At 63.8% G+C, this 107,997-nt stretch carries 103 protein-coding genes and 1 pseudogene; 47 read left to right on the top strand and 57 right to left on the bottom strand.

Annotation, left to right across the window (positions count from 1 at the left end; translation table 11 throughout):
* Nucleotides 1–419: 419 nt before the first annotated feature.
* Entirely contained in the window at nucleotides 420–1,274 is an 855-nt protein-coding gene (locus CKW40_RS31490; protein WP_095203641.1) for a DUF1194 domain-containing protein, read from the bottom strand.
* A gap of 175 nt (nucleotides 1,275–1,449) precedes the next feature.
* Between CKW40_RS31490 and CKW40_RS31485 the strand changes: the two genes are divergently transcribed.
* Complete coding sequence (locus CKW40_RS31485; protein WP_179298186.1) at nucleotides 1,450–6,261, top strand: nSTAND1 domain-containing NTPase; 4,812 nt, start codon at nucleotides 1,450–1,452, stop codon at nucleotides 6,259–6,261.
* Nucleotides 6,262–6,360: 99 nt separating this feature from the next.
* Nucleotides 6,361–6,457 (top strand): annotated as a pseudogene (locus CKW40_RS45635) (ubiquitin family protein); the annotation flags it as partial.
* A 221-nt stretch (nucleotides 6,458–6,678) separates the two neighbouring features.
* Here CKW40_RS45635 and CKW40_RS31475 read toward each other — a convergent pair.
* The 8 genes from CKW40_RS31475 to CKW40_RS31430 all read right to left on the bottom strand — a co-directional run bounded on the left by CKW40_RS31475 (nucleotide 6,679) and on the right by CKW40_RS31430 (nucleotide 16,276).
* Complete coding sequence (locus CKW40_RS31475) at nucleotides 6,679–7,659, bottom strand: ABC transporter permease (RefSeq protein ID WP_095203639.1); 981 nt, start codon at nucleotides 7,657–7,659, stop codon at nucleotides 6,679–6,681.
* Between the two features lie 256 nt (nucleotides 7,660–7,915).
* The gene (locus tag CKW40_RS31465; protein WP_095203638.1) at nucleotides 7,916–8,887 is read right to left on the bottom strand and encodes an ABC transporter permease; all 972 of its coding nucleotides are present in this window, start codon (nucleotides 8,885–8,887) and stop codon (nucleotides 7,916–7,918) included.
* Complete coding sequence (locus tag CKW40_RS31460) at nucleotides 8,884–10,443, bottom strand: sugar ABC transporter ATP-binding protein (RefSeq protein WP_095203637.1); 1,560 nt, start codon at nucleotides 10,441–10,443, stop codon at nucleotides 8,884–8,886. Before CKW40_RS31460 ends, CKW40_RS31465 begins: the two co-directional genes overlap by 4 nt.
* 273 nt (nucleotides 10,444–10,716) lie before the next feature.
* Nucleotides 10,717–11,751 (bottom strand): ABC transporter substrate-binding protein, encoded by a 1,035-nt coding sequence (locus tag CKW40_RS31450; protein WP_095203636.1) that lies wholly within the window; start codon nucleotides 11,749–11,751, stop codon nucleotides 10,717–10,719.
* A gap of 181 nt (nucleotides 11,752–11,932) precedes the next feature.
* Entirely contained in the window at nucleotides 11,933–12,847 is a 915-nt protein-coding gene (locus CKW40_RS31445) for a sugar phosphate isomerase/epimerase family protein (protein WP_095203635.1), read from the bottom strand.
* A 133-nt stretch (nucleotides 12,848–12,980) separates the two neighbouring features.
* A complete protein-coding gene (locus CKW40_RS31440) occupies nucleotides 12,981–14,525 on the bottom strand; it encodes a mannitol dehydrogenase family protein (protein WP_095203634.1) in 1,545 nt (514 codons plus the stop codon).
* Nucleotides 14,522–15,304: an SDR family oxidoreductase gene (locus CKW40_RS31435; protein WP_095203633.1), complete on the bottom strand. Its 783-nt coding sequence runs from the start codon at nucleotides 15,302–15,304 to the stop codon at nucleotides 14,522–14,524. Before CKW40_RS31435 ends, CKW40_RS31440 begins: the two co-directional genes overlap by 4 nt.
* Before the next feature lie 78 nt (nucleotides 15,305–15,382).
* Complete coding sequence (locus CKW40_RS31430) at nucleotides 15,383–16,276, bottom strand: MurR/RpiR family transcriptional regulator (protein ID WP_095203632.1); 894 nt, start codon at nucleotides 16,274–16,276, stop codon at nucleotides 15,383–15,385.
* Between the two features lie 118 nt (nucleotides 16,277–16,394).
* On the opposite strand from CKW40_RS31430, the gene CKW40_RS31425 reads away from it, so the two are divergent.
* Nucleotides 16,395–17,579, top strand: a complete 1,185-nt coding sequence (locus CKW40_RS31425) for a Gfo/Idh/MocA family protein (RefSeq protein ID WP_095203631.1) — start codon at nucleotides 16,395–16,397, stop codon at nucleotides 17,577–17,579.
* Nucleotides 17,580–17,760: 181 nt separating this feature from the next.
* Here the strand turns inward: CKW40_RS31425 and CKW40_RS31420 are convergent, their stop codons facing one another.
* A complete protein-coding gene (locus CKW40_RS31420; protein WP_244571363.1) occupies nucleotides 17,761–19,194 on the bottom strand; it encodes an amidase in 1,434 nt (477 codons plus the stop codon).
* A 140-nt stretch (nucleotides 19,195–19,334) separates the two neighbouring features.
* Here CKW40_RS31420 and CKW40_RS31415 point away from each other — a divergent pair, with 140 nt between their 5' ends.
* Both CKW40_RS31415 and CKW40_RS31410 read left to right on the top strand, forming a co-directional pair.
* Nucleotides 19,335–20,111, top strand: coding sequence for a helix-turn-helix transcriptional regulator (locus tag CKW40_RS31415; RefSeq protein ID WP_244571362.1), 777 nt, complete (start codon nucleotides 19,335–19,337; stop codon nucleotides 20,109–20,111).
* Between the two features lie 107 nt (nucleotides 20,112–20,218).
* Nucleotides 20,219–20,464 carry a hypothetical protein gene (locus tag CKW40_RS31410; protein WP_095203628.1) on the top strand — a complete coding sequence of 82 codons (246 nt, stop codon included), beginning with the start codon at nucleotides 20,219–20,221 and terminating at the stop codon, nucleotides 20,462–20,464.
* A gap of 54 nt (nucleotides 20,465–20,518) precedes the next feature.
* Here CKW40_RS31410 and CKW40_RS31405 read toward each other — a convergent pair whose 3' ends face one another.
* The 5 genes from CKW40_RS31405 to CKW40_RS31385 all read right to left on the bottom strand — a co-directional run bounded on the left by CKW40_RS31405 (nucleotide 20,519) and on the right by CKW40_RS31385 (nucleotide 25,777).
* Complete coding sequence (locus CKW40_RS31405) at nucleotides 20,519–21,850, bottom strand: APC family permease (protein WP_095203660.1); 1,332 nt, start codon at nucleotides 21,848–21,850, stop codon at nucleotides 20,519–20,521.
* Nucleotides 21,851–22,048: 198 nt separating this feature from the next.
* Nucleotides 22,049–22,963 (bottom strand): nucleoside hydrolase, encoded by a 915-nt coding sequence (locus tag CKW40_RS31400; protein WP_095203627.1) that lies wholly within the window; start codon nucleotides 22,961–22,963, stop codon nucleotides 22,049–22,051.
* A gap of 81 nt (nucleotides 22,964–23,044) precedes the next feature.
* Complete coding sequence (locus tag CKW40_RS31395) at nucleotides 23,045–24,034, bottom strand: ABC transporter substrate-binding protein (RefSeq protein ID WP_095203626.1); 990 nt, start codon at nucleotides 24,032–24,034, stop codon at nucleotides 23,045–23,047.
* Nucleotides 24,035–24,083: 49 nt separating this feature from the next.
* Nucleotides 24,084–24,905 (bottom strand): ABC transporter permease, encoded by an 822-nt coding sequence (locus tag CKW40_RS31390; protein ID WP_095203625.1) that lies wholly within the window; start codon nucleotides 24,903–24,905, stop codon nucleotides 24,084–24,086.
* A 68-nt stretch (nucleotides 24,906–24,973) separates the two neighbouring features.
* Complete coding sequence (locus CKW40_RS31385; protein ID WP_095203659.1) at nucleotides 24,974–25,777, bottom strand: ABC transporter ATP-binding protein; 804 nt, start codon at nucleotides 25,775–25,777, stop codon at nucleotides 24,974–24,976.
* Nucleotides 25,778–25,909: 132 nt separating this feature from the next.
* Here CKW40_RS31385 and CKW40_RS44350 point away from each other — a divergent pair, with 132 nt between their 5' ends.
* The 4 genes from CKW40_RS44350 (at nucleotide 25,910) to CKW40_RS31370 (ending at nucleotide 29,514) form a co-directional block, all read left to right on the top strand.
* A complete protein-coding gene (locus CKW40_RS44350; protein WP_198421174.1) occupies nucleotides 25,910–26,206 on the top strand; it encodes a LysR family transcriptional regulator in 297 nt (98 codons plus the stop codon).
* 40 nt (nucleotides 26,207–26,246) lie between these two features.
* The gene (locus tag CKW40_RS31380; RefSeq protein ID WP_244571361.1) at nucleotides 26,247–26,837 is read left to right on the top strand and encodes a LysR substrate-binding domain-containing protein; all 591 of its coding nucleotides are present in this window, start codon (nucleotides 26,247–26,249) and stop codon (nucleotides 26,835–26,837) included.
* A gap of 362 nt (nucleotides 26,838–27,199) precedes the next feature.
* Nucleotides 27,200–28,792 (top strand): tyrosinase family protein, encoded by a 1,593-nt coding sequence (locus tag CKW40_RS31375; RefSeq protein WP_095203624.1) that lies wholly within the window; start codon nucleotides 27,200–27,202, stop codon nucleotides 28,790–28,792.
* Nucleotides 28,792–29,514, top strand: a complete 723-nt coding sequence (locus CKW40_RS31370; RefSeq protein WP_095203623.1) for a copper chaperone — start codon at nucleotides 28,792–28,794, stop codon at nucleotides 29,512–29,514. The genes CKW40_RS31375 and CKW40_RS31370 overlap by 1 nt, the downstream gene beginning before the upstream one ends.
* A 42-nt stretch (nucleotides 29,515–29,556) precedes the next feature.
* Here CKW40_RS31370 and CKW40_RS31365 read toward each other — a convergent pair whose 3' ends face one another.
* Nucleotides 29,557–30,027: an NUDIX hydrolase gene (locus tag CKW40_RS31365; RefSeq protein WP_095203622.1), complete on the bottom strand. Its 471-nt coding sequence runs from the start codon at nucleotides 30,025–30,027 to the stop codon at nucleotides 29,557–29,559.
* Nucleotides 30,028–30,213: 186 nt separating this feature from the next.
* Here CKW40_RS31365 and CKW40_RS31360 point away from each other — a divergent pair, with 186 nt between their 5' ends.
* Nucleotides 30,214–30,744 (top strand): sterol desaturase family protein, encoded by a 531-nt coding sequence (locus tag CKW40_RS31360; protein ID WP_095203658.1) that lies wholly within the window; start codon nucleotides 30,214–30,216, stop codon nucleotides 30,742–30,744.
* A gap of 67 nt (nucleotides 30,745–30,811) precedes the next feature.
* On the opposite strand, the gene CKW40_RS31355 is transcribed toward CKW40_RS31360, so the two are convergent.
* Nucleotides 30,812–31,840, bottom strand: coding sequence for a hypothetical protein (locus CKW40_RS31355; protein WP_095203621.1), 1,029 nt, complete (start codon nucleotides 31,838–31,840; stop codon nucleotides 30,812–30,814).
* A gap of 15 nt (nucleotides 31,841–31,855) precedes the next feature.
* Here CKW40_RS31355 and CKW40_RS31350 point away from each other — a divergent pair, with 15 nt between their 5' ends.
* The gene (locus CKW40_RS31350; protein ID WP_143748399.1) at nucleotides 31,856–32,686 is read left to right on the top strand and encodes a hypothetical protein; all 831 of its coding nucleotides are present in this window, start codon (nucleotides 31,856–31,858) and stop codon (nucleotides 32,684–32,686) included.
* Here the strand turns inward: CKW40_RS31350 and CKW40_RS44785 are convergent.
* The 3 genes from CKW40_RS44785 to dinB all read right to left on the bottom strand — a co-directional run bounded on the left by CKW40_RS44785 (nucleotide 32,675) and on the right by dinB (nucleotide 35,679).
* Nucleotides 32,675–32,791 carry a DUF6471 domain-containing protein gene (locus CKW40_RS44785; protein WP_244571360.1) on the bottom strand — a complete coding sequence of 39 codons (117 nt, stop codon included), beginning with the start codon at nucleotides 32,789–32,791 and terminating at the stop codon, nucleotides 32,675–32,677. The two genes, CKW40_RS31350 and CKW40_RS44785, sit on opposite strands and share 12 nt — an antisense overlap.
* A 179-nt stretch (nucleotides 32,792–32,970) precedes the next feature.
* Nucleotides 32,971–34,017, bottom strand: coding sequence for a ribosome small subunit-dependent GTPase A (gene rsgA / locus CKW40_RS31345; RefSeq protein ID WP_095203619.1), 1,047 nt, complete (start codon nucleotides 34,015–34,017; stop codon nucleotides 32,971–32,973).
* 414 nt (nucleotides 34,018–34,431) lie between these two features.
* The gene (gene dinB / locus CKW40_RS31340) at nucleotides 34,432–35,679 is read right to left on the bottom strand and encodes a DNA polymerase IV (protein ID WP_095203618.1); all 1,248 of its coding nucleotides are present in this window, start codon (nucleotides 35,677–35,679) and stop codon (nucleotides 34,432–34,434) included.
* A 209-nt stretch (nucleotides 35,680–35,888) separates the two neighbouring features.
* Here dinB and CKW40_RS31335 point away from each other — a divergent pair, with 209 nt between their 5' ends.
* Entirely contained in the window at nucleotides 35,889–36,602 is a 714-nt protein-coding gene (locus CKW40_RS31335; protein ID WP_095203617.1) for a DUF899 domain-containing protein, read from the top strand.
* Nucleotides 36,603–36,669: 67 nt separating this feature from the next.
* On the opposite strand, the gene CKW40_RS31330 is transcribed toward CKW40_RS31335, so the two are convergent.
* Complete coding sequence (locus tag CKW40_RS31330; protein ID WP_095203616.1) at nucleotides 36,670–37,086, bottom strand: winged helix-turn-helix transcriptional regulator; 417 nt, start codon at nucleotides 37,084–37,086, stop codon at nucleotides 36,670–36,672.
* A 110-nt stretch (nucleotides 37,087–37,196) separates the two neighbouring features.
* Here CKW40_RS31330 and CKW40_RS31325 point away from each other — a divergent pair, with 110 nt between their 5' ends.
* From CKW40_RS31325 to CKW40_RS31315, 3 genes are all read left to right on the top strand, one after another.
* The gene (locus tag CKW40_RS31325; protein WP_095203657.1) at nucleotides 37,197–37,784 is read left to right on the top strand and encodes a dihydrofolate reductase family protein; all 588 of its coding nucleotides are present in this window, start codon (nucleotides 37,197–37,199) and stop codon (nucleotides 37,782–37,784) included.
* 99 nt (nucleotides 37,785–37,883) lie between these two features.
* Nucleotides 37,884–38,822 carry an alpha/beta hydrolase gene (locus CKW40_RS31320; protein WP_095203615.1) on the top strand — a complete coding sequence of 313 codons (939 nt, stop codon included), beginning with the start codon at nucleotides 37,884–37,886 and terminating at the stop codon, nucleotides 38,820–38,822.
* A 67-nt stretch (nucleotides 38,823–38,889) separates the two neighbouring features.
* Nucleotides 38,890–39,819, top strand: a complete 930-nt coding sequence (locus tag CKW40_RS31315) for a sigma-70 family RNA polymerase sigma factor (RefSeq protein WP_095203614.1) — start codon at nucleotides 38,890–38,892, stop codon at nucleotides 39,817–39,819.
* A gap of 63 nt (nucleotides 39,820–39,882) precedes the next feature.
* On the opposite strand, the gene CKW40_RS31310 is transcribed toward CKW40_RS31315, so the two are convergent.
* Nucleotides 39,883–40,797 carry an alpha/beta fold hydrolase gene (locus tag CKW40_RS31310; RefSeq protein ID WP_095203613.1) on the bottom strand — a complete coding sequence of 305 codons (915 nt, stop codon included), beginning with the start codon at nucleotides 40,795–40,797 and terminating at the stop codon, nucleotides 39,883–39,885.
* 121 nt (nucleotides 40,798–40,918) lie between these two features.
* On the opposite strand from CKW40_RS31310, the gene CKW40_RS31305 reads away from it, so the two are divergent.
* Nucleotides 40,919–41,821, top strand: coding sequence for a LysR family transcriptional regulator (locus tag CKW40_RS31305; protein WP_095203612.1), 903 nt, complete (start codon nucleotides 40,919–40,921; stop codon nucleotides 41,819–41,821).
* Between the two features lie 8 nt (nucleotides 41,822–41,829).
* On the opposite strand, the gene CKW40_RS31300 is transcribed toward CKW40_RS31305, so the two are convergent.
* The 4 genes from CKW40_RS31300 to ada all read right to left on the bottom strand — a co-directional run bounded on the left by CKW40_RS31300 (nucleotide 41,830) and on the right by ada (nucleotide 44,608).
* Nucleotides 41,830–42,573, bottom strand: a complete 744-nt coding sequence (locus tag CKW40_RS31300) for a 2OG-Fe(II) oxygenase (protein WP_095203611.1) — start codon at nucleotides 42,571–42,573, stop codon at nucleotides 41,830–41,832.
* A complete protein-coding gene (locus tag CKW40_RS31295) occupies nucleotides 42,570–43,115 on the bottom strand; it encodes a methylated-DNA--[protein]-cysteine S-methyltransferase (RefSeq protein ID WP_095203610.1) in 546 nt (181 codons plus the stop codon). Before CKW40_RS31295 ends, CKW40_RS31300 begins: the two co-directional genes overlap by 4 nt.
* Before the next feature lie 134 nt (nucleotides 43,116–43,249).
* Entirely contained in the window at nucleotides 43,250–43,459 is a 210-nt protein-coding gene (locus CKW40_RS31290; protein ID WP_244571359.1) for a hypothetical protein, read from the bottom strand.
* A 21-nt stretch (nucleotides 43,460–43,480) separates the two neighbouring features.
* The gene (gene ada / locus CKW40_RS31285; RefSeq protein WP_095203608.1) at nucleotides 43,481–44,608 is read right to left on the bottom strand and encodes a bifunctional DNA-binding transcriptional regulator/O6-methylguanine-DNA methyltransferase Ada; all 1,128 of its coding nucleotides are present in this window, start codon (nucleotides 44,606–44,608) and stop codon (nucleotides 43,481–43,483) included.
* Nucleotides 44,609–44,693: 85 nt separating this feature from the next.
* Here ada and CKW40_RS31280 point away from each other — a divergent pair, with 85 nt between their 5' ends.
* Complete coding sequence (locus tag CKW40_RS31280; RefSeq protein ID WP_095203607.1) at nucleotides 44,694–44,915, top strand: helix-turn-helix domain-containing protein; 222 nt, start codon at nucleotides 44,694–44,696, stop codon at nucleotides 44,913–44,915.
* 53 nt (nucleotides 44,916–44,968) lie between these two features.
* Here CKW40_RS31280 and CKW40_RS31275 read toward each other — a convergent pair whose 3' ends face one another.
* Entirely contained in the window at nucleotides 44,969–45,661 is a 693-nt protein-coding gene (locus CKW40_RS31275; protein WP_095203606.1) for a winged helix-turn-helix transcriptional regulator, read from the bottom strand.
* A gap of 177 nt (nucleotides 45,662–45,838) precedes the next feature.
* Between CKW40_RS31275 and CKW40_RS31270 the strand changes: the two genes are divergently transcribed.
* Both CKW40_RS31270 and CKW40_RS31265 read left to right on the top strand, forming a co-directional pair.
* Nucleotides 45,839–46,165, top strand: a complete 327-nt coding sequence (locus CKW40_RS31270) for a DUF1330 domain-containing protein (RefSeq protein WP_095203656.1) — start codon at nucleotides 45,839–45,841, stop codon at nucleotides 46,163–46,165.
* A 121-nt stretch (nucleotides 46,166–46,286) separates the two neighbouring features.
* The gene (locus CKW40_RS31265) at nucleotides 46,287–46,823 is read left to right on the top strand and encodes a hypothetical protein (RefSeq protein ID WP_179298185.1); all 537 of its coding nucleotides are present in this window, start codon (nucleotides 46,287–46,289) and stop codon (nucleotides 46,821–46,823) included.
* Nucleotides 46,824–46,910: 87 nt separating this feature from the next.
* Here the strand turns inward: CKW40_RS31265 and CKW40_RS31260 are convergent, their stop codons facing one another.
* Together CKW40_RS31260 and CKW40_RS31250 are read right to left on the bottom strand one after the other, a co-directional pair.
* The gene (locus tag CKW40_RS31260; protein ID WP_095203605.1) at nucleotides 46,911–47,981 is read right to left on the bottom strand and encodes a phosphatase PAP2 family protein; all 1,071 of its coding nucleotides are present in this window, start codon (nucleotides 47,979–47,981) and stop codon (nucleotides 46,911–46,913) included.
* A gap of 273 nt (nucleotides 47,982–48,254) precedes the next feature.
* Nucleotides 48,255–48,704 carry an ester cyclase gene (locus CKW40_RS31250; protein ID WP_095203654.1) on the bottom strand — a complete coding sequence of 150 codons (450 nt, stop codon included), beginning with the start codon at nucleotides 48,702–48,704 and terminating at the stop codon, nucleotides 48,255–48,257.
* Between the two features lie 234 nt (nucleotides 48,705–48,938).
* On the opposite strand from CKW40_RS31250, the gene CKW40_RS31245 reads away from it, so the two are divergent.
* The 4 genes from CKW40_RS31245 (at nucleotide 48,939) to CKW40_RS31230 (ending at nucleotide 51,070) form a co-directional block, all read left to right on the top strand.
* Entirely contained in the window at nucleotides 48,939–49,547 is a 609-nt protein-coding gene (locus CKW40_RS31245) for a TetR/AcrR family transcriptional regulator (RefSeq protein ID WP_179298184.1), read from the top strand.
* A 229-nt stretch (nucleotides 49,548–49,776) separates the two neighbouring features.
* Nucleotides 49,777–50,127 carry a hypothetical protein gene (locus tag CKW40_RS31240; RefSeq protein ID WP_095203603.1) on the top strand — a complete coding sequence of 117 codons (351 nt, stop codon included), beginning with the start codon at nucleotides 49,777–49,779 and terminating at the stop codon, nucleotides 50,125–50,127.
* Between the two features lie 2 nt (nucleotides 50,128–50,129).
* Nucleotides 50,130–50,789, top strand: a complete 660-nt coding sequence (locus tag CKW40_RS31235; RefSeq protein ID WP_095203602.1) for a DUF3313 domain-containing protein — start codon at nucleotides 50,130–50,132, stop codon at nucleotides 50,787–50,789.
* Nucleotides 50,790–50,860: 71 nt separating this feature from the next.
* The gene (locus CKW40_RS31230) at nucleotides 50,861–51,070 is read left to right on the top strand and encodes a hypothetical protein (RefSeq protein ID WP_095203601.1); all 210 of its coding nucleotides are present in this window, start codon (nucleotides 50,861–50,863) and stop codon (nucleotides 51,068–51,070) included.
* A 268-nt stretch (nucleotides 51,071–51,338) separates the two neighbouring features.
* On the opposite strand, the gene CKW40_RS31225 is transcribed toward CKW40_RS31230, so the two are convergent.
* Together CKW40_RS31225 and CKW40_RS31220 are read right to left on the bottom strand one after the other, a co-directional pair.
* Nucleotides 51,339–51,530: a hypothetical protein gene (locus CKW40_RS31225; RefSeq protein WP_095203600.1), complete on the bottom strand. Its 192-nt coding sequence runs from the start codon at nucleotides 51,528–51,530 to the stop codon at nucleotides 51,339–51,341.
* Between the two features lie 48 nt (nucleotides 51,531–51,578).
* Nucleotides 51,579–52,445, bottom strand: a complete 867-nt coding sequence (locus CKW40_RS31220; RefSeq protein ID WP_095203599.1) for a hypothetical protein — start codon at nucleotides 52,443–52,445, stop codon at nucleotides 51,579–51,581.
* A 654-nt stretch (nucleotides 52,446–53,099) separates the two neighbouring features.
* Here CKW40_RS31220 and CKW40_RS31215 point away from each other — a divergent pair.
* Nucleotides 53,100–55,199 (top strand): EAL domain-containing protein, encoded by a 2,100-nt coding sequence (locus tag CKW40_RS31215; protein WP_095203598.1) that lies wholly within the window; start codon nucleotides 53,100–53,102, stop codon nucleotides 55,197–55,199.
* Here CKW40_RS31215 and CKW40_RS31210 read toward each other — a convergent pair whose 3' ends face one another.
* Entirely contained in the window at nucleotides 55,200–55,394 is a 195-nt protein-coding gene (locus CKW40_RS31210; RefSeq protein ID WP_179298183.1) for a hypothetical protein, read from the bottom strand. It abuts the gene before it with no gap.
* A gap of 320 nt (nucleotides 55,395–55,714) precedes the next feature.
* Here CKW40_RS31210 and CKW40_RS31205 point away from each other — a divergent pair, with 320 nt between their 5' ends.
* The 3 genes from CKW40_RS31205 to CKW40_RS31195 all read left to right on the top strand — a co-directional run bounded on the left by CKW40_RS31205 (nucleotide 55,715) and on the right by CKW40_RS31195 (nucleotide 59,068).
* Nucleotides 55,715–56,500: a uracil-DNA glycosylase family protein gene (locus tag CKW40_RS31205; RefSeq protein WP_095203596.1), complete on the top strand. Its 786-nt coding sequence runs from the start codon at nucleotides 55,715–55,717 to the stop codon at nucleotides 56,498–56,500.
* A 148-nt stretch (nucleotides 56,501–56,648) separates the two neighbouring features.
* Complete coding sequence (locus CKW40_RS31200; RefSeq protein WP_095203595.1) at nucleotides 56,649–58,262, top strand: amidohydrolase family protein; 1,614 nt, start codon at nucleotides 56,649–56,651, stop codon at nucleotides 58,260–58,262.
* Between the two features lie 80 nt (nucleotides 58,263–58,342).
* A complete protein-coding gene (locus CKW40_RS31195) occupies nucleotides 58,343–59,068 on the top strand; it encodes a 3-keto-5-aminohexanoate cleavage protein (protein WP_095203594.1) in 726 nt (241 codons plus the stop codon).
* Between the two features lie 5 nt (nucleotides 59,069–59,073).
* Here the strand turns inward: CKW40_RS31195 and CKW40_RS31190 are convergent, their stop codons facing one another.
* Nucleotides 59,074–60,594: an AMP-binding protein gene (locus tag CKW40_RS31190; protein ID WP_095203593.1), complete on the bottom strand. Its 1,521-nt coding sequence runs from the start codon at nucleotides 60,592–60,594 to the stop codon at nucleotides 59,074–59,076.
* A gap of 32 nt (nucleotides 60,595–60,626) precedes the next feature.
* A complete protein-coding gene (locus tag CKW40_RS31185; RefSeq protein ID WP_095203592.1) occupies nucleotides 60,627–61,442 on the bottom strand; it encodes a p-hydroxycinnamoyl CoA hydratase/lyase in 816 nt (271 codons plus the stop codon).
* A gap of 117 nt (nucleotides 61,443–61,559) precedes the next feature.
* Here CKW40_RS31185 and CKW40_RS31180 point away from each other — a divergent pair, with 117 nt between their 5' ends.
* Complete coding sequence (locus CKW40_RS31180) at nucleotides 61,560–62,024, top strand: MarR family winged helix-turn-helix transcriptional regulator (RefSeq protein ID WP_095203652.1); 465 nt, start codon at nucleotides 61,560–61,562, stop codon at nucleotides 62,022–62,024.
* A 130-nt stretch (nucleotides 62,025–62,154) separates the two neighbouring features.
* Here CKW40_RS31180 and CKW40_RS31175 read toward each other — a convergent pair whose 3' ends face one another.
* From CKW40_RS31175 to CKW40_RS31165, 3 genes are all read right to left on the bottom strand, one after another.
* A complete protein-coding gene (locus CKW40_RS31175; RefSeq protein ID WP_095203591.1) occupies nucleotides 62,155–62,838 on the bottom strand; it encodes a YoaK family protein in 684 nt (227 codons plus the stop codon).
* Nucleotides 62,835–63,968, bottom strand: a complete 1,134-nt coding sequence (locus CKW40_RS31170; RefSeq protein WP_095203590.1) for an NAD(P)/FAD-dependent oxidoreductase — start codon at nucleotides 63,966–63,968, stop codon at nucleotides 62,835–62,837. The genes CKW40_RS31175 and CKW40_RS31170 overlap by 4 nt, the downstream gene beginning before the upstream one ends.
* A gap of 147 nt (nucleotides 63,969–64,115) precedes the next feature.
* Nucleotides 64,116–65,111 carry an ornithine cyclodeaminase family protein gene (locus tag CKW40_RS31165; protein WP_095203651.1) on the bottom strand — a complete coding sequence of 332 codons (996 nt, stop codon included), beginning with the start codon at nucleotides 65,109–65,111 and terminating at the stop codon, nucleotides 64,116–64,118.
* Nucleotides 65,112–65,240: 129 nt separating this feature from the next.
* Between CKW40_RS31165 and CKW40_RS31160 the strand changes: the two genes are divergently transcribed.
* Nucleotides 65,241–65,702, top strand: a complete 462-nt coding sequence (locus CKW40_RS31160) for an Lrp/AsnC ligand binding domain-containing protein (protein ID WP_032933557.1) — start codon at nucleotides 65,241–65,243, stop codon at nucleotides 65,700–65,702.
* On the opposite strand, the gene gcvA is transcribed toward CKW40_RS31160, so the two are convergent.
* The gene (gcvA, locus tag CKW40_RS31155; RefSeq protein WP_095203589.1) at nucleotides 65,699–66,598 is read right to left on the bottom strand and encodes a transcriptional regulator GcvA; all 900 of its coding nucleotides are present in this window, start codon (nucleotides 66,596–66,598) and stop codon (nucleotides 65,699–65,701) included. The genes CKW40_RS31160 and gcvA overlap by 4 nt on opposite strands.
* 127 nt (nucleotides 66,599–66,725) lie before the next feature.
* Here gcvA and CKW40_RS31150 point away from each other — a divergent pair, with 127 nt between their 5' ends.
* The 3 genes from CKW40_RS31150 (at nucleotide 66,726) to add (ending at nucleotide 69,001) form a co-directional block, all read left to right on the top strand.
* Nucleotides 66,726–67,430, top strand: a complete 705-nt coding sequence (locus tag CKW40_RS31150) for an SDR family oxidoreductase (RefSeq protein WP_095203650.1) — start codon at nucleotides 66,726–66,728, stop codon at nucleotides 67,428–67,430.
* A 23-nt stretch (nucleotides 67,431–67,453) separates the two neighbouring features.
* On the top strand, nucleotides 67,454–67,903 hold the full coding sequence (locus CKW40_RS31145; protein WP_095203588.1) for a hypothetical protein: 450 nt from the start codon (nucleotides 67,454–67,456) through the stop codon (nucleotides 67,901–67,903).
* A gap of 105 nt (nucleotides 67,904–68,008) precedes the next feature.
* Complete coding sequence (add, locus tag CKW40_RS31140; RefSeq protein ID WP_095203587.1) at nucleotides 68,009–69,001, top strand: adenosine deaminase; 993 nt, start codon at nucleotides 68,009–68,011, stop codon at nucleotides 68,999–69,001.
* 4 nt (nucleotides 69,002–69,005) lie between these two features.
* Here the strand turns inward: add and CKW40_RS31135 are convergent, their stop codons facing one another.
* Nucleotides 69,006–71,441, bottom strand: a complete 2,436-nt coding sequence (locus tag CKW40_RS31135) for a putative bifunctional diguanylate cyclase/phosphodiesterase (RefSeq protein WP_244571358.1) — start codon at nucleotides 71,439–71,441, stop codon at nucleotides 69,006–69,008.
* A 169-nt stretch (nucleotides 71,442–71,610) separates the two neighbouring features.
* Nucleotides 71,611–72,882 (bottom strand): cytochrome-c peroxidase, encoded by a 1,272-nt coding sequence (locus tag CKW40_RS31130; RefSeq protein ID WP_095203586.1) that lies wholly within the window; start codon nucleotides 72,880–72,882, stop codon nucleotides 71,611–71,613.
* A 370-nt stretch (nucleotides 72,883–73,252) separates the two neighbouring features.
* On the opposite strand from CKW40_RS31130, the gene CKW40_RS31125 reads away from it, so the two are divergent.
* Nucleotides 73,253–74,785, top strand: a complete 1,533-nt coding sequence (locus CKW40_RS31125) for an acid phosphatase (RefSeq protein WP_095203585.1) — start codon at nucleotides 73,253–73,255, stop codon at nucleotides 74,783–74,785.
* 10 nt (nucleotides 74,786–74,795) lie between these two features.
* On the opposite strand, the gene CKW40_RS31120 is transcribed toward CKW40_RS31125, so the two are convergent.
* Nucleotides 74,796–75,275, bottom strand: coding sequence for an Lrp/AsnC family transcriptional regulator (locus CKW40_RS31120; protein WP_095203648.1), 480 nt, complete (start codon nucleotides 75,273–75,275; stop codon nucleotides 74,796–74,798).
* Nucleotides 75,276–75,383: 108 nt separating this feature from the next.
* On the opposite strand from CKW40_RS31120, the gene CKW40_RS31115 reads away from it, so the two are divergent.
* Nucleotides 75,384–75,917, top strand: coding sequence for an RBBP9/YdeN family alpha/beta hydrolase (locus CKW40_RS31115; RefSeq protein ID WP_095203584.1), 534 nt, complete (start codon nucleotides 75,384–75,386; stop codon nucleotides 75,915–75,917).
* Between the two features lie 6 nt (nucleotides 75,918–75,923).
* On the opposite strand, the gene CKW40_RS31110 is transcribed toward CKW40_RS31115, so the two are convergent.
* Nucleotides 75,924–76,523, bottom strand: a complete 600-nt coding sequence (locus CKW40_RS31110) for a DUF922 domain-containing Zn-dependent protease (RefSeq protein ID WP_095203647.1) — start codon at nucleotides 76,521–76,523, stop codon at nucleotides 75,924–75,926.
* Between the two features lie 110 nt (nucleotides 76,524–76,633).
* Here CKW40_RS31110 and CKW40_RS31105 point away from each other — a divergent pair, with 110 nt between their 5' ends.
* The gene (locus CKW40_RS31105) at nucleotides 76,634–77,131 is read left to right on the top strand and encodes a hypothetical protein (RefSeq protein WP_244571357.1); all 498 of its coding nucleotides are present in this window, start codon (nucleotides 76,634–76,636) and stop codon (nucleotides 77,129–77,131) included.
* Between the two features lie 268 nt (nucleotides 77,132–77,399).
* Here CKW40_RS31105 and pdxR read toward each other — a convergent pair whose 3' ends face one another.
* Complete coding sequence (gene pdxR / locus CKW40_RS31095) at nucleotides 77,400–78,815, bottom strand: MocR-like pyridoxine biosynthesis transcription factor PdxR (RefSeq protein ID WP_095203583.1); 1,416 nt, start codon at nucleotides 78,813–78,815, stop codon at nucleotides 77,400–77,402.
* A 35-nt stretch (nucleotides 78,816–78,850) separates the two neighbouring features.
* Between pdxR and CKW40_RS31090 the strand changes: the two genes are divergently transcribed.
* Nucleotides 78,851–79,603, top strand: a complete 753-nt coding sequence (locus CKW40_RS31090) for a pyridoxamine 5'-phosphate oxidase family protein (protein WP_179298181.1) — start codon at nucleotides 78,851–78,853, stop codon at nucleotides 79,601–79,603.
* Between the two features lie 3 nt (nucleotides 79,604–79,606).
* Here CKW40_RS31090 and CKW40_RS44030 read toward each other — a convergent pair whose 3' ends face one another.
* Nucleotides 79,607–80,200, bottom strand: a complete 594-nt coding sequence (locus CKW40_RS44030) for a hypothetical protein (protein WP_179298179.1) — start codon at nucleotides 80,198–80,200, stop codon at nucleotides 79,607–79,609.
* On the opposite strand from CKW40_RS44030, the gene ybiA reads away from it, so the two are divergent.
* The 3 genes from ybiA (at nucleotide 80,123) to CKW40_RS31065 (ending at nucleotide 82,822) form a co-directional block, all read left to right on the top strand.
* On the top strand, nucleotides 80,123–80,668 hold the full coding sequence (ybiA, locus tag CKW40_RS31080; protein ID WP_095203581.1) for a riboflavin biosynthesis intermediates N-glycosidase: 546 nt from the start codon (nucleotides 80,123–80,125) through the stop codon (nucleotides 80,666–80,668). The two genes, CKW40_RS44030 and ybiA, sit on opposite strands and share 78 nt — an antisense overlap.
* Nucleotides 80,669–81,036: 368 nt before the next feature.
* Nucleotides 81,037–81,489, top strand: a complete 453-nt coding sequence (locus CKW40_RS31070; RefSeq protein ID WP_095203580.1) for a GNAT family N-acetyltransferase — start codon at nucleotides 81,037–81,039, stop codon at nucleotides 81,487–81,489.
* A gap of 133 nt (nucleotides 81,490–81,622) precedes the next feature.
* A complete protein-coding gene (locus CKW40_RS31065) occupies nucleotides 81,623–82,822 on the top strand; it encodes an aminotransferase-like domain-containing protein (protein WP_179298188.1) in 1,200 nt (399 codons plus the stop codon).
* A 20-nt stretch (nucleotides 82,823–82,842) separates the two neighbouring features.
* On the opposite strand, the gene CKW40_RS31060 is transcribed toward CKW40_RS31065, so the two are convergent.
* Nucleotides 82,843–83,097, bottom strand: a complete 255-nt coding sequence (locus CKW40_RS31060; protein ID WP_244571356.1) for a hypothetical protein — start codon at nucleotides 83,095–83,097, stop codon at nucleotides 82,843–82,845.
* Nucleotides 83,098–83,535: 438 nt separating this feature from the next.
* Here CKW40_RS31060 and CKW40_RS31055 point away from each other — a divergent pair, with 438 nt between their 5' ends.
* From CKW40_RS31055 to CKW40_RS31045, 3 genes are all read left to right on the top strand, one after another.
* Nucleotides 83,536–84,051: a hypothetical protein gene (locus CKW40_RS31055; RefSeq protein ID WP_095203577.1), complete on the top strand. Its 516-nt coding sequence runs from the start codon at nucleotides 83,536–83,538 to the stop codon at nucleotides 84,049–84,051.
* Nucleotides 84,052–84,136: 85 nt separating this feature from the next.
* Complete coding sequence (locus tag CKW40_RS31050; RefSeq protein WP_095203576.1) at nucleotides 84,137–84,754, top strand: C39 family peptidase; 618 nt, start codon at nucleotides 84,137–84,139, stop codon at nucleotides 84,752–84,754.
* Nucleotides 84,755–84,789: 35 nt separating this feature from the next.
* Nucleotides 84,790–85,869, top strand: a complete 1,080-nt coding sequence (locus CKW40_RS31045) for a D-alanine--D-alanine ligase family protein (RefSeq protein ID WP_095203575.1) — start codon at nucleotides 84,790–84,792, stop codon at nucleotides 85,867–85,869.
* A gap of 199 nt (nucleotides 85,870–86,068) precedes the next feature.
* Here CKW40_RS31045 and CKW40_RS31040 read toward each other — a convergent pair whose 3' ends face one another.
* The 3 genes from CKW40_RS31040 to CKW40_RS31030 form a co-directional block, all read right to left on the bottom strand.
* On the bottom strand, nucleotides 86,069–87,016 hold the full coding sequence (locus CKW40_RS31040) for an oxidoreductase (RefSeq protein WP_095203574.1): 948 nt from the start codon (nucleotides 87,014–87,016) through the stop codon (nucleotides 86,069–86,071).
* The gene (locus tag CKW40_RS31035) at nucleotides 87,013–87,882 is read right to left on the bottom strand and encodes an oxidoreductase (protein WP_095203573.1); all 870 of its coding nucleotides are present in this window, start codon (nucleotides 87,880–87,882) and stop codon (nucleotides 87,013–87,015) included. The genes CKW40_RS31040 and CKW40_RS31035 overlap by 4 nt, the downstream gene beginning before the upstream one ends.
* Nucleotides 87,883–88,002: 120 nt before the next feature.
* On the bottom strand, nucleotides 88,003–88,572 hold the full coding sequence (locus tag CKW40_RS31030; protein WP_095203572.1) for a TetR/AcrR family transcriptional regulator: 570 nt from the start codon (nucleotides 88,570–88,572) through the stop codon (nucleotides 88,003–88,005).
* A gap of 175 nt (nucleotides 88,573–88,747) precedes the next feature.
* Here CKW40_RS31030 and CKW40_RS31025 point away from each other — a divergent pair, with 175 nt between their 5' ends.
* Both CKW40_RS31025 and CKW40_RS31020 read left to right on the top strand, forming a co-directional pair.
* Nucleotides 88,748–90,733 (top strand): AI-2E family transporter, encoded by a 1,986-nt coding sequence (locus CKW40_RS31025; RefSeq protein ID WP_095203571.1) that lies wholly within the window; start codon nucleotides 88,748–88,750, stop codon nucleotides 90,731–90,733.
* Nucleotides 90,734–90,890: 157 nt separating this feature from the next.
* A complete protein-coding gene (locus CKW40_RS31020) occupies nucleotides 90,891–91,787 on the top strand; it encodes an aminoglycoside phosphotransferase family protein (RefSeq protein ID WP_179298180.1) in 897 nt (298 codons plus the stop codon).
* A gap of 49 nt (nucleotides 91,788–91,836) precedes the next feature.
* Here the strand turns inward: CKW40_RS31020 and CKW40_RS31015 are convergent, their stop codons facing one another.
* The 7 genes from CKW40_RS31015 to dgoD form a co-directional block, all read right to left on the bottom strand.
* On the bottom strand, nucleotides 91,837–92,712 hold the full coding sequence (locus tag CKW40_RS31015; protein ID WP_244571355.1) for an aldose 1-epimerase: 876 nt from the start codon (nucleotides 92,710–92,712) through the stop codon (nucleotides 91,837–91,839).
* A gap of 5 nt (nucleotides 92,713–92,717) precedes the next feature.
* A complete protein-coding gene (locus CKW40_RS31010; protein ID WP_244571354.1) occupies nucleotides 92,718–93,518 on the bottom strand; it encodes a FadR/GntR family transcriptional regulator in 801 nt (266 codons plus the stop codon).
* A gap of 2 nt (nucleotides 93,519–93,520) precedes the next feature.
* Nucleotides 93,521–94,522, bottom strand: a complete 1,002-nt coding sequence (locus tag CKW40_RS31005; RefSeq protein ID WP_095203569.1) for an ABC transporter permease — start codon at nucleotides 94,520–94,522, stop codon at nucleotides 93,521–93,523.
* Nucleotides 94,519–96,042, bottom strand: coding sequence for a sugar ABC transporter ATP-binding protein (locus tag CKW40_RS31000; protein ID WP_095203568.1), 1,524 nt, complete (start codon nucleotides 96,040–96,042; stop codon nucleotides 94,519–94,521). The genes CKW40_RS31005 and CKW40_RS31000 overlap by 4 nt, the downstream gene beginning before the upstream one ends.
* Nucleotides 96,043–96,146: 104 nt before the next feature.
* Entirely contained in the window at nucleotides 96,147–97,130 is a 984-nt protein-coding gene (locus CKW40_RS30995; protein WP_095203567.1) for a substrate-binding domain-containing protein, read from the bottom strand.
* 22 nt (nucleotides 97,131–97,152) lie between these two features.
* Nucleotides 97,153–97,929 carry an SDR family oxidoreductase gene (locus tag CKW40_RS30990; protein WP_095203566.1) on the bottom strand — a complete coding sequence of 259 codons (777 nt, stop codon included), beginning with the start codon at nucleotides 97,927–97,929 and terminating at the stop codon, nucleotides 97,153–97,155.
* Between the two features lie 5 nt (nucleotides 97,930–97,934).
* Nucleotides 97,935–99,107, bottom strand: coding sequence for a galactonate dehydratase (dgoD, locus tag CKW40_RS30985; protein ID WP_095203565.1), 1,173 nt, complete (start codon nucleotides 99,105–99,107; stop codon nucleotides 97,935–97,937).
* 276 nt (nucleotides 99,108–99,383) lie between these two features.
* Here dgoD and CKW40_RS30980 point away from each other — a divergent pair, with 276 nt between their 5' ends.
* Both CKW40_RS30980 and CKW40_RS30975 read left to right on the top strand, forming a co-directional pair.
* Nucleotides 99,384–101,561 (top strand): tetratricopeptide repeat protein, encoded by a 2,178-nt coding sequence (locus tag CKW40_RS30980; RefSeq protein WP_095203564.1) that lies wholly within the window; start codon nucleotides 99,384–99,386, stop codon nucleotides 101,559–101,561.
* 271 nt (nucleotides 101,562–101,832) lie between these two features.
* Nucleotides 101,833–104,019, top strand: a complete 2,187-nt coding sequence (locus CKW40_RS30975) for an adenylate/guanylate cyclase domain-containing protein (RefSeq protein ID WP_095203563.1) — start codon at nucleotides 101,833–101,835, stop codon at nucleotides 104,017–104,019.
* Between the two features lie 12 nt (nucleotides 104,020–104,031).
* Here the strand turns inward: CKW40_RS30975 and CKW40_RS30970 are convergent, their stop codons facing one another.
* A complete protein-coding gene (locus CKW40_RS30970; RefSeq protein WP_439331015.1) occupies nucleotides 104,032–104,532 on the bottom strand; it encodes a YHS domain-containing (seleno)protein in 501 nt (166 codons plus the stop codon).
* 12 nt (nucleotides 104,533–104,544) lie between these two features.
* Nucleotides 104,545–105,135, bottom strand: coding sequence for an ankyrin repeat domain-containing protein (locus CKW40_RS30965; protein WP_095203642.1), 591 nt, complete (start codon nucleotides 105,133–105,135; stop codon nucleotides 104,545–104,547).
* 430 nt (nucleotides 105,136–105,565) lie between these two features.
* On the opposite strand from CKW40_RS30965, the gene CKW40_RS30955 reads away from it, so the two are divergent.
* Nucleotides 105,566–107,770 carry a CHASE2 domain-containing protein gene (locus tag CKW40_RS30955; protein ID WP_095203561.1) on the top strand — a complete coding sequence of 735 codons (2,205 nt, stop codon included), beginning with the start codon at nucleotides 105,566–105,568 and terminating at the stop codon, nucleotides 107,768–107,770.
* Nucleotides 107,771–107,997 lie beyond the last annotated feature (227 nt).

The raw sequence follows: 107,997 nt of genomic DNA, 5'->3' as shown, positions 1-107,997 counted from the left end.
GTGTTGCTGGAGGGGATTGGGAGGATGGTGCGGGGCAAGGCAGGGCATCAACCGACGCTTGCTTAACAGCGGGAGACAGGCTGCTGGGCTCGGGCTCGGATCAGTCAGTTGCGGACCAACACGTTGCGCTCACGCTAATTCAACGTCAGCTTTGCACCTCATACCGGCCATTGAGGTGACTTGTTGCCACTGCCTGAAAGCAGACATTGTTGGCGACCATTCTGGAGGTCGCGGTTGCGCCGTCTCCGGACTTAAGGATCGCCATTGGGACTATAGCGCATCGACCATTCGACGACGTTCACCGCTGCTGGTGGCAAAGGCTGCCCAGGGGTCGCATGCAAACTCAATTTGACTGTTGGCAGCGGTGCGCGAAAGGCATTCCGTTGCTGCCCACCCTCTACATCGCGGACACCCCATCGTCACCGGCCCGGCAACTGAGCGATCATGTTGCAATCGACGGTGCGGTCTGAAGGCGCGGTGTAGGCGGCGTAGATCACCTGACCCATGTTCATGGAGATTTCACGCACCAGCTTTCTACGGACTGCGGTGGCGAACATGGCGGGCTCGTTGACGCCGATTGCAAATGCGTCTGGTCCGCCAATGACGCAGCGCTCGAAATAGGATTGCAGGTTGGAATAGATCGCAAAATTGTCGGCCCCGCCAATGCGGGGCAGTTCGATAGGCAGCCCGTTGATCGTCACGCCTTGCGCGAGAAGAACCTGCCGGATGGGGTCAAGGAGCGCTCCGGTATTGTTGGGTCCGTCGCCGGATACGTCAATAACCCTGCGCGGGCTGCGCAAGCCACTCTTCGCGAACAGATCATTCGCGGCCGACAATGCGCCGGAAATCGACGTTCCGCGGCCTTCGGTCAACGGCAGCGCCGCGAGCCTGTCTGCCAAAGTCAGAGCGTCGTCGAGGCTTTCGACAATTGTCCACGGGACAATGACTGTCTGCTGACGTGGCCCTGCCCACTCCAGATAGAGCACTGCGATTCTGCCCCGCTCTCCCGACTTGATTGCCCTCGCAATGTCCGCATGGCGGAAGGCATCGACGTAGCCGTCGCGTTGCACTCCTTGCTCAACTTTGCTCATCGAGGGCGAGACGTCCACGGCAAGGATCAATTGCAGATCGACTTCGGCCAGGTCGTCCGCCGGACGGTCGGTCGAGTGGGCCTGTGGCGCCATCGCGAAGAACAGAGTGAGCAGGCAGACGCCCGTGAGCCGTAGCACCGGTCTTGCGCCCGCACATCGAGCAATCTGCACCAAGTAGTCCATGGCGAACCTCTCGCTGACAATGCAATTGTCGGTCCGAGGCGTCTCCCGGGTCACGAACGGCTTCCGATCATTCGCCGAAATCTGTGCTCCCCGCCGGTCCGGATGGTGATGACTCTTCGCCGTGCGAAACCGTGCTAAGATCGCAGACTGCGGCTTCGTGCCTGAGGGAACCGGCTTGAATAGCTCGCCGCCCACGACGTTCGTACTCAACGGCGTTACCGCCGATCTGAGCAGCGAGACCTTGCGCGACAAGTCCAACAGGACAATCGCACTTCGCCACCAGACCTTCGCGGTGCTTCGTCACCTTCTGGAGAACGCTGATCGCGTCATCACAAAGGACGACCTGATGAAGGCGGTCTGGAATGGGATAGCCGTGACCGATGACAGCCTGGTGCAATGCATTCACGAGATCCGTGCGGCGCTCAACGACAATCTGCAGGCCGTCGTGCAGACAGTGCCGAGGCGCGGTTACAGGCTTGTCCTTCCCTCAAATGCCGGACCGAGAATGGCCACCATCCTGGTCGCCGAAGTGGCCGCTGAGGGCCGGCCGACAGGCAAGGATGAGCGGATCCCTGCTGCAACTTTCCGAGCGTACAGGCAGATCATCGATCGGCTGCTGGTTCAACATGCAGATCGCGTGTTCTGGAGCGGCGAAGGGAGCGTGGTCGCCGAGTTCACCGGCCCTGTCGAGGCGATGCGGTGTGCGAGCGAGATCCAGCATGACGTCGATAGGCGGAACTGCGAAGTTCCCGCGACGAAGCGCCTGCGCTTCCGCATCGGCGTTCACCTGGGTTATGTCGTCGCCGAGGGCGACCACCTCGCGGGCGAGGCCGTCGAGGTCGCCGCTCATCTGCAAAAATTGTCACGACCGGGCGGGATTTGCGTCACGGAGGCGGTCCACGCCCAGGCTCAAGACCGACTCTCGCTGGAATTCGTCGATCTCGGCGAGCACAAGCTGAAGAACGTCGCACGCGCCTTGCGCATCTACCGCGTACCCCTTGCTTCGGAGGAACCGGTCAGGTCGCCATTTCGCGGTCTCGATGCATTCGAATTCGAAGATGCCGACCTCTTCTTCGGCCGAGCGCGGGCGATTGCTGCCTGCACTGCAAGACTTGAGCAGCAGGCAGCCAGCGGTACGGCATTCCTGCTCATCTACGGAATGAGCGGTTGCGGCAAGTCTTCCCTCCTGCGCGCTGGCCTGCTGCCGTCGTTAACCCGGCCTGGAGCCGTGGCAGGCATATCCTTGTGGCGCCGCTGCCTGATCCGCCTCTCCGAAGGACCCGATGCATTCGCTGTGCTGGCCGCGGCACTGCTTCGCGAAGCTGCCGTGCCGGAGCTGGCCTGCGAAGTCACAGCCGCGGAGTTTGCTCGGCTTTGCAGGAGCACGCCGGATCGGGCACTGGCGATGGTCCGACAGGCTCTTGGCAAGGCCGCCGGGCCGGCCCGTCCGCAGATCAGATTGCTTGTCGCCATCGATCAGCTGGAGGAGCTGTTTACGACGGAGAGGGAGCTGGCGACGCGCGAGGCCCTTGTGCGGCTCATGGCGGCGCTAGCCGCGAGCGGACTGGTCTGGGTGATAGCGGCGATCCGTTCGGACTTCTTTCACCGCTGCGGTGAGGTCCCGGGGTTCTCGGCGCTCAAGGACGGCCTCGCCAGTTACGAACTCCTGCCGCCGACTGGCCCTGAGATCGCGCAGATCATCCGCGAACCGGCGGGCGTTGCCGGACTCCGCTTCGAGGAGAGTGCCGAGTTGGGGCGGCTCGATGATGTGCTGCAGAAGGCAGCAGCTGCCGATCCCGGATCTTTGCCGCTTCTCGAGTTTGTGCTCGACGCGTTGTACGAGGCCGGCCGCGAGCGCCGGGTTCTCACCTTTGCGCATTATCGTGCGCTCGGCGGGCTCGAAGGCGCAATCGCGCGCCGCGCCGATGAAGTCGTAGACTTGCTCGCGCCCGAGATCCAGGAGGCCTTACCCGCGGTGCTGCGCGCCCTCACCACGGCAAATCCGAGCGATGAAACGGTGACGGCACGTCCGGCCCTGCTCACCGAAGTTGCAGGCACTCCCGCGCGATCGGCCCTCGTCAGGGCCCTTATCGACGCACGGCTCCTCGTCAGCGATGAGGACGGCGGGGGGCATGTCTTCGTCCGCGTTGCCCATGAAGCATTGTTGAGCCGTTGGCCGCGCGCCGGTGACATTGTGAATGCAAACCGGAACTTCCTCGCGACGCGCGACCGCCTCAGGGCCGACGCCCACCGTTGGCACCTGGAGAGCAGGAATCGAGAGCTCCTCCTTCCGTCCGGCAAACGTCTCGCGGAGGGCGAAGAGCTGCTGCTGTCAAGACGCGAGGAGGTCGACGATGACGTCGTTGAATACATCGAAGCGTCTTTGCGCGCCCATCAGCAGAGAGAGGAGAAGGACCGGCAGGCAGAGCTGGCACTGATCGAGGCCGCCGAAGAGGCAAAACGCGAGCGCCTGGAACGCGAGGCCGAGCGCCGGAGCCTCGCGGCTGCCGCGGCAAACCGGCTTGCCCGACGTACGCGCAATGCCGCGATTGTGGCGATAATGCTCGCTCTCCTGGCGGGCGTAGGCGCACTGGTCGCCTTCAAGGCGCAGGGGGAAGCAAGGTGGCAACGCGACCAGGCGCTGCGTAACCAGTCTCTTTCGCTTTCGTTTCTGTCGCAGCAGTCCACGGCGACGGGCAACACCGAGGCTGCGATCCTCTTGGCGCTCGAAGCACTGTCCTCGAAAGACCAGTCCGAGCGGCCATATCTCTTTGAAGCGGAGGCAGCCCTCTACAAGGCCCTGCTGGCGCACCACCAGATCAAAATCTTCCGGCATGGCGCCGGCGTTACGGATGCGGCGTTCAATCCGACCGGCGATCACATCGTCACTGCATCCTATGATAAAACTGCAGGCGTCTGGGACATCTCCAGCGGTGCCGAAACTGCAGTTCTAAGAGGTCATGAAGGGGCCGTGGAGAGGGCTGAATTCAGCCCGGACGGCAGCCGAATCGTGACGGCCGCGAGGGACGGCACTGCGCGCCTCTGGAACGCCATCTCGGGAGAACAGCTCTCCATCCTGCAGCCGGTCGGTAATTATCCAACGGCAATCTTCAGCCCGAATGGCAACCAGGTGCTGACGGCGGGGGAAAACAGCGATGCTGTGCTCTGGGACGCCCGGACGGGGAAGAAAGTCCTGAGTGTGGGCAGCGACGGATATGCACGGGCTGACTTCAGTCCGGACGGTCGCAGCTTCGCGACGGCACGTAAGAACGTTGTTTCGATCTGGAACACCGCAGATGGCGCACTGACTCGGTCCATCCGAATGAACTTCCTGCCCTACGGCCTGGCATTCAGCCCGGACGGAAGCCGGCTGCTGGCTGGCCCGTGGTCACCGCTTTCATTCGGCGGTACTTCCTGCCTTTACGATGTGTCGAAAGGGACGGAGATCGCAAAGTTGGCCGGCCACAAGAGCGACACGCAATTGAACGGAGTGATTTTCAGTCACGGGGGTCAGCGAATCGCCACGGTATCACTCGATGGCGCGGCCCGGATTTGGGATGGAGCGTCAGGAACGTTGCATGGCCTGCTCGGCCAGGAGGTTTCGGGTTTGAAGCTGGCCGATATCGCTGCGGATGAACGCGATGGGGAGATGAACGGTGCGTTCAGCCCGGGCGACCGCTTCCTGGCGACCGCTTCGGTCAATGGGCCGATCCGCATCTGGGACGTTGAACGAGCCTCGTTGGTCACGACGATCGCCGGTCATGAATCTTTGGTAGAGCATCTGGAATTCAGCCCGGTTGACAGCAACATTCTTCTCACGGCTTCACACGATGGCACCGCTCGGCTGTGGGATGTCGACGGCGCACTGACGACGACGCTCTCTCATGAATATCGGCCGACCTTCGCGGTCTTCAGTCCCGACAATGTCCACCTGCTGACCGGTGGCGGCGACAGCGTGGCGCATCTGTGGGATGTTGTGAGCGGGCGCGAGATAATCCGGCTCGATACCCATGAGATCGTTCAAAGCGCGACGTTCAGTCCCGATGGTAGACGCGTCGCGACGGCATCTCTTGAGGGCCAGGTCCGAATTTGGGAGGTGGCCAGTGGATTCGAGACCGCCCGGTTCCGATCACATGGCGGCCTGATCCAGATCCAGTTTGGTCGCGATGGCAAATCGCTTGTTTCCGCATCGATCGATGGTACCGCCCAGCTGTGGGACGCGGCGACCGGCACCGAGTTGGCCGTCATCAATACAAGCAGCAAGCTGCCGCAGCCCATTCTTAGCCCTGACGGACGTCTGATCTTCGCGGCCACGGAAGACAATGCGGGCCACCTTCTGAAGGCGGGCGGGGCTGAGCTCAAGCCTCTTGTGGGGCATCGGGATCGCATCACGGCAGCGGCCTTCAACCCCAACGGTCAACTGGTCGCCACGGGCTCACGCGACCACACGGCCCGAATTTGGTCGACCACGGACGGAGCAAACGTCGCAACGCTACAGGGACATACCGACGAGGTGACGGTGGTCGCCTTCAGCCCGGACGGTCAGTCGCTGCTGACTGCCTCACGCGACGGAGCCGTCCGGATCTGGAGCGTCCCTGGCGGACTGGAAAGGGCCGTTCTCAGGGGCCACAGCGGCGCGGTGGACAGTGCCCAGTTCAGTGCCAGTGGTTTGTATGTCGTGACCGCGTCGTCCGAAGATCGCACGGTCAGGCTATGGGCGACGCAATCGGGGCGCCAGATTGCCGTCCTTGCCAGCCAGGACGAAGCGACCGTTCGACCGAGCCTTACACGCGCAGCTTTCAGTACCGACGGCACGCGGGTCGCAATAGTTTCCGGCGAAGAAGGGGTCCGTATCGTTCGCGTCTTCCAGACGCCCAACGACCTCATTGACTTCGCCCGGCGCATGGTGCCTCGCGAACTCACCCCTTGCGAGCGGCGAAGCTTCTTCCTTCCTGAAGACCCTGCAACTGGTGCTTGTCCGGGCTGATGTCGGCAACGGGGTCAGATCTTGCCGCCTGAGCCGGCCGCCGGAAAGGGTAACCCAGCGCCATGAGCGACCCTACCGTCAGAATACGAACTTGTCTTCGCCGTCGCCATCGACGGCGTGATCTATCGCGACACGTTGGCCGAAGGAATTGGCAGAAGGCGCGGAGATTTTCCTGCTGCCGCGTCTTGCGGGCGGATATTGGACAAGCGTCTCGCTGCCATCGACGACAAAGGCTGGCCGGTTACTTGGACTCGAGAAACGGCTCGACTATCATGACAACTATTGCCCGTTCCGCCGGTGAGTTAGGCGGCTTCGATGTCTGCTTTTGGGTCGTCAGCGGAATGGCAGTTTTCTGCTAGTTCGTTGCAGAACCGGAACGCCTGCTTCCGGCTCCACTGCGGCCAGTCAGCTCACCGCCTACCTTTCCTCCACAATCCTTAAATAAGCCGCCGTCACAAACAGCACGATCAGCCCGAACAAAATCCGCCGCGCCCCCTCCGGCATCTGCAGGATGGTCAAGAGCGTCGTCAGCACGGTCAGGATCAGCGCGCCGATGATGGTGCCGGTGTAGCCGCCGCGGCCGCCGAAGATGGAGGTGCCGCCGATGACGGCGGCGGCGACCGAGGGCAAGACCAGCGGTTCGGCGAGCGACAGCGATGGCGCCTTGATCAGGCCGATATAGAGCAGGCCGGTGATGCCGGCGAGCAGGCTTGAGGTGACGTAAAGCGCCGTGATGACCTGCCAGTATTGCACGCCGGACAGGCGCGTCGCGCGTTCATTGTCGCCGACGGCGTAGAGCAGGCGGCCGAAGCCGGTGCGGGCCAGCGTAAAGACGATCAGCGCCGCCAGCGGTACGAACAGCAGCAGCGCGTTGGGGAAGCCTGAGGTGACGCCGGTGCCGAGCCAGGCGAGGAAGCCGGGGATTTTCGCGCCGGACGCAATCACGGTGCGCTGGTAGACCTGCAGGCAGCCGGTGCCGATCAGGCTTGTGCCCAGCGTCATGATCAGCGGGTGGACGCGGAAGACGCCGACGCCGATGCCGTTGACGAGGCCGATCAGCACCGCCGGCATCATCGCCAGCAGGAAGGCGATAGCCGGGTCCTGGCTGACGATCTGCGTCGCCATGATGAAGGCGCTCATCGTCGCCACCGTGCCGACCGAGAGGTCGATGCCGCCGGTCAGCATGGTCATGGTCTGGCAGCCGGCGAGGATCGCGAGCGGGATGGCGAATTTGATGGTGTTGGCGATCCAGCGCTCGTTGACGATGCCGGGGCGCAGGATCTGCAGGATCACCACCAGGATGACGAGCAGGATGATCAGCGGGACCAAAGGGCGGTCGGCCATGAAGCGCTTTATCCGGCGGCCGAAAGGGACGGGGGTGATCGCTGATGTGCTCATGGGGTGGCTCTTGGTGGGGTTTGCCCGGGGCGATAGGCGGGCGAGGATTGTGCTCTACGGCGCCCCCCTCTGGCCTGCCGGCCATCTCCCCCACTAGGGGGGAGATCGGCAGCTTGGGCGCCGGCGCCCTTCTTGCACCTTTGGAGATTGGCGAAAGCGGCGATGACTATCGATCTCCCCCCTCGTGGGGGAGATGTCCGGCAGGACAGAGGGGGGCGCCGTAGGGCGCCGACGTCATCCCGCTTTGCCAGCGTCATCATTGCCGCCCCCGCATCGTGATGAACGCGCCGAACATCACCACCGCCACCATGATGGCGCCTTCGATGATGGCGGTGACGTTGGGGTCGATGGCGAGCAGGGTGAGGTCCGTGCGCACCAGGCGCAGCACGAAGACGGCGACGATGGGGCCGAGCAGGCCGCCCTTGCCGCCGCCGAGCGCGACGCCGCCCAGCACCACGGCGGCGACGCTGGCCAGGAGATAGGGGCCGGGGATGGGGGCGCCGATGCCGGTGCTCATGGTCAGTGCCAGGCCGCCAAAGGCGGCGAACAGGCCCGACAACGCATAGGCGATGATGCGGGTGCGCTTGACCGGCACGCCTGAGCGGAACGCTGCCAGCTCGCTCGAGCCGATGGCGTAGATGGAAAGGCCAAGGCGTGAGCGCCTGAGCGGGACCCAGATGACGCAGAGGCAGACGACCAGCACCAGCAGCGCCTTGGGCAGCCAGGCGTCGATGGCGTCGGGCAGGCCGGGGATCGGCACAGTGCCCGAGATCAGCGCCTTCAGCCATTCGGCGGCGGCGCCGCCCGGCGCGTCGAGCACCAGCAGGGCGGCGCCCTGCAGCACGAACAGCATGGCCAGCGTGACGACGATGTCGGGCACGCGGGTGACGACGATCAACAGGCCGTTGAGCGCGCCGAGGACAAGACCCATGGCGAGCACAAAGGGCACGACCAACAGCGCGTATTCTTCCGAAGCGCCCGCCATCATCGAGGCGGCGGTGACGCTGGTCAGCGCCATCATGGCGGCGACCGACAGGTCGATGCCGCCGGCGATGACCACCACCGTTTGAGCTGCCACCGCGAAGGCATAGGGCAGCACGGCCCGCGCCAGCGAGCCGAAATCGCCGCTGCCATAGCCGGGCTGGATGATCCGGGTGGCGATGAACAGGACGATCAGAAGTGCGAGCAGGCCGATGACCCAGCCCTGGCGGCGCAGGAAATGGCTCATGGCTTCGTCCCCAAGGCGTCGGAAGAGGGCGCATCGGAGGCGGTGGGGGCCGCCAGAATGCCGATATCGGCCTTGGCGCCGCGCGGCAGGCCGTAGGCGGCGCGCATCAGCGCCGGCTCGTCGGCCTCCTCGACAGGAAAAATGTCGACGAGGCGGCCGCCGAAGATGACGATGACGCGGTCGCAGACGCGCTGCACCTCTTCCAGTTCCGAAGTGTAGAACAGCACCGACTTGCCGTGGCCGGCGAGTTCGCGCAGCAGCTTGTAAATCTCCTGCTTGGTGCCGACATCGATGCCGCGCGTCGGGTCGAAGCACAGGATGGTGCGGGCATCCGCCGCGATCCAGCGGGCGATGGTCACCTTCTGCTGGTTGCCGCCGGACAGGCGCTGCACCTCGCCCTGCGCGCGTGTGTCGATCTGCAGCCGCTCGATGGCGCTGAGCACGGTGGCGCGCTCCTTGCGCATGTTGATCGGCCCCCAGTTGCGCAAGGCGGCGCTGAAGGGCAGCGCGATGTTTTCGCGGACCGAGCGCTGCATGGCGAGCGCCTCGGAGCGGTCGCCCGGCACATAGGCGATCCCCGCTCGGATGGCGTCGATCGGGTGCGAAAATTTCACTGGGCTGCCGTCGACGTCGATCGTCCCGCCCGAGGGCCGGATCGAGCCGGCAAGCGCGGCGAACAGCTCGTCCTGGCCCTGGCCTTCGAGTGCCACGACGCCAGCGACCTCGCCATCCCTGAGATCGAAGGAGACGTCGTTGAGCTTGGTGCCGACGCGCAGATTGTGCACGGCGAGCCGCGGCCGGGCAGGGGCAGGCGCTGCCTTCTCGGCGGCGCTGCGAGCGGCGACATGGGTTTTCACGATGCGGGTGCCGAGCATCAGCTCGACGATCTTTTCCTCGACGCCCGGCACGATGTCGACGACGCCGACGGTCTCACCGTCGCGCAGCACGGTGGCGCGGTCGCAGAGCGCTGAGATTTCGACGAAGCGGTGCGAGATGAAGATCACGGCGCGGCCGGCGTCGCCCTGGCGGCGCACCACTTCCAGCACCTTTTCGGCGAGGTTGGCGGGGAGTGCGGCCGTCATCTCGTCGAGCAGCAGCACGTCGGGCTCGACGGCGAGCGCGCGGGCAAGGTCAAGCACGCGCAGCACGGCCAGCGGAATGTCGCGCGCGGTGTCGCGCAGGTCGAGGTCTGCAATGCCGAGTTCGCGCACCCAGGCGCGGAACGGCTCGACCGGCGTGCCGGTGAGCCGCAGATTGGACAGGACGTCGAGATCGGGGATCAGCGACGGCTCCTGGTAGACGGGCAGCAAGCCGGCGCGGCGGGCGGCGGCGGGCGAGCGTATGTCGCGCGCCTCGCCACGGATCAGGATGCGGCCTGCGTTGGCCGATATGGCACCGGTCAGGATCTTCACCAGCGTCGACTTGCCGGCGCCATTGGCGCCCATCAGCGCATGCACCTCGCCCGGCAGCACGGAGAGCGACGCGTTGCGCAGCGCTGCAACCGCGCCGTAGTTTTTGGCGACGCCGGTGGCGTCGAGGAGGGGGCTGGTGGTCAAATCGCTGTCCGCATCAGAACTTCTCTTGCTGGCACTCTACGACGCCCCCCTCTGTCCTGCCGGACATCTCCCCCACGGGTGGGGAGATTGGCTGTCATCTCTGCTTTCGCCAATTTTCAACGTCGCGAGATGAGGGCCGGCGCCGGGACTGCCAATCTCCCCCCTTGTGGGGGAGATGTCCGGCAGGACAGAGGGGGGCGTCGTAGAGTGAAACCTATCTTTGCATGTCGGGGATGGCAGTTCGCCATCCCCGACATGCAATCAAAATGGCTCTTACTCGCCCGGCCCCTTGCACGCCACGATCTGGTCCTTGGTATACGTCGTCCAGTCCGGGATCGAGATCGAGACCGGCCATTCGGGGCTGAGCGACGGGTCGGCGGCGGCTTTCAGCTTGGCCTTGCCTTCGTCGGTGGCGTTTTCCCAGAGCTGCGGCTGGACCAGCACGGTCTGCTGGGCCGGCTTCTTGCCGTCGAGGATCTGCAACGCCAGCGTGACGCCCGCGCCGCCGATCGAGCCGGGGTTGGTGACGGCGGCGCCGACGAGGCCCTTGACCGAGCTCAGCTGGCCGACGAAGCCGGCATTGTCGGCACCGACGATCGGCACCAGCGGCGCCTGCGATTCCACCAGCGCGTCGACGATGACGTTGTCGATTCCGGACGTCCAGATGCCGTTGATCGGCGTTCCCGTCGACAGGAAGGAGAGGATCTGCTGCTTGGCCTGGTCCTGCTGCCAGCCGGTGAAGACTTCCTGCGCCACCTTCACGTCGGGGAATTCGGCCAGCGCCTTCTTGAAGCCTTTGTCGCGGTCGGAGTCGGCCGAAGCACCGGCGGCGCCGCGCATGTAAAACACCTCGCCCTTGCCGCCCATCTGCTGGAACAGCCATTTGGCACCGAGATAGGCATATTCCTCCTGGTTGTTGGAGATGATGTAGGCCGACGGTTCGGTGACCGCCTGGTCGACGGCGACGACGACGATGCCGGCCTTGGTGGCTTCCTCCAGGCCCGCCTTGATGCCGGCCGGATCAGCGGGGTTGACGACGATTGCGTCAACCTTGGCGCTGATCAGGTTGCGGATGTCCTCAAGCTGGCCGGCGGCATCGGTGTTGCGGTGAGCGATGTTGAGTTTGGCCACTTCGCCGGAAGCCAGCGCCTGCGCCTTCATGGCGCAGACCATCTCCTCGCGCCAGCCATTGCCCTGCACGGTGTTGGAAATGCCGATCGTGTATTTGCCAGCGGCGGCCGAGACGCCCACCGAGGCCAGCAAGGCAGCGCCCGCAAGCAGCGGCACCATGGTCAGGATTTTCTTCATTTCAGTCTTCCTCCACATAGTTTTCAGTTTCAGTTCCAAGTCGTTGAGGCATGTCGCTGAGAAAGAGATTCAGGCGGCCCGCTCAACTCGTTGTCCTCCGCATGTCGTTGCCGACCTGCTTTCCCTAGGCATGTCGTCGCCCCAAAACCGCGAGACACTTTTGGGCGACATGCTTTTCCCTTCACTTGACGTAGGGCCGCAGAACGTCGCGGGCGAGCAGAAAACCGCGCTTCACCTGCTCGTCGCTGCCTTCAAACCGCCTGTCCTCGTGTTCGATGATGACCGACCCGTCATAGCCGGCGCGGTAGAGGCCGGAGAAGAAGCCGCCCCAGTCGACATCGCCCAGCCCCGGCATGCGCGGCACCTGCCAGCCTATCCCGGCCGACAGGATTCCGCGCTCGTACAAACCATCATGATCAATCATCAAATCCTTGGCGTGGACATGCAGCATGTAGGGGCCGAATTCCCGGATGAAGCGGGCCTGGTCGATCATCTGCCAGACCAGATGCGAGGGGTCGAAATTCATGCCGACATCGCCGCCCCAGCTCTCCAGAATGCGGCGCCAGATTTGCGGCGAATACGCGATGTTGTGCCCGCCCGGCCACTCGTCATAGCTGAAGATCATCGGGCAGTTCTCGAAGGCAAGCTTGACGCCGTGGTCGCGTGCAAAAACGACGATTTCGGGCCAGACTTTCAGCGCGTCCTGCCAGTTGACGTCGACGGTCTTGGAGGCATCGCCGCCGCAGAAGGTGTTGACGACGGGAACGCCCATATTGGCGGCCAGCACGATCACCTTCTTCAAATGGCCGATCACCGCCTCGCGGTGCGCGGCATCAGGGTGCAGCGGGTTGGGATAGTAGCCGAGGCCGGAGACCGTGAGCTTTTTTTGCGCCAACTCGGCGGCGATTTCCTTGGCCTGCGCGGGGGAGGTGGAAGCGGCGTCGATGTGGCTGGTGCCGGCGTAGCGCCGCGTCGCGCCAGACGTTTTCGGCCAGCATGCGATTTCCAGCGCCTCGAAGCCGGCCGAGCCCGCCCAGCCGGCGACATCGGCAAGCGGCGTCTCCGCGAACGGTGCGGTGAGCAGTCCAAGTTTCATAGCGCCTCCCCAGAGCTCTTCATCGTTTCACGGAAACGCTGAAGAGCTCTCCCTTTGTTTTCGCGCAATTCCGGACGGAAAACCGTTTCACACTTTTCCTGGAATTGCTTCTGTCGTGTCTTCACGGCCATGTTCATAATGCCGATTGTTTGGATCGTTTCAACCTTGCGATCTCATCTTGTTCAAGACTATGCCGGACAGCCGCCATCGGATCGTCCGAAAGCAATTCGCCCAGTGCCAATGTGACGGCCGCGCGAAACGTAGGGTTCGCGGCGAGACCGGGATCGAAAATCGTGTCGATGGCGAGGATGCGGGCGGCAAGCGCTTCAGCATCGCGCCCGGTTTCGTCGGCGATCTCGGCGACCTTGCCGGCATAGGGATCGGAGACCGGCCAGCGCTTGCCGAAGCGGTCCGAGGCAAGGACGAGATAGGCCATCCAGCCGGCGACCGGCACCGAGAGCAGGCCGATGCTCTGGCCCATGGCGAGGCGGTCGCGGATCGGGTTGAGCAGGCGCTGGACGATCTTCTGCGAACCGTCGGTGGCAATCTGGTGGTTGCGGTGGCGGATCGCCGTGTTCTTCAAGCGGCCGAGGCTTTGCTCGACATAGGCGAGAGGCAGGACACCGGGCACCGGCATCAGCGTCGGCAGCGTTTCCTCGACCAGCATGCGCCTGATGAAGGCCGACAGCAGCGGGTCGGCGATGGCATCGAAAGTGTGCTCAAGCCCGGCCAACACGCCGAGCGTGGCGAGCGTCGTCTGCACGCCGTTCAGCACCCGCATCTTGAGATGCTCGAACGGCGTGACGTCGTCGACGAAAGTGGCGCCGACCAGATCCCAGCGCGGCATGCGGCCGGCGAATTTCTGCTCGATCACCCACTGCCGGAACGGTTCGCAGACGGCGACGGCGCCATCGCGGTAGCCGAACCACTGCTCGACGCTGTCGAGGTCATTCTGCGTCACCGCCGGTGCGATGCGGTCGACCATGGTCGAAGGGAAGGCGGCGTTGGCTGATATCCAGTCGGCAAGACCATTGCCGCGCCGTTCGGCAAAGCTCCGCACGACAGTTTCCAGGATGACGCCGTTGGTCGGGATGTTGTCGCAGGAGAGCAGTGTCATCGACCGGCCATGCGTGGCCCGGCGCAACTCCAGCACCCGCGCGAGAATGCCGGGCACGCTACGCGGTGTATGAGGGTTGGCGAGGTCGTGGACGATGTCGGGATGGTCGAAATCGAGCGCGCCGCTCGACGGGATGTGGCAATAGCCTTTCTCGGTCACCGTCATCGTCACCAGTTCGATGTCGGATGAGGAGAGTACGCCGAGCGCCGGCGCGGCGCTGTCCTGGCTGTCCACCACGCGGACAATGCTGCCGATGACGCGGGCTTCGATGTGGCTGTTTTCGCGGATCAGCCTTGTATAGAGCCCGCTCTGCCGGCCGAGCGTTTCGGCGAGGTGAGGCGGGCGGATGTTGATGCCGACAACGCCCCAGCGGTCAAACTGGAGCGCGAGCAGATCGTCGGTGTATTCGGCCTGGTGGCAGCGGTGGAAGGCGCCGACGCCGAGATGCGCCATGCCGGGTGCGAGGGTTTTCCGGTCATATCCAGGTGTTTGGACAGCGGCTGGAAGCCGGTCCAGCAGGTCTGGCCCGAGTGTTTCTGACGATGCCGAAGCCGCGTTCACCGGTTCGCCCCGATCACCGACTGCTCCTGGTCGATCACGGCGCCGGTCATCGGGCCGGCCGCGTCGGAAAGCAGGAAGACGGCAAGGTTGGCGATGTCGTCTGGTTTGAGCAACCTGCCGAAAGCCTGCGCGGCATTGGCGGCGTCGAGCCAGCCCGGGCCGTGGCCCAATGTCTCGGACTGCATGACGCGTTCGGCCGGCGTGTCGGTCCAGCCGACATTGATGCCGTTGACGCGGATGCGGTCGAAGCGGTGGGCGTTGGCGGCGTTCTTGGTCAGCGTCGCCAGCGCGCCCTTGGTGGCGGAATAGACGGCAAGCTCAGGCGAGCCGCAATGGGCGTTGATCGACAGGATGTTGACGATGGCGCCGGGCTCCCCGCGCTTCCTCATGTCGGCGATGGCAGCCTGCATCAGGAAGAACGGCGCGCGCGCATTGACGGCGAACAGCGAGGCCCAGTCGTCGAGATCGGCATCGAGGAAGGAGGCGCGGTCGGTCAGGCCGGCGGCGTTGACGAGGCCGTCGATGCGGCCGAAGCGCTCGATGCAGGCTTGCGCCAGAAGGGCAGGGGTTTGCGGGTCTCCAAGGTCGGCGGCGACGAAGATGGTCGGAGTGCCGATGGCTGACAGTTCCGCCGCCACTGCGTCGCCGCGTTTGCCATCGCGTCCGGTGATCAGCAGCCCGCCGGCGCCGGCCCGCGCCAGCGTCTCGGCGATCGCGCGACCGATGCCTTGCGTCGCGCCGGTGACCAGCACGACCTTGCCTTGCAGATGAAGCTCCATTCCTCCTCCCGGAACAAAGTTTCTATTTTTCAAAATATGGAACGGCAATTCCCGATAGTCAATTGTGCCAGCATCACCTTATGTGCCACGCCGTGCCGCGACGCCTTGGACCAGCGCCATGCCGACCGCCAGCGACGCCGCCAGCGAGCGGAAGCCGGCGAAGTCGGACTCCACCACCTCCAGCCAGCTGTCTGACAAAGGGATCAGCGGGCTGAAGGTGCTGTCGGTGATGGTGACGATGCGGGCCTTGCGCTCATGCGCCACGGCGACGAGGTCGGGCGTGATCGAATTGTAGGGGCTGAAGGAGACGGCCAGCACGGCATCTCGGCCGCCGATGCAGCCGACCTGGTCGAGTGCGGAGGAGCCGACATTGTCGACCAGCACGTTGCGCACGCCTTGCTGCGACAGCGTCAGCGACAGATAGGCGGTGACCGGGAAGGCGCGCTTTGAGCCGATGACATAGATCAGGTCGGCCGCCGCCAGCAGCGTCACCATCGTCTCGAAACGCTCGACGTCGAAGCCCGCCTCGATGCGGCCGAGCGAGGCCTGCGAAGCGCCGACCATGCCATGCAGGAAATGCATGGCGGCATTGGGCTCGGCCTCGGTGCGCGGCTCGCCACGCGCTTCGGGCCAGGAGCCCTTGACGTGCTCCTTGAACAGCCCCTGGAAATCGGAAAAGCCGGAATAGCCGAAGATCTGGGCAAAGCGCACCAGCGTCGAAGGCTGCACGCCGGCCTGCGCGGCCACCTGGGCGATGGTGCCGAGCGCGACATCGCTCGGATGCTGCCACATAAAGATCGCCACCTGGCGCAGCCGCTTGGGGAAATGCACGGTGCCGGAGGATAGCACGGCGCGCAGCTCCTCATAGGTCTGCGGCTGGATATAGCCCAACGCGGCAAGCGAGCGCCCGCGCTTGCGCGTCGCCGCCTCGTCGCTGAGAGATCGTCCCGAAGATTTGCCCGCCCCACTCATGATCTCAGGCTAGCGCGGCACAATCGTATTACAATATGGAAATTGGAAATTGTGTTCGAAAGTGATAGCCGAGCTTGAGGCTTGGCGCGTCGCCAATGATCGGCTTGGAGGAGAAAACATGGTCTACGCAACATTGGACGGGTCGGCGGGCAAGCGCCTGAGGGTTGGCATGGTCGGCGGCGGCCGCAATGCCTTCATCGGCGCCGTGCATCGCCTCGCCATGCGCCTTGACGACCAGATCGTGCTGGTCGCCGGTGCGCTGTCGTCCGATCCGGAGAATGCCGCCGCCTCGGCCGCCGAGATCGGCATCGCGCCCGAGCGCAGCTATGCCGATTACCATGCCATGGCGCTGGCCGAAGCCGCGCGGCCTGATGGCATCGAGGCGGTGGTCATCGTCACGCCCAACCATCTGCACGCACCGATCGCCACCGCCTTCCTTGAGGCCGGCATCGACGTGATCTGCGACAAGCCGCTGTCGACGACGCTTGGCGACGCCGAGGCGCTGGTGGCGCTGGCGCGAGCCAAAAAACGCCGCTTTGTCGTTACGCTGAACAACACCGGCTACGCCATGGTCCGCCAGGCGCGCGAAATGGTGGCGGCGGGTGAGCTTGGCCGGATCGTCTCGGTGCATGGCGCTTATATCCAGGACTGGCTGACCAAGCCGATCGACGCCGAGGGCCAGAAGCAGGCGGAATGGCGCACCGATCCGGCGCGGGCAGGGCAGTCGGCGGTGCTGGCCGATATCGGCGTGCATGCCTTCAATCTGGCGAGCTATATTTCGGGCTGCGAGGCCGAGGCGGTGTCGGCGGATCTGTTCACCGCCGTGCCGGGACGCCGGCTCGACGATAATGCGCATGTGATGGTGCGCTGGACCGATGGCGCGCGCGGCACGATCCTGGCCAGCCAGACCTCGCCCGGCCACTACAATGATCTCTCCGTGCGCATCTATGGCGACAAGGCCGGCCTCGAATGGTCGGGCGGGCGGGCGGAGGAACTGCGCTTCTCCCGATATGGCGAGGAAACCCGCACGCTGGTGCGCGGCGGCCATGGCTCGACCGCCGAAAGCCGACGCGTGTCGCGCATGCCGGCGGCGCACCCGGAAGGCTATATCGAGGCCTTCGCCAATTTCTACCGCGACGCCGCCGACATTATTCGCGCGCATCGCTCTGGTGGCATGGTCGATCCGGCGCGCGCGGCGCAGGTGCCGGATGTTGTGGATGGCGCGCGTGGCGTGAAGTTCGTTGCCGCGGCGGTGGAGTCGAATGCGGCCGGTGGGGCTTGGACGGCGGCGCGGTTCGGGTGAGGGAAGGGTGGCGACCTGTTGGGGGTTGCCGTGGGCGGAGCCAATCGCATATGGCGCTCCCGGCGCGACCCTATGTGATTGCCCCGAGCGGACCACTCCCTTACCAAGGGAGTGCTCTATCACTGAGCGATCGCAGCCGCCGATAGCGGGGTAGCGAAGTGATCCGGACCGGATCGTGTCGTCAGACGGCTTGTCGCTCACCGAAGCCAAGTGAAGTCGCATTGAGGCCAGCGACCGCCAGCAGCGCCTCCACCGCCGCCGCCATCGACAGCACCTGCTCATCCGCAAAGCGTTTGCCGACGATCTGCAGGCCGACCGGCAACCCGTCCGACGCGAACCCGGCGGGCAGCGACAGCGCCGGCAGTTGCGGCAGCATGTTGAAAGGGCAGGTCAGGTCCAGGCCCTTGAAGCGGCCGTCGGGCAGCGTCGCGACATAGTCGTCGTCGGTCTCGGCCACCGGCGGCGCGGTGATGGCGCAGGTCGGGCACAGCAGCGCGTCATAGCGCTCGAAAAGCCTCGCCATGTCCTTCCACATTGAAGTCCGCAGCAGCTCGACCCGCTTGTAGGCGGTGGCGTTCATCGCCAGCCCGCGTTCGATCATCGAGACCACCGATGGGTCCATGTGGTGGCGATGACCGGCAAGCTCGTCGCCGAAGAAGGCCGACATGAAGACGCACCAGAGATCGAACCACTCGTCGTTGACGGCGCGCGTCCAGTCCATCGGCACCTCGTCGACGATGGCGCCGGCGCGCCGCATCTCGGCGACGGCTTGCCGGATGACGGCTTCGACCCGCGGCTGGATTTGGTAGTAGCCGAGGTCGAGCGACAGCGCGAAGCGCTTGCCTGCGAGACTGCCCATCCGCGCGGCCGCACCGTCAAAACCGATTGGCAGCGAAGCGATGTCCTCGTCGCTGCCGCCCGCTGTCGCCTGCATGAAGGCGACGGCATCGGTGACGCTGCGTGCCAGCGGCCCGAAATGCGAGATGTTGTCGAACACGCTGGGCAGGATGGTCATCGGGATGCGGCCGAGGCTTGGCTTCAGCCCGACGACGCCGCAGAAGGCGGCGGGAATGCGCACTGAACCGCCCATATCCGTGCCCTCGGCGAAGGGCACGACGCCGGTCGCCACCGCCACGCCCGCACCGCCGGAGGAGCCGCCGCTGGTGCGCTCCGGGTTCCACGGATTGCGCGTCACGCCCCAGCGCGGACTGTTGGTGAAGGAGGAAAAGGCAAATTCCGGCGTCGTCGTCTTGCCGATCAGGATCGCGCCGGCCGCTTGCAGGCGGCGGATGCACAGCGCTGTCTCCTCGGGCACCCAATCTCCCTTCGTCCAGGAGCCCAGCGTCGTCAAATCGCCTGCTGTCGGCGTCAGGTCCTTGGCCGCGAACGGCACGCCGTGCAGCGGCCCGGTGGCCTCGCCGCGCGCCACGGCGCGGTCGGCCAGCCGGGCGGCCTCCAGCGCCTGCTCCTCGCGGATGACGGCGAAGGCGTTGAGCCTCTCGCCGACGGCCTTGGCGCGGCGGATGGATTCGCCCACCGCGGTCTCGGCGCTGAAGGCGCCCGAGCGGATGCCATCGGCGATCGCGTTGGCGGTCAGATCCAGCGGATGGGTCATGGGTCCAATCTCCTCAATGGCTGTCATGCGGCGCGCCTTTCGCTTCCGGCAGGCGCCTGTGATGGGCGATAGATGCTTGTACTGGCGACGCGTACCTGTGCAATCTCGCCAGCGCCGCAAGCATGAGGCCCGCCATTTCGATGAAATCCGCCGACAAAGGCTCGCATCCGTCCTTCGATGCCTGGAATGCCGGCCTTGGTGCCGCGGCGGCCGCGATCGGCTCGCGCGGATTTGCCGATGCGCTGGCGGCTGCACTGCGGCTGCTGACGCCCTTCCAGATGATGAACGGTTTTCTCTATTCGCCTGCCGGTCGCGCCTTCGACCTCTACAATGAGAAGATCGTCGCCGAGCGTTCGATCATCGTCGACCGTTATCTCGCCGGCGCCTATGTGCTGGATCCGTTCTACGATGCGGTTCGCGGCGATGGCGCCGAGCGCATGATCGTCATGCGGGAGCTGGCGCCCGATGATTTCGCGCACACCGAATATTATCGGCGGCACTATGCGACGACCGAGATCGGCGACGAGATCGGTTTCGTGCTGAAGCTGGAGAACGGCTTTGCCGGCGTGCTGTCGCTGTCGCGGACCGGTGCGGCACCGCTGTTCGCCGGGGATGAGCTGGAGGGGCTGAGATCCGCCGCTCCCATCGTCTGCGCGCTCGCGGCCCGGCACTGGTTTCATGCTCCGGGCCTCTCGCTCGACATCAAGAACGCGGCTCCGGCGGCGCGGATCGAGCATCCGCTGCTGACCCGCCGCGAGCTCGAGATCGTCACGCTGATCCTCAAAGGCCATTCCAACCTCTCGCTCGCCGCCGTCCTGTCGCTGTCGCCCAACACGGTCAAGGTTCACCGCCGGCAAATCTATTCGAAGCTCGCTATATCCAGCCAGGCGGAACTGTTCCGGCTGTTTCTTGCCTAGGCGCAAAATCCAATCAGATGGCCGCCGCCAGCTTTGTGAACACACTCTCGACACCAATTGCTCGGCATCGGTGAGTTATGAATTCACTTTCGTGCCAGGAGTGACCGATGAGTAGCTCGCAGATGGAACGATATGTCTGGGCCTCTGTCGTTTATTACGCCGTGGCTGTGGTTGCCTCGGTGCTTCTTCTAGCTGCCGTCATGAGCAATCTCGGCGTTCTGTGGAGCGTGCTTGCCCTATTGGGCTATGTTGCCTTGATCGTATCTCTCCAGATATGGCGAAGCAGACGGCATCCGCGAAGTGTTTATCAAGTGGAATTGGCCAAACGGGATGCCGGGTTTTCCGATTCCTAACAACGAGATGAAGCGGCGGCCTGCACCGATGTGAGAAGGCCGCCGCCAGCGTTTCTATTCGGCGAAATCCATCTCCGGCGGCGCGACCTGGGAGAAGCTCGTGAGGTAGGCGAGATAGACGATGCCGACCGCCAGCCAGACCAGGCCGAGCACCTTGGCGTTCTCGTCGAGATTCCACAGCAGGAAGAGGTCGCAGACCGCGGCGAGCGCGGGGACGATCAGGCCGATCAGCACGCCGAGCGGACGCACCTGCTGGTCGCGCTTGAGGTAGAGCGCGATCACCGAGACGTTGACGGCGGTGAAGGCGAGGAAGGCGCCGAAATTGATGAAGGAGGTCGAGGTGGTGACGTCCATCGTCAGCGCCGCCAGGCCGACCACTCCGACCAGGATCAAATTGAGGATCGGCGTGTGCCATTTCGGATGCAGATTGCCGAAGAAGGAGACCGGCAGCACCGTGTCGCGCCCCATGGCGTAGAGCAGCCGGCCGACGCTCGCCTGCGCGGCAAGGCCGGAGGTGAACTGCGCCACGACCAGCGTCGCCAGGAAGATGGTGACGAACAGGTCGCCGCCGATCGCCTTGGCGATTTCGGTGGCGGCGGCATCGACCGAGACGAAGTCCATGCCGGGATGGGCCAGCTGCGTGATGTAGGCCGAGGCGATGAAGATCACGCCGCCGGCCAGCGCGATGATCAGGATCGCCTTCGGCATGGTGCGGCGCGCATCCCTGGTCTCCTCGGTCAGCGTCGACACGGCGTCGAAGCCGAGGAAGGAGTAGGCGGCGATGGCAGCACCCGCCACCGAGGCCGAGAACGGCACGCCGCTCTTGAAGAAGGGCGTGACCGAGACCAGGCCGCCGGGGCCGTTCAGCGCCACCACATAGCGGGCGGCGAGGACCAGGAAGGCGACGAGCACGCCGAGCTGCACCAGCATCAGGATGAAGTTGACGCGGTTGGCGAAGGCGATGCCGACGACGTTGACCACGGTCGTCACCGCGATGAAGCCGACGATCCACACCCAGGTCGGAACCGCGGGGAAGGCCGAGGCGAGATAGGCGGCACCGATCAGCCAGATCACCATCGGCAGGAAGAAATAGTCGAGCAGCACCGCCCACCCGACGAGGAAGCCGATGCTGGGGCTGATCGAGCGGCGGGCATAGGTATAGGCCGAGCCGGCAACGGGATAGACGCGCGCCATGACGCCGTAGCTGATGGCGGTGAGCAGGATGGCTGCGGCCGCCACGAGATAGGCCATGGCGGTGGTGCCCTGGCTTGCCGCGGCCAGCGCGCCAAAGGTGCCGAAGACGATCATCGGCGTCATATAGGCCAGGCCGAAGAGCACGACGGACCAGAGTCCGAGCGCGCGGTCGAGTTTGATTGTGTCTTGCATTGTTCCGCCTCCGGGGAGCTTGTTTCCGATGCTTTTTCCGGAGGCCGGCTGGCGCCTGGAGATCAGGCGTTGGCGGAGGCGCTCCGGTTGCATTTCTCGAAGTTGAGGCGGAGCATGACTTAGCCGGCGCAAGGCGACCATAACCCCAAGGGATTATGGGGGGAGGCGCTGTCCTACAGGATTGGACTGCCGAAGGCGCTACAAAAGCCGCAGCCGCTGGTCGATCAACTGGAACAGCCGCTCATCATCGACTTCGGTGATGACATGAACCGGCTGGCTCTTGCCGTCGCCGTTTTCGACCGCCCGCGTGCGGCCATAAGCGCCGGCCTGATCGCAGTCGACCTCGATCACCGCGTCGACACCATTGAACAAAGTCGGGTCGATCAGGAACGCCGTCACGCAGGGGTCGTGCAAAGCGGGATCGCCGCTGCCATAGCGGCGCATCATGGCGATCGCCGTCCGCATGATCGGGCTGGCGTCGCGCTCGAGCTGGTCGAAGCGCGCCTTGGTCAGCGTCGCGTGTCGGGTCACGTCCAATCCGAACATGGTCATCGGGATGCCTGACGACAGCACCACCTGCGCCGCATGCGGGTCGATCCAGATGTTGAACTCGGCATCGGTCGCAGTGTTGCCGGGGCTGAAGGCGGCGCCGCCCATGAAGACGATGGCCTTGATCTTGGTCGTTATGGACGGCTCCTTGATCAGCGCCAGCGCGATGTTGGTCATCGGTCCGATCGGGCAGAGCGTGATCTCACCCGGCTCGCGCAGGATGGTGTCGATGATGAAATCCACCGCATGCCGGCTCTGCGCCGGATGCGTGGCATCTGGCATGCCGAGGTCGCCAAGGCCGTCAGTACCGTGCACCGAGGCGCCGCGCTGCACGCGCGGCAGGATGATCGGCCGGCTGCAGCCGGCGCAAACCGGGATGTCCTGGCGGCCGGCCATGGCGGCGATGCGTAGCGCGTTGCGGGTCGTCAACGGCAGCGAGACGTTGCCGATGACCGTCGTGATGCCAACGATCTCGATCTCGTCGGGCGAGGCAAACGCCAGAAGCAGCGCGATGGCGTCGTCAACGCCGGGGTCGCAATCGATGATGATCCTGCTCTTGGCCATGCGTGATAAGTCCATTCTCTTGGTACTGGTAAGAGGGGCCGCCCCGGTGGAGTGGCCCTCGTTGTTCGAGCGACGCAGCGCTTATTTCAACAGTTCGTTGGTATAGTATTTCGAGGCCGGCAGGACTTCCTTGATCTGGTCGGTATCCTTCAGCGCCTGGGCGATCGGCAGCCAGTTCTTGTCTTCCTGCATCATGTAGCCGGTGTCGCCCTTCATCAGCGCGGCGGTCAGCTTCCAGCCGGAGAGATTGTAGGCGAGGCTGCCGCCTTCCGGATAAGCCTTGGTGAACATTTCGGCGGCTTCGTCGGGATGATCGGCGGCCCATTCGGTGGCCTTGATGGTGGCGCGCATCCACTTCTTGGCGATGTCGCCGTGGTCGGCGAGATAGGCGGTCGACGCCGTGTAGGTCCAGACCGGCACGTCGGGCGCGCCGGCGGCGGCACCCACCAGGCTGGTCGGGTCCTTCTTCAAGGTCTCCTGCACCTGCGGCACCAGATAGTTTTCCGTGTTGGTGGCGATGTCGATCTTGCCGGCGAGCAGCAGATTGGTGTCGGAATCCTGCGCGATGATCAGCTTGACGTCGTCCTCGGTCAGCTTGGCCGCCTTGAGCACGAAGGGCATCATCGCCTTGGTCCAGGAGTCGGTGTAGATGGCGATCGACTTGCCCTTCAGATTGTCGAGCGACAACGGCTCGCCGGGGCGGCCAAACAGGCCCCAATTGTTGCTCTTGGTGTAGAGGCCGATCGAGGTGATCGGGATGCCCTGGGCGGCGCCGAAGACGACATCTGTCGTGGCCTCGAAGCCAATCTCGGCCTGGCCGACGGCGAGCAGCCGCGCGGTGGTCTGCGAGTCCGGCGGGAAGATGACATCGACCTTGATGCCTTCGGCATCATAAAAACCCTTCTGCTGGGCGACCAGCGTCGGGATCAGTTCGAAATCGGCGCTCGCCCAGTCATAAACGAACCGGACGGTGGCGAGATCGGCGGCGCTGGCCGGAGCCGTGGCGAAGGCAGTTCCGAGAGCGAGCAGGCCGACGGTTGCCGAGATCATCCTGGTATAGGCACTGTGCATTGCATTCCCCTTTTTGGTTGTTGTCGACTGGTTGAAAACTGGTGGCGATTCACGCGGCGGCGCTGGCCTGCGCAGGCTTCCACTGCGCCCAGGCCGGTGCGGTGGAGCGCGAGCGCCAGGGCGTCATGAGGATCTCAAGCCCGAAGACAAGCAGGAACGAGCCGACGCCGATGACAGTGAGAAGCAGCATGGCGGCGTAGACGCCGGCGGTATTCATCTGCGCGTTGGCGGTGAGCAGGTAGGTGCCGAGCCCTTGCTTGGACGAGGCGGTCCATTCGCCGATGACCGCACCGGTCACTGCGTAGGTGGCGCCGATCTTGAGGCCGGAGAACAGCGGGCCGATGCAGGCCGGCAGTTTGACGATGGCGAAGGTGCGCAAGGACCCGCCGCCCATCAGGCGGGCGAGGTTGAGCATATCGCGGTCGACCGAGGCGAGACCGTCGAGCACATTGACCACGACCGGGAAGAACACGATCCAGGCGACGATGATCAGCTTGGGCATCAGGCCGAAACCGAAGATGATGACCAAAGGTGCAGCGATGGCGACGATCGGCACGGCCTGCGAAATGATCAAAGCCGGCATGACCAGGCGTTGCACGACGCGGATCTGCCCCATGGCGAGCGCAAGCACGAAGCCGATGGCGGCGCCGATGACATAGCCGATGGCGGTTTCGTAGAGCGTCTGGCCGGTCAGGACCGACAGCCGCGGCCAGTTGTCGAACAGCGTCGAGAACGCCTGGGCCGGCGGCGGAATGACATAAGGCGGCAGGCCGGTGACCCAGACCAGCAGCTGCCAGGCGACCAGGATCAGCACCATGGCCACGACCCAGATCAAGAACGGTCCCGCCGCTGCTCCAAACCGTGTGTTCATTGTCGTACTCCGATCCGCCTGAGGTCAGTGCCCGATGGTCAGTGCCCGATTGGTCGATGCCCAATCGGTCAGTGGTAGAGGTGCTGCATGATCTGCCGCTTCAGGCCGACGAAAGTGTCGGTCGTCAGCACTTCCAGCGGCCTGGGCCTGGGCAGGTCGACTTTGAGGATTTCGGCGATGCGGCCGGGGCGCGGCGTCATCACCACGATGCGGTCGGCGAGATAGATCGCCTCGTCGACATCATGGGTGACGAACAGGATGGTGCGCTTGAGGTCGCGCCAGAGCTGCAGCAGCCATTGCTGCATGCCAAGCCGGGTCTGCGCGTCGAGCGCGCCGAACGGCTCGTCGAGCAGCATGACCTGGCGGCCGGCGGCGATGGTGCGCATCATGGCGACGCGCTGGCGCATGCCGCCCGACAGCGCATGCGGATAATGGTTGAGGAAGTCGCCGAGACCGTAGCGGCTGGCCAGTTCGGCGGCCCCGGCCCGATCCCGCGCGGTGGCGCCGCGCGTCAGCGACGCGGCCAGCGTGATGTTGCCGAGCACGGTGCGCCAGGGCAGCATCAGATCCTTCTGCAGCATGTAGCCGACCTGGCCCGGCCGGTTGGAGACATCCTGGCCATCGAGCACGATCTTTCCCGACGTCGCCTTGAGCAGGCCCGAGACGACGTTGAACAGCGTGCTCTTGCCGCAGCCGGAGGCGCCGAGAATGCAGACGAATTCGCCATCGGCAATATTGAGGCTGACATCGCTGAGCGCGGTGACGGACCCGAAGCGGACGTTGAGGTTCTCGATGGATAACTTGGTCTGAGGCGACCTTCGTACTCCAGACGCTCCTCCAGCCGCTTGGGCTGAAGCACGCGATTGTCCCATTGCAGGTCCCCATGGCCGGTCTTTTTCTCCGTTCGAGGTCTCACAGGGGGGCATGCCGAACAAGAAGGTAGAACTTGTTTCCTTTTTAGTTTTACTGATGTATCGAGCCTCGATAAAATCGAGATTGTCCTGGTGACCAACCGTCTTCCCGCTCTGCGAGCCCTGCAGGCCTTCGAGGCTGTCGGGCGACTGGGCAGCGTCACTGCCGCCGCGCTGGAGCTCGACGTATCGCCCGGTGCCATCAGTCAGCACATTCGTGCGCTCGAACTGGACGTGAAGGTTTCGCTCTTCGAGCGGCAAGGGCGTAAACTGGTTATAACGTCCTGGGGCGAAATATACCTTGAACGCATTCGTGCGGGTTTCGACCACTTGCGCTTCAGCCCAGGACTCTCTCCAAAGAGCGCGCCTCAAATCAGGAATAGTGCTTAGCGCCCCTCCCTCCATCACCATTCGGTGGATCAGGCCCCTCATGGTCGAGTGGCACCGATTGTTTCCAGGCATAAATGTGCGGTTGATCGGGGAAGACGATGAACCGGTTCTTGCAGAAGCAGAGGTCGATTTTCGAATCTCGTACGGCACAGCGCGCCATCGCTACGCCCACTTTTCAGACCTGTTCTTCGATTCGGTTGCGCCGGTCTGCTCTCCCGCATTTCTCGCTGGTCACCCGGTATCAAGCCCGAATGATGTGCTAGGGGGTTCTCTCATTGGGATTGAGTGGCAACACCCACAGCAGTCCTCGCCGTCATGGTCCCACTGGGCCGGTCATGTCGGTTTGGCACCACCCGAGAAAGCCTGTGAATTGTCGTTTTCCCTTTCGAGCGCTGCCATCGACGCCGCGGCGAGTGATGGCGGTTTCGTGTTGGGACAAATGTCCATGGTCTCGGAAGAACTCGCCAAGGGAAGGCTGGTCGTAGCGTTCGACAACTGGATGGTTCTCCCAGAGCCTTATGCATTGGCATGGAATCCTGCGTCTCTCGATCGCCCCCATGTCAGGGCATTCCGGGATTTTCTCATCCGCGCTGGAAAAAACTTTAAGACACGGCCGGATCAGCGTCGCTGAAAGGTCAATCCGTTTTGGCAAAACTGCCGACGCATTCGCGCCGGACGGTGCTGACGGAGCTGGCAAGTTTGGCCGACGCCCCGCTTTTCGAATGGGACAGCGCGGCACTGCCACTTTCTGCATTTGCGCAAATATTGAAAGATGGCTCGCCAAGGCGAAGGCGACGGCAGCGGATTCCGCATCCTGTTGGCTCTCGATGTCATCGAGATTGCCCCTATCTGTTTGTTCGAGCATGATCTTTCCGAAATCAGCCCATCTTGTCGGTGGTCCGATAGATAAAATTTTTTGGAATTACTTTGAACAGACGTTTGGATTCAAATGGATTCGGGTCTCGTTCGAGCATATACTCTCCATGTTAAACAATGGGGGAGACGATGGCTCGAATTCGGCGAAACGTCTGGAGTCTTGCGCAGCCCTGGGATCCTGTTTTGCTGTGGTATGCTCGTGGCGTGCAGGCCCTTAAGGCGCGGCCGTTCCCGGATGTCACCAGTTGGCGATATCTTGCTGCAATCCACGGTATCGAAGAACAGATCTGGCGTGAGTTCGGCTGGCTCAAACCTGCCGAACACCTGCCGCAGACGCCTGAATTCAAGAACCAGGATCAAGGCCAGTGTCAGCATCACGGCTGGTATTTCGTACCCTGGCACCGCGGCTATCTCGCGGCGTTTGAGGCCATTGTCCGCGCCGCCATCGCGAAGTTGCCCGGTGCGCCGGCGGACTGGGCGCTGCCTTACTGGGACTACAACAGCAAGGCCGTCGCCAATCCCCGCGCTCTTCCTGAAGCCTTCGCAAAGAACGTCTGGCCCGATGGTGGCGACAATCCGCTGTTTGACAAACGACGCTATGGCCGCGGCGACGGCGTGGTGGTCATCCGGCCACAGGACGTCGATACCAAGACCGCGCTGACCGATGGGCAGTTCGAGGGCGTCACCAACGGTTCACCCGGCTTTGGCGGTGTGCGCACGCCGTTCCAGCATGACGCGGATCGCGATCACGAAGGCTGGCTCGAGCAGGTGCCGCATGATGTGGTGCACGGGCGAGTGGGCGGAAGCCAGGCCGGTCAAGACCCAAACGACTGGCGTTTCGCGGGCCTCATGTCGATGCCGGAGACGGCAGGGCTCGATCCCATCTTCTGGCTGCACCATGCCAATATCGACCGGCTGTGGGAGGTTTGGCGCAAGCGTGACGCACGTCACAAGAACCCGACCCTCTCCTCATGGCTCAATGGCCCGGCCGGGCGGCACAAATTCATTCTTCCGCAGCCCGATGGAACGCGCAAACGATTTGCGCCGAAAGATATGCTCGACACAACCGCACCACGGCTCAACTATGTCTATGAAGACACCAGTGATCCCTTTGCCGGGCAACAGCGCCTCGGCCTCAGGCTGAGAACGCTGAGTGTGATGATACCAGGCGCCCAAGGCGTTGCAGGTCCGGAGGTCAGTTCCGTGGCGAAAAAGCCGATCGTCGAATTGCTTGGCGCCAACGCCAAGGCCGTCACGCTCTCCAACGCGCCGACGTCAACGACAATCAAGGTCGACAAGCCGACCGCCCGCAAAGTCACCAACAGCTTCAAGCTGAACGAGTTCGCGGCGCGGTCCGTCCCTGAACCGGACCGCGTGTTTCTCAACCTGGAGAATATCACCAGCGACAACAATGCCGCCGTGTTCGACGTCTATGTCGGGCTGCCCGAAGGCGCCGACCCGGCGGCGCATCCCGATAACCGGGCAGGGGTGGTGTCGCTGTTTGGAGCGCGCGCCGCGACGAACATGGCCAAACCGCATGGCGGTTCGGGAATGACGAAAGTATTGGAAATCACCGACACAATCGACCGGCTGCATCTGTCCGGCAATGCCGACCTCAGCAATCTGTCCGTGCTGTTCGTGCCGGTGAGTTCCGTCGGAGTGGGAGGGGTCTCGATCAAGCGCGTGAGCATCTATCGTCAGTCGAGCTGATGCTGAGACAATGGCTACAGGCACGGGGTTTCGGCCCGCTCGGGCTTCTGCTCTGGAGCGTCAGCCTGTGTGCATGGCTGCTGATTGTTGGGGGTGACCGGCTTCATGTCGCGCTGCCGCTGCTGTGCGGCGGTCCGCCCAACGCCACAATTCCTCAAGGCGTGTTCGCTCTCGAATTCGCGATACAAACAGTCGGTTGGCCGGCGCTCGCTGGTGGATCGGTGCTGATGGTGATCGCGATGATGGCGCCGGCGCTCGCCGGACCGTTTCTGCATTTGTGGTATCGCTCGCTGTCACGGCATCGCTGGCGAGCGATCCTGCTCTTCATCGCCGGCTACCTGTTAATCTGGACGGTCGTCTGTGTGTTCCTGATCTTGACGGCCTACCTCCTGCACGGCTCGACGGGCTCGGAACTGGGCGCCGGGCTGGTGGTTGCCGCGGCAGGCCTGGCTTGGCAGGTCAGTCCGGCACGGGCACGTTGCCTTGCCCGATGTCACTTGCGTCCGCGGCTGTCGATCTTCGGCGCGGCGGCGTTCACCGACCCGCTGCTGTTCGGCCTCACCTTGGCCTGCTGGTGCGTGGCGACCTGCTGGGCGCTGATGCTTTTGCCGCTCTGCCTTGCCGATGCCCATTTGCCGTTGATGGCAGCGGGCGCGCTTCTCGTCGCCATCGAACGAACCAGGCAACCAAGGCCCGGCCGATCGGGTCTGGTCTTTCGATAGAAGTGGCGGCCTTGATCTAACAAGCCGGGAACAAATGAAAAGTCACCCGGCATCCAATTGCCTCGCCAAGTCAGCCAGCATGGGGCGCTGCCCGACAAGGATCTTGACCTCGGCCTCGGGTCGGCTGAACCAACCGGCTCTGTCGACCTCCGGAAATTCCTTCATCGACCCGGAGCGCGGCGGCCATTCCATGGTGAAATTGTTGCTCTTGATGGTGGCGACATCGATCTCGGCTTGGGCCTCGACGGACCAGGCGATGACGATCTTGCCGCCCGGCTGCTTGTAGTCGCCGAGGCGCGCGAAGGGGCCGTCGATTGTGATGCCGAGCTCTTCCCCGGTCTCGCGCCGCGCGGCTGCCAGTTCGTCCTCGCCCTCGTCGACGAGGCCTTTCGGGATCGACCAGGCGCCATCGTCCTTCTTCGCCCAGAACGGGCCGCCGGGATGAACCAGAAGCACCTGGATATCCCCATCGTTTCGACGATAAATCAGCAGGCCCGCACTGCGTTTTGCCATTTTTGCATGCCCGTTTGCGGCGCTGGTGCGAGATCGGCTGATTCTGGGTGGATCATGGATGCGATCTTGCACCGCGAAATTGCGACGCTATTTCAGATGCATCTGCATTGCACCTCACCCGCGAGTCCGGCAATCTGATAGCATCGTTTTTTGGGCGGCGTCGAGAATCAGGTGGGGGCGTCCGGAATGCAACTCAGTCTGATCGGCTACTACAGCGACTTCGTGGTTTATCCGCTGGTGATCGCCATTCTGGGGGTGGCCGGGCTGATCGAGGCCGGGGAAGAGAGCGCGCCGGAATGGATCGGCACGGTGCTATTCTGTCTCGGCCTGTGGACGTTGATCGAATACGTGCTGCATCGCTTCGTCCTTCATCACGTGCCCTACATCAGGGATCTGCACGACCGTCATCACGTCGAGGAGCGCAGTCCGGTGGGCACGCCGACCTGGCTCAGTCTCGGCGTGCATGCGTTGATCGCACTGCCCGTTTGGCTGATCTCGGATTTCGCGACCGCCAGCGCCGTCGGCTGCGGGCTGATGCTGGGCTATCTCTGGTACATCTCAGTCCACCACATGATCCATCACTGGCATCCCGCCCATCCCAGCTATCTCTACACGCTCAAGCGCCGCCATGCGGTGCATCACCATATCAACGACAACGCCAATTTCGGCGTGACGTCGCTGTTGTGGGACAGGATTTTCGGCACGGCGCGGCTTTGAGGGCAGGGCAGTAGGGGAGTAGGGCGGTCTTAGTAGCAAACGCACCAAAGGTGGCGCGGTGATCGCGCTACTCGGTGCCGCTCTCTTTGTCTGGCTCGCCCTTCTTGATAACTCGGCGGCCATTGCCCACTGTTCGCCGGTACTCATGAATCCAGCCAGCGGTGAAACTGGTCATCACAGCAACGGGATGCCGTGGCGGCTTGGTCTGGTTGAGGTCAGGCCCAGTCCACTTTGGGACATTGGGGATAAACAATCTGACTGCCGTGTCCATGTCGATCCGCCCGCGCTGCCGGTCAAAGACCGTCATATATTCAAGGATCAATTCGACCATGGCGAAATTCTTCCCCGGCGCACCCTTGCCAGTCGGGTCAACAACATCGTCGGGATGAACTCCGAAGGACAACATTTCATCGGCACCAGCGGGCCACAAATCAGTCAACGGAAAGGAACTGACCTTGAGGGGTTTAAGGGGTGGCTCAACATTTATCGGCTCTGTGCAGGGCCGATAGATCGCCTGCAGGTCGTATGCGGGGCTTTGGCCCGAATTCCGCACTTGGATTATGATTTTGGGCAGCGCATTCGCGTTGTTTTCGTACCAAGCTTTGGTAACGGAGATGTAGGCACGGGCTTGAGCCTCACCGATTTCGCGGCTGGCAACGATAGCGTCTTCCGCTGCCTTGGCGCTTCGTTCGGCCTGCTTGGCCCCAGCTTCGGTATGGATTGCAGCGTCTCTAGCAAACTTGGCAGCAGCACCGGCAGCGATGAGGGTACATGCGCCGATAATTGTTCCAGCGAGCACAAGCCAATAGGAGCGCATGGTCCAATCGGCCGACTCCTTGGCGGCGTCCGCAGCCTTCCACTGGGCGCAAAGGTCGGAATTGCGATTGTCTTGTCCTGCCTCGCAGGGTGGGTTGGGGTTTTCGGGTTTGTCGGCGCTCTCGACTGGCGGTTGGCTTATCGGCGGCGAAGTGGCCGGGGTCTGTTGGTGTTGTTCGGGCTTAGCCTGTTCTGCCTGCCCACCGCTTTCTGGTGGTGAGGCGGCAGCGGCGAGTTGTGGAATTAGCACCATGAACAGCGCAAAGAATAGGATTCGCATCCCAATCCCCCCAGAATGCACAAGCATTCATCTTGCGGGAGAAGTGGCGACTCCACAACCGGAAGGATTCCTGCTTACCTGCCGCCCATGGGGTGGGCTGAGCGACACTGGCGGAAAATCATCGGCGGGTTTTTTCTCCTTTGGGAGGCCGCTCGCCGCTTAGTCAGCTTGGGCGGTGACGTCGACTTCCTCGTTTCGCTTGCCCACGGCATCGGCTGGGTCGGCTTCATGATAGCCTGGCTGTTAAACCCTCCGATATGGTTTGGGTTCGCGGTCATATTTGCCGGCCTAGCACTTATCTACTGGGACAATAAGCGGCAGGCTGTTAGCGCAATATCAGCCCAGCAACCCACCGCGCTAGAAGCGTCTACGGAGGCCAAAAAGTCTGCGGCCGAATGCGCGCCCAATCCCCCGACTGGCTTTCTTGATTTGCCGCTTGTTAGCGAAGCGAATCTCGGCGCCTACATAAACTCAAGTCGGCTCGTGAATAGCGCAGCCAAACAAATTGCAGACATGACGGGCAACACGTTACGGGAGGAGGTCGGCCACTACGGGCTCTTTGAGCATGTAGCGGCGCTCGGTGTTAAAAAATCCCGTGATTTGGAGGAATCTCTCCAAAAAGAGTTTGAGATTGTTGTTCAGTTGCCTCACTTTATGACGTCTATGACAAAGGTTCGGCGGTCAACCGTGATCTCCTTTCTTTTGTACGTATTAGAGTACCGGCGGTTTTCCCTAGAAGAAAATTCTGCTTTCCGTCAAAGATTGAAGGCGTCCTCAACCAGTCTCGGATTTATACAGACCATAAGAGATGCAATTAGAGATATTGAGAACAATCTAAAGTCGTAATTCTTTCACCTCAATAGCCTCTAGGCACTGGAGGAGGAACGCGGCGGTAAACCCGCCCCGACTTATCTTGTTATTCAGATTCCGCTCCGTTTCGTGAATGTCCATAGCCGCCAGCTAGGTTGTCCCATGCCCCGGATTTTATGGGAACCCACCCTTTAGGTCGTGCGGGAAGTTGGTGCGTTTGCTACATAAGACCGCAGTAGGGCAGTAGGGCAGTAGGGCAGTAGGGCAGTAGGGCAGTAGGGCAGTAGGGCAGTAGGGCAGTAGGGCAGTAGAGCGGTCGTTCAGCGCCGCTTGCCGCGACCGGCGGGAGACTTGGCGCCGCGAGGTCCTGTCTGAACCGGCGTGTTGTGCTGGTTTTCGTCGGACAGTTTGCGCCAGCGGGCCAGGCGCTCGGGATCGAGCGTGCCGGCCTTCAAGGCGGCCTGCACCGCGCAGCCCGGTTCGTGCACATGCGTGCAGTCGCGGAATTTGCAGAGCGGTGCCAGCTCGGTGATCTCGGCAAACAACGTGTCGATGCCGTAGCCGACATCGCTGACCTGCAGCGTGCGCATGCCTGGCGTGTCGATCACCCAGCCGCCGCCGGCGATGGCATGCAGCGACCGCGCCGTGGTGGTGTGGCGTCCCTTGGCGTCGTGTTCGCGAATGGCTCCGGTCTGCTGCGGCGCCTGCTGCGCCGATCCGGCCAGCGTGTTGACCAGTGTCGATTTGCCGACGCCGGAGGAGCCGATCAGCGCCACCGTCTGCCCCGTGCCGCACCAGGCGGCGAGGGCTGCCGCGGCATCCGCTATGCGCGGGTTCAGCGTCACCACGGCCAATCCGCGCTGCAGCGTGGCGGCCTGGCTTTGGTACGCCTCGGCGTCTTCAGCCGTGTCGGCCTTGGTCAGCAGGATCACCGGTGTCGTTCCGGCCTCGTTGGCCAGCGCCAGGTAGCGCTCGAGCCGGGCGATGTTGAAATCGGCATTGCAGGAGGTGACGATGAACAGCGTATCGACATTGGCCGCGGCCAGCTGTGGCACCCGGCCACCCTGGGTGCGGCGTTCCAGCACCGTCTTGCGGGCCAGGCGACGCTTCACAAGCTGATCATGCGGCTCGACCAGCACCCAGTCGCCGACGGCATAGTCGCCGGTGGTGGCCTGCGGCGCCAGAGACAGGTCGGTTTGTCCCGTCTGGGACAGGCCGCTCAGGCGATCACGATGCACCATGGCAATGCGCGTCGGGATGAGGTGTGCCTCGCCCGGTTCAAGCTGGTCGCCGAAAAACTCCGACCATCCAAGGGTGGCAAGCGATAGGGACGGGGCGGGGGAGGAGGCCGTCACGGCTTCGACCAAGGGTACGGCGTCGCTGACATCGGACAGTATCTCTGGCAAAAGAGGGGAGGCGCGGACCTCTCGACAGGCGATCCACCCGAGCCGTTGTATGGGCGGCATGGCGGGATTTGGCAAGCATTTCACGGCGAGAGGGCCGGGCTCACCCGTCAGTGACCTCGATTGTCGCGTTGATCCCCAGGAGAGCCTCAGGACAAGAAGCGGCTCGCCTGGCCGGAGTCCGCATTTTCTTGACAAGCCGTGCTGGCCGGATGTTACTGCCGCCAGCCGCTTGGGCTGGGGGACTTTGCCGTGAAGAAGACATATCTGAAGCCGGTGCTGGTGAAGCGCGAGCTGCTGTCCGCCGTGACCGCCGCGCCTGCCACGTCCGGGCGTTGATCCGGAAGCCGTAGGGCGAGGGGCTGACGCCTCCCGTTCTCACAGTTCCTTTTCCGCCAGTTCCCTGAACTCGTCGGGCACCGATCGCGCTGCTTCCAGCGCCACCGTGCCGTAGCCGACGGCTTGTTTGCCGAAGCGTTCGCGAATCTTGTCGATGGCGCGGTCGGCGCCGAAGCGAGCCAGGCCTCTTTGGCTGCCGGGGCGGCGCTTCTCGTCGGCGAGGCCGAGCGGCAGGTCAAGCTGCAGCTCGACACTTTCCTCGAGATGCGAGACCGAAATCGCCAGCAGCGAGATCGTCTTCTCCGCGGGATGGTCGGTGAGCACGCCGCGCACCAGGTCGCCGGCGATTTCGGCCAGCATGGTGGTCGCCGAGATCGGCTGATCCAGCGTGATCGAACGGGTGACGGCGCTGAGATCGCCAAAGCGCACGCGCACCGTCACCGTGCGGCCGGGCCGCGCCTTGGCGCGCAGCCGGCTGGCGACGCGGTCGGCCAGATGCAGCAAAGTGGGCACGATGACACTTGTCACGGCCGGTTTCTGGCCAAGCGCTGATTGTGCGCCGGCCGAATGTGCCCGGCGCCTGGTCTCCAGCTTCCTCGGGTCGCGGTTCCATGACAGGGCGGCGAGCTTTTCGCCGGCGGCGGGGCCAAGCAGCCGCGTCAGCGCGCCGCTATGTGTCCTCGCCAGCTCGCCGATGGTCTCGACGCCGATCTCGGCCAGGCGCGCCTTGGTCGCCGGACCGACGCCCCACATCAGCGAGACCGGCAGTTCGTGCAGGAAGGCGAGCTCGGTGCCGGGATCGACCACCACCAGCCCGTCGGGCTTGGCGACCTGCGATGCGATCTTGGCCAGATGCTTGGTGCGGGCCACGCCGATCGAGATCGGCAGGCCGAGTTCGGCCCTGACGCGGCGGCGGATGGTCTGGGCGATCTCTTCTGGCTGCCCGAACAGATGCGTGCAGCCGGCGACATCGGCGAAGGCCTCGTCGATGGAAATGCGCTCGACCACCGGCGTGAAATCGTCGAGCACTTTTATCGCCGCGTCGCCCAGCCGCTGGTAGTGGCTGAAATTGCCGCCGACGAAGATCAGCTGCGGGCAAAGCTCGCGCGCCTTGCGCCCCGGCATGCCGCCGCGCACACCGAAGGCGCGCGCCTCGTAGGAGGCGGCCAGCACCACGCCACCGCCGACCGCGATCGGCTTGCCGCGCAGCGACGGGTCGAGCAGCTGCTCGACCGAGGCATAGAAGGCGTCGAGATCGGCATGCAGGATGGTGGCTGTCGTTTCCATCCGGCTGCATATCCAGGGTTGCTGATGGATTGGAACGAATAGAGAACATAACACGTACAGCTGTCAAGCGGTATGTCGGCGTTCGGCTGTATCACCTGCGCTCTTCCCGCGAAAACTGCACAGCCAATGTCGGATCGCGGTTTTCAACAACGTCCTAGAGACAGGCAACGAGGCTGTCAGCATACGCCTGAGTGCGGAAGGAGCACGACATGACCGACCACATCATCGCGCCTTACTCGGAGTGGTTTGAAGCGCACAAATCGCATCTCGCAAAAGAGAAGGCGTTGACGCGCCAGCGTCAACAACTCGCGGCGGAGCGGCGAGCGCTGCCGTGGCTGCGCATCGACAAGCCCTACACGTTCGATACGACCCAGGGAACGAAATCGCTGGCCGATCTCTTTGCGGGGCGCAGCCAGGTGATCATCTATCACTTCATGTTTCCGCCCAATGCGGACTATCGCTGCACCGGCTGTTCGTTCCTTTGCGATCACATCGACGCCGCCAACCAGCATCTCAGGCATCACGACGTCTCCCTTGTCGTCTGCGCGCGCGCTCCTCTCGCCGAGCTGCTGGACTTCAAGGCGCGGATGAATTGGCAGTTTGATTGGGTTTCGTCATTCGGAAGCGATTTCAATTTCGACTTCCAGGTGTCGTTCACCGAGGACCAGATCAGTTCGGGCAAGGTGCTGTTCAATTTCGAAGAGGTCGCGATGACAGGCAGGGACCGCGGTGGCACGACCGTGTTCTACAGGGATGACGATGGCACGATCTATTGCACGTTCCAGGTGCGGGGCCGGGGCGGCGAGAACCTGATCGGGACCTATAGCTATCTCGACCTCACTCCCATCGGCCGCAATGAAAATGGGCCATCGCATACGCTGGGCGATTGGGTCCGGCTTCACGATGAGTATGATGATCGATGATGATCCGCCGAGCAGGCAACGCCCCGGCTAGGCCTCGAGCATCCTTCAAGAGCTTGGGCGATCATGTCTACGCCAGATGCTCCGCCCGCAGCGCCGCCTTCATCCGTTCCAGCGCTGGCTCGCCGCCGGCCGCCAGCTCGTCCGCGGTGCGGGCGAGATGATCATCCGCCTTGCGGTGCTTGCTGCCCCAGGCGCCGAGCGTGGCCAGCACCGGCAGAAGGTCGATGCCGGCTTCCGTCAGCCGGTAGATCGCCTTCAGCCCGTGGCTCGGATCGTCGCTGCGGGTGAGGATGCCTTCGTCCTGCAGCGTCTGCAGCCGCTCGGCCAGCGTGCGCGAGGAAATGCCTTCATCGGACTGCAGGAATTCGCGAAAATGCTTTTTCCCGGCGAAGACCAGGTCGCGGATGATGAGCAGCGTCCAGCGGTCGCCGAGCAGTTCGAGCGACAGGCTGATCGGGCAGCCGGATCTTTCGCGCGTCGACATCTCTATGCTTCCATTTTTAAATCACTTTACTCTTGACATCATTTTTCTCGCGCGTCAATGGTTCCAAAAGTAAAGCAATTTCCCTTGAGCGGACAAACGAGGAGACGATGATGAAGAAGCTCATCCTGCAGATGCAGATGTCGGTCGACGGTTTTGTCGGCGCCAATGACGACCATCGCTGGCAGCTCTGGGAATGGGGCGACGACATCAGCTGGGACGAGGAGCTGAAACAGGATTTCAACACTGTCTTCGCCTGCATCGACACCATCCTGCTCAGCCGCAAGATGGCGGAGGAGGGCTATCTCACCCATTGGGGCAACGCGGCGAAGAAGTTTCCCAGTGATCCGTTCTATGCCTTCGCCCAGCGCATCGTGGAGGCCCAGAAGGTGGTGCTGAGCGACAGGCTGAAAACCTCGCGCTGGGAGCGCACGACGGTGGTGAGCGGCGACCTGCCGCGCGAAGTCAAGGCGCTGAAAGCGGGCGAGGGCGGCGACATGGTCGTCTTCGGTGGCGCCGGCTTCGCCTCTTCGCTGATCGCGGCCGGGCTGGTCGACGAGTTCCAGCTGTTCGTCAATCCGGCGGCACTGGGTGCGGGACGGCGGATCTTCGACCAGGGCGGTTTTCAGAACCTCCGGCTGCTCGGCACGAAAGCCTACGCCTGCGGCATGGTGGTCAACCGATATGCGCCGGCGGGGTGAGGAGAGAGAAAATCCTGATCTGACGTATCCTTTTTCTCAGCCCATCCGTCTCTGGCTTGGAAGGTCGCAATCCGCGATCCGCAACCCTGGGAGACCATCATGGCGAGCATCGAGAGCGAGGCAAACAGAAACCATTACGCGGCGATCGGCGCCAATGCCGGCAAAATGAGCCCGCAGGCGTTCGTCGAGTTCAACGATGCCAGTTGGACGGCGCTGACCGGCGAACCCGGTGGCGTCGATTATATCGAAGTGGATGCCGGCGGCGTGCCGGCCCTTTGGATCGTGCCGAAGGGCACCGACGAGCGGCGCGTGCTGTTTTACGCGCATGGCGGCGGCTTCCTCGGCGGCTCGATCTACACCCATCGCAAGCTGGTCGGCCATCTGGCCAAGGCCGTCGGCTGCCGGGCCTTGGTCTACGGCTATCCGCTGGCGAACCAGGGCAAGTATCCGGCCCAACTCGAGGCGGCGATGGCAGCCTGGAACTGGCTTATCGACCAGGGCTTCGACGCAAAGACGATCGCGCTTGCGGGCGATTCCTGCGGCGCGGTGCTGACCTATGGCGTCCTGCAGCGGCTGCGCGCGCAAGGTCGGCCGCTGCCGGTCGCTACGCTGATGATGTCCGGCTGGTTCGATATGGCGCTGACCGCTGCCAGCTACGAAACCAACCGCGAAAAGGATCCCTTCTTCGCCAAGGGGGGCGTCGACTGGCTGGTAACCAACTTCATTGGCGACTACGATCGGCTCGATCCGGAGGTCAGCCCGCTTTATGCCGATTTGAGCGGCTTTCCGCCGGTCTTCCTGCAGGCCGGCGCCGACGAGACGCTGGTCGACGAAAGCCGCATGTTCGCCGAGCGCGCGCGGCAGGCTGGCGTCGAGACGCGCCTCGACGTCTTCGACGGCATGCTGCACTCCTTCCAGATGATGGCCGGCCGGGCGACGGAAGCCGACGACGCGATCGGCCGCCTCGCCGCCTGGCTGCGACCGAGGCTGGGTCTGCCGGATGCCGGCGACAATGTCGCCGACAACAGAGCGGCCTGACCATGGGCCGGCTTGTGGATGCTCGGCGCTTGCGCGATGCTGTGGCAACACCGAGCGACGTGCTGTGATGAACCAGCAAATCCGCAATTCCCATGTGACGAGGCAAGGCATGGAGCCGAGCCTCGACCCCGAAGGCCTGTTCGACCTGCGCTACCGGGCGTTCCTGGAGACGGTCTCGCATCTGCGCGTCCGTCTGCACCGCTATTGCGCGCGCATGACCGGCTCGGCGCTCGACGGCGAGGATATCATGCAGGAGGCTTTGTTCGAGGCCTATCGCAAGATCGGTCTGCTCGACGATACCCAGGCGTTGCGGCCGTGGCTGTTCCGCATTGCCCATAACCGGTGCATCGACTTCATCCGCAACCGCCGCACGCGGCTCAAGGCCGAGGCAGGCTATGCCGGGGATGAGATCGTGCTGCCCGTCGAGCCCGCCGGTCCGGGCGCCGGCCGCGCCATCGAGCGGCTGGTGGTGCATCTGCCGCCGAAGGAGCGCGCCTGCGTGCTGCTCAAAGATGTCTTCGACCATTCGCTCGACGAGATCGCCGAGCTGGTCGGCTCGACATCGGGTGGCGTCAAATCGGCGCTCAATCGTGGCCGCGCCAAGCTCGCCGCTCTGCCGGCGCAGCCGGCCGCGGCACCCGCGCACGATCCCGAACTGGAGCGGCTGCTCGGCCGCTATGTCGAACTCTTCAATGCCAGGGACTGGGACGGGGTCCGGGCGCTGACCAGCGCCGATGCCCGGCTGCGGGTGTCGGACTGCTACAATGGCCTGCTCTCCCGCTCGCCCTATTTCGTCGAATATGAGCGCGGCGAGCCCTGGCGCATGCGGCCAGACGTGGTCGAAGGGCAGGACGTTCTGGTCGTCGACAGGCTGCGTGGCGAGGAATGGCGGCCGGCCTATCTGGTGCGCATCCATGCGCAGGGCGGCGTCATCGACCGCATCGCCGACTACTATGCGTGTCCGTGGATCCTGGAGATGGTCGCCGCCGATGGGTGATGGATTTGTCTGGCCGCGTCCTCTTTCACCCGAGTCCGCGGCCGCCAGAATAACTTCGCGCGGTTATTTGGCGAGGAAATCGGTGATGAGCTTGACCGTGGCATCCGGGTTTTCCTCCATGATCCAATGGCCGGAGGCGGGCACGATGGCGCCGGTCACGTCCGACGCGACGAACCGCAAAGTGTCGGCCTGTGTCGTGCCTGCCGATTTCTCCGCGCCGACTGCCAGCACCGGCATGGCCAGTTTGCCGCCGGTGGCAAGCATCGCCTGGTTGTCGATAGCGTCCTGGTCGAATGCCTTGAACTGTTCGAAGGCGTCATGCATGGCATGCGGCCGCGCATAGAGTTTCGCGTAGTGGACACGCGTCGCCTCGTCGATCTTCTTCGGGTCGGCCGACAGTTCGTTGTAGAAGCGGTCGAGGTAGATGCGCTCGCGGCCCGCGACCAGCCGCTCCATGTCGGGGCCGCGGAAGTTGAAGTGCCAGAGCAGCGGGCTTTGCTTGATCTTCTCCCAGTCACCTATGCCCGGCAGCGGTGCGTCGATGACGACCCATTTCGTGATGCGCTTGGGATATTGCGCGGCCAGCGCATAGCCGACCATGTTACCGATGTCGTGCGTCACCAGCTCGGCCTTGTCGATCTTCAGCGCATCCATCACGCCGGCGATGTCGGCTGCCTGGTTCTTCTTGGTGTAGCCGCCATCCGGATGCGCCGACAGGCCCATGCCGCGCAGGTCCGGCACCACGACGGTGTGATCCTTCATCAGCTTTACCGCGGCCTGCGCCCACATGTCGCCGGTATCGGCGAAGCCGTGCAGCAGCACCACCGCAGGCCCCTGTCCGCCGACGCGCACATACAATTTGGTGCCGTTGGTCTCGATCGACTGCGTCTTGAAGCCGGTCGGAAACGGGGTCACGCGCGCAGAGGCCGGAGCGGCGAGTGACAGCAGACCAAGCACGATGACCAAAGAACGAAACATGATGCACTACCCCGAGCTTTTATTCTGCCGCCGCCATATCGCGGTCTTTTCGACTATGGCACCATGCCCTTGATTTCGTTAGGCACCGGTCGCCTGATTGTGAATTCGGGAAAACCGAACAATGCTGAAGCTTGAATCCGCCGCCGCGTTTGTCGCCGTCGCGGAATCCGGTTCGATCACCGAAGCGGCCAGGCGCATGAACCTGTCCAAGTCCGTCATCAGCGAGCGGCTGTCGGAGCTTGAGCGCAGCCTCGGCGCAAGGCTGCTGGACCGCACCACCCGCAAGCTCTCCATCACCGCAGCGGGGCGCGGTTTTTACGAGCGCGCCAAGCGCATCATGCAGGAGGTGACCGATGCCCGCGCCGAGATCGCCGAACATCGCGGCGAACTCGCGGGACCGCTCAGAATATCGGCGCCGACCAGTTTCGGCATCCTCCACCTCGGCCCGGCGCTGTATGGCTTCCTGGCCAGGCATCCGAGGATCGAACTGACGCTTGATGTCGACGATCGTTTCGTCAACGTGGCGGCCGATGGCTACGATGCCATTGTGCGTCACGGGCCGGTCGTCGATGACGGACCTGTCATCGTCAGGAAGCTGGCTTCCAGCCGTCGCTTCCTGGTGGCTTCACCGGACTATATCGAGCGCTTTGGATTGCCCGCGACCACCGACGACCTGAAACGCCACAAGGGCATCATTTACTCCATCCGGGGGGCCGCCGACTGGCGGTTCAAGATTTCGCGGCGGCTGGTGACGATCCGCCCGGAAACCGCGCTGCGCGTCAACAATGGGATTTTGATGCGCGACGCAGCACTTGCCGGCCTTGGCCTGGCGCTGCTTCCCGCCTACTTCATCCGGACCGAGATCGCCGACAAGAGATTGACGGTCGTCGATGTCGGTGCCGAGCCTGAAGGGGCAACCCTCTATATCGCCTGTCCCGAGGACAGGCGCGGATCGGCCAAACTGCGGGCGCTCACCGCATGGCTGCGCGATGCCTTTGGCGATCCGCCCTACTGGGAGGCGTGAGCCGGCGCTCACTTCGCGTCGTGAAAAATGATGCCGACGGTGTGGCGCATGCCTGAGCGCAGGCGGCTGACGCCATGGCGCAGATTGACGCGGTAATTGCCCTTGGTTCCCTGCACCGGCCGGTTGTGGACGGCGAAGGCCACCGCGTCGCCCTGGCGCAAGGGCACCACCTCGACCCGGCTCTGCATGCGCGGCCGCTGCTCGGTCAGCGCGAACTCGCCGCCGGTGAAATCCTCGCCCGGCTCGGAAAGCAGGATCGCCACCTGCAGGGGAAAGGCGAGATCGCCATAGAGGTCCTGGTGCAGGCAGTTGAAGTCGCCAGGCACATATTGCAGCAAAAGCGGCGTCGGCCTGACCTGGCCGGCGGCGTGGCACTGGTCGAGAAACGCGGCATGGGCTGGGGGGTAGCGCAAGGCGATGCCCATGCGCTCGTTCCAGCGGTTGGCGACCTCGGCCAGCCTGGGATAGAGGGCGCTGCGCAGGCCGCCGAGCAGGTCCGGCAAGGGATAGCGGAAGTAGCGGTATTCGCCCTTGCCGAAACCGTGCCTGGCCATGTGGACGTGACTGCGGAAATGTCTTTCCTGCGGGTAGAGGCCGGCGATCTGCCGGCACTCTTCGGGCGACAGGAGCTTTTCCATCACCGCGCAGCCGAAGCCGTCGAGTTCGGCGGCCAGCGCCGGCCAGTCGTAAGCGGCGATGCGTGTCTCGGCGGCTTCCACCGCCGCTGTGGCAACCCTGGCGTGGGCGTTCATATCTGGGCCTCCCGGTTCAGCAGCGCGCGCTTGCGCTCGATGCCCCAGCGGTAGCCCGACAGCGTGCCGTCGGCGCGGACAACGCGGTGGCAGGGAATGCCGAGCGCGATGGCGTTGGCGGCGCAGGCGGTCGCCACGGCACGGGCACCGTTCGGCCGGCCGAGACGCCGGGCAAGTGCGGTGTAGGTGATGGTGGCGCCGCAGGGAATGGCGCGCAACACCTCCCGCACACGTTGCTGGAACGGCGTGCCGTGGCGCATGTCGAGCGCCAGGTCGAGGCCGATGCCGGGCGTTTCGATGAAGCGGGCAATCGCGGCGAGATCATCGCGCAAGGCGGCCGCGTCTTCGACCAGCATCTTGCCGGGGAAGCGGTCGGCGAGGTCCTGCTCCAGCGCGTCGGCATCTGCGCCGATCAGGATGGCGCAAACGCCGACGGGGCTGCGCGCCGCCAGGATGGTGCCGATGGAGGATTCACCGATGGCATAGGTGATGGTGTCGAGGGCGTTGTGCGCCGTCGTCATTTGAGTTTGCATGAGGTTCATTGCCTTCACTCCTTCTGTGTGCCTGAACCCTAGCCAGGTGCCGGTCTTCCCTCACTCCGATGCTTGCTTTCAAATTCAAATCGTCGCTTCCGAGGATGAAGGACGCCAAGGTAAGCACTCTACGGCGAGTTTGGTCAGGCGACACGCGTGACGGTGACTTCGCCCAACAGGAACACCTCGCCCGACAGCAGCCGCAGCTCAACCTCGCCAGTCGCCGCGCGGCTCCACTCTGCCTTGCCGGCATCGACCAGTTCGCCGATAGCGGCCAACACGCGTGACTTCGCGTCGATGGCTGCGCTGTTGGCGCTCTCGATCTTCGCACCGGCGGTGGAAGACCTTGCCATCGTGCGCATCGCCGTTCCTCGTCAGGCCCGCGAAGACCGGTAGGCCCCGTCGGCTGCGTTCGCCGTCCCGCCGACCTCGCGGTCGAGCAGCGCGCGCTTGCGCTCGGCGCCCCAGGCGTAGCCGGACAGCGCGCCGTCCTTGCGGATCACGCGGTGGCAGGGAATCGCGACCGCATGGGCGTTGGCGGCGCAGGCGGCGGCGACGGCTCGGGTTGCCTTGGGCGTGCCGATGCGCTCGGCGATCTCGGCGTAGGACACCGTGCCGCCGACCGGGATGTCCCGCAGGGCCTGCCAGACGCGCTGCTGGAAGGCGGTGCCGCGCACGTCGAGCGGCAGGCCGAGGCCGAGCTGTGGGGCCTCGACGAAGCCGACGACGCGGGCGACCAGCGCCTCGTAGTCGCGGTCGCCGCCGATCAGTCGCGCCTTGGGGAAACGGTCCTGCAGGTCGCGCACCAGCGCGTCCGGATCGTCGCCGAGCAGGATCGAGGCGACGCCCTTGCGGCTCGACGCGACCAGTATGGCGCCGAGCGTGGTCTCGCCGACGGCAAAGCGTATGTCTTCGTTGGCGCCGCCCGCACGGTAGCGCGTCGGCGTCATGCCGAGCATGCCGGTCGATTTCTCGTAGAAACGCCCGCTCGAATTGAAGCCGGCATCGTAGATCGCCACTGTGACGCTGGCGCCGTCTTCGAGACCCTGGCGGACCCGGGCGGCGCGGTTTGCCGCGGCATAATCCTTCGGCGTCAGCCCGGTGATCGCCTTGAAGACGCGGTGGAAATAGCCAGCGCTGCGGCCGGCGGCATCAGCCAGTTCGGCGAGCGAGGGTTCTTCCTCGCTCTGCTCGATCCTGCGGCAGGCATCGGCGACCATCGCCGCATTGCCGGCCTCCAGCGAGGGGCCATCCGGGTTGCAGCGCCGGCAGGCACGAAAGCCGGTGGCCTTCGCCTGAGCCAGCGTGTCATGCAGCTGCACATTGGCGGGGTTGGCGCGCCGCGACGGGCAGGAGGGCCGGCAGTAGACGCCGGTCGTCGCTACCGAATACCAGAATTGCCCGTCGGCCGATTTGTCGCGCGCGACGACGCGCGCCCAGCGCGGATTGTCAGCGACCGGCAGCGGCGTGGATTTCAGGTCTTTGGCAAGAGTGATGAACATGCCGCATTGAAGCCGTGGGAAGCCGGCCCCGCCACCCGTTTCCTGCCAACAAAGAATATGACAAGATTGACCCGGAGAAGGTGTGATGGAAAACATTCGACCCATTGAGACCGAAGCCGATTACGATTGGGCGATTGGCGAAATCACCAAATATTTCGAGAATGAGCCGGAGGTCGGCTCTCTCGACGGTGATTGCTTCGACGTTCTCGCAACTCTGATCGAAGCTTATGAGGACAAGCACTACCCGATTGAAGCACCCGATCCCGTTGACGGGTCGTATCCAACCGGATTCAAAGACTCGCTGTAAGTCCTTGTTTTCGTAGCATGGCGCCCAAAATCGATGCGCGTCTGGGTTTTCTCCTATGCCGCCCGCTTGGGCTCCACCGCAAACGGGCTGAGCCCGAGCCAGGTCTGCATCTTCTTGCCGATCGCCTGGTCGCCGGTTAGGGCAACCTTTGCGCCGGCCTTCTCGACGGTCAGCAACCCCATCCAGATTGCCGTCATCGTGTGCAGGTCGGTCGAGACGTAGAGGTCGACATCGAAGCCCGGATCGTACCAGCACAGGTCGACCTCGCCGTGCTTTTCGACGATCAGCCACCACGAGCGCTTGGAAGCCGGCAGCTCCTGATACAGGAATTGTATCACCGTGCGTCCCTCGGGTAGCGGCGAGGGGTTCAGATTGCGCCGCATGTCCCACATCAGCAGCGACGGATCGAGGTTCTTCAGCGACAGCCGGGACTCGACCCATTTCTGCCCCCAGAACCCCATCGCCTCGACGACCGGGCGCAGATCGCGGCCGGCCTCGGTCAGCCGATAATCGAAGATCCCCTTCTCGCCCGGCACCTCCTTGCGCTCGACGATCCCCGCCAGCTCGAGCTCCTTCAGCCGTTGCGACAGAAGGGTTGGCGACATCTTTGGTACGCCGCGGCGCAGGTCGTTGAAGCGGGTCGAGCCAGCCACCAATTCGCGCATCAGCACCATCGTCCAGCGGGTGCACAGAACCTCGGCGGCCATCGATAGGGGGCAGAACTGCTTGTATCCGTGCTGGGTCATGATTGGTGTTCCTCCCTCGAAGCTGGGTCGAACATTAGGCCTTCATGAATGAAGCGGCCAGTACGGAAACTGTACCACCCCAGTACAGATCGCGGACTGGTTGGCGAGGGTCCTGCCATGCGAGCCCTTTCGCCGGTTGCACGGGATACCCCTGTGCGCCGCAACCAGGAGACGATCATGACCGCTTACGTTATCGCCGACATCAAGATGAAGGACCCGAAGTGGGTGCCGGAATACGCGGCCTCGGTGCACAACATCGTCCACAAGCATGGCGGCAAATATCTGTCGCGCAGCGGCAATGTGAAGACGCTTGAAGGCAAGCCGCTCGATACCACGCTGATCGCCCTGATGGCGTTCCCGTCGGAAGCGGCGGCGCGCGCCTTCACCAATGATCCAGCCTATGCGCCTTTCGTTTCGGCGCGTCAGGGCGGCAGCGACAGCCGCTTCCAGCTGATCGACGACACCGATCTGGCCGGAACGATCCCGTATCTGCCGAAGGGATGATCCTTCCCGGCAGTCGTCACATCGATTTCGGGATCTCCAAGCAACAACAGCCACAGCGCTTGCCTGCCGGGCCGCCGTATTTCCGGCGGCCGGCCAGCTGTGCTTTTTCAGGAAGAATGGAATGGATATGAAATCAAATCTCCACAACAGGCTCGTCATGGCGGGGGCCATGCTGGCCGTCTGCGCCACCGTCGCACAGGCGCATCAGGAAGCGGCTGAAACCGTGTCCGGCCCCAATCCGCTGGCGGACAAGGTGCGGGCCGCCAACAGCCGGTTTCTCGACGTCAAGGCGGCGACGGCCGAGGGCTATGCGCCCATTCCCTGCGCCAGCGGCATCACCGGCGGCGCCATGGGCATCCACTACGTCAACGGCCAGTACCTGAAGGACGACAAGATCGACATCGCCCGTCCCGAGGCCGTGATGTACGAGCCGATGGCCGACGGCCGGCTTAAGCTGGTGGCGGTCGAATACATCACCTCGAAGGGCCCGGCGTCGCTGGACGGACAGCTGTTCAACTTCAACAGCGCGCCCAACCGCTATGGCCTGGGTGAATTTTACGAACTGCATGTCTGGGCCTGGAAGGGCAACCCGACCGGCACGTTCGCCGACATGAACCCGAAAGTGTCGTGCGAACACGCGATGGCGCCAAGCCAGTAACCGGCAAGGCCAGGCGGCGCCAATGCCGCCTGGCTCGCCCAAAGGGCAATGGAGAGACGGTCTGCTCCCGGCTTCAGCCTGGTCCGGTCATTGCGACGCCGGTTCCGGCAGCGGCAGTCCCATCACGGTGGTGTCGCGGCTCGCCTGCGGCAGAACGAAACGGCCCGTCAGGTACCAGAGCACGGACACGACAAGAATCGAAAGGTAGCCGTCAACGGCGTAGTGCCAGCCGGTGTAGACCGAGCCGAACAGGATGAGTGCTGCAAAGGACCAGCCGACGACGGCCCAGCGGCGGCTGAAACCGCTCAGGAAGAACGCGTTGAGCGTAGCGAAGGCGACATGCATGCTTGGCATGGCGGAGATGCCGCCGCCCAGTTCGGGGCGGCCGCTTGCGTAGGCTGTGAGCAGATAGCTGGCATAGGTGTGGACCGGCGCGGCGTAGTCGTTCTGCGCCAGCGCGTCCTGCAATGCGGCAAACCGATCGCCGCCGTAGAACTGGTCATGAAATATCGGGCCGGCGGATGACAGCGCCATGGCCAGGACGGTGCCGCACAGGATCGTGGTCAGCGCCAACGTCCAGAGGTAACGCAAACGCCCTGCCGGGTTGTTCCAGAAGGCGACGAACAGCAAAGTGCCGAACCATTGCACGTGCCAGGCATATCCGTAGCCGATGAAAATGACGGCCGAGATGGGTTCGGGAATGACGCTGTGCGCCCATATCCAGGGATCGGCGCCATGCAGCCCAAGATCAAGCTCCGCCAGCATGCGGTCGGCATAGAACGGAACGATCTCCGGGATGGCGATCTTGAAGGTGGTGAAGGCGGTGATGCCGAGAAAGAACAGAAGGATCACCGGTGCGGCGCCCAGCCAGCGCTGCCTGAGCATATCAAGCATGAACCGTGTCGGGCTATGCCTGGCAAGTGTCAGCGCCAACAGGCCGAGGCCGGCGACAAGGAGCGTGGGCAGGAAGAAGATGAAGGGCTGGGCATAGGATTGCGCCAGGTGGAGATAGCGGCTCGGCTGCAGGCAAAGCGCGGCCAGGGCATAAGCCAGGCACAGGGCAGTCAGCAGCCAGCCGCTCCTGGTCGCCGCAATGTCCAGGTCAAAAACGGCAAGCGAGCGGCTTTCGCCGTCCCGCTGCCCGGTATGCGCACTCATCGAGGAAAACCCGCCAGCCGCCCAAAGCCCTACTGAGAGTATTTTGAGGATTAAGTATTACGATTCGGTTTCACTTTTAAATTGATAAAATCTCCAAATATTAGATGTGAATAATTCTTCCCTTTTCATCAAGGATTCGTTGACGACGATGTCGTCGTCAAGTGCATGAGTATTGATGACGGCGGAGTCGCGCTTCCAACTGCCCCGATAGGTTGCCGGGCTTCGGCCACGGTCGAAGGGGGCCATCGCCTGAGCGGCGATGGCCCTGCAAAATCAGGCGGCCTTGATCAGGCCGAGCTGGGTCAGCGCCGCGACGCCGTCGTCGAGACCGATCTCCTCGACGATGCGGCCGTCGATCACCTTCAGCACGGTGGTGCCGGTGAAGCGCATGGTGCGGCCGGTGGCGGCGGGCAGCGAGCCGGCGAGGAAATCGCCGAAGGCCGGCCCGGAATGCGTGCCGCCGCCCTCCCACTGGCCGACGACATAATCGCCCTCGGCAATAAGATCGGCCGTGGCCCAGAAGTTGAGATCCGGGAAGGCGGCGCGGAAGTCGGTCATGAAGGACTTGATGTCGTCGCGGCCCCGGCGCGGCTCATGCAGTGAATATTTGAGCAGCATGTCGGGCGCGGCGATGTCGTCGACGACGCTGAGATCGCAGGTTTCACCCCAGAAGTCGGTGAACCATCTGACGACGACGGCCTTGTTGTCTTCCTGTTTGGTCATCGGGAGCATCCTTTTGTGGTTGGCGGGGGGCATCGGTGTCGCCGATGACCTGAGCCATCCCTAGGACGATCGGGGATGCGCAAAACTCCGGTTCTTGCCGGCCAATCGAAAGACGGGGAGGGCGTCGACGTCGATAAACAGACCGGATGGATTGTTTTTGTCCGTGTTCAGGTCTATCTCGTGGGCGCGGAGGCAATGTCGCTGCCCACCGCCGCAATTGCAGCAGGACATATCATGGACAATGTCTCCCGTTCCGAACGCTCGCGAAACGCCATCATCCAGGCGGCGCTCGCCATCATCGCGCGCGATGGGCCGGGGCGGTTGACGCTGGACGCCATCGCCCGCGAGGGCGGCCTCTCGAAAGGCGGCGTGATGCATCAGTTCCGCACCAAGGAAGCGGTGCTCAAGACCCTGCTGGAGAACCAGGTCGAGTTCTTCGAGAATTTTTCCAGGGACTATCTGGCCTCGGCCGGCGCTGACGGCAAGGAGCCGCAACTCGCGGCGCAGATCGCGGTGCAACGCAAGGCCATCTCGGAACCGCATTCGGTGGCCTTCGGCCTGCTCGGCGCCCTGGCGGAAAACCCGGCACTGCTGTCCGGCCTGCGGGAGACGGACGCCGGCAAGGTCGAGGCCATTCGAGCCGAAGCGACGGACCCGGATCTGGCGACGCTTCGCCTGTTCGCGGCCAAGGGCCTTGCCCTGTCGACAATGATGGGCATCTGCTCGCTGTCGGAAGCGGATCTGGAGCGCCTGTTCGACCGCCTCCTTGACAATACCCAGTGGCCTGCCGCCGCAAAGGAGCATTCCACCGGCAGGCGGGTAGCGAATAAAAAAACCGACTAGACGGTTCGCAAATCCATTTTTGGCTGCTATACGGACACCCAACGCAAGAGCGAGGGGTGCAGGCATGTTTGGGCCGGGGACGAAGAGCGGTGCTGGCTGGCCCGCAAACGGCGGGCACCTGGCCAGGCTGAAGGCTTCCGGCACAGCGTTTTCAACACACGGACCTGTTACGGCCACGTCTGTCGATCGTGAGATCCAGCACCGGCTTGGGAATCCTCGACCGCTGACCGTGCGGCGGCCCCTGGCGTTCCGTTTCTCGCCGTTGGCGGCCACCGGCCTTGCTTTGTGCCTCGTCGACATGATGACGGCCCTGCTGGCGCTGCGATTGTTCGACCGCGTCCACGCGGCGGTCCCTGGCTCAGAGGCGCTGTCGGACTATCGGCCACAGACGCTGCTGCTGGTGCTGGCGGCGATCCTCGCACTGCTGCCGCTGCTGCACCTCGTCTCGAAGGTCTTCGCCCACGCGGCGCGCAGCTCGCGCCGGCACGCGTGGTTCGGCACCGCCCGCGTGATGCTGTGCGTACCGGCAAGCCTCTGCCCGGTCACCGTCATCACGCTTTTGCTCGCAACAGGACATTGAATATGCACAAGACCATCAGGAATTTCCTGGCCATCGCCGGGCTTGGCATGGCTGTCCAGGGCTGCGTCAGCGCCGATCCGATCGCCTATTCGGGATTATCCTCGTCGGCTGAACTTGCTCCCAATCCGCGTGACGCAACCGGGCGGGTTCCCTACAGCTATTCGACCGCGGTCGACTGGAAACAATACACGAGCGTCATCGTCGATCCCGTCGTCATCTATCGCGGTGCCGACGGGCAGTTCGGCAAGATGCCGGCAAGCGACCGGGCGGCGATCGCCAGCTATATGCAGGATCGCTTCACCGAAAGGCTGAAGAGCCGCTTCACGCTCACCGGCAAGCCGGGACCGAACACCTTGCGGGTGCGGCTGACGCTGACCGGCGCCAAGGCCAACACGCCGGTTCTTGGCACGCTTTCGCGCTTCGACATCGCCGGCGGCGTCTACAACACCGTGCAGACCGCCCGCGACCGCGAAGGCTCGCTGACCGGCTCGGTCCTCTACGCCGTCGAGATCTTCGACGCCGGGACCAACCGCCTGCTGAAGGCCTTCGTCACCAAGCAATATCCGAGCCCGATCAACATCAAGGCCAGCATGCAACCGCTGGCCGCCGCGCAGGCCGGTGTCGACAAGGGAGCGGATGCGCTTGTCGCGCAGCTGAAGTGACGACCTCCACGGCCAAAACCTCTTTTCAACGGCGATTTGCCAAGGATCCAAATCAACAGGAGAGCCTGGCCATGGAGGCCATTTCAATTGCCTGGTTCTTCATCTGGCAGCTCTGGTTGACGGCCTTGAGCCTCATCGAAGGACATCCAATGCATCGTGTGATTTTTCGGACACTCATCCTCGTGGGCGCTCTGGCGCTGCTCGGCTGCGAGCGAAACAGCCCCTTCGCCAAGCCGGAGCAGCCGGCCAAGTCCTCTGCGCATCTGATGTGGTCGCCGTGATCTGCCGGCCCTAAGCGCGTCGCATCAAAATGGAAATAGGCGACGCGCTTAAGTCGTTGTTTTCATGCATGTCGTTTTCCCCAAAGCGAGGTCATTCTTGGGCGACATGCATTAGAGCAATTCCAGGAAAAGTGTGAACGGTTTTTCCGGGAAAAGCGCGTAGCGCTTTCCCTAGGGAATTGCGTCAAAACAAAGAGTTAGAGCGGTTCGCCGTTTCCGTGAAACGGTGAACTGCTCTAGGCGATGGGCAGCGATCTTCGCTGACCTGCTAGTCTTCGGTCTTGCCGGCCTTGGCGCGCGCGGCCGCATCGGTCATTTCGCGCGGGGTCGGCTTGCCGGCAGGCTTTCCACCTTTGGCGATTTCGGCGATCTCGCGGCGGAGTTCCTCGGCGCGCCGGATCTGCGCCGGCGTATCGCCGGCGCTGGGGGGTTGGTCGGTTGTTCCTGGTTTCTTCGCCATCTCGGGCAACTCCTTTGCAATGGCCGGGACCCGAGCAACCGAGGCGGATCACTTGGGCCTTTTCGTTACCGCGGCGGCTGTCGCCTTTTTCGTCACCACCGCGATCGTCGCGCGAAGGTCCGCGGCGTGGTTGGCAAAGGCCATGTCGGGCTTGCGCGCCGCCATTGCCGCCTTGCCCGGCGGCTTGGCGCCTCGACGTTGCGCCTCTGCCTGCTTGGTTTGCGTCAGCCGGTCGATCGCCTGCCGCAGATTGCCGTTGCCGACCTTCAAGTTCTGCAGCGCTCCATCAGCGGCCTTTGTACCCCCGAACCAGGTGCGTTGCCACCATTGTCGCGACGACGGATCGTACCAGCTGAGATACCCGCCCTTCAGCACCTGCCTCGGCTCCTTTATCGCACCGGTATAGCTGTAGCGGACACCGGCAGAGGCCACCGGGTCGAGATAGTGCGGCGTATAGAAGTCGGACACCGTGATGCCGTTCACCGTGTAGGCAAACTGCTCCGCCTCGCAGGGATCGCAGACCTCGACCAGGAACTTGACGCGGCCTTGCGTGGCGACCGGAGACTGCCCGGCCACCATTCGCCGACCGAAGGGATCGCCCAGCATTTCGAGGAGCTCATGGCTTGCCGTCAGGTGCCAGCCCGCTGAAAACTGGACCAGCGAAAAAGGCTGCCCATGTTGGTCCTCATGGTAGCCGGCCGCATTGGGATTGCCGATATCGTCCTTGATGATGATCGGCCAGTAGTCGAGCGGCATGTCCTCAAGCTTCTCAAATGCCGAGACGTCGGCCTGGATTCCCCATATCGGGCCAAAATCCCGCGTCACCTGCTTCTGCAGGGCGCCCGCGACCGCGACCAATTCCGAATTCTGGATGCTGGATTCGTCCGAAACCAGCGCAACATGTCTTGTCAACATGGCAATGCCTCTCCCAGGTTAGTTTCGTTCAAATGATCCGAGGTAATTTCGAGATGGATTGCTGTTCGCAAGCAAACACATCTCGCGCCAGCCCGGCTAACCGCGCCAAGCTGGGTCATGCTCGCCTCTGTCCAAGGTGTGCTTGGTGATTTCCCCGCCAGCAGTTTTGTTTCGCACTTTGAGTTGCTCTGCTGGCCCTGTGAAAATAGACCTGACAGCTATTTTTTTCAACTAAAGAAAATTTTACTTAGGCACGTGACCGCACCGCTTTTTTCTAGCACCCAAACGAGCCCATCAAGTGGCTGCCGGGGCAGGATGAGTTTGATGTGCGTAGCGGCAGAGCGTTCCGTTTCGAAGGCAAATATTATGGTTCTGCGGATTGCTTCAGAGTATCAAGATTGCTTTTACCAAAACTTGACATGCAGAATCTTGATTTACGATTGCTGCCGATCGGTGGGCGAGTTCCGGCAATCAGGCCCGTGCTTTCAGGAGATGCATGATGAGCAGCATGCGTCGCTGCGCCGGACCGGCCACCGGCCGTTTTCCGCTCGGGACGATCTTTAGCCCCGACAGCCGTCTGTCCCGCAACCGGTAACGGTTTCTTCTCTGGTTTTGCCGCAGATTGCCAGCGGGTGGAGCAGGCGAAAACAGACGATGGCGCGTCAAGGCAAGAAAAGTCGCAGTGGAGCGTTTTGGGGCACGGCCCTGGAGCGCGCCCATCTTGGTGTCTGGGACTGGGATCTTCGCAGCGGCGACTGCTTCTATTCGGCGACCTGGGCGCGAATGCTGGGCTACGAGGAAGATGAACTCGCCAACACCAGCGACCTCTGGCTGAAACTCACCCATCCCGACGACCGCGAGCGGGCGCTGGCCAGTGGCGACCGCCACATTGCCGGGCTGACCGAAGCCATCGAGACGGAACTGCGGCTGAAGCACAAGCAGGGCCATTGGGTGTGGGTGCTCGACCGCGGCGGCATTGTCGAGCGCGGCGCGGATGGGCAGCCGCTCAGGCTGATGGGCGTGCAGACCGACATTTCGAAGCAGAAGGCGGCCGAAGCCGCGCTCGAACAGGTCACGATGCGCTTCCGCCTGGCGCTCGCCGCCAGCGGTACCGGCATCTGGCACTATGACATCGCCACCCACAAGAGCTATTGGGACGCCCGCACCAGGGAGATGTTCGGCCTCGTCGCCGATACCGACGAGGTGCCGGCCGATCTCTGGCACAGTTTTCTGCACCCCGCCGACAAGGAAGCCACCGAGCGCGCCCACCAGCCGGCACCCGGCTCGAACGGCGTTACCGCCTCGCAATACCGCATCATCAAGCGCGACGGCGAAATCCGCCACATCGAATCGCTGGTGCGCTACGTCGCCGCCGCGGGTGCTGCCGGCCAGATCCTCGGCACGGTGCGCGACATCACCGAGGACAAGCTGCGCGAACAGGAGCTTGCGTTCGCCGCCCGCCACGACGCACTGACCGGCCTGTGGAATCGCACCGCCTTCGACAGGCTGCTTGCCGACCATATCGCCACGGGTGTGCCGCTGGCGGTGTTCTATGTCGATCTCGACTACTTCAAGGCGCTCAACGACTTCGCCGGCCATGCCGCCGGCGATCTGGCGCTGAAAAGCGTGGCGGCGGGCATTGGTCGTTGCCTGCCGCCATCGGCGCATGCGGCACGGCTCGGCGGCGACGAATTTGCCTTGCTGGTGCCCCATTGCGACGCTGCGCAGGCTGAGCGGCTGGCCGGCGCCATACTGGCGGCCGTGCGCGGCGCCGATCTCGGCCTTGCCGCGACCGCGCGTCGGCTCGCGGCAAGCATCGGCATCGCCATCGTCAACGACCGGGCCACCACGGTCGCCGACGCGCTGGCCTGCGCCGACGACGCCTGCTACGCGGCCAAGGCCGCCGGGCGTGACCGCTTCGCGGTGTTTTCGGCAGAGGCCAATTCCGGCGGCCTCAACGCGGCGCGGCTCGCCGCCGACACGGTCGACGCCATGGAGGACGGTCGGCTGAAGCTGTTCGGCCAGGAGATCCACCGGCTGGGCCGGCCCTGGCAGGAAAGCCGCCATGTCGAGGTGCTGGCGCGGCTTGCCGGGCGTAGTGGCAAGCTGATCCCGCCCAGCGAATTCATCCCGGCCGCGGAGCGCTTCGGCATTGCCGCCAGGCTCGATCGCTGGATCATCCGCACCGCGCTGTCGCGGCATGGGGCGGCGATGAAGTCCGGCGCGCTCACGCTCGGCTTCAACCTTTCGGCGCAGACGCTGAGCGATCCGGGGCTGTGGGAATTCGTCGACAGCATCATCGAGCAAACCGGGGCGCCGCATTCCTGTATCGGCTTCGAGATCACCGAAACCGCCGCCGTCACCAATTTCGACGCCGCCGAGACCTTCGTGCGCAAGGCACGCGAGCGGCGCTGCAAGGTCAGTCTCGACGATTTCGGTGCCGGCATGAGCTCGTTCGAATATCTCCGGCGCTTTCCGGTCGATGCCATCAAGATCGATGGTTCCTTCATCGAGCACATCGCCGAGAGCCGCTTCGACCGCGAAATTGTGTTGGCCATCACCAGCATCGCCCGCAGCCTCGGCTGCGACGTGGTGGGCGAGAAGATCGAACGGCAGGACACGCTGGCCATGCTCAGCGATATGGGCGTCGATTTCGGCCAGGGTTTCCTGCTGCACCGGCCTGAACCGCTGGAGCAGATCGTGGTGCGTGCGACCGGGCCGGCAAGCGCAGCATCGGCCCGCAGAGCATCATAATCAAACGGGGTGCCGCGCCGTCGCTTGCGGAAAGTCCAGCACCCCGGCCTCGGGCCGCCTGTATTGTGCCTCCGCCACCATTTCGATCAGCAGGTCGAGCGCCTCGCATGCCGCGCGGCTCGTCTCGTCACCGCCGCGCAGATAGTGATAGGCGCGTTCGAGATGGATGCGGGCGGCTGAAAAATCGCTGGTCAAGGGTCCCTCCATGATCCCGCCCTAATGTATCTTGGCCGGCCTGGCGGAATGTGGGGTAAATATCCACAGGCGCTTTTTAATCAAATGCCACCGGAGCCGGCGAACGAAGGCACGGCAGGTCAATCTGTCGACAAGGCAAGATCCTTGCTTTTCCAACTGTTTCCGAATGACACGCCCTTGCGATTTTCGGCCGGGAGCCGCAGGTCGAATATTATTGGAGGGAAATTTCCAAGGCTACTTGAATGTGACGCGGATATAGAATTACTGTCAGTACAGTAATCGAAGAATTCTTGCTGCGTTCAAACCACTGCAGGTGGCACATGAGCAATGCCGTCGAATTCGATCCCGGTCCGCCTGCGGCTTTTGCCCAGCACTTCGCCAGCGTGCCCGACTACGCCCCCTTCAAGAACTTCTTCTGGTATGACTGGGGGCCGGTCTTCTATCGGGGCAGGCTGGACGGGTCGGCGCGGGTTCTGTGCATCGCATCCGATCCCGGGGCGACCGAGAGGGTGGCGCTAAGGACATTGGTCGGCGATGCCGGCCAGCGGGTCCAGGGCTTTCTCGCCAAGCTTGGACTGGTCCGGTCCTATCTCTGCCTCAATGCCTTCGCCTACGCGCTGATCCCCAGCCAGAGCGCCGGCGGTGACGATGTCCTTGACGAGCCGGCGCATCTGGCGTGGCGCAACGCGCTGTTCGACATGGCGAAGGGGCCGCAAGTGCAGGCGGTCATCGCTTTCGGCGCGCAGGCCCAGCGCGCTGTCGCCAAATGGCCTGGCAAGGCTGGAACCCAGGTGTTCAAGCTTCCCCATCCCAGCAGCCACGATCCGCAAGTTCTTGCGAACGCCTGGCGGGCGGCGGTCGTCACGCTGCGCGGCATCGTCACCGCCGACGCCGGCGGCAATGCCACCGGGGCGAACTATGGCGCCCAACTGGTCGAGGCCGACTATGCGGTGATTCCGCGGCGCGACCTGCCGTTCGGGGTTCCCGCCTTCATGGGCGACGACCGCTGGCTGCGGGCGATGGCGCCGCCGCAGTTCGCCAGCGTCAGCCGGCCTCACCCCGACGACCGGCATACGCTGATCTGGAAAGCGCCGAAGTCAAACTAGGCCGGTTGAGAAATTGAATTGTCGAACAGGTCTAACGATATGTTTTTGTGGGGTTTCGACCTTTCCTGACGAATTGCTCCGTGGCGCGATCTGCCGGCGTTAACCCGATGTTGCGCCTTCATCCGGGTTTGAAGAACAGGGGGGTTCCATGCAAGCCAGCAAACGTGCCTATCGCGGACGCGTCGTGCAGATGGACGCGGCATTCACCGTGCTTGCCGACGCGATCATCTGGATCGAGGCCAACCGGATCATCGCCGTGACGGACGCCTCGGTCGCGCCGCCATCGGGCTTCGAACATCTGTCGCCGGTGGTGACCGGCGGCACGTTCTTTCCTGGCCTGATCGAGCTTCACAATCATCTCGCCTACGACATACTGAAACTGTGGGCGGTGCCGAAGCTCTACAAGAACCGGGGTGCATGGCAAGGCAAGCCCGAATACCAGGCGCTGGTCACAGAGCCGATGAAGGTGCTGGGCAAGGCGCCGGGCATCGCGCCGGCGATCGCGCGGTTCACCGAGGCAAAGTGCCTCGTCGGCGGCACGACCACCTCGCAAGGGCTGACCCTGTTCAGCGCCGCCGGCATCAAGCGCAAATATCGCGGCCTGGTGCGCAATGTCGAGGAGAGCCTGGACGCCAACCTGCCTGATGCGCAGGCGCAGATCCCCGATTTCGCGGCCGACAAGAAGGACATTTTCCTGAACTATCTGAAGACGCACAAATGCATGCTGCTGCATCTCAGCGAGGGAATCGACGCCAGCGCCCGCAAGCATTTCCTCGATCTCAAGATCGGGCCGAGCGAGTGGGCGATCGCGCCGTCCCTGACCGGCATTCACTGCAACGCCCTGAAACGCGAGGATTTCGACCGGCTGGCACAGGCCGGCGCCGGCATGGCGTGGTCGCCGCTGTCCAACCTGATGCTCTACGGCCAGACCGCCGACATCGCAGCGGCAAAGGCCGCGGGGCTGCGCATCGGCATCGGCTCTGACTGGTCACCGACCGGCAGCAAGAACCTGCTGCACGAGATGAAAGTGATCTGGCAATACAGCCTGGCCAATGGCGGGCTCTTCAGCCAGCGCGACATCGTCGCCATGGCGACGATCAATGCGGCGGGCTTGCTGCGCTGGGATCGCTATCTCGGCTCGATCGAGGCCGGAAAATATGCCGACCTGATGCTGGTGCGCGGCAATGGCGGCGACCCATATGCCAGCCTCCTCGCGGCCGACGAAACCAGGATCGACCTTGTCGTCATCGACGGTGTCCCGCGCTACGCCACATCGGCACTGGCGGCGGGGTTTTCAGCCACCGCCGAGGAGATTTCCTTCGCCGGCGAAAAACGCCTGATCAATCTCGACGACGCTTCGGCCGACGAGGCGGTTGCCGGGCTCGGGCTGGCGAAAGCGCAGGCACTGCTTGGTGCGGCCATGGGCAATCTTGCCGGGGTCGCCGAGCGCGCCATCGCGTTCGAACGCATGTCGCCGACCTTGCGGGCGCAGGCCATGCCGCGTCAGGCGCAGTGGACACTCGTCCTCGACCAGGACGAGCCGCACGACCTTAATCTTCGGCCGCGCTTCAGCGACGAGGCGCACATGCCGTCGCTGGTCCGGCTGTCGGCTGTTGCAAAGCCGCTCGCGGCGATTGCGCCGGCGACGCTGAAACCGCAGAAGCTCGATCCGCTGACGGTCGCCGGCGATCCCGACTATTATCCCTCGCTGCAGGCGCAGATGAACATTCCGGCGGCGATGAAGCAGGGCCTGCACGGCTGAGGCCTGTCAGCAGCCTCGAGATCCGGCTCTTTGCCGCGCGATATGGTGAGGGTAGGGTTGGATTTTGAGGGTGGCACCCGATGATCGTCCAGGCCTGCATCAACGGCGCGCGTCCGCGCGATTTCCACCCGAGGCTGCCGCTCGATGCGCAGGCCATGGCTAGCGATGCCGCGGCTTGCGTCGCCGCTGGCGCGGCCGAACTGCACATCCATCCGCGCGGCGCCGATGGGCGCGAGAGCCTGGCCGCCGTCGATGCGACGGTTTTGGCGGTGCGCCGGGCCTGCCCGGGCACATTGACAGGCGTGTCGACCGGCGCCTGGATCGAGGATGATGTCGCCCGCACCCGCGCGGCGATCGCCGGCTGGCGCGAACTGCCGGACTATGCCTCGGTCAATTTCTCCGAGACCGACGCGCCCGGCGTGATGGAGCTGTTGCGCCAGCGCGGCGTCGGCATCGAGGCCGGACTTGCCACTGTGGCCGATGCCGAGCGCTTCGTGGCGCTTGCCGATCACAACCGGGTGCTGCGCATCCTGATCGAGATCGACATCCAGGATTTGTCTGCAGCGCTCGACGAGGCGCACGGCATCGCCGCCGTGCTGGAGCGCGCCGAAGTGCGGCGGCCGATCCTGCTGCACGGCGTCGACGCCACGGTCTGGTCGTTCGTGGAGCTGGCGCATCAAAAGCGCTGGTCGACGCGCGTCGGTCTGGAAGACGGCAAGACGCTCGCCGATGGAATGGTGGCGAAGGACAATGCGGAGATCGTGGCCGCGGCCGCCGCTATCTTCCGGTCGCTGCCCGCCAACTGAATGGCTCAGTCCTGCCCGCCAGCGGGTGCTGTCCATGTGCGCAAAATGTGTTTCTGGATCTTGCCGGATGCGGTGCGCGGCAGCGCATCGGTGAGCAGGAATTCTTTCGGCACCTTGTAGCGGGCGATGCGGGCGCCGCAATGGCTTGCCAGATCGGCGGGATCGACGACGCATCCGGGTTTCACCACGACGAAAGCGCGTCCGACTTCGCCCCAGCGCGCGTCGGCGACGCCGATCACGGCGGCTTCGGCGATGGCGGGATGGTCGAGCAACACGGTTTCGATTTCGACGGGATAGACGTTTTCGCCGCCGGAAATGAACATGTCCTTGCGGCGGTCGACGATGGTGACGAAGCCCTCGTCGTCCCGCTGTCCGATGTCGCCGGTGCGCAACCAGCCATCGGCGGTGAAGGCGCGGGCCGTCTCTTCAGACCGGTTCCAGTAGCCTGATGTGATCGAGGGACCGGACAGCCATATCTCGCCTGCTTCGCCGGCGGCGACGTCGCGGCCATCGTCGTCGACAATGCGCAGGCCGATCGTCGGCGCCGGCAGGCCGGACGAGCCTGCCTTGGCTGCGATCCGGTCGGCCTCGACCGGCATGCAAAGCACGGTGCCGGCTTCCGTCATGCCGAAGCCGTCGGCCATGCGCACGCCCTGCGCCAGCCACCAGCTGATTTCGGCGGCCGGGTTGGGTGCGCCGCCGGTGAAGATCGCGGTGAGGGTGGTCCAGCGCGAAGGCGCGCAATCCGGATGATCGCGCAGCATCCTGGCCATCTGCGGCACGCAGAAATAATGGGTGACGCCAAGCGCCGGATCGGCGAGGCGGCGATTGGTGGCGCCGGCATCGAAACCGGGCGAGATCAGCACCGTGCCGCCCTGCAGCAGCGGCGGACGCAGATTGGTGATGAGGCCGATGACATGGAACATCGGCGCGTCGCAGAGGAAGATGCTGGCATTGCCGACCCGGCCCAGCACGCCGAAATTGACCGCCGTGGCGAAGGCATTGCGCTCGGTGACGATGACGCCCTTTGGCCGGCCTGACGTGCCCGAAGTGTAGAGGATGATCGAGGGCGTGTCGTCGGCGGGCAGGGGACGGCGCAGCGCCGGCGCCTCTGCCTTCACCGCCGCCGCGAAGGCGGCGACATCGACAGGCATGCAGCGCCCGGGCAATGCCGCCTGCAGGGTGGCGTCATGCAGCAGCAGTGCCGGATCGCAATCGGCAAGGATCGCCTGCTGTTCCGCACCGGCGAGCCGCCAGTTGAGCGGCACGAAGATGGCGCCGAGCCGCATTGCGGCCTGCTGCAGGATCAGGAGATCGGCGCTGTTGCGGGCCAGCGTGGCGATCCGTTGCCCCTGTTCGACGCCGTAGCCCGTTTCGAGAACGCCGATGGCGCGCTGGATGGCCTCGTCGAAGGCCCGATAGGTCCAGCGCCGGCCGGAGGCCAGGTCGACGCAGGCGAGACGATTCGGCTGCGTCCTGGCGTGCAGGGCCACGGGATCGGGCGTTGTCCAGGCGGGCATGCGCATCTCCTCCCAGATTGCGTCGTTGGCTTATCGCGTCATCTGGCCTTGTCGTAAGCGCCGAGGCCGGGCTTGTAGCTCTTTTCGTCGATGAACTGGCGGATGCCTTCCTTGCGGCCCTCATTGTCGTGCGAGTTGGCCGCCTCCTGCGCCCGCACCAGATAGTCCTCGGCATTGTCGTAGGTCATTTCGGCGACGCGACGGATGGCATCCTTCGTCGCCTTCAGCGCGATCGGGTTCTTCTTCAGCAAGGTGTTGGCAACCTCGGTGACGCGCGCCTTCAACTCAGCCAGCGGCAAGCTTTCATTGACCAGCTTCCAGGCGGCCGCCTTCCTGCCGTCGATGAGTTCGCCGGTCAGCGCGTGGTACATGGCGTCGCGCATCGACAGGAGGTCGACCACCACCTTGGTGGCGCCGCCGCCGGGCAGGATGCCCCAGTTGATCTCGGACAGAGCGAACTGCGCCTCGTCGGCGGCGAAGGCGAGGTCGCAGGCGAAGAGCGGGCCATAGCCGCCGCCGAAACACCAGCCATTGACCATGGCGATGGTCGGCTTGCCATACCAGCGCAGGCGCCGCCACCAGCCATAGGCTTCCGACTGCGCCTTGCGGACGGCGCCGAGACCCTTGGCCTCGGTCTCGCGAAAATACTCCTTGAGGTCCATGCCGGCCGACCAGGCGCTGCCTTCGCCCGACAGCACCAGCACGCCGACATCGGCGCGGAACTCGAGCTCGTCTAGAACCTCCATCATGCGCCGGTTGAGCGCCGGGTTCATGCAATTGCGCTTGTCCGGCCGGTTGAAGCGCACCCAGGCAATGCCGTTCTCGACATCGAAGGCAACGGTCTCATCGGTCATGGTCGGTCTCCTCCCGCTCCACTTTAGAAATTGCTATGGAGCATAGCTATCTCGATTGCTATGTCGCATAGTCTTTTTCGCTTGACAAGAGCCGGGATCGCGGCGATCGGTTGCGGCATGGACGAAACCCAGATTCAACCCGGGCTCGACGTGATGTCCGAAGACGCGCTCGACGCGCAGATCGGCTACAATCTCAAGCGTGCCTCAGCTGTCGCGCTCAATGATTTCGCGGTCGAACTGGCCGATGCGGGCCTGCGCCCGGTCACCTATGGCATGCTGGCGCTGATCGATGAGCGGCCAGGCATCCGCGCCGCGGAACTGTGCCGTCAGCTCGGCATGAAGAGCGCCAACATGGCGCCGCTGCTGGCCGAGATGGAAGAGCGCGGACTGGTCGAACGCGACGACCATGCCGAGGACAGGCGCGTGCGGGTGCTGACCCTAACGCACGCGGCCAGACAGGCGATGCCCGGCTGGCGGCGACAGGTTCGCCGGCACGAGGACAGGTTTTTGCAGCGGCTGACGAAAAAAGAGCGGGCGACGCTGCTGCGCCTGCTGCGGCTGATCTGGACGGACGAAGTTTGAGGGCTGTCTAGCTGGCTTGCTCGTAGGCGCGCTGCGGTGCGGAAAGTTTCTGGAACAAGCGTGCCCTTTGTTTCAGAGACTACCTCAGAAAATGAAATAGCTGTCGGGCGACGAAGCAAGACTGAGGCTGCTACCTGCTTTCCTCATCCGGCGAGGAAAGCCGTAGCGCCAGCGCAATCAGCGCGATCACCGGCGGGACGACGAAGCACCAGACATTGGCGTAGGCAAAGCCGAGGGCGGCGGCCGCGCAGCCGGCGGCGAAGACGGCGACCGCCGCCACCATGCGCCGCAGCTGGGCAACGAGGGCGGGGCGAGCCTCGGGGGCCGTGCCGCCGATAAGGTCGGCGAGGTCGATCATGATCTGGGTGGTGGTGCCGGTCATCAGCGTCGAGGGCGGGGCTGCCGCCAGATGGACCCGGTGCACCGCGTTCTGGACCGCCATGGCGGCGACCGGCACCATGCCGGTGACGATGGCGGCCGCGCCGTCGCCGCTGGCGAAGGGACCAAAGCGGATCGCCAGCGCCGCGCCGATGACAAGCAGCGCCAGTTTGGTCGAGAGCAGCACCCCGAGCGCTCGATGTCCGCGCCGGCGCAAATGCTCGCCGGCCAGCCTGGTCAGGATGACGACGATGCAGAACACCGGCAGCGCCAGAAGCTTTGCCAGCACGCCCGAAATGCCGAGCACCAGCGAGGCGCCGAGCGTGACGAAATTCCCCGTCACATGCGCGGTGAACAGGCCCTGCAGCGCCAGGAAGCCGGCCGTGTCGACATAGCCGCCATTGAGGCTGAGCAGCAGCGGCAGCGTGGGTTTCATGGCGTCGTCGCCGGGACCAGGAAACGGTCGGGCGCCAGCGCCGCGGCGGTGACGCCGAGCGCCGTCACATCTTCCGGCAGGGGCTCGCCGCGCATCAGCGCCGCGCACAGCCTGGCAAGGGTCAGCGATACCTGAAAGCCATAGCCGCCCTGGCCGCCAAGCCAGAAGAAGCCGGGCAGGCGGGGGTCGAAGCCGGCGACCGGCGTGCGGTCGGGCGCGAAGGTGCGCAGCCCCGCCCATGGCGTCGACGGACGGCCGATGCGCATCGACGTCGCCTGCTCGATGCGGTCGACGGCGATGGCGACATCAATGTCTTCCGGCCAGGCATCGCAAGGCTCGGAATCGGTCTCGTCGGCAAGCGAGCCGATCAGCCTGCCGGCGTCGGGCTTGAAGTAGAACTGTTCGTGCAGGTCGACCACCAGCGGCCAACCGGCGATGTCGGTGCCGGCAGGCGGATCGAACAGGAAAGCGGTGCGTCGCTTGGGCTGGAAGCCGAGGCCGGAGAGCCCGGCCATGCCGGCGACGACATCGACCCAGGCGCCGGCGGCGTTGACGACGATGTCGGCTGCGTAAATACCGGCGCTCGTCTCCACCCGCAGGCCGCCGCCGTTGGGGGAGATGGCGCGCACTTCTTCGCCGGTGCGGATGGTGCCACCACCGGCCTTCAGCGCCGAGGCGCTGGCCGCCAGCGTCTTGCCCGTGTCGACATCCACCGCGTCCGGCTCATAGACGCCGCCGCAAGTGACTTCAGCGGCAATGACGGGGACCAGCGCGTGCAGCTCGGCCGCCGACAGGCGGCGCACGCTGGGCACCAGCGCCTGCAATTCATCCGCCAGCCGGTCTATTGCCGCGCCGTCTCCGGTCCAGCCGACATGCAGCGCGCCACGCCGGTGGGAGGCGAAGCCGCCTTTGACGATCGCCTGCCGGCTGGCCAGCGTCAGCGCACGCACCAGCCGGTTGCCATAGGTCTCGGTGAACAAAGCGGCGGAGCGGCCGCTGGCGTGGTAGCCAAGATGCGGCTCGCGCTCGATGACGGTGACTTCAGCCCAATCCCGCACGGCAGCCGCAAGCGAAAGGCCGGCAATGCCACCACCGATGACGACGATTTTTTGGGGAGGATTCGACTGCATCCAGCAGTCGTAAAAATGATTTCGTATCCAGTCAAACAGCGCGACCTTCTCTCGGTTGTTTGCGCAGCCATTTCTCTCGGCAGAACGGGAAGAAATGGCCGGCAGGGTGGTGAGGGCGGCGCTGGCTCCGACGATCAGCAGCGTCCTCTACAAGGCCACAACCCGCCCCAATCCTCGCCGAACCGCCTCGCGATAGGCAAGGTCGGCCGCCACCAGGTCTTCCATGGCAACACCCATGGCCTTGTAGACGGTGACCTGATCGGCGCCGGTCCTTCCCGGCCGCAGCCCGAGCAGCATTTCGCCAAGCTCGGTTCCGGTTCGCGGATCGATGCCATCGAGTTCGCAAGAGCCGACCGGCGTCGGGGCGAAGGCGTCCCTGGTCTCGACGAACAGGCTCGCCCGGCCGACAAGCTCGACCGGCAGCTCGCCGCCGGGCGGGGCGACGCCCACTGACGAGACATGCGTGCCGGGCCGCACCCATTCGGCCGAAATCACCGGCTGGTAGGAATGCGTTGCCAGGCACACGACGTCCGACGAGCGCACCGCGGCCTCGAGATCGCTGACGGCGACGATGCCGGGATGCTGCGCTGCAAGTGCCTGCGCATCCGCGAATTCTTTCGAGACGACACGGATTTCGGCGAAGTCGCGGACCAGCGGCAGAAGGTTCAAGTGCTGGCCGGCCTGCACGCCGGCGCCGACAACCGTCGCGACCCTGGCGTCGCGGCGGGCCAGTTCCCGCACCGAGAGCACGGCCGAGCCGGAGGTGCGTGCGGCGGTGATATAGGTGCCGTCCATGACGCAAACCGGCATGCCTGTTTCCGGGTCGAACAGATGGATGGTGGCGAGGTGGCTGGGGATGGCCCGGGCGATGTTGCCTTCGAACACGTTGACGATCTTCACGGTCAGATGCATGCCCGCCATCCAGGCCGGCATCGCCAGCGAATAGCCGGCCCGCGGAATGTCGAGCTGCGGCCGCGCCGGATTGACGATCTTGCCGCCGGACAGCGCCTTGAAGCCGTCGGCCAGCGTGTCGAGGAGTTGGCGCAGGTCGATGCACGTTTTCACCTCGGCTTCGCTCAGGATCAGCACCGGTGTGTCGCCCTTGGCAAGGGCATTGCGGGAGGTCGGTGTGGCTGATGTCATGGGGTTTGCCTTGGTCGGGTTGCGTTGCCCGTCAACGGTATTGCCACTCGACAGCGTGATGAAATATGCTGTTTTCACGATTTTGGCGTGATAATCGCGCTATCTGTGGTCAGAAAGTGTGAATTCAGAATGGACGATCTCGACCGCATCGACCGCTCGCTGTTGCGCTTGCTGCAGGAGGATGGCCGTCGCACGACGCTCGATCTGGCCCGCCGCGTCGGCCTGTCGCCGACCGGGGCGGCGCAACGCATCAAGCGGCTGTTCGCCGAAGGCTTCATCCGGGCGGTGCGGGCCGTTCTCGACCCGGCCCGGATCGGGCAGGCACAACTGGTCTTCATCGAAGTGCGGCTCGATCATACGGCGCCGCATGTCTTCGACCGCTTCGCCGAGGCGGTGCTGCGGGCGCCCGAGATCATCGAATGCCACATGGTGGTCGGCGGCTTCGATTATCTGGTCAAGGCACGCATCGCCGACATGGCGATGTTCCAGGATTTCCTGCAGCGGGTCATCCTGCCGCTGCCCGGCGTCAGGGAGACGCATACCTATGCCTCGATCGCCAATGTGAAACCGGACGCGTTGCTGCCGATCTAGACCGGCGGCCGTTCCCCGGCAGCCAGCAGCCATTGCCGCACGGCCTGTGTCGGTTCGGGATGGCGCTGTTTTCTTGGCATCACGACATAGAAATCCTGTGTGCCGCGCATTTCGCCGCTGACCGGCTGGACCAGCCGGCCGGCGGCGAGATCGGCGGCGACGAGGAAGCGGCTGGCCAGCGCAATGCCCTGGCCGGCGATGGCCGCGTCGATGGCGAGGCTGGTCTGGTTGAAGCGCATGCGTTTCAGTTCGGCCGTCATCCTCAGGCCGACGGCCTTTTCCATGAACTCCGGCCACAGATTGTGCGCGTCATGCAGCAGGACATGATGCTGGATTTCGGCCGCGGCGATTTCGGTTGCGCCGGCCGGCAGCAGGGCCGGGCTGCAGATGGCGATGATCTGCTGGGGAAACAACAGGTCGACGATCAGGCCGGCGCCGAAGGGCGGGCGGCCTTGCCGCACTGCGATGTCGACGCCGTCGGCCTGGAAACTCGACAGGCTTTCGCTGGCCAGCACGCGCAGGTCGACCAGTGGATTGTCCGCCATGAAATCCTGCAGCCTGGGGATCAGCCATTTGGTGGCGAAGCTCGGCGTCACGCTGATCGTCAGCCGCGCCGGTTCGGGACGCAGCAGCAGCGTCGCCTCCGAGATCAGGTCGAAGGCGCGGCGGATGTTGGGCACATAGGCGCGGCCCTGATCGGTCAGCGCCAGGCCGCGAGGCAGCCGCTCGAACAATTTCGTGCCGAGATGGGTCTCCAGTCCGCGAATGTGCTGGGCCACCGCACCCTGGGTCACGTTCAGCTCCTCCGCGGCGATGCGGAAGTTCAGGTGACGCGCCGAGGCCTCGAAGGCGCGCAGCGCATTCAATGGCGGCAGACTCAGGAAGGCTTCAGGCATGCAGGAGTTTTTCTACTGGTTGATTTCAGGCATTCTGGTTCGAACCATGCGGAAAAACCAGCTATATCGGCGCCCGCAACCCGAAATCACCGCTTGTGGTGCCCGCCAACTCGAAAAGGAAAATCCAATGAGTGTAGAAAAAGTGGCTGTTGTCGTGGCCGGCGGCAGCGGCATGGGCGCGGCGGCGGCGAAGCGCCTGGCGGCGGATGGCTTCAAGGTCGCCATCCTGTCGTCCTCAGGCAAGGGCGAGGCGCTGGCTGGGGAATTGGGCGGGCTCGGCGTCACCGGCTCCAACCAGTCGAATGACGATCTGCAGCGCCTCGCCGACCTGACGCTGGAGCGTTTTGGCCGCATCGACGTGCTGGTCAACAGCGGCGGCCACGGTCCGCGCGCGCCGATCCTGGAAATCACGGACGAGCAGTGGCACACCGGCATGGACGTCTATCTGATGAACGTCATCCGGCCGGTGCGCATCGTGGCGCCGCAAATGGTCAAGCAGAAGGGCGGCGCCATCATCAACATCTCGACAGCCTGGGTGGCCGAGCCGAACGTGATGTTCCCGACCTCGGCCGTGTTCCGCGCCGGATTGACCGCCTACACCAAGATTTTCTCCAACACCTACGCCGCAGACAATGTGCGCATGAACAATGTGCTGCCGGGCTGGATCGACAGCCTGCCGGCCACCGAAGAGCGCCGCGACAACGTGCCCATGCAGCGCTACGGCACCTCGGAGGAGGTGGCCGCGACGATTGCTTTCCTGGCTTCGGAGGGCGCAGGCTATATCACCGGCCAGAACATCCGCGTGGATGGGGGTGTCATCCGGGCGCTGTGAGGCGTCGACCGGGAGGAGCGGCAATGTCGGATAGTTTTCTGCGCCTTGTGCCTTATGATCCGCACTGGCACCCCGATGCGCCGGCTGCCGCGGCGGCCTTGAAGATTGTGAGCGACTTGTTCCCGCTGGCGGAGCATGTCGCCGTCGAATACGAGGAAGGCGTGATGTTCTTCGACGCCGGAGCAAACACGGAAAGCGTCCATTGCCCATTCTGCGGCAGCGATCTGGAGGATTGGTGGGGCGGGGCGATGGACCGGGCGGCGGCGTCGCGCTTCGAAGACCTTTCGGTTACCACGCCATGCTGCCACAAGGCCTCGTCGCTGAACGATTTGCGGTATGTCTGGCCGGCGGCGTTCGGGGTCTGCGCGCTGACCGTGGTCAATCCCGGTGTGGCATCCCTGGCCAGCGAGCAATTGCGGACGATCGAGCAAGCCATGGGTGCGCCGCTGAAGGCGATCTGGCAGCATCTGTGAGGCGCCGCCAATCTCGCGGCCCATGCGCAGTTCTTTCAATCATTTCTTGAAACCGGCGCCCGCCGTTTCATGGTTTGATGGCGCCGGCCAAGAGGGGAGGCGTCATTGACCGACTTCATCGGACTGCCGAAAGCCGAAGTGCACATTCATATCGAGGGCTGCTTCGAGGCCGACGATGTGATCGCGAACTGCGAGGAGGCCGGCATTCCGCTGCGCGCGCCGCGCGACAGGCTTTTCGAAGCCCGTGACCTCAAGAGCTTCCTCGAAATGCTCGACTGGTTGTGCGGGACTTTCCGCACGCGCGAGCAAATCGCCACCACCGCCTACAAGTTCGCGCAGCGCATGGGCCGGAGCGGCGTGCGCTATGCCGACGTCATCGTCAACCCGACGCACTGGCCGCATTGGCACGAAAACATTCCGGGGATGATCGACGCGTTCGATGCGGGCTTCGCGGCCGCCGAACAGGATGGCCACCCGCCGGTCGGGCTTTGCGTCAGCCTGTTGCGCACCCAGTCGGCGGCGGAGGCGATCGAGCTGGTGGAGTTGCTGAGCGCGATCCGGCACAGGCGCGTCGTCGCCCTGTCGATCGACGGAAACGAAGCGGCCGCCGGCCGCACCGGCCCGCGCTTCGCCGAGGCGTTTCGCCGTGCCGGCGCGGCGGGTTTGCGGCGCACCGTTCATGCCGGCGAGTCAAGCGGCCCGGAAGGGGTTCGCGACGCCATCGACCTGTTGGGTGCCGACCGCATCGACCATGGCGTGCGGGCGATCGAGGATCCGGACCTCGTCGACTTGCTGGCGCAAAGGCAGATTCCGCTCGGCATCTGCCCAGTCTCCAATCTGGCGCTCGGCGTCTATCCCTCGCTTGCCCAACATCCGCTGGATGCCTTGCGCAAGGCCGGTGTCCCGGTTTCGATCAACACCGACGACCCGTCGCTGCTCGACACCACGCTCGAGGCATCCTACGCCGCCTGCGCCGAGGCCTTCGCCTGGGATGACGAAATCATCCGCCAACTCGCCGCGACATCGGTGCAGGCGAGCTATGCCGACCCGGCGCTGAAGGCGCGGATCCTGGCCGATCTGGCGGCCTGGCGGAGCTGACAGATTACGCGGTCAGGGCTTCCGGCTGTTCGAAAAGCGCATGAAGCTCGGAGACCGGCATCGGGCGGCCAAAATACCAGCCCTGGACATCCGTGCAGCCATTCTCCTTGACCAGCCTGTACTGGTCCTCGGTCTCGACCCCTTCGGCTGTCGTCGTCATGCCGAGCGTGGTGCCGAGTTCGGCGACGGCCTTGACGATCGCCCGGCTTTCGCTGCTCTCGCACATCAGGCTGACGAAGCTGCGGTCGATCTTGATGCGGTTGAACGGGAACGACCTGAGATAACTCAGCGAGGAATAGCCGGTGCCGAAATCGTCCATGGCTATGGAGATGCCGAGGTCGCGCAGGCTGTGCAGCGTGTTTAGCGTGTTTTCGTTGTTCGCCAGCAGCACCGACTCGGTGATCTCCAGCTCGAGCCGTGACGGCAGCAGGCCTGAAGCGGCGAGCGCCGCGGCGACCTGAAGCGGCAGCCCCTGTTGTTTGAACTGGGCCGGCGAGAGATTGACCGCGACCTTGACGGGCAGGGGCCATTTCACGGCGTCGGCGCAGGCACGCCGCATGATCCACTCGCCAAGCGCGTCGATGACGCCCGTCTCCTCGGCCAATTGGATGAACTCCGACGGCGGCAGCAGGCCGAGGCGTGGATGGTCCCATCGCACCAGCGCTTCGAAGCCGGTGAGTTGCGAGGTCTTTGCGTCGTGCAGCGGTTGATAGTGCAGGACGAACTGTTCTTTTTTCACGCCGAGCGCCAGTTCGGATTCGAGTTGGCGCCGCTCCTGCAGTCTTGCGTCCATTCCTGGCTCGAACGACCTGCAGGTTCCGCGGCCTTCCATCTTCGCCTTGTACAAGGCAAGGTCGGCATTGCGGATAAGGGTTTCCGAATTTTGCCCGTCGTCGGGGAAGACGGCGATGCCGATGCTGCCGCCGATGTTGATCTTGTGGCTCTGGATGAAAAAATCGTCGGACAGGGCATGAATGACACGGCTTGCCAGGACGCCGGCCTCGTCGTTGCCGTCGAGCAGGAGCTGAAGGATGACGAACTCGTCCCCGCCAATCCTCGCCACCATGGCGGTTTCGCCGGCATGCTGTTTCAACCGCTTCGCCACCGCACCGAGCAGCTCGTCGCCGATCGGATGGCCGAGCGTGTCGTTGACCGGTTTGAAACGATCAAGATCGACGCAATGGACGGCCAGCTTCTCGCAGTCCCTGAGGCTTCTCAATGCCTCGTCCATCGTTTCGGCCAAGAGGCCTCGGTTGGGCAGGCCGGTGAGAATGTCATGCGTGGCTAGGTGCTGGATTTCGGCGGTGCGTTCCTCGACCCGCCGCTCCAGGGTCTCGGCAGCCTCGACCTGCATCGTCATCGTGCGTCCGATCGCGTACCAGCAGGCCAGCGCCAGCAGCGTGACCACCGCGACCGCCGCATAACCGGCCAGTTCGAATTGACGCACGGACTGGACGTCCAGATTGTTGTCGAACCGGCTGTTGGGGAAACCGGCCCAGAGACGCCATGCGCTCCTGGGATCGTTGAGCGAGAGCGGGATGACTTCGGAATAGATCAGATTGGGGTCAGCCGCCGTGAAGGCACGGGAGTCCGCCGCCAGGGCCGTCGACATCTTGTGCTGGTCGGATTCGAAACCGTAGCCTGAATTGACGATGACATAGTCGTTGCTCGGCAACAGTTTGCGCAGCGCCGAGGTGAGCATGATCGCCGAGACGGAGCCGCGCAGGCTACCGTCCCCGCCGAAGACCGGGACCGAAAGGATGAAGCCTGAGCGATCGGCGTCATTGCCGGTATGGATGAAATCGGTGTTGTCGCAGGTGATGAGCTCCTTGGTGCCGATGATCGGCACATTCAACCCGTCAATGGCGCTCGAATTCGGATAGTTCATCTTCAGCCAGGCGAGCTGTTTGGCCAGTTCGTGGTACTCATAGGTCTCGATCTCCTCGGGGGGGCGGACGAGGGCATTTTGATCCAACTTTCCCGGCTTCGCGTCCGCGGCGGCCTCGGATCTCGCCTTGGCATTCACGATCAGCTGGTCGAATTGGAGGATGGGTTCCTCGAGCTTACCGGTCACCGCATCGAAACGGTCCGGGTTGAAATCCAGCGGCAGGAAGTAGACCTCGGAAATGGAGACGTTGTTGGCGAGGTTGTTGTAGATCTGCTGGATTGTCGCGCGGCCTTCGTCGCCCAGATTGGTGCCATGCCGGTCGAGGTTTTGGACACTGGGCAGATAGGTCAAGGTCCGGACATTTTCATAGACGGCCCGCAAGGCGTCTTCGACGGTCTTGGCCGTCGCTCTGGATGCGGCCTGGGAATTCTCGAGATAGCGTTCCTTGGCCAGCGCGAAGTTTCGCTGGGCATCGATATGCAACGCCGCCAGCGTCGCCGCGCCGGTCAACAGGATCACAACAAATCCGGCCGCTCGCCTGAATGCGTTCATCTGCGTCCACCCTCGAGTGGCAAGGGATACTGTAAGGTGGTTTAGGAAGCGCTAATGTAATGGGTCGTTTCTTTACGACTCCCGCGTGCTGGCGCGCATCAGATCCGGCAAGATCGAGACACCTTCTTTCGCGGGCGGGCAGGCCGGGACCGAGCAAGGCGCGAGGAGTTCAGTTCGCTTGCAGAGCCTGCTGGTCGGCGTCGGTAAGCGTGCTCAGGAAGGCGACGATGTCGTCGATCTCGGCATCAGTCAGCGCCGGCCTGCCGCCCGGCTTCTTGCCGTTGAAGGGTGGATCCTGATTCAAGTTTCCCCAGTAAGCCTTTGGCAAATCGTCATATTGCCTGACCATGCCATCGGCATTCTTGGGATACCAATGGCCGGGGTCGGTGTCGCGGCTGGCGTAGAAGGCGACTGCGTCGCGCAGCGTGTGGAAATATCCGTTGTGGAAGAAGCTTTTGCGCAGCGCGACGTTGCGCAGGGTCGGCGTCTTGAACAGGCCGCAATAGTCGGTCCGGCCCTTGAAGTCGGTGCGCAGCGGGCCGCAGAGGCCGAGATCGACATAGGCGGGATCGGCATTGGCGGGAATCGCCGCATTGCGCGGCACGGCGATGGCGATCAGGCCGAAATCGGTGAATTGCGGCGGCTCGCCGTCATTGGCGGGTTCGCTGAGGTGACAGCTGGCGCAATTGCCCTTGGTCTCGTCCTCGAACAGCGCGCGGCCGTGCAATTCCTGCGCCGTAAGTTGCGCCTTGCCGGCAAGGAAAGCGTCGTAGCGGCTGGAATAGGGATAGAAGTCGGGCGCACTCTGCTCGAACGTGCCGAGCGCCTCAGCGGCGGCGTCGAAAGCATCGCCAGGGTGGTCGAACACGTCATCGCCGAAGGCCGCCTTGAACTCGTCGGCATAGGCCGCCTTGCGCAAGGCGGCGGCGACGGCGGCGTCATCCTTGTTGGCCATCTCGAAGGGCGAGAGCAGGGGGATTTTCGCCTGGTCCTTGCCATGGTCGGCGCGGCCGTCCCAGGTCAGGCCGCCGGTCGGGCCATTGTCGACGCTCTCGTCGCCCTCGTCCTCGGAATCGTAAAAATGCTCAGTGAAGGCGGGCGCCGCCTGCAGGTAGCGCAGCGACGGCACGGCGCGCACGCCGGGCCGGTCGAGGTTCGGGCCGCCCATTTCGACCGGCGCGGCCGAGGCCGGACCGAAGGCGTGATGCGGGTCATGACAGGACGAGCAGGCCTGCTTGCCCGAGGCGGAAAGGGCGGGGTCGAAGAACATTTTTCGGCCGAGGGCGGTCAGCGTCTGCGCCCGCGCGAAGGCATCGGCGCGCGATAGGGGGCCAGGGTGGACGCTGCCGATTCCGGCGCGGACAAGGGTTGCCGAGAAGAGTGCGGCGACGCCGAGTATAGATGCCGCGATGGCGCGTTTCTTCCATTGTGCGACTGGCATGTCGGCTGGCCCGTTTTCTGGTCCGTCAATGTGGTACCGGCTTTGCTGCGGATTGATGACCGTGCATTTGGCTACTTCGTCCGGATAGGTAGCGTTCTGTCGCGCCCCCCTCTGTCCTGCCGGACATCTCCCCCACAAGGGGGGAGATCGGATGTGGCGCGGCCTTCGCCAATCACCAAAGTTTGAACAGGCGCGGTCGCGAAAGCTGCCAATCTCCCCCTCGAGGGGGGAGATGTCCGGCAGGACAGAGGGGGGCGCCGTCCCGCCGACGTTTCCTGCTATCCACACGCACCCGCCCCTGTCACAAGGCTGACAAGTACCAGCCCTAGCGTCGAAATTCCTCCAGCCATCCCCAGCCACGAGGCGTCTCATGACCAGGTCCTTTCTCCCCCTTTGCCTCGCCTCCACGGCCTTGGCATCGTTCGCAAGTGCGGCCAACGCCGCCCCTCCTGGCTACGACAAGATCGACACCGTCGTCGTCATCTATGCCGAGAACCGCAGCTTCGATAATCTCTATGGCGGCTTCCCCGGCGCCAATGGGCTGGCCAATGTCTCGGCCGATCAGGCGCGCCAGCTCGACCGCGACGGCAAGCCGCTCACGGAGCTGCCGCCGGCCTGGGGCGGGCTGACCGCCAAGGGGGTGACGCCCGTGGTGACCGAGGCGCAGTCGGCGCATCTCGCCAATGCCAGCTTCGCCATCGACGACGCCGGCGGCTTCAACGAGAAAACATCGGTCATCACGCGCGACCTCTGGCATCGCTTCTACCAGGAGCAGATGCAGATCGACGGCGGCAAGAATGACAAGTTTGCCGCCTGGGCCGATTCCGGCGGCCTGGTGATGGGCCATTATGCCGGCTCCGGCCTGCCGATGTGGGCGGTGGCGAAGAAATACGTGCTGGCCGACAATTTCTTCCAGGGTGCCTTTGGCGGCTCCTTCCTCAATCACATCATGCTCGCCTGCGCCTGCGCGCCGGTCTATCCGCATGCCGACACCAGCCCGGTGAAGGGCCAGATCGCCGTCGTCGAGGCTGATGGCAAGACGCTGAAGGTCGCCGACAATTCGCCAGCCTCGGCACTGGGCGGTGCGCCGAAATTTGTTAATGACGGCGCCATCACGCCCGATTTCTACGCCGTCAACACCATGCAGCCGCCCTATCAGCCGAGCGCCAACAAGCCGGTCGAGGGCGGCGACAAGGCGCTGGCCGACCCGACGCAGCCGACGACGCTGCCGCCGCAGCACGACATCACCATCGGCGACCTCATGTCGCTGAGGGGCGTCGACTGGGCCTGGTATGCCGGCGCCTGGCAGGCCGCGCTCGACGGCAGGAACGCGACGCCGGTGCCGAACTTCCAGTTCCACCACCAGCCGTTCAACTATTTCGCCGCCTATGCGCCGGGCACCGCCGCGCGGACCGAGCATCTCAGGGATGGCGGCCTGGACGGCACCGAGTTCATCAAGGCGATCGACGACGGCAAGCTGCCTTCTGTCAGCTTCTACAAGCCGCAAGGCAATCTCAACGAGCACAGCGGCTATGCAGACGTGACATCGGGCGACCAGCATCTGGCCGACCTCGTCGCGCATCTGGAGAAGAGCCCGCAATGGAGCCACATGCTGGTGGTCGTCACCTATGACGAGAATGGCGGCTACTGGGACCACGTCGCGCCGCCCAAGGCCGACCGCTGGGGACCGGGCAACCGCATCCCGACCTTCATCATCTCGCCCTATGCGAAAATGGGCACGGTCGACCACACGCAATATGACACGACCTCGATCCTGCGCTTCATCACCACGCGCTACGATCTGCCGGTGCTTTCCGGCATCGTCGCCCGCGACAAGGCGCTCGCCGCCAACGGCGAGCCGCCGATGGGGGATTTGAGTGCGGCGCTTGATCTGAGCCGATAGGCCTGGCCCGCTAACCGCCTGATCTCCGGATCAGCTCACGGCCGATCGGCTTTGGCGTCTCGCTGCGCAGCACCAGTGCCGTGGTGACCGCGCCATGGCGCGCCACGGCGTCGACGATGGTTTCAAGGTGGGCGGGCGAGGGCACGACCACTTTCAGGATGAAGCAGTCCTCGCCGGTCAGCCGGTGCACCTCGGTAATCTCGGGCATTTCGGCGAATTGCTTCAGGCAGGGGCGGATGTGCTCATGCGTGGTGCGCACGCGGATGATCGCCATCATGCCGAGGCCCAGCGCCGCCGGATCGATCACCGCGGTGTAACCGGCAATGACGCCGCGCTCCTCCAGCCGCTTGACCCGCTCGGAGGTGGCCGGCTGCGACAGGCCGATCCGGCGGCCAAGCTCCGATATGCCGATGCGGCCATTCTCCTGCATGGCCTCGACAATGGCGATGTCGGTCGGGTCGAGTGGGGCGCGCTCATCGCTGGTCTTCATGGTCACCTTGAATCCATCGGCAAGGATGTGATTTTTCCGATGGTTTCCCATTCTCCACGTCAGCGCAAGACGCCACCCTGCGCCATCAATCGATAGGAGCAAGGCGACATGACGCATTTCATCATCCTGCCGGGAAGCGGCGGTTCCGGCCCGGCGCACTGGCAATCGCGCTGGGAAGGCGCCGATCCGGCGATGCGGCGCTTCCAGCCGTCAAGCTGGGACCTGCCCGATTTCACCGACTGGCTGGCGGCGCTGGAGGCTGCGGTGATCGCGGCGCCGGAGCCGCCGGTGCTGGTCGCGCACAGCCTGTCCTGCCTGCTGATCGCGCATTGGCAGAAGATTTCGCAAAGGCCGGTCAAGGCGGCTTTGCTGGTCGCCGTTCCCGATCCGGCGTCGGCGGTCTTTCCCGGGTATGGCATGGCTTTCGCCGGAATTCCGCAGGGCAAGCTGCGCTTTGCCTCGCTGGTGGTGACCAGCGCCGACGACCCCTATGGCTCGGCGGAGTATGCGCAGGCGCGGGCGACGCAATGGGGCAGCCGCCTGGTCGTGATCGGGCCGTTCGGCCACATCAATGCCGATAGCGGCCTGGGCGATTGGCCGGAAGGTTTTGCGCTACTCGACGGGCTGGTTTCCGAGGCTTGATGGCGCTCAGCCGCCATTCACCAAAGCGAGGACAAGCTTCTGCAAATTGCCGCCCTGGCCGAGTTCGACACGGTCGAAATCGCGGCTGCCCTGTATCCTCGCCTTCGAGATCGCGTCGAGCCGACGGACCACCTCGGCCCTGGTCTTGCTGCATTTGGGATCGTCGGCGACGGTCAGCCCGTCTGTCGCGGCTTCGATGTCGTGGACCATCTGTATCATGCTGGCGCCATGCACCTTCTCATGGGCGCTGACGCCGGCGATGAACACTTCCCAGTTCTTCTGGACGGCCGGCGGCAGCGGCGCGGAAGGACTTGGCAAGGTGTAGGTGATGATCAGTTTCGGCTTCCCCGCCGTCAGCACGCAATCCTTGCCCCTGGGCTTGTAGTCCCTGACCCCCCAGGTCAGCTTGAAATTGGTGTAGGCGATCGCGCGGGTAATGCCGACATTCGGCCCGTTCTGGCCGATCGAGCGGTAGAGTTCCGGTCCCGACTGACCCGAAATGGCGTAGGTCTCGACTTTTTCGACCGGCTTCCATTCGGCATGGGCTGTGAGCGGCAAGGCCACCAGGGCGGCCAGCAGAAAACACAGACGAACGCAGGCTCTCAACACCGCTCTCTCCAAACCCGGATCACACGACCTTGCCGCAACGGGCAATGTCACGGGATCGCTTTTCCTATATGCTGCCGACGGGTGCTGCAATTGTCGGAGGGGAAGTCATGAGCGTTCGCTATCTCGTCGTCGCCGGTGCCGTGGCCGCATTGCAGGCCGCGCAGCCGGCCTTTGCCGCGTCCTGCGGCGGCTGGAGCGCGAAGATGGAGGAGGATGAAGGCGGCAAGGTGCTGACCGCCTCGGTCTGTGGCGGACCGAAGGGCGATGCCTATCTGATGCTGACCTGTTTCGACACGCCGGTGCTGAGCTACGATCTGGGCTCCAGCGGCCAGCAGACGGAGCCCGGCATCAGCGGCGCGTTCGACTTCAAGGCCGACGGCAAGACGGTGACCAAGACGCTGCAGCTCGAGGAAATGTACGGTTATTTCGTGGTCAATCTGGCCAAAGCCGATCCGCTTTTGGACCTGTTGCACTCGAAGGGCGATGTGACGGTCAGCGCTGCCAAATTTGGCGCGATCAGCTTTCCGCTGAAGGGATCGAGCGGGGCCATAGGCAAGGTGCTGGCGCAGTGCGGCAAGGCGAAGCCTGCTGCGGATGGGGATTAACCTCAGAGGGTTGCGCTGCCCCTCATTGTCCTGCCGGACGTTCGTCACTCGAAAAGCCAAGCAATTGGCTTTTCGTCCGCTTCGCGGACCGTTTCTCAACTCCCCGTATAGTGACGGGGAGAAAGGGGCTGTCATCGCAGATTTCGCCAATTGTCAGCGTCGCAGAAGAGGCGCCGAGGGTTGCGACAGCATTCTTCTCCCCGTCACTATACGGGGAGAAGGTGCCGGCAGGCGGATGAGGGGCGGCACGGTGTTCGCCTATTGTCACTCAATGCCCCATCACCCTACCCAGTCGCACCGTCGCCGCCCTCAACGCCTCATCCGAAAACCCGGAAAAGCCCAGCACCAGCCCGTGCCTCGGCGTCCCATCGATGAACATCGCGGACAGCGCCCGGGTGCCGACGCCCACCGCCTTTGCCGCCTCGACAATCACCGTGTCCGGCCCGCCGCCCTTCAGCATCGCCATCAGATGCAGCCCCTGTTCGGGCACCGTGACATCGAGCCTATCGCCGCAATGCGCCTCGAGGCCGGCCACCAGCACGTCGCGCGCGGCTTGCACACGGCGGCGCACGCGCCTGAGATGGGCGGCGAAATGGCCTTCGTTGAGGAGGTCGGTCAGCGCGCCTTCGGCGAGTGTCGAGGGGTAGCGGTCGGAGCGCGCCCGGACCGCCATGACGGCATCGAGCAGTGGCTCCGGCACCACGACATAGCCGATGCGCAGGCCGGGGAAGAGCACCTTGGAGAACGTTCCGAGATAGGCGACGCGGTTCGCGCCGTCCATGCCTTGCAGCGAGGTCAGCGGCGGGCCGGCGTAGCGGAACTCGCTGTCGTAATCGTCCTCGATGATCCAGGCATCGTTGCGTCGCGCCCAGTCGAGCAGGGCGAGGCGGCGGCGCATCGTCATCGTCACGCCGAGCGGATATTGGTGCGAGGGCGTGACATAGGCGGCGCGTGCCCTTGGGTAGAGACGCTCGCCGATTTCGGGATCGAGCCCTTCGGCATCGACCGGCACGGCGACAATCCTGGCACCGCTGCCCGCCAGCACCGCGTGCGCCATGGGATAGCAGGGATTTTCGATCCACACGGCGTCACTTGGCCGGATGGCGGCGCGCGCCAGCAGGTCCAGCCCTTGCTGCGTCCCCGAGGTCAGCAGGATCTGGCCGGCGTCGCAACGTACGCCGCGCGCGGTCCTGAGATAGGTTGATATCGCGGTGCGCAGCCCGATGCCGCCGCGCGGATCGCCATAGCGGAAATGCTCGGGGCCGGGGCGGGCGAGGTGACGCGACAGCAGGATGCGGAACAGGTTGAGCGTGCGCGGGTCGGACACCGCCACGCCAAGGCCGCAAGGCAGCGAGGTGGCGGCATCGATCTCGGGCGGACGCGGCTTGACCAGTGTTGTCGGCAGATGCGGCACGTCGGGCGCGACGAAGGTTCCAGCGCCGACCTTGGCTGTTGCAAAGCCTTCCGAGATCAGCATTTCGAAACAGGCAACCGCCGCCGAGCGCGACAGGTCGAAGCGCCGGGCAAGGTCGCGCGTGGTCGGCAGCTTGGCGCCAGCGGCCAGCGCGCCGGTCTCGATCAGCCGCCGCAGTGCCGCATAAAGCTCGCGGCTGCGCGGGCCGTCGCCCGGCAGGACCGGGATCAGCGCCGACCAATCCGACATATTGGTCTGATTTTTATCCATTGGATTGGTCCTTTTATCGACCAATATCACAGCGCATGGTTGGCAGACCAGAGACAAGGATGCAAGCCGTGAACGACGTCGCCGCCAGCTTTCCGACCACCAGCCGCAACCGGGTCAAGCGCCTGCATGAGCGCGGCAGCTACGATCATGCGGCCGTCTTCGCGGTGCTGGATGCCGGGCTGCTGTGTCACGTCGCCTACACGTTCGACGGCCAGCCCTATTGCACGCCGACCATCCACTGGCGCGAGGGCGACATGCTCTACTGGCACGGCTCGTCCGCCAGCCGCATGCTGCGCCAGCTGCGCGGCGGCACGCCGGCCTGTCTGACGGTGTCGCATCTCGACGGGCTGGTGCTGGCGCGCACCGGCTTCAACCATTCCGCCAACTACCGCTCGGCGATGTGTTTTGGCACGGCGCGCATCGTCGACGAGCCGGACGAGAAGATGAAGGCGCTGGCCGGCGTCGTCGACCGCTTCTACCCCGGCCGCAGCGAAACCTTGCGGCCGATCTCGGCGCAGGAAGCCAAGGCGACTGCGGTGATCGGCATGCGCATCGAGGAGGCATCGGCCAAAGTGCGCGCCAAGGGCGTCGCCGATGACGCGGAGGATTATGGCCATCCGGTCTGGGCCGGAGTCATCCCGGTGCGGACAGTGATTGGCGCGGCCGAGCCGTGTCCGAGGCTGCTGCCTGGCATCGAGCGGCCGGGGAACCTGGCTGGATATGCCGAGGGGGAAAGGCTGGACCGGGCGCTGATGCAGGCGCAGAGGGTGTATGAGGGCGAAGTTTAGCGATCAAAGCCGCTGGGTTCGCACCAAGATGCGGCCGTAATCCGGATCGTCGATCTCGGCGAACTCATGGGTGCGAAGGAAACGTTGCAGACGCGGATTGGGCTTGGCGCATGTGGCGGCATGCACATTCCAGCGGACTGTGCTGAACTGTCGTTCGATGGCAAAGGCGCGGGTATGCTTCCAAAGGACGAGCAGAACGCCTTCGCCGCCACCGTCGATATGGGCAAGGTTGACCAGCAGCGTGCCGTCGCGCCGGTTGAATTCGGCGAGCACGGTGGCGCTGCCCATGGTGAACGAGATAGGCCGACCGAAGGCCAGAAGTGCGTCCTGGTCTGCATGTGGCATGGTGCGCAGGTCCTCCAGGGAGGTGCCTTCGATTTCGATCCGGGCTGATTGGCTCATAATTGCAGGCCGTTGTTCGTGAGGTCGTACTGATACCGGTAGTGCCATGACGAGAGCAATGCGGACCATAGCGATCTGTATTGACAAGTCACCCGCCGGCTCTGTTCTGTCGCACCCATGATTTACGATCGTTCCGCACTCGAAGACGCCTTCCGGGCAAAATCCCGGCTCAAGTTCCTGTTCTTCTGGGGACATCAGCCCTCCAAGGACGGCAGCATCACCGCGTCCTGTTTCAGCCAGTGGTGGCAGGCGCCCTTTACAATGGCGGGGCGGAGCTATCCAACAGCGGAACATTGGATAATGGCCGAGAAGGCGCGGCTGTTCGGCGATGACGAGACGGCCGCGCAGATCCTGCAGGCGGGAAGCCCGAAGCAGGCAAAGCAGTTCGGCCGGCAGGTGCGCGGTTTCGACGAAGCCAGATGGGACGCCGAAAAGCGGCGCATCGTAGGCGAGGGGAGTTTCGAGAAATTCCGGCAGAACGCCGCCCTGCGCACATATCTGCTGTCGACCGGCGAGCAGGTTCTGGTCGAGGCGAGCCCGATGGACCGTGTGTGGGGCATCGGGCTGGCCGCCGACGACAAGAAAGCCGCGAACCCGCTTTTGTGGCGGGGCGACAACCTGCTGGGGTTTGCGCTGATGCAGGCACGCGACCGATTGCGTTGAACAATGGCCGAAGCTGGTCGGCTGTGTCGAGGGCGAGGAACTGATCCGGCGCTGGACGCAGGCCTGCATGGAGGGCGCCATGCTTGCGAGGCTGGCGCTGCCCCTCATTGTCCTGCCGGACATTTCTCCCCGTAAACGGGGCGAAAGGGCTGGCCCGCGTCGCTGGCGCCTTCTCCGCAACGTTGGCGATTGGCGAAATCGGCGATGAGGGCGTCCTTCTCCCCGTCACTATACGGGGAGAAGATGCCGGCAGGCAGATGAGGGGCGGCGCCTGCTTTCGCTAATTTATCCACTCCCGAGCTTGGCTGGCCAAGCTCGCATCTTGATACGATATTGCCGCCACCACTGCCGCGCGCTATCCCGGCGCCATGATCACCTTCCGCCGTGCGCAAGCCTCCGATCTCCCCGCAATCGTCGCCATGCTGGCCGACGATCCGCTTGGTGCCACCCGCGAGGATGCCTCCTTGCCGCTGGCGCAGGGCTATCTCGACGCCTTCGCCGCCATCGATGCCGATCCCAACCAGTTGCTCGCGGTGGCCGTGGATGGCGCCGAGGTGATCGGCACGTTGCAGATCACCTTCCTTGCCGGGCTGTCGCGCAAGGGCGCCTGGCGCGGGCAGATCGAGGCGGTGCGGGTCGCCGGCCACCGGCGCTCGGGCGGCATCGGCCGGCTGATGTTCGAATGGGCGATCGATCAATGCCGGTCGCGCGGCTGCAGCCTCGTGCAACTGACCACCGACAAGGGACGGGCGGACGCGCATCGCTTCTATGAAGGCCTTGGCTTCACCGGCAGCCATATTGGTTACAAGAAAACCTTGTAGCCGTTCCGCCCCAACAGCGGCTGGCGTATACCGCAAGAGCTTCAGGCACTATTCAAATTGCCTGATAAAGCGGATATAGGTCAGCTACATTGACCTATATGAAAATTGTCCGGGGAGGCGCGACTTGACCCTTATGAACCTCTTGGCTTCGCGCTCGTCGCGCATGAAAGCCTCCGAAATCCGCGAGCTGTTGAAGCTGCTCGACCAGCCGGACATCATCTCGTTCGCCGGCGGCATTCCCGATCCGGCGCTGTTTCCGGCCGAGGCGATCCGCGATGCCTACGCCGAGGTGCTGGGCGGCGCGGAGGCGGGGGCGGCGCTGCAGTACCAGGTCTCGGAAGGCTATTTGCCGCTGCGCCGTTGGCTCGCCGGGCAGATGGGCAAGCTCGGCGTCGCTTGCGACGAAGCCAACATCTTCATCACCTCCGGCTCGCAGCAGGCGCTGGATTATCTCGGCAAGCTGTTCCTGTCGCCCAATGACACCGCGCTGGTGACATGGCCGACCTATCTTGGCGCGCTGCAGGCGTTTAACGCCTATGAGCCGCGCTACGACCGGCTGCGGCCGGAAGGCGGCAACATGACGCCGGATGCCTATCGCGCGGCGGCTGCCGCCAATGGCGGCAAGGTCAAGTTCGCCTATCTGGTGCCCGATTTCGCCAACCCGACCGGCAACACGCTGGATAAAAAACAGCGCGAAGCGGTGCTCGACCTTGCCGGTGAACTCGACATCGCCGTGATCGAGGACGCCGCCTACCGGGCGCTGCGCTATGACGGCGAGGGCGTGCCGCCGATCCTGGCGCTCGACTGTGCGCGCTCCGGCGGCATCGACAAGGCGCGCACGCTCTATTGCGGCTCGTTCTCGAAAATCCTGTCGCCGGGCATGCGCGTCGGCTGGGTCTGCGCGCCGCGTCATGTGGTGGAAAAACTGGTGCTGATGAAGCAGGCCTCCGACCTGCACAGCCCGTCGATCAACCAGCTGGTCATGCACCGCGTCGCCGAGGCCGTGTTCGACGGCCAGGTCGAAAAACTCATCGGCGCCTATCGCGAGCGCCGCGACGGCCTGCTCGGCGCGCTCGAAGCCAACATGCCTGACGGCGTGACCTGGAGCCGCCCGGAAGGCGGCATGTTCGTCTGGGCGACGCTGCCGGAAGGGGCTGATGCCACCGAGCTTTTGGCGCGGTCGGTGAAGGAAGCGCGCGTCGCCTTCGTGCCTGGCAACGCTTTTTACGCCGACGGCACCGGGCGCAACACGCTGCGGCTGTCCTTCACGCTGGCCGACCGCCGCGCGGTGACCGAGGGCATTCCGAGGTTAGCGGCGCTGCTGAAGGGGTGAGTTCGGCGCCGCCGGTGTCCCTATGCCGCCACGTTCAAGAGCTGCCTGAGATTGGAAAGCCTGACGCGCGTCAACTCGCGTAGCGATTTCTGGGATCCTGCCTCGCCGGTTTCGACGACGAAGACCAAGGTCTTGAAGTCAAGCATGAAGTCGTCGATGGCTGCAGTCACTTCCTGCGATTTGCCCTCGAACCGGCGCAGCAAGGCGTTCGCTTCGTCGATGCCATCGCTGCCGGCGCTATCGAGCAGCGCTTCGAGCCTCTGAAAACTGTCCAATTCAAGTCCTCCCGACCGCGCCACAAAACTCGGCCGGCAGTGGAAGGTTCCAGTGGGACGTGGTCCCGCGAAAAGAAATCGCTGTTACCGCTGAATTCCGTGGAATTGAACGAGCCGCTGGCATTCTTTTGTTTCGGGTGGAACCTCCGCGGTCAATAAAAGTTGTCACCACGTCTGATCCCCCGTCAGACATGTGAAAGCTGGAAATCAGCTTTCCAAAAGCCCGCCGGAACCCCCCTCCCGGCGGGCTTTCGTTTGCAAGGTGAGACTCCGGCGGCCGGACTTGTGGGGGATGGTGCTTTGCGTTGCCAGATTGGTGGCCCCAATGCTAACCGTGCAAATGGCGACGGGAATCGGCATCGAGGCAACGCGTGCCAAAAATTGCTCAATAGAACTCCCAAACTGACATCCATTACCCTACGGTCGAGGAATAGTTTTATGCAAAACCCGACCAGGGCGATCTGTGCGGCCGCGCTTCTACTTGCGGTCGGGGCCACGGGTCTGCCTAATATATCATCTGTTGCTTATATTTCGTCGGCGCAGGCTCAGGAGGAATATCTCCCGACCGAGAAGGACTTTGTCGGTAAATGGACGCTCAGTGGCTCCGCCATCCGGCCGCCGCGCGACATGACGGATGCGCCGACGCCCGAACAGGAGGCTGCCGCCACCGAGTTCCAGCAGACGGTGGCCGCGTTCTACGGCGCGTTCGACTATCTCGAGATCACGGCCGACGGCCGCTACAATTTCCACCAGCCGGGCGACCCGGCGTCGGGCGCCTGCGTCTGGTGCGGAACCTGGTCCTTCAGCAAGAGCTCGCTATGGCTCAAGCTGGACACAGCGCCCCGGCTCGACATCTACGCCAAGGACGGCGATATCCAGATGACCTACACCGCCGAGCCCGACGATAAATCGAAATACGCCTGGCTGGTCTTCGGCTGGACGAAGGCCGAGTAGGCGGGGCGTCACTCACATTTAAGCGGCTTTTCATCAATCTCGTATTCTCGTATACGAGATTGATGCGAGCAGCCCGAGAATCCGTATGAGCCCGTTGCCTGAAGCCGTGCCGTTTTTCAGCCAGTGGGAAACGCCCGACATGACGCTGGCCGTGCTCGCCGATGGCGCCGAGGCCGCGCTCAGGCGCGATCCGCTGTGGCAAGGGTCAGGCGCGGAGAGCCTCGACGAATACGCGGTCTGGGCCGCCAACATCTGCGGCATGGCGTGCCTGAAAATGATCCTGGCAACGCGCGGCGAGATCGTGCCGACGATCGAACTGGCGAAACGCTGCACTGGATATGGCGGCTATGCCGTCAATGAAGATTCGATCAAGGGGCTGATCTACGCGCCCTTCGTCACCTTCGTGAAGGCGGAATTCGGCCTGGAGGCGCAGGTGATGACCAATGTCGCGACGTCCGACATTCCGGCGATTCTTGGCCGGTCACGGTTCTTCATCGTTTCGGTCAGCAGCGCGATTCGCTGGCCTGAGCGCGAGCCGCCGTCGAAGGGCGGCCATCTGGTGCTGGTCACCGCGGCTTCGGATGAGGGTTTTCGCTTTCACAACCCATCCGGCCATACCAGCGCCACACAGGCCAACGCAGTGTTGGCGCCAGCCGATTTCGATCGTTTCTTTGCCAATCGCGGCATTGCCGTCACCATTTGATTTCGAGGGGTTTCGATGACTGGGAAGACTTTTCAATGAAGGATAGGATCAGGGTCGCCATCCTCTATGGTGGGCGCTCGGCCGAGCATGACGTGTCGCGCCTGTCGGCGGCCAATGTGCTGAAGGCGATCGACCGGACGCGCTACGAGGTGGTCCTGGTCGCCATCACCAGAGACGGCAGATGGCTGCTGCAACATTCGTCCGAGCCTGGCGCCGATGGGGCAGGGGCTGCCGTGTCGGAGGATGGCTTGGAAGTCGCCCTATTGCCCGGCGGCAAGGGCCGGCTGGTGGCGGTGTCACGCAACGGAGCACTGCCTGATCCCGTCGATGTCGTCTTTCCCGTGCTGCACGGGCCGTTCGGCGAGGACGGTTCGGTGCAAGGCTATGCCGAGGTCGCCGATGTCGCCTATGTCGGCTGCGGCATCCTGGCTTCCGCCGCCGCCATGGACAAGGATGCCGCCAAGCGGCTGATGCGCGAGGCCGGGCTTGCCGTTGCCCGTTCCATCACCTTGCGGCGCGGCGAGACCGTGGCTTTCGAGGATGTCGCGGCACGGCTCGGCCTGCCGGTCTTCGTCAAGCCGGCGCGCCAGGGCTCGTCCTTCGGCGTGAGCAAGGCGGCCGACAGCGCCGGCTTCACGGCGGCCGTCACGGCGGCGTTCCGGCATGACAGCAAGCTGCTGGTGGAGGAATTCGTCGCCGGCCGCGAGATCGAGTGTTCGGTGCTGGAGCGCGCCGACGGTTCAATCACGGTGTCGCCGCCCGGCGAAATCATTCCGGCCGACAAGCATGGCTTCTACACCTATGAGGCGAAGTATTTCGACGCCGACGGCGCGGTGGTTAAGGTGCCCGCCGATGTCCCGGCGGATGTCGTTGCCAGCACGGCGGAGATGGCCACGCAGGCTTTCCGGGCGCTCGGCTGCGAGGCCATGGCGCGCGTCGACTTCTTCCTGCGCGCCGACGGTTCGCTGCTGGTCAACGAGGTCAACACGCTGCCCGGCTTCACCGATATTTCTATGTACGCCAAGGCGCTGGCGGCGATCGGCATTGGTTACAGCCAGGTCATCGACGTGCTGATCGAGCATGCGCTGGCGAGGCATGCGGCGAGGACGGTCTGAGGCCCTCCGAAATTCCGTTCCAGGATCGTTTCAAGGAATTCGGAGTGGTTTGCCGACGCGTCAATCTCACCAGCGCCGCTGGCCACTTGCGCTGCGAAAAACGGCAAAAACATCGGCAAAGATACGAGCGAAATTTGTGGTATGCTCTTGAGATAGATAGCCGATACCCGACGCGGACATCGGCAAATAGGCGCTGTCCTCAAGCCGCACCCGGCCACCTCACACCAATCAACTCCTCCGAAACATCCCAAAGCCTTGCGGCAACAGCGGTGTCGCGCGCGTGCCTGCCGATCCTGGCCTCGCCGACCGCGCCCTTCATTTCGAACAGACCTTGCGGACCGTAATAGCCGGCCGGTTTCGCGTCCGGCGCTGTCGCGGCGAACAGCGTCGGCAGCGCGCCCTCGGCGGCCGATTGCGAAAGAACCGGCGCGAGCAGCACGCCAAGCCAATCGAACGGTGACGACCCGCCGTCACGGCCCAGGCGCGGGCCGCTGGTCTGCAGGTCGGTGAGGGCGTAGCCGGGGTGTGCCGCATTGCTCAGCAGGCCCCAGCCATTGGCATCGCTGCGGCGCTGCAGTTCGAAGGCGAACAGGATCATGGCGAGCTTGGACTGCGCATAGGCCGCCCAGGGTCGGTAGCGCTTGTGCCATTGCAGATCGTCGAAATGGATCGCCGCCTGGATGCGGTGGGCGCCGCTGCTGAGATTGACGACGCGCGTTCTGTTGCCTTTGCTCAGCATCGGCAGCAGGCGGCCGGTCAGGGCGAAATGGCCGAGATAATTGGTGCCGAATTGCAGTTCGAAGCCGTCGGCGGTTTCGTGGCGGGCCGGCGGGGTCATCACGCCGGCATTGTTGACCAGGAGGTCGATCGCCTCCCATTCGCCGGCAAGCTGGCTGGCGAAGGCTTCGACCGAGGCCAGGTCAGCAAGGTCGAGATGGGCATAGCGCACGGCAGCACCCGGAGCGGCGGCCTGGACGCGGCTCAGCGCATCCTTGCCCTTGGCTTCGTTGCGTCCGGTCATCAGCACGTCCGCACCGGCCTGCGCGAGCGCCAGTGCGGTCTCGTAACCGAGGCCGCCTGTGGCGCCGGTGATCACCACCTTGCGTCCCCGCTGGGGCGGGATGTCCTGCGTGGTCCAGGCGCTCATGACTGGCTCCCGCGCGACAGGAATGAGAGGTCGACGCCCTCTATATCGATGGAGGTGCTGACCGGCGCCCATTCCTTCGCCGCCTGCTGGCGCGCTGCTTCCGCCTGGGCAAAGACATGCAAGGCGTCGCTGCCGAGGATCAGGTGGGCGGGCAAGGTATCGCGCGTGGTGAGATCGACGACGATTTCGGCAACCTTTCGCGGGTCGCCGATGGCATTGCCGACATAGGCCTTGAGCATGCCGAGGATGGCGCCGACGGTTGGTTCATAATCCTGCAGCAAGGCCGGGGCATTGGCCATGGCGGTGGCGCCCCAATCGGTGCGCATGCCGCCCGGCTCGACCGAGATGATCTTGACGCCGAAGGGGGCGAGTTCCAGCGCCAGGACTTCGGTGAGACCGCCCACCGCCCATTTGGCCGCCTGGTAGGCGCTGAGGCCCGGTGTGGCTGTCCGGCCGCCGACCGAGGAGATGTTGATGATGTGGCCCGAACGCTGGGCGCGCATGGCGGGAAGCGCGGCGCGGGTGAGGTTGACGACGCCGTAGAGATTGGTGTCGATCTGCGCCCGGAAATCGGCCGCTTCGGTCTGCTCGAAGGGGCTGATATGGCCGAAGCCGGCATTGTTGACGAGGACGTCGAGGCGACCGAACGTCTCCACGGCAAAGTCCACCGCGGCCTGCGCGGCGGTGGCGTCGGTGACATCAAGCGCAAAGCCGCGCAGACGCCCGGGGTAGCGGCTTTCAAGATCGGCGAAGCGGGCGACATCGCGGGCGGTCGCCACGACGCTGTCGCCGGCGGCAAGGGCTGCCTCGGTGATATCGCGCCCGAGTCCGCGGGCGCTGCCGGTGATCAACCAGATTTTGGGCATTGTCTTGTCCTTTCAGGGAGTTATCATATAAAAGAGTGAGTAGGCACTCATTCTTGTGGTTGAATTGATGGTGTCTTTCGGTGGTTTGCTTCGGTGCCGTTTGAGATTGTGCCTGGGCCGCTACTTCGAGATGCCGTTCCAGAAGAAGGTGAAGCCGGCCTGTTTGTAGTGTTCGCGCTGCCGTGGATCCTGGGCGATGAATTCGAGCGTTGTCTCCGCGAGCGCCTCGAAAATGCCTCCGGCAAAATTCATCGAGCAGCCCTTCAGCCCGCCGTCGACAAGGCTTTCCTCGATCATCGCGTTGATGTCGCCGAAGGCCGCGTTGCCCTGCTGCCTGCTCTGCTCGGTGATCCGCTCGGAAACGCCGAGCTGGCGCATGGCCTTGCGCTTCATCGGATATTCCGCTCCCCAGTCGATGAAGTTGTTCCAGACATGGCGGCAGCGCTCGCGCAGGCTGGCCTGCGACGGATACGACATCAGCAAGGCCTTGCCGAGATCGGCCTTGATCTCGAGGTAGAGCTGATTGAGCAGCTCATCCTTGCTGGCGAAATAGTTGAAGAGCGTGCCTTCGGAGAGACCGGCATCCCTGGCGATCTTCGCCGTGGCCGCACTTGTTCCAAGCGTCGCCACCAGGGCGGTGGCCGATGCCAGGATTGCGTCGCGCTTTTCTTCGCTGAGGGGGCGGGCCATGCTGGAACCAGTTTGAGTGAGTGGTCACTCATTTATGGAGACGTGCACAAAATGTCAAGGATGGCGGAGCCATCCGGATTGTTGCCCGTTGAGTATCAGCGCCTTGCCGTTGGCGAAGGTTGCACGCCGGCTCAATATATCAGACCATGCTGTTGGCAGGGGGAGACATCAAAGAGTGGCCAATCGTCGAAACGGCACGGCGTCGGCGCCTCAAGGGCTGGACGACATTCTTGCGGCCGCCGCGCCCCATCCGCGAACCGTGTTGCCCAATGTGGCGACCACCGTCACGACGGTGGCGGCGCTGTATTTCGGGCGCGAGGTTTTCCTGCCGATCGCCATCGCGCTGCTTTTGACCTTTGCGCTGGCGCCGCTGGTCTCGGCGCTCAAACGGGTCGGCATTCCCCGGATCGCCGCGGTCATCGCCAGTGTGCTCGGCGCCTTCGCGGCACTTGCCCTGTTCAGCTTCATCGTCGCTACCCAGGTCAGCGAATTGGCGCAAAACATCCCGGTCTACCAGACCAACATCCTGACCAAGATCCGCTCGCTCAAGCAAACCGGCGTCGGCGGCGGGATCATTTCGCGGTTGAGCACCGTGGTCGAGCGTGTCGGCCAGGAGATCGACAGGCAGGACGCCACGCTGCCGGCTGCCACGCCGGACAAGCCACTGCGCGAGCCGGTGCCGGTCGAGATCGTGTCGCGCGAAAGGCCGCTCGAAGTCCTGCAGAACATCGTCGGTCCGCTGATCAGTCCGCTCGGGTCCGCAGGCCTGATCATCGTCGTCGTCATCTTCATGCTGCTCGAGCGGGAGGATTTGCGCGACCGCTTCATCCGGCTTGTCGGCTATGGCGACCTGCACCGCACCACCGAGGCGCTTCGCGATGCCGGCAAGCGTGTGGGTCGCTATCTCTTGATGCAATTGGTCGTCAACATCGTCTACGCCATACCGATTGCGATCGGCCTGTGGATCCTCGGCATCCCCAATGCCTTGCTGTGGGGGCTGCTGGCGCTGGCGCTGCGTTTCGTTCCCTATATTGGCCCGGTCATCGGCGCGTTGCTGCCGTTGTTCCTGGCGCTGGCCGTGGCCCCCGGCTGGGAGCTCGTCGCGTGGACGGCCGCCCTGTTCGTGGTGATGGAGTTGGTCACCGGCAACGTCGTCGAACCCTGGCTTTACGGGTCGCGAACCGGGCTGTCGCCGCTGGCGATCATCGTTGCGGCGATCTTCTGGACGTGGCTGTGGGGACCGCTCGGGCTGGTGCTGTCGACGCCGCTCACCGTCTGCCTGGTGGTGCTGGGCAGGCATGTGCCGCAGTTTGAATTCCTCGACGTGCTGTTCGGCAACGAGCCGGTGCTCGAACCGCATGCGCGCCTCTACCAGCGGCTGCTTGCCGGCGATCCGGACGAAGCCACCGACCATGCCGAAGAGATGCTCGAGGAAAAATATCTGGTCGAATTCTACGACGAGGTGGCCATCCCGGCGCTTCTGCTGGGCGAGCGCGACCGCGTGCGCGGCGTCATGGGCGACCTGCAGAGGCGGCAAGTGGCGGCCAGTGCGCTGACGCTGGTGGCCAATCTGGAAGACGATGCGAAGGAGGAAGCGGCCGAGGATGAAAGCCCACACATCTCCGGGGAGGCGGACGAGCCCGGCGATGCCGTTGGCGAGGACGCGGCCGAACTGCCCGACGGCACGGGTATGTCGGTGCTTTGCGCCGGCGGGCGAGGGGAACTCGACGATGCCGCCGCAGCAATGCTGGCGCAGGTGCTGGAAGTCCAGGGCGCGACCGCGTCGAAAGTTGGCTTTGCCGACATGGAACCCGCCAGCATCCGCCGGCTCGAGCTCGAAACCATCGACGCCGTGGTGGTCGGCTTCCTCAACCGCGATTCCGTCAAGCACGCCCGCTTCCTGGTTCGCCGGCTGAAGCGGGCGAAGGCCGCACTTCGGGTGGGGATCGTGTTCTGGTCGGAGACCGGCAACGACGACAAGGAAGCGGCGGCCAAACTGGCCCAGGACATCAACGCGGATTTCGTCGCGCATGGCATGGTCGACGCCGTCACGGGCGCGCTGTCGACCGAGCCGCCGGTTGCCCTCAAACTCGTCGCCAAACGCCGCATGCGCCGGCAGCGGGCTGCGCCGAGGAAGGTGGCGGCCGCGGCGGCGGGTTAGGGGCGAAACCCGATCACTGCGAGTGCGCTGGTGGGGATGCGTTTCACCGAAGACGTCCGCCGCAAGGTCGCGTCCGACTTCAGAAGCCGATATTCCGATCTCTGTTGCGCATTCGGCGCTTTTGCCCTTGATGTCGAGTTCGGCAGGACGAGAACTCATGATGCATGACGATCAGGTGAATATCGACATCGATATCGCCCGCCAGATGATCCACGATCAGTTTCCCCAGTATCGTCATGAGGACATCACCTCAGTTGGATCGTCGGGAACCGTCAACGCCATCTTCCGCATTGGCTCTAAGAGCGCTGCGCGGTTCCCGCTGCGGGCGATGAAGCCGGCCGACTGCGCCGATATGCTTCGGTCGGAGGCCGCTGCCATGGTCGAGATCGGAGAACATTGCTTATTTCCGACGCCGCAACCGATTGGGCTCGGCGAGCCCGGTCCTCGATATCCAATGCCATGGGCATTGCAGACGTGGATCGAAGGCGAGGTTGCCACGCCACACGGGCTAAGTGGATCGACGACGTTCGCCCTTGACCTTGCACACCTCGTGGCATCGTTGCGCCAGGCGGACACTCGGGGTCGACGCTTCGACGGGCAAGGACGTGGTGGACATCTCCCCGATCATGACGATTGGATGGCCGTTTGCTTTGAAAACAGCGAGGGCCTTCTTGATGTGGCTCGACTGCGCGATCTGTGGGCCTGGTTCCGGGAGTTGCCCTTCGCTGGGCCTGTCGTGATGAGTCATAAGGACCTTATCCCACCAAACCTTCTCGTGCAGGGCGAGCGTCTTGTCGGAGTGCTTGATGGCGGCAGTTTCGGACCAGCCGATCCGTCGCTGGATCTGGTGGTCGCGTGGCATCTTCTCGACCACGAGCGAAGGGCGACCTTTCGGAGCGGCCTTCAAGTCGAGGACCTCTTGTGGAAGCGCGGTGCTGCCTGGGCATTCCAGCAGGCCATGGGTCTCGTCTGGTATTACCGTCGCACTAACCCAGCCATGAGTGCGCTGGGGCGCAGCACGCTCTCTCGCATTCTCGACGATCCTGACATCTGAGCCCTGGTTGTCGGCGCGCGCCGGGCACGCCGCGGCCATGCTGGTCGCTCTATATGACAGCGAAGCTGCAACCGGCCACCAGGCTCTCGCCAGGGCCAAGCACCGACAATCCGTTCCACTTGTCGACCGAACCGCGGTTGTGGGCATCCACGGCATGACTGACCGGCTCGAAACAGACGAAGTCGCTCGCCTGCGATGGCGAATAGATGAGATAGAAGCTCAGGGCCGGGGACGCTTCGATCCTGAGGCCGCGATTTTGCTCTGGCCAATATAGGGAAGCGACGCCGGCCCAGCCGGCAAAGGCATTGTTGATCCAACCGCTGGGCAAGGCGGCCGGCGCGGCGAAATCCCAATCGGGACAGGTTGCGACATCCTCGAACCTGTCGGGGAGATGGCTGGGCAGTTCGAGGCAAACCTGTGACGCTGGGGCGTGAAGCGTTGTCTGGGCCGTTCTTGGCAACCACGGATGGATGCCAAGCCCGAACGGCAGCCTGACCGGCGCCCTGTTGAGGACCTGAAGCCGCAGATCGAGCGCCCGTTCGGTCAGGGCGTAAGCCACCTCGGCGCGATACCGATATGGGCCGGGTCCTTCGCTGACGAGCGACAGCCTGGCTTTGTCCGGCATCAAGGAGTCGACGTCCCATGCGCTTGAAAATCCATTGCCGTGAATGGGAAAGGGCTCGCCGGCAACGTTGGGGAGCAATTCGTGGAATGTGTTGTCGAAGGTGAAGCCGCCGCCCGAGATGCGATTTGACCATGGCACAAGCAGGTTGCAGGCGAGATCAAATGGGTTCGTGCTGCCGCCGTCAGGCCATGGCCTGAACAGCGGCGCGCGGCCACGGTCGAACCGCGCCAGACCGGCGCCAAGCGACGGCACGATTTCGGCGGACAGGTCGCCATTTCGAATTTCAATGGTCCGGATCATCGAACTCAGTTGGGATCGGCACTGGCAGTGGGGACCGGCTGTTGGTGACGGCCCTTGCGAGCGACAGCGAGAAGGTCGTTCGAGGCGATGCCGATCAGCGCTTTCATCTGGTCGTGAGCGTCGTCGACCCTGCGCATGCGGATTGCCTCCAGCACATCGCCATGGGCGCTGAGCGTCTGCTGATAGTTGGCGGTGGCCGATGTGGTCAGTCGGAAAGAGAAGCTGAGTGCGGCTGCGAGCATATTGCCAAGATTGGCGAAAACCGGGTTGCGGCTGGCGCGCAGGATGGCGGTATGAAAGCGGACATCGGCATCAAGACAGGCCGCGAGGTCGTCCTCCGGCGCAATGCGCATGGCCTCATAGGCGGCTTCGATCACCGCGAGATCGCCCGAGGTCGCCATCCTGGCCGCAAGCTGGGCGGCGGCTGGCTCGATGACCAGCCGCGCCTCGATCAAGCCGCGGACGAAATCGAGATCAGGCTCGATATCGCGCATCCATTCGAGAACCTGCGCATCGAGCCTGTTCCATTCGCTCGACACGCGCACACGCGTGCCGGCCCGCTTGCGCGCCTCGATCAGTCCCTTGGCCGAAAGTGTCAGCAGCGCATCGCGAAGTGCTGTGCGGCTGGCGCCGTAGATGACGCACAGTTCAGCCTCCGTCGGCAGGACCGCGTGCTGCGCGTAGGTGCCGGCGAGAATGCGCTGTCCGAGATCGCGTGCGATGCGATCCTTCAGGGACGAATTGGCGCCATCCCCGGCAGGGAGGTCCTGCTTGCCTTGATCGATTTCAGCGGTCGCCGCGCCCATCGTCATGTCCTGTTCAAGTGGTATTCGGCAATGACCACAGCAAGGATCAGCAGTGAGCCTTTTGCAAGCAATTGATAGAAGGTTGGCACGGACGTCAGTATCATTCCGTTGTTGAGCACGCCAATGATGGCGACGCCGAGCAGCGCGCCGACAATCGTGCCCTTGCCGCCCTGCAAGGCACAGCCACCCAGCACGGCCGCCGTGATGGCCTCGAGTTCCAGGCCCTGGGATCCGGATACGGGCTGACCCGAACCGGTACGGGCAGCCAGCAGGATCCCGGCCAATCCGGCGGCAACGCCACTCATGATGTAGATGCCGACGCGGTAGCGGTTGATGTTGATGCCGGAGAAGCGGGCGACAACGGGATTGCCGCCGAGCGCATAGATGTTGCGGCCGACAATCGAACGCGCGAGGAAGAGGTGGAATGCGATCGCGGTCAGCACCAGAATCCAGACCAGCAACGGCAGGCCGAGGATGCGTCCAATGCCGATGAACCGGAACGTGTCGCTGAAGATGGCGATCGACTGGCCGTCGGACATGATGAAGGCGATGCCGCGAAAGATCGCCATGGTGCCGAGCGTGGCAATGACCGCGTTGACTCGCCCATAGGTGATGATGATGCCGTTGACGAGACCGGCAAGACCACCAAGCACCAGGCCGGCAACGATGCCGGCCGCCGGCGACCCGGTCGCCTGGATGGCCATTGCCGTCGAGACCGTGGTCAGACCGACAGTGGCGCCGACGGCGATATCGAGACCGCCGCCGACGATGACCACGGTCTGGCTCATCGCCAGCACGCCGAGAATGGTGATGCCGAGACCGATGTTGAGCAGGTTTCGGCTGGAGAAGAACACATCGCCGCGCAGCGAACCGAAGATGACAACGAGAATGGCGAGCGCCACCAGAAGGCTGATGTTGTGAACGCCAAGGCGCTCCACAAGGCGCGTGGAAACGCCCCTGGCGTCGGTCTGCGCTTTCGATGCGCGAAGCTCGAGGCTGTTCATTGAATGTGGTCTCCGGGCGCTGGTGCGGATTGCGGCATGGCGTGTTTGAGGATCGTCGCCTCGTCGATGTCGGGGCGGGCAAGTTCTGCCGTGATACGGCCTCCCGCCATGACAAGAACCCTGTCGGCGAGGCCGATCAGCTCCGGCATTTCCGAGGAAATCAGGATGATGCCGATGCCGCTTGCCGCGAGTTCATCGATCAGCCGATAGATTTCCGCCTTGGCGCCGATGTCGATGCCGCGCGTCGGTTCCTCGAGGATGAGCAGCATCGGCTGCCGGGCAAGCCAGCGCGCCAGAACGACCTTCTGCTGATTGCCGCCCGACAGTTTCGAAACCTGCTCGTCGAGGTTGGGTGCCTTGATCGACATCTTGGCTGCCAGCGGCGAGACAATCTCCAGCGCCTTGCGCCGGTTGAAGAAGCCGAAGCTCGACGTCTTGTCGGGCACGCAAAGTGCTGCGTTGTCGAGAATGCTTCGGAACAGCAGCAACGCCTCGTGCTTGCGGTCTTCGGGAGCAAAGCCGATGCCCGCGACGATCGCCGCATGCGGACTGTTGGGGACAACGGGCGCGCCGTTCATGGCTATGGTGCCGGCGATGCGCCGGTCATAGCCGACAATCGCCTTTGCCAGTTCGGAGCGGCCCGCACCCATGAGGCCGGCGATGCCGAGTACTTCGCCGCGACGGACCCTGAGGCTGACATCGCTGACTCGGTCGGTGGTCAATCCCGCCACCTCAAGCAATTGTTCCCCGGACCGCCAGGTTTCGCGGGTGAACAGATCGGCGATGTCGCGGCCGACCATGAGCTTGGCGATGGTCTGCTCGCTGGCGCCGGCCGCCGGCGAATCGTCGACCAACCTGCCGTCGCGCAACACGACAATGCGGTCGGCAAGGTCGATGACCTCGTTCAGCCGGTGCGAGATGTAGATGATCGACGTGCCGTCCTCGCGCAGCCGGCGGATGACGGAAAACAGGCGCCGCGCTTCATCATCGGTCAGTGACGAGGTCGGCTCGTCGAAGGCGATCAGCCGGCCGCCGGCACGGATGGCGCGCATGATCTCGATCATCTGGCGTTGCGCCGGGCCGAGCGTGCCGCAGAGTTGGCGTGGCCGCATGTCGTGCTGCATGCCGAAGGTCGCAAGCACCCGGTCGGTCTGCTGCTCCAGCTTGCGCCAGTCGAGCAGGACGCCTGCCAGGCGCGGCAATTCGCCGACGAAAATGTTCTCGGCGACCGTCAGGTTCGGAACGATCTCCGGCTCCTGATGGATGACGCGTATTCCGGCGCGGTGGCTGTCGCGCGGTTCGCTGAAAACGATCGGCGTGGAACCGTGCCGCACGGTGCCGGTGTCCGGTCCGAACACGCCCTCGAGAATGCGCATCATCGTCGATTTGCCGGCCCCGTTCTCGCCGACCAAAGCGAGCACCTCGCCTGGCCGGAAAGCGATCGAGACGTTGTCGAGCGCCTGCACGACGCCGAAGCGTTTCGATATGCCGTCGAGCGAGAAGAAGTCCGATTGCGTCAAGGCTCACTCCCAAGGATCGATCCGTGTTCGGTGGCATGGCAGCCAGCGAACCTGCCGACTGGAAAGCGTCATGCGCCCCTGGGGACGCATGATGCAGGTCCGGCTCAGTGGCAGAGCTTGGCCTTGTAGTCCGACGCAAAATTGCCGGCGGTGATGTATTCCGGGTCGGTGAAGGACTGAACGGGCAGCTTCGTTCCGTCCTTGATCGAGGCCAGCAGGATCTTCACCGCCAGCGCGCCATGGTTCGCCGAATTGAGCCACATCGTACCACGGAATGCCGAAGGCTTGCCTGATCCGAAGGCTTCGCAGGCGCGGCTGCCGTCAATGCCGATGCCCATGCCCTGGTCCGCGGCATAGCCGGCATTTTCCAGCGCTCGCGACGCACCCAGCACGCCGTCATCGTTGCAGGAATAGAAGATCCAGTTGGTGACGCCGGGATTGGCCGTCAATGTGGTGGTCATGACGTCGATGGCGTTGACCATCGTGTTGTCATAGGGGACGCGAAGGATGTTTGCCGGCTTGAAATCGGGCACCGCCTTCAGGAACGCTTCCTCGGCACCCTTGTTGCGCTGCATGCAGGTGTCGGCCTTGCGGTCCTCGATCGAGGCGATACGCACCTCCTTGCCGGCCCAGCCGTCGGCCTTGTAGAGCTTGGCCAGTTCTTCGCCTACCCGCGCACCGATATTGTAGGCATTCATGCCGACATAGGGGACCTGGGTGCCGTCCTGGTAGTAGATATCGTCATCGACCGCCACCAGCGGGATTTTCGCCGCCTTGGCCTTCTCGGCGATGACCGGTCCGAGCGCCTTGTCGGGAACGACGATGGCGATGCCCTTGACGCCGTCGCCGACCATCGTGTCGAAGGTGGTGATTGTCAGATTGGAGTCGAACTGGACGTCTTGCGACACGAAGGTGGCGCCGGCCGCCTCGGCCGCTTTCTTGGCGCCGCCGACTTCGGCGACGAACCATGGGTGCTCGCCCATCTTGTTGATGTAGCCGATCTTGATGTCGTCGGCGCTTGCCGCGCCAGCCATCAGTCCGGCAGCCAGTATCGCCAATGTTGCCAGAGCCTTTGTCGTCGTTTTCATGTGGATCCTCCCTGCTTGGTTGTCAGTCGTGGTAGAGAACCGAGCGTCCGCCATCGATGGTGATCGTCTCGGCATTGATGAACGGCGCTTCGTCCGAAGCGAGGAAAACCGCCGTCATTGCAACTTCGTCCGGCCGGCCAATGCGCTTGGGCGGATGAAGGTCGTAGGCCCGCCGCTTCTCCTCGGCCGGGTCTGGAAAGGTGTTCCAATAGGCTTCCGCGATCGGCGTCTCGATGTAGCCGGGGGCGATCGCATTCACACGGATGCCGCGCGCCGCATATTCGATGGCGAGCGAGCGGGTCAGGCCGACAAGCGCATGCTTGGCGACCGGATAGGGAAATGTGTGGGGAATGATCTTGAAGGCGTGGCAGCTGGCTATGTTGACGATCGACCCCGAACCGTTCGCCAGCATCGTCGGCAACACCGCCTTGCTGCAGAACCACGCGGCCTGGAGATCGAGCCTGAGACAGCGGTCCCATTCCTCGTCCGGCATCGACAAGGGTTCGTAAAAGATGTTGGCGCCGGCATTGTTGACGAGAACATCGACGCCGCCATAGGCCGCGATCGTCTTTGCCACCATGTCGGCCACTGCCGCTGTGTCGGTGACATCGGTTTCGACGAAAAGGGCATCAGTGCCCTTGGCACGCAATTCGTCGGCGAGCGCCTTGCCGGTTGCCGCATTGAGCTCGGCAATCACGGTCTTTGCCCCCTGCATCGCAAAGGCCCGGGCGGTGGCGGCACCAATGCCCTGGCCGGCGCCGGTGACGATTGCGATCTTTCCCTGAAGCCTGCCTGTCATGGCGCTCACCAATCGACCACAGTGCCGTCGGGCATGACGGCGTTGCGGGCATGCAGCACTTCCTGCTTGAAGGGGTGGCGCGCGATGACATCTTCATTCACGGTGACGCCAAGGCCAGGCAGATTGGGCACGTCCCAACGGCCGGGTTTGCGATCGATCGGCCAGGTGACGACGTCGTCGTACCAGGCGACCGCGCCCGACATCTCCTCCTGGATGATGACGTTCGGCGTCGATATGCCGAAGTGAAGCGCTGCGACGCCGGCGATCGGGCCGAGCGGGTTGTGCGGCGCAAGGCCGATGCCGGCGGTTTCGGCCAGGGCCGCGATCTTCTTGGTTTCGAGCAGGCCACCAGTATGGCAGATATCGGGCTGGGCAATGTTGAACGCGCGCGCCGCGATCGATTGCGTGAACTCGCGGCGCCCGATCAGCCGCTCGCCGGATGCGATGGGAACCGCCGATCGCGCGGTGATATGCGCCAGGCCGGCGACATCTTCGGGCGGCACCGGCTCTTCGGCGAACATGATGCGGGCCGGTTCGATCGCCTTGAGATAGTCCATCGCCGCGTTGACGGAGGCCGGGCGTCCGTGAAAGTCGACCATGATGTCGATATCGGGACCAACGGCCTCGCGCAGCGCGCCAACCATGTTGGCAACGGAGTCGACCGCCTTCGCCGGCGAGACATAGTGGGTGTAGGGAATGCAGACGACCTTGACCGCGTCGTAGCCGGCCTGCGTGACGATGCGTCCGCGTTCGACGATCGTGTCCGCCGACCCGCTCTCATAGACCGCCTTCATGTCGCCGAGGCCGAGATGGGTGTAGGTGCGCAGATGGTCGCGGACCTGGCCGCCGAGAAGCCGCCAGACCGGGACGCCCAGCCACTTGCCCAGAATGTCCCAGAGCGCGATCTCGATGCCGCTGACGGCCGACATTCCCTCGACGCCGAGGCGCCAGAAACCGTGGCGCGTCAGGATCTGGTAGCACTGCTCCACATTGCGCGGATCCTGCCCGACGAGCAGGGCCTCAAGATCCTGGAGCGCGCCAACGACGGCGCGCGTCTTCCATTCCAGCGTTGCCTCACCCCAGCCAAACAGACCGGGCTCATCGGTTTCGACCCGAACGAAAACCCAGTTGCGCATTTCCGCATTGCAGACGAGCGCCTTGATGGCCGTAATTTTCATAGGTGCTCCCAGACGCGTCGTCTTTTTTAAATCTTATTATGTATGATTTATTATGAAACATATGAGCAAGTCAAGCGCGGCATCGGGTTGCGTCGGCTTCGCGTCATACCTAAGCGGACATCGTGTCGAAGAGCATTCCGCTCAGAACTCGCGGATGGAAGGATCGGCGCGCATACTGAGCAACCCGACATCCTCCGGATAGCGGTCGCGTACGCTCGCGGACTAGAATAGGCTGCAGCGAAGCTGCTTGATCGACCGGGGAGGGCGCAGGCAAGTATGGAGCGAAGGCTTACCGCGATTCTTGCTGCCGATGTGGTTGGCTACAGCCGCCTCATGGGCGAGGACGAGGTAGGCACGCTCGAGCGATTGAAGGGCTGCCGTCGCGAACTGGTCGACCCCGCGATCAAGGAATTCCACGGCCACATCATCAAGCTCATGGGCGACGGCGCGCTCGTCGAGTTCGCCAGCGTCGTCGATGCCGTCCAGTGTGCTGCCATCATCCAACGCCGGATGGCCGATCGCAACAAGGGCGCCGCTGATGCCCGGCAGATCCGGTTTCGCATCGGCGTCAATCTCGGCGACGTCATCGTGGACGAAAACGACATCTACGGAGATGGCGTGAACATCGCCGCTCGCCTCGAGGCCATGGCCGAGCCAGGTGGAGTCTGCATCTCCGGAACCGCATTCGACCATGCCGTCCACAAGGTGGACGTCGGCTTTGCCTGCCAGGGAGAGCAGCGCCTCAAGAATATCGCCGATCCGGTTCGCGCCTATAGGCTCTTGCTCGATCCCGCGGCATCGGGAAAGGTCACGGCCGCGCCCCACCGGCCGGGCTCGCGCGTCATGATCCTGACCGGCGCCGCCGTCCTGGCGATTGCCGCGATTGCCGGCATTTTCGCATGGCAGAAGTTCTCGATGCCATCGCGGCCATCGGTTGCCGTGCTGCCGTTTGCAAACCTCGGTGGCGATCCAGGCCAGGACTATTTCGCTGACGGCATCACCGAAGATCTGATCACCGACCTCACCAAGCTTTCCGGCCTGGACGTCATCGCGCGCAACTCGGTGTTCGCCTACAAGGACAAGCCCGCAGCGCTGACGGACGTCGCGCGCGACCTTGGCGTCCGCTTCGTCGTCGAGGGGAGCGTCCGCCGCAACGGCGAGCAGATCCGCCTCAATGCCCAGCTCATCGATACGGCAACGGGCGACAATCTGTGGGCCAACCGGTTCGACCGTGGCATGGCCGGCGTGTTTGCCGTCCAGGACGAGATGAGCGGGGAAATCGCCAAGGCGCTTGGAATGCAACCTTCGGCAGTGGAAAGCGAGCGCATGGCGCGCCCGCCGACTGAAAACCTCGAAGCCTACGACTTCTACCTTCGGGCCGAGCAGACAGCACGGACCGGCCGGCGCGACGGGCTGCGGGAGGCACTCACGCTCTACGACAAGGCGGAGGAGCTCGACCCCGCTTTTGCCGAGGCCTTCGCGGCGGATGCAAGCATGACAGTCTATATCTGGCGCGAATCGTTCAACGACATCATGCAGAGCGCGCCCGCGCGCAAGCGCGCCTATGAGAAAGCAAGCCGTGCGCTGCAGCTCGACCCGGACCTTTCGTCGCCTTATGCGATTCTTGGGGTCATGCAGGTCGTGGATCGCCGCTACGAGGAAGCCATCGCTTCGGTCGAGCGCGCCGTCGCACTCGGCCCCGGCGATGCGGAGACGCAAATAGCTCTCGGGTACGTGCAACTGTTCGCCGGCAATCATGCCGAGGCAGCCGCAGCGGTCGAGACAGCACTCAGGCTCGATCCCAACCTTTCACCCATAAACCGGCAAATTGCCGGTCTGGTCTTTCTCATTCAAGGTAGCAACGACAAGGCGATCGAGGCGCTCGAACGCACCCGCCACGATGCGCCGTCAGTCGGCGATTTCGCGATCACGCTTGGTGCCGCTTACGCCCGCGCCGGCCGCCTGCAGGATGCGAGGGCGGCGGTCGCCGAGGGATTGCGTTCCATGTCGACGCCAGGGTTCGATTCATTGTCCGCATACCGGCTCAACGGTGCCCAATACCGTAACCGGCAGGATTTGGCTCTCATCATCGACGCGTTGCAGCAGGCGGGCTTGCCCGAATGGCCGTTCGGCTTCACCGGCGATGAGCACAACCGCTTGAAGGGCGAGGAGATCGCCTCCCTGGTGCTGGGCCATACGCTGCAGGGCCAGCTTGAACCCGGTCTCCAAACAGCCTTCCTTCAGATCGGGAGCGACGGCAAGGCGGCCTTCCGCACGACGACGCGGCTGGTCACAGAGATCGTCTATCGCGATGGCGACCTGTTGTGCGAGGTGAGCGAGAATATGTTCGGGCGCCCCGATTGCGGACCCGTATACAAACGCCGCGACGGTGCCGGAAACGGCTATTCCTTTGTCAATTCAAGCAAGGTGTTTCACTTCGCGGTGATTCAGTAGATACACGCGTCCCAGTGATATTTGTCGAGCTCACTAGCGGACGTTGTCCTCCAAGGTCTGCTGTTGTGAACTGACCCGAACGGTCATTCTCACCGCATTTCGGCGTCTCCAAAGCAGACACTGAGCCAGGCCGGCACTGTTCGCCCAAGCCGACATCTTACTGAGTAACCCAGACATCCTCAGGAAAGCAGTCGCGCACGCTCGCGTCCGACGCGGGACTAGAATAGGCTGCAGCGAAGCCGCTTGATCGACCGGGAGGGCGCAGGCAGGTATGGAGCGAAGGCTTACCGCGATACTTGCGGCCGATGTGGTCGGATACAGCACGCTCATGGGCGAGGACGAGGTCGGTACGCTCGAGCGGTTGAAAAGTTGCCGTCGCGAATTGGTCGACCCTGCGATCAAGGAATTCCACGGCCGCATGGTCAAACTCATGGGCGATGGCGCGCTGGTCGAGTTCGCCAGCGTCGTCGATGCCATCCAGTGCGCTGCCGCGATTCAGCGCCGGATGGCTGTCCGAGACCAGGGCACCTCCAGCGCCCGCCACATCCGGTTTCGCATCGGCGTCAATCTTGGCGATGTCATCGTCGAGAAAAATGACATCTACGGCGATGGCGTCAACATCGCCGCGCGCCTTGAGGCTATGGCCGAGCCGGGGGGGATATGTATCTCGGGCACGGCGTTCGATCACGCGGTGCACAAGGTTGATGTCGGCTTTGCCAGTTTGGGCGAGCAGCGCCTCAAGAACATCGCTGATCCCGTTCGCGCCTATCGGCTGCTGCTGGATCCCGCAGCCGCAGGGAAAATCAAGGTGGCAGTTCGCCGGCCGGTATCCCCCCGTGCGATCGGGATGGCAGGAATCGCGGTCCTGTTCGTCGTGCTCCTTGCAGGATTGTTTGCGTGGCAATCGAGGACATCTTCCCTAGCCGCCCGACCTTCGGTTGCCGTGCTGCCGTTTACAAACCTCGGGGGTGATCCGAGCCAGGACTATTTTGCCGACGGCATCACCGAGGATTTGATCACCGACCTCACCAAACTTTCCGGTCTCGATGTCATCGCCCGCAATTCCGTCTTCGCCTACAAGAATCGGCCTGCTGCGCTGGCCGATGTCGCGCGCGACCTTGGTGTCCGCTTCGTCGTTCAGGGCAGCGTCCGCCGCACCGGCGAGCAAATCCGCATCAATGCTCAGCTCATCGACACAGCAAGCGGCGATAATCTGTGGGCCAATCGGTTCGACCGCGGCATGGCTGGAGTGTTCAGTGTCCAGGACGAGATGAGCGGGGAGATCGCCAAAGCGCTCGGTATCCAGGCTTCGGCAGCGGAGAGCGAGCGAATGGCACGCCCGCCGACGAATAATCTCGAGGCCTACGATTACTATCTACAAGCCGAGACGGCGTCACGCAGCGGCCTGCTGGCCGGTCTGCGGGAGGCGCTTGCGCTCTATGAAAAGGCGGAGGGGCTCGACTCCGCCTTCGCAGAAGCCTTTGCGGCTGACGCGCGCACGACCGTCTATGTCTGGCGCGAGTCCTTCAACGACATCATCCAGAGCGCGCCCGCACGAAAGAGAGCCTATGAGAAGGCGAGCCGAGCTTTGGAACTCGAACCGGACCTTTCGTCGCCCTATGCTATTCTCGGTATCATGCAAGTCGTGAATCGCCGCTACGAAGATGCGATTGCCTCTGCCAAGAAGGCTGTTTCAATCGGTCCGGGCGATGCAGAGGCGCAAGCAGCCCTTGGATATGTTCAGTTATACGCCGGCAATCACGCCGAAGCGGCCAATGCGGTCGAGACGGCGCTCAGGCTCGACCCCGACCTTTCCGCCATCGACCGGGAAGCTGCTGGGCTGGTTTTTCTTCTGCAGGGGAATGTCGAGAAAGCGATCGAGACTCTCGAACGCACACGCGACGACGCGCCCACCGTTGCCAACTTTCGGTTTACGCTCGCTGCCGCGTATGTCCGCGGCGGCCGTCTACCGGATGCGAAAGCCGCAATTGCCGACGGGCTCCGCCTCGGAGCAGGGTCCAGCTACGTGGACTCCTTGGCTGGGTGGCAGATGACTCAACATTTCCGAAACCCGCAGGATCTGGCGACCATCGTGAATGCGCTGCGCCAGGCAGGACTACCCGAATGGCCCTACGGCTTTACCCCGGACGAACACGACCAGTTGAAAGGTGCGGAGATCGCGTCCCTCGTCCTTGGCCATACACTGCAAGGCCAGATCGAACCCGCACTACAACCAGCCTTCCTTCAGATCGGGAGCGACGGCAAGGCGGCCTTCCGCACGACGACGCGGCTGGTCACAGAGACCGTCTACGTCGATGGCGATCTCTTGTGCGAGCAGAGCGAGAACCTGTTCGGGCGCCCCGACTGCGGTCCCGTCTACAGACGCAATGACGCAGCCGGCAAAGGCTACTCCTATGTCAATACAAGTAAGGTGTTTCACTTCATGGTCGTCCAGTAGGCGAACCTGGTCTCAGTGATACTTGTCGAGCTCCAAATCGGCCGCGACCTTCGGCCAGTTGGCATCGGCTTTCGGTATTTCTTTATCTGCATGCGCGGCGAAATCGTCCGCATTGCGTACGTCGTAGATCAGGTAGAGCTTGCCGTCGATAATCTTGAACGCTTCCGGATCGACATTGACCGTGACCCCTCCGTTCACGACTTCGCCAGCACAGTAGCCGCCATATTGAGGAGCGTATTTGACCGGTTCGCTCATGAACATTTCCTTGTGTTTCTTGCTGGCAAAATGCCAGGGTGTCCCCAGCCAGTCATAGGTGAATTCTTCGGAGCCCTTCACGGCTTTGCCGTCAGTGAAGTATGCGACCGTGTCGTAGCCCATGATCGCCACGCCGCCAAAATAGCCGGTGTTTACGGAATCGTCGGCCAAGGCCGATCCCGCGCCGGCGACCGCGGCTACCGCGACCAGGGCAGCCCCCAAATTCCGAACCAGTCGTGACTTGATCATCGTGCTCATCTGCATCCTCCGTTAATCGTGGATCTCGGCGCACTTCGCCGCGTTCGCCTCGCCAAGGATTTTGGCTTGGCAGGTAGCACCATGGCGTTTGAACAGTCGTACGATATCCGTATTGCCCTTCCAGAATGCGCGCGTTGTCGGCATGTAGCCATGACCCTCGGGATGGTTCACATCGGCACCTTTCGCAATCAGGAATTCGGCCAATTCAACGTGGTTTTCCTCGCCGGCCACCAACAACGGCGTAGCTCCCGCCTTATTGGCGGCATCGTCGAGCACCGCGCCTTTTTCCAGCAGCAGCTTGGCGATCGGCAGGCTGCCGGAGAAGGCCGCCGCATGAAGCGGGGTGAAGCCGCCCGAGTTGCGCGCCATGACGTCGGCACCCTTGCCGAGCAGGAATTCAGCGATTTCCGGCTGGTTGTCGAGCGCTGCAGCGATGAGGAGGGTTGCACGGTCGTGTGCCCGGCTGTCGACGTCGGCACCACTGGCGAGAGCTTGCTCGACACCCACTTTGTCGCCGGCAGCTATGGCGTCGAACAAGACATCGCCCGCCGCTGCACTGGTCGCGGCAAACGCCAACACGATAAGTGTCAACAGTCCACGCATCCGTATTGATATCACGCGCGAGGATGGCGTACAAGTTCGGCAGGGCGGTGCTGCGCGACATGGCAGCCAGGTCAGCGCGATCTGTCCTGATTTGACGCCCCGGGCGGCCGCGATGTCGCGCACCTTGCTCGCCGCCTCGACATTGGCGTCGCAGTTTTCGCCCTGGCAGCGCGGATCGTTGCGGCGGTAGGCGCTCTCGGGATGATCCTCGGCACGCTTGACGTCGCCGGTGTCGATCATGTGGAACCGATTGAGTTTCTTCGTGGCTACGCAAATCGCCGCGCTGGACCTGCGCTACTCCGTTGAGCGGTAGGTTAGCGATTGCTAATTCTCTAGGAAAAATGCAGCCTAGCCTTGAGGCTCGAAAAGCCATTTCCCGGGGCGGGACCATGCAGGAAGGGTACGCGGCACAGCAACTGGTGCAGAAGCCATGACACGCGCCCAGTTGGCCGGCGTCATCCTGGGCTTGTCGCTGGTCGGGGCGCTTACCATTGTCCGGGCGAGCGACCCGCAGCCGTTGCGGCTCGCCCGCGAAGCGACGTTCGACCAATATCAGAAACTGGCACCTCGCAGGTTCGAGTCGATGCCCGTCCGCGTGGTCGACATCGACGAGGCCTCCTTGCGGCAGTTCGGGCAGTGGCCGTGGCCCAGGGATCGCATGGCGGCTCTGGTCGACAAACTGACGGAGCTCGGTGCGGCTGCCATCGCATTCGACATCGTTTTCGCCGAGCCCGATCGTCTGTCGCCTCGCACTGTCGTCCGCGCCGTGCCAGGCGTCGATCCTGCCTTGCTCGATCGCTTGCCCGACAATGACGAAATCTTCGCCCAATCGATCGCCGGCAAGCCAGTTATCCTGGGTTACGGCATCTCCAACGAAGGGGACTATCGGCCGCAAGTGAAGGCCGGCATTGCCTTTACGGGCGAGAGCCCGGTCGATGCTCCTCCCCATGTCAAGGCAGCCACACCGCTGCGGCCGCAGCTTGAGGCCAATGCCGCCGGCATCGGACATATCAGCCTCAATCCGGGCAGATCGACCGCCGTGGTGAGGGCAGCTCCGCTCTTTCTGACGGATGGCGAGCAGCTCTATCCGGGTCTTGCCCTCGAAGCCATAAGGGTAGCGCAGGGCGCCTCCACCTACCTCATTGCCGGCGCGCCGGACCGGCAGGGCATAATGACCTCCGTCAAGATCGGCGACTTCGTTATCCCGGTGACCTCGGCCGGCGAACTCTGGCTCTATGTCAGTCCCGACAGGGCGGAACGGTATGTTTCGGCGAAGGACGTGCTCGCACCCGGCGGCGTCTCGCCCGAAACAAAGGCCGCGATCGAAGGCAGCATCGTGTTTGTCGGCACTTCCGCCGCCGGGCTGCAGGATATTCGTGTCACGGCACTCGGTGAGAACGTGCCGGGCGTCTCGCTCCACGCGCAGATGGTTGAACAGATACTGTCCGGCCACTATCTGTCGCGGCCCGACTGGGCAAACGGGCTGGAAATAGCGTCGATCGCGACGCTGGGCAGCCTTCTGGTGATCCTGACGATTTTCGTAAGCCCCGCGATTGCGCTCGCTTGCGGCCTGGCGATCACCGGCCTGGCGCTTGTCGCGTCATGGCTTGCCTTTTCGCTTGCGGGACTGCTGTTCGACCCGTTTGCACCGATCGTCATGGGCACGATCACGCATTTCGCGACAACCTCTTTCCGCTTCCTTGTGACGGACCGGGAGCGGCGCGCGATCCGGCGGGCCTTCGGCCAATATTTGTCGCCATCGCTTCTCTACCGCATCGAGCATACGCGCAACGCACTTCGTCTTGGCGGCGACGACCGCGAGCTGACCGTGATGTTTGTCGACGTGCGAAACTTCACCCAGATCAGCGAAAGACTGCCGCCCACCGCCGTCGTGCGGTTTCTGAACACGCTTCTCGACGCGCTCAGCCGTCATGTCACCGCCAATGAAGGCACACTCGACAAGTTCATCGGCGATTCGATCATGGCCTTTTGGAATGCCCCGGTCGATGTCACGGATCATCCTGCCAAGGCCGTCCGCGCGGCATTGGCCATGCGCGAGACGATTGCTCGCCTCAACGAAAGCGATGCATTCGGATTCGGGGCCGAGCAGACGGTCCGCATCGGTATCGGGATCCATACCGGCGTCGCCTGCGTCGGAAACATGGGGGCGGAGTCACGATTCAACTATTCGGCTGTCGGCGACGCGGTGAACGTCGCAGCGCGTATCGAGACAGCGTGCAAGATGGTGAATTTCGACATCCTCGCGTCCGACGACACAGTGCGATCGCTGGCAGGCTGGGCCGTGCTCGACGCGGGATCGCTGGAGCTCAAGGGAAAGAGCGCGAGGACGAAGATCAACGCCGTCGTCGGCGATGAAAATGTTGCCTCGTCGCCGGATTTTGCGGAGTTGCGGCTTCTCCACGGCAAGATCGTCGAGGCGTTGCGTTCGCGCTCGCCACGCAGCCGAAAGATCATCGCGGCGGCCAAAGCCAAGGCCGCGGGCCTGCCGGCAGGCTTGCACGACTTCTATGGCCGGATATCGCGCAGACCGGATGATTTTCTTGCCAAACGGGCGGGAGCGGCGGTGGAAGCGAATGCCGGATATGCGGAGCAACAATTCGGCTCCGATTCCTGACCGTCGAATACCGGACGCGCCAAGAAAAAAGAGTGGCTATCCCCTGCCATGGCCATTGCCGTGGCCTCTTCCGGGATTGCTTGGATCGTGGTGACCCGGATCATTTCCATTGCCGTTGTTGCCGTCATCCGTGTCGCCTGGCGGTGGTGTATCCGGCGGGCTCGGCGGGCTCGGCGGACTGGGCGCTGTCCCTTATACACATCTGACGCTGCCGACGATATGCAGTG

The organism is Mesorhizobium carmichaelinearum (assembly GCF_900199455.1).
GTDB classification, from domain to species: Bacteria; Pseudomonadota; Alphaproteobacteria; order Rhizobiales; family Rhizobiaceae; genus Mesorhizobium; species Mesorhizobium carmichaelinearum.
Note: the sequence above shows the minus strand (reverse complement) of the source record. Positions and strands in the feature narration are given on the sequence as shown.

Bases quoted from the DNA above. Each gene is read 5' to 3' on its own strand.
- CKW40_RS31490 (WP_095203641.1), bottom strand. From the start codon at position 1,274: ATGGACTACTTGGTGCAGATTGCTCGATGTGCGGGCGCAAGACCGGTG.
- CKW40_RS31475 (WP_095203639.1), bottom strand. From the start codon at position 7,659: ATGAGCACATCAGCGATCACCCCCGTCCCTTTCGGCCGCCGGATAAAG.
- CKW40_RS31465 (WP_095203638.1), bottom strand. From the start codon at position 8,887: ATGAGCCATTTCCTGCGCCGCCAGGGCTGGGTCATCGGCCTGCTCGCA.
- CKW40_RS31450 (WP_095203636.1), bottom strand. From the start codon at position 11,751: ATGAAGAAAATCCTGACCATGGTGCCGCTGCTTGCGGGCGCTGCCTTG.
- CKW40_RS31445 (WP_095203635.1), bottom strand. From the start codon at position 12,847: ATGAAACTTGGACTGCTCACCGCACCGTTCGCGGAGACGCCGCTTGCC.
- CKW40_RS31435 (WP_095203633.1), bottom strand. From the start codon at position 15,304: ATGGAGCTTCATCTGCAAGGCAAGGTCGTGCTGGTCACCGGCGCGACG.
- CKW40_RS31430 (WP_095203632.1), bottom strand. From the start codon at position 16,276: ATGAGTGGGGCGGGCAAATCTTCGGGACGATCTCTCAGCGACGAGGCG.
- CKW40_RS31425 (WP_095203631.1), top strand. From the start codon at position 16,395: ATGGTCTACGCAACATTGGACGGGTCGGCGGGCAAGCGCCTGAGGGTT.
- CKW40_RS31420 (WP_244571363.1), bottom strand. From the start codon at position 19,194: ATGACCCATCCGCTGGATCTGACCGCCAACGCGATCGCCGATGGCATC.
- CKW40_RS31415 (WP_244571362.1), top strand. From the start codon at position 19,335: ATGAAATCCGCCGACAAAGGCTCGCATCCGTCCTTCGATGCCTGGAAT.
- CKW40_RS31410 (WP_095203628.1), top strand. From the start codon at position 20,219: ATGAGTAGCTCGCAGATGGAACGATATGTCTGGGCCTCTGTCGTTTAT.
- CKW40_RS31405 (WP_095203660.1), bottom strand. From the start codon at position 21,850: ATGCAAGACACAATCAAACTCGACCGCGCGCTCGGACTCTGGTCCGTC.
- CKW40_RS31400 (WP_095203627.1), bottom strand. From the start codon at position 22,963: ATGGCCAAGAGCAGGATCATCATCGATTGCGACCCCGGCGTTGACGAC.
- CKW40_RS31395 (WP_095203626.1), bottom strand. From the start codon at position 24,034: ATGCACAGTGCCTATACCAGGATGATCTCGGCAACCGTCGGCCTGCTC.
- CKW40_RS31390 (WP_095203625.1), bottom strand. From the start codon at position 24,905: ATGAACACACGGTTTGGAGCAGCGGCGGGACCGTTCTTGATCTGGGTC.
- CKW40_RS31385 (WP_095203659.1), bottom strand. From the start codon at position 25,777: ATGGGACAATCGCGTGCTTCAGCCCAAGCGGCTGGAGGAGCGTCTGGA.
- CKW40_RS31380 (WP_244571361.1), top strand. From the start codon at position 26,247: ATGGTCGAGTGGCACCGATTGTTTCCAGGCATAAATGTGCGGTTGATC.
- CKW40_RS31375 (WP_095203624.1), top strand. From the start codon at position 27,200: ATGGGGGAGACGATGGCTCGAATTCGGCGAAACGTCTGGAGTCTTGCG.
- CKW40_RS31370 (WP_095203623.1), top strand. From the start codon at position 28,792: ATGCTGAGACAATGGCTACAGGCACGGGGTTTCGGCCCGCTCGGGCTT.
- CKW40_RS31365 (WP_095203622.1), bottom strand. From the start codon at position 30,027: ATGGCAAAACGCAGTGCGGGCCTGCTGATTTATCGTCGAAACGATGGG.
- CKW40_RS31360 (WP_095203658.1), top strand. From the start codon at position 30,214: ATGCAACTCAGTCTGATCGGCTACTACAGCGACTTCGTGGTTTATCCG.
- CKW40_RS31355 (WP_095203621.1), bottom strand. From the start codon at position 31,840: ATGCGAATCCTATTCTTTGCGCTGTTCATGGTGCTAATTCCACAACTC.
- CKW40_RS31350 (WP_143748399.1), top strand. From the start codon at position 31,856: ATGCACAAGCATTCATCTTGCGGGAGAAGTGGCGACTCCACAACCGGA.
- CKW40_RS44785 (WP_244571360.1), bottom strand. From the start codon at position 32,791: ATGGACATTCACGAAACGGAGCGGAATCTGAATAACAAGATAAGTCGG.
- dinB (WP_095203618.1), bottom strand. From the start codon at position 35,679: ATGGAAACGACAGCCACCATCCTGCATGCCGATCTCGACGCCTTCTAT.
- CKW40_RS31335 (WP_095203617.1), top strand. From the start codon at position 35,889: ATGACCGACCACATCATCGCGCCTTACTCGGAGTGGTTTGAAGCGCAC.
- CKW40_RS31330 (WP_095203616.1), bottom strand. From the start codon at position 37,086: ATGTCGACGCGCGAAAGATCCGGCTGCCCGATCAGCCTGTCGCTCGAA.
- CKW40_RS31325 (WP_095203657.1), top strand. From the start codon at position 37,197: ATGAAGAAGCTCATCCTGCAGATGCAGATGTCGGTCGACGGTTTTGTC.
- CKW40_RS31320 (WP_095203615.1), top strand. From the start codon at position 37,884: ATGGCGAGCATCGAGAGCGAGGCAAACAGAAACCATTACGCGGCGATC.
- CKW40_RS31315 (WP_095203614.1), top strand. From the start codon at position 38,890: ATGAACCAGCAAATCCGCAATTCCCATGTGACGAGGCAAGGCATGGAG.
- CKW40_RS31310 (WP_095203613.1), bottom strand. From the start codon at position 40,797: ATGTTTCGTTCTTTGGTCATCGTGCTTGGTCTGCTGTCACTCGCCGCT.
- CKW40_RS31305 (WP_095203612.1), top strand. From the start codon at position 40,919: ATGCTGAAGCTTGAATCCGCCGCCGCGTTTGTCGCCGTCGCGGAATCC.
- CKW40_RS31300 (WP_095203611.1), bottom strand. From the start codon at position 42,573: ATGAACGCCCACGCCAGGGTTGCCACAGCGGCGGTGGAAGCCGCCGAG.
- CKW40_RS31295 (WP_095203610.1), bottom strand. From the start codon at position 43,115: ATGAACCTCATGCAAACTCAAATGACGACGGCGCACAACGCCCTCGAC.
- CKW40_RS31290 (WP_244571359.1), bottom strand. From the start codon at position 43,459: ATGGCAAGGTCTTCCACCGCCGGTGCGAAGATCGAGAGCGCCAACAGC.
- ada (WP_095203608.1), bottom strand. From the start codon at position 44,608: ATGTTCATCACTCTTGCCAAAGACCTGAAATCCACGCCGCTGCCGGTC.
- CKW40_RS31280 (WP_095203607.1), top strand. From the start codon at position 44,694: ATGGAAAACATTCGACCCATTGAGACCGAAGCCGATTACGATTGGGCG.
- CKW40_RS31275 (WP_095203606.1), bottom strand. From the start codon at position 45,661: ATGACCCAGCACGGATACAAGCAGTTCTGCCCCCTATCGATGGCCGCC.
- CKW40_RS31270 (WP_095203656.1), top strand. From the start codon at position 45,839: ATGACCGCTTACGTTATCGCCGACATCAAGATGAAGGACCCGAAGTGG.
- CKW40_RS31265 (WP_179298185.1), top strand. From the start codon at position 46,287: ATGGATATGAAATCAAATCTCCACAACAGGCTCGTCATGGCGGGGGCC.
- CKW40_RS31260 (WP_095203605.1), bottom strand. From the start codon at position 47,981: ATGAGTGCGCATACCGGGCAGCGGGACGGCGAAAGCCGCTCGCTTGCC.
- CKW40_RS31250 (WP_095203654.1), bottom strand. From the start codon at position 48,704: ATGACCAAACAGGAAGACAACAAGGCCGTCGTCGTCAGATGGTTCACC.
- CKW40_RS31245 (WP_179298184.1), top strand. From the start codon at position 48,939: ATGGACAATGTCTCCCGTTCCGAACGCTCGCGAAACGCCATCATCCAG.
- CKW40_RS31235 (WP_095203602.1), top strand. From the start codon at position 50,130: ATGCACAAGACCATCAGGAATTTCCTGGCCATCGCCGGGCTTGGCATG.
- CKW40_RS31230 (WP_095203601.1), top strand. From the start codon at position 50,861: ATGGAGGCCATTTCAATTGCCTGGTTCTTCATCTGGCAGCTCTGGTTG.
- CKW40_RS31225 (WP_095203600.1), bottom strand. From the start codon at position 51,530: ATGGCGAAGAAACCAGGAACAACCGACCAACCCCCCAGCGCCGGCGAT.
- CKW40_RS31220 (WP_095203599.1), bottom strand. From the start codon at position 52,445: ATGTTGACAAGACATGTTGCGCTGGTTTCGGACGAATCCAGCATCCAG.
- CKW40_RS31215 (WP_095203598.1), top strand. From the start codon at position 53,100: ATGGCGCGTCAAGGCAAGAAAAGTCGCAGTGGAGCGTTTTGGGGCACG.
- CKW40_RS31205 (WP_095203596.1), top strand. From the start codon at position 55,715: ATGAGCAATGCCGTCGAATTCGATCCCGGTCCGCCTGCGGCTTTTGCC.
- CKW40_RS31200 (WP_095203595.1), top strand. From the start codon at position 56,649: ATGCAAGCCAGCAAACGTGCCTATCGCGGACGCGTCGTGCAGATGGAC.
- CKW40_RS31195 (WP_095203594.1), top strand. From the start codon at position 58,343: ATGATCGTCCAGGCCTGCATCAACGGCGCGCGTCCGCGCGATTTCCAC.
- CKW40_RS31190 (WP_095203593.1), bottom strand. From the start codon at position 60,594: ATGCGCATGCCCGCCTGGACAACGCCCGATCCCGTGGCCCTGCACGCC.
- CKW40_RS31185 (WP_095203592.1), bottom strand. From the start codon at position 61,442: ATGACCGATGAGACCGTTGCCTTCGATGTCGAGAACGGCATTGCCTGG.
- CKW40_RS31180 (WP_095203652.1), top strand. From the start codon at position 61,560: ATGGACGAAACCCAGATTCAACCCGGGCTCGACGTGATGTCCGAAGAC.
- CKW40_RS31175 (WP_095203591.1), bottom strand. From the start codon at position 62,838: ATGAAACCCACGCTGCCGCTGCTGCTCAGCCTCAATGGCGGCTATGTC.
- CKW40_RS31170 (WP_095203590.1), bottom strand. From the start codon at position 63,968: ATGCAGTCGAATCCTCCCCAAAAAATCGTCGTCATCGGTGGTGGCATT.
- CKW40_RS31165 (WP_095203651.1), bottom strand. From the start codon at position 65,111: ATGACATCAGCCACACCGACCTCCCGCAATGCCCTTGCCAAGGGCGAC.
- CKW40_RS31160 (WP_032933557.1), top strand. From the start codon at position 65,241: ATGGACGATCTCGACCGCATCGACCGCTCGCTGTTGCGCTTGCTGCAG.
- gcvA (WP_095203589.1), bottom strand. From the start codon at position 66,598: ATGCCTGAAGCCTTCCTGAGTCTGCCGCCATTGAATGCGCTGCGCGCC.
- CKW40_RS31150 (WP_095203650.1), top strand. From the start codon at position 66,726: ATGAGTGTAGAAAAAGTGGCTGTTGTCGTGGCCGGCGGCAGCGGCATG.
- CKW40_RS31145 (WP_095203588.1), top strand. From the start codon at position 67,454: ATGTCGGATAGTTTTCTGCGCCTTGTGCCTTATGATCCGCACTGGCAC.
- CKW40_RS31135 (WP_244571358.1), bottom strand. From the start codon at position 71,441: ATGAACGCATTCAGGCGAGCGGCCGGATTTGTTGTGATCCTGTTGACC.
- CKW40_RS31130 (WP_095203586.1), bottom strand. From the start codon at position 72,882: ATGCCAGTCGCACAATGGAAGAAACGCGCCATCGCGGCATCTATACTC.
- CKW40_RS31125 (WP_095203585.1), top strand. From the start codon at position 73,253: ATGACCAGGTCCTTTCTCCCCCTTTGCCTCGCCTCCACGGCCTTGGCA.
- CKW40_RS31120 (WP_095203648.1), bottom strand. From the start codon at position 75,275: ATGAAGACCAGCGATGAGCGCGCCCCACTCGACCCGACCGACATCGCC.
- CKW40_RS31115 (WP_095203584.1), top strand. From the start codon at position 75,384: ATGACGCATTTCATCATCCTGCCGGGAAGCGGCGGTTCCGGCCCGGCG.
- CKW40_RS31105 (WP_244571357.1), top strand. From the start codon at position 76,634: ATGAGCGTTCGCTATCTCGTCGTCGCCGGTGCCGTGGCCGCATTGCAG.
- pdxR (WP_095203583.1), bottom strand. From the start codon at position 78,815: ATGGATAAAAATCAGACCAATATGTCGGATTGGTCGGCGCTGATCCCG.
- CKW40_RS31090 (WP_179298181.1), top strand. From the start codon at position 78,851: ATGGTTGGCAGACCAGAGACAAGGATGCAAGCCGTGAACGACGTCGCC.
- ybiA (WP_095203581.1), top strand. From the start codon at position 80,123: ATGATTTACGATCGTTCCGCACTCGAAGACGCCTTCCGGGCAAAATCC.
- CKW40_RS44030 (WP_179298179.1), bottom strand. From the start codon at position 80,200: ATGTCCCCAGAAGAACAGGAACTTGAGCCGGGATTTTGCCCGGAAGGC.
- CKW40_RS31070 (WP_095203580.1), top strand. From the start codon at position 81,037: ATGATCACCTTCCGCCGTGCGCAAGCCTCCGATCTCCCCGCAATCGTC.
- CKW40_RS31065 (WP_179298188.1), top strand. From the start codon at position 81,623: ATGAACCTCTTGGCTTCGCGCTCGTCGCGCATGAAAGCCTCCGAAATC.
- CKW40_RS31055 (WP_095203577.1), top strand. From the start codon at position 83,536: ATGCAAAACCCGACCAGGGCGATCTGTGCGGCCGCGCTTCTACTTGCG.
- CKW40_RS31050 (WP_095203576.1), top strand. From the start codon at position 84,137: ATGAGCCCGTTGCCTGAAGCCGTGCCGTTTTTCAGCCAGTGGGAAACG.
- CKW40_RS31045 (WP_095203575.1), top strand. From the start codon at position 84,790: ATGAAGGATAGGATCAGGGTCGCCATCCTCTATGGTGGGCGCTCGGCC.
- CKW40_RS31040 (WP_095203574.1), bottom strand. From the start codon at position 87,016: ATGAGCGCCTGGACCACGCAGGACATCCCGCCCCAGCGGGGACGCAAG.
- CKW40_RS31035 (WP_095203573.1), bottom strand. From the start codon at position 87,882: ATGCCCAAAATCTGGTTGATCACCGGCAGCGCCCGCGGACTCGGGCGC.
- CKW40_RS31030 (WP_095203572.1), bottom strand. From the start codon at position 88,572: ATGGCCCGCCCCCTCAGCGAAGAAAAGCGCGACGCAATCCTGGCATCG.
- CKW40_RS31020 (WP_179298180.1), top strand. From the start codon at position 90,891: ATGATGCATGACGATCAGGTGAATATCGACATCGATATCGCCCGCCAG.
- CKW40_RS31015 (WP_244571355.1), bottom strand. From the start codon at position 92,712: ATGATCCGGACCATTGAAATTCGAAATGGCGACCTGTCCGCCGAAATC.
- CKW40_RS31010 (WP_244571354.1), bottom strand. From the start codon at position 93,518: ATGGGCGCGGCGACCGCTGAAATCGATCAAGGCAAGCAGGACCTCCCT.
- CKW40_RS31005 (WP_095203569.1), bottom strand. From the start codon at position 94,522: ATGAACAGCCTCGAGCTTCGCGCATCGAAAGCGCAGACCGACGCCAGG.
- CKW40_RS30995 (WP_095203567.1), bottom strand. From the start codon at position 97,130: ATGAAAACGACGACAAAGGCTCTGGCAACATTGGCGATACTGGCTGCC.
- CKW40_RS30990 (WP_095203566.1), bottom strand. From the start codon at position 97,929: ATGACAGGCAGGCTTCAGGGAAAGATCGCAATCGTCACCGGCGCCGGC.
- dgoD (WP_095203565.1), bottom strand. From the start codon at position 99,107: ATGAAAATTACGGCCATCAAGGCGCTCGTCTGCAATGCGGAAATGCGC.
- CKW40_RS30980 (WP_095203564.1), top strand. From the start codon at position 99,384: ATGGAGCGAAGGCTTACCGCGATTCTTGCTGCCGATGTGGTTGGCTAC.
- CKW40_RS30975 (WP_095203563.1), top strand. From the start codon at position 101,833: ATGGAGCGAAGGCTTACCGCGATACTTGCGGCCGATGTGGTCGGATAC.
- CKW40_RS30970 (WP_439331015.1), bottom strand. From the start codon at position 104,532: ATGAGCACGATGATCAAGTCACGACTGGTTCGGAATTTGGGGGCTGCC.
- CKW40_RS30965 (WP_095203642.1), bottom strand. From the start codon at position 105,135: ATGCGTGGACTGTTGACACTTATCGTGTTGGCGTTTGCCGCGACCAGT.
- CKW40_RS30955 (WP_095203561.1), top strand. From the start codon at position 105,566: ATGACACGCGCCCAGTTGGCCGGCGTCATCCTGGGCTTGTCGCTGGTC.